This window comes from Ensifer sp. R1-3, from assembly GCF_056739175.1.
In genome coordinates, this window is record NZ_CP096515.1 from 2,432,260 (window position 1) to 2,542,661 (window position 110,402).

Below are 110,402 nucleotides of genomic sequence, written 5' to 3' on the forward strand. Positions count from 1 at the left end.
CATCAACCGCCATGGTTCTGCTCCTTCATCTGCTGGCGACGAATGGCGATTCGTCGCTGGAAATCGTTTGAAAGATCCGCCAGGCTTATTCGTTCCAATCGCTGCATGAGAAGCGCCTCGGCATCCCGGAGCGCCCCGTCCATCGCGGCATTGACCGCCTGCTCCACCACGCAGCCGGGAGCCTCGGTTCGGTTGCCGATTGCAAATACGGCCGGTTCACCGAGCGCGGCATGCACGTCCGCAAGGCTGATCGTTGCGAGATCGCGCACGAGCGACCAGCCTCCCCCATGCCCCCTTTCGGAGCGGACGAGACCCGCTTCCCGTAAACCCGCCATGGTTCGTCGGACCACGACGGGATTGGTGGAGAGGCAGGCTGCCAGCTCCTCCGAGGTGATGGTTTCACGCTCCGCCATGTGGAGGAGCGCATGCAGGCTAATGGAAAGTCGGCTATCGCGTTTCATGTAACTCAATGTGTTACGTGACACCGGGAAAGTCAAGCTTCGAAATCGGGCCTGCACTCGAAATCAGGCGCGCAATTGCGCGCGGCAAGGCGGTCGAGTAGGGTCGCCGGAAACGGACGGGAGCGGCTCAAGCCGAAGCGGAATGACACTGTCGGGCAAGCGCATTCTTCTCATCATCTCCGGCGGCATCGCGGCCTATAAGAGCCTCGATCTGATCCGCCGCCTGCGCGAGCGCGGCGCCGACGTGCGCCCGGTGATGACGGCGGCGGCGCAGCGTTTCGTGACGCCGCTGACCGTCGGCGCGCTCTCGGCCTCCCACGTTTTCACGGAGCTTTTCTCGCGCGAGGACGAGCAGGATGTCGGTCACATCCGGCTGGCGCGGCATTGCGATCTCGTGGTCGTGGCGCCGGCAACGGCCGACCTGATGGCAAAGATGGCGCACGGTCACGCCGACGACCTCGCCTCGACGGTGCTCCTGGCGACCGACCGGCCGGTGCTGCTCGCGCCGGCGATGAACCCGAGGATGTGGTCGCACCCTGCCACGCTCCGCAACCGCGCGACGCTCGCCGGCGACGGCGTCCGCTTCGTCGGGCCTGCCACCGGCGAAATGGCCGAGAGCGGCGAGGCAGGGGAGGGCCGCATGGCCGAACCTCTGGAGATCGTCGCGGCGGTCGCGGAATTGTTCAGCGAGGCAAGGCCGCTCGCCGGGCGCAAGGCCATCGTTACATCCGGACCGACGCACGAGCCGATCGATCCGGTGCGCTACATCGCCAACCGCTCGTCCGGGAAGCAGGGCCACGCGATCGCCGCAGCACTGGCACGGCTCGGCGCCGAGGTCACGCTCGTTTCCGGGCCGGTGACGATCGCGGACCCCGCCGGCGTCCGCGTCGTCCGGGTCGAGCGCGCCGAGGAGATGCGTGATGCGGTGTTGGCCGCGCTGCCGGCCGATGTGGCCGTCATGGTGGCGGCAGTTGCCGACTGGCGCGTCGCATCGACAGCCGGCAACAAGATCAAGAAGCGGCCGGGCGAGGCTCCTCCTCCGCTGCAGCTTGCCGAAAATCCCGACATCCTGAAGACCGTCGGCCACCACGCATCGCGGCCGAAGCTCGTGATCGGCTTTGCCGCCGAGACCGAGAACGTCGCCGAGAACGGCCGCGCCAAGCTCCAGAAGAAGGGCGCCGATTACATTCTGGCCAACGACGTTTCGCCCGCAACCGGCATCATGGGCGGCGACCGCAATCGCGTGAAGCTTATCGGCCGCGACGGCACCGAGGAATGGCCGGAAATGGGCAAGGACGATGTCGCGGCGAAGCTCGCAGCGCTGATCGTGGCGAAGCTTTCATCCTGAAAACAGACGGGAGGCGGGCGCCATTGCAACATCGGCCGTCCCGAAAAGGCGAACGTCGACGCCGTTTTCCCCGACGATGATCGCGGATCCGTCCGGAACCTCCACCCAGGCGCTGTCGTCGTCGTTGAGCGGCTCGGAGACGAGGCAATAGCCGCCACTCGACCCCATCGGACCTGCATAGAGCGTGGGAGCTTTCCAATCCGTAGCATAGCGGATCGCATAAAGATCGCGGCCGTCGGAGAAGGCCGCCGTGAAGCGCACGAGTGCCAGGCGTCCCAGGCGTTCGGCAAGCCGCTCGACGAAGGCGAGCGCCTCGGCCACGGCACCGAGGGGATCACGGTCGAGACCGAACTGCAGGGCAAGCAGGAAAAGCAGCTCCGAATCCGTCGTGCCGCTGCGCGCCGAATAGAGCTCGTTGTCGAGCATGGTCTCCATCGGCCGCCGCAAATGCTCGAAATCGCCGATCTGTCCATTATGCATGAAGGACCAGCGGCCGAAGACGAAGGGATGGCAATTGTCGCGGCGCGTGCCGCCGCCGGTGGCCGCGCGCACATGGGCGAGGAACAGCGGCGAGCGAATCTGCCTCGCAATGCTCTTGAGATTGCAGTCGGACCAGGCGGGCAGGATGTCCCGGTAGCGGCCCGGCTCCGGGCGGTCGCCATACCACGCTATTCCGAAGCCGTCGCCATTGGTCGCCGTTTTCGCCCTGACGGCGCAATGGGATTGCTCGATCAGGGAATGCTTGGGCGACGTCACGAGTTCTTCGAGATAAAGCGGCTCTCCGCGATAGGCTGCCCAACGGCACATGCTCGATCACTCCGATTTCGCCCCACCATATGAAAGCGATTCGTCCACCACCGTCACCAGTGATGTTTCAACGCAACATGGTAAAAATGCGTTAACACATTCTTCCCCAAGCATAGCGGGCCGAGCGGGTACGCTCTGTTCCATCAGGCACGCGGACCAGATTTTCGAACAAATATTCCATATTGACAATTCCCGCGCATTTCATTTCATTTCGCCGAGCACAGACGAGGGCCTGGCCCGGGAGAAACGAGATGAGCGGCAAGCGCAGGCTGGGCATTGGCCTGATCGGGACGGGTTTCATGGGCAAGGCGCATGCCCTTGGCTTCACGATTGCGGCACGAGTCTTCGACCTGCCCTTCGAGCTGGGTCTCGTGTCCGTCGCGGACGTGACGCAGGAGGGCGCGGAGGCGGCCCGCGGACGGCTCGGCTTCCGCAAGGCGACCGCCGACTGGCGCGAACTTCTGACCGACCCCGAGATCGACATCATCGACATCGCCACGCCGAACCTCCTGCACAAGGAGATGGCGCTCGCTGCGTTTGCCCACGGCAAGCACGTCTATTGCGAAAAGCCGCTGGCACCGACGGTCGCAGACTGCGCCGAGATGGTCGCAGCTGCCGAAAAGGCCGGCGTCGTCACCCAGGTCGGCTTCAACTATCTCAAGAACCCGCTCATTTTTCTCGCGAGCGACATCATCGAAAGCGGCGAGATCGGCGAAATACGGTCGTTTCGCGGCATTCACGCGGAAGATTTCATGGCGGATGAGAGCGTTCCGTGGGGTTGGCGGCTGGACCCGCGCAGCGGCGGCGGTGCGCTCGCCGACATCGGCAGCCACATGATCGCCTGCATGCGCCATCTCGTCGGGCCGATCCGGTCCGTGCTGGCAGAGACCGTCATCCACATTCCGCAGCGCCCTGTCGCGCGCGGCGCCACAGCGACCCGGACGGTCGAGGTCGACGACGTCACGCGGGCCTTCGTCCGTTTCGAGAGCGGCGCGAGCGGAAGCTTCGAAGCGAGCTGGATCGCGACCGGCCGCAAGATGCAGCACGATTTCGAGATTTACGGCTCCAAGGGAAGCATCGTCTTCACTCAGGAGCGCCTGAACGAGATCAGGGTCTACTACGCCGGCGACGACATCAGGAGCCGCGGCTTCCGTACGATCTGGGCGGGACCGGAGCATCCGCCCTACGGAGCCTTCTGCGTGGCACCGGGCCACCAGATCGGCTTCAACGAGCTGAAGGCGATCGAGGCCAACGAGTTCCTGGAAGCGATTGCCAAAGGCAGCAAAACCTCGACCGATTTCCGAGAGGGCTACGAAGTGCAGAAGGTCCTCTCCGCGACCTATCACTCCGCAAGGACGAACGAGTGGGTGGAGATTGGCTGACACGATCTGGTCGCGCGGGCACGCCCCTCATCCGGCCTGCCGGCCACCTTCTCCCCGCAAGCAGGGGGAAGGGACATGCCCGATGGTTCGCGGGCGGTCATGGTGGCGAAGGTGGCGCCGCGCGTTTCCTTCGCCCCGCCTGCGGGGAGAAGGTGGCCGGCAGGCCGGATGAGGGGCAGGCTGAGGCGATGCGGGCCTGCGAACTTCGCCTGGGATAAGGAAACCAAAATGGAACATCCGTTCTATCCCCGCAATGGTTAGTCAATTAGACTGAGGCAAACGACAAGAGCGAGCCCGGAGGCCCGAACGATGCCCACGCCTGAAACGATTGCCGATGTCCCGCAGGATTTCGAAACGCTGAAGGCGGTCATCCTCGAGCGCAAGGCGCAGCTGCCGAAGCGGCTGAAACAGGTGGCGGCCTACTCGCTCGACAATCCGGACGAGATCGCCTTCGGGACTGCGGCGAGCATTGCGACTTCGGCCGACGTCCAGCCCTCCACGCTCGTGCGTTTCGCCCAGCACTTCGGCTTCGAAGGCTTTTCGAGCCTGCAGCAGATTTTTCGCGCACGCCTGCGGGAGCGCACGCCCGGCTACGAGGAACGGCTGAAGGCGCTGCGCCAGAACGATCACAGCAGGCTCGAAAGCGGATCGATCTTCAACGGCTTCGTCGCGGCCGCCCATCGCTCGCTCGACAATATCGCGACCTCGGTCGATCCGGAGGCGTTCGAGCGCGCCGTCGGCATTCTCGCCAAGGCGAACACGATCTACCTCATCGCCAAGCGGCGCTCCTATCCGATCTCCAGCTATATGGCCTACGCTTTCGGCAAGCTGAAGGTGAAGTACCAGCATGTCGGGACCGCCGCCGGGATCGACGAGGACATGCTGGCCATGGCCACGAAGGAGGATGCCGCCTTCGCCGTAAGCTTCTCGCCCTACGCGTCGGAAAGCGCCAGCCAGGCGCGCTTGCTCGCCAACCGCAAGGTACCCGTGGTCTCGCTGACCGACTCCGCCTTCTCGCCGCTCGCCGAATCCTCCAGGGTCTGGTTCGAACTGGTCGAGGCCGATCATGCCGGCTTCCGTTCGCTCTCCGCCAGCATGGCCTTCGCCATGGCGCTGACCGTCGCAATCGCCGAGAAACGGCGTCGCCTCGCCGAAGGCGAGTGAGACAATATAGAATGGAAATTCCATATTGACGAAACAACGGAATTTATGTTTCATATGCTCGTCACCCATGGCATAGGCATATTTGTCGGCGCCGGTCCGGCGTCCGCGGGGAGGAAGCAGTGAGCCAGATTCCATCGGCCCAAGTTCCATCAGGTGCGGGTGCCAAGCCCCTCGACCTCATCACGATCGGCAGAGCTTCGGTCGACCTCTACGGGCAGCAGATCGGCACGCGGCTCGAGGACGTAGCGAGCTTCGCCAAATCGGTCGGCGGCTGCCCCTGCAACATTTCCGTGGGCACAGCGCGCCTCGGCCTGAAATCGGCGCTACTGACACGCGTCGGCGACGAACAGATGGGCCGCTTCATCCGCGAGCAGCTTCAGCGCGAAGGCGTCGAGACGCGCGGCATCGTCACCGACCCGGAGCGGCTGACCGCACTTGCGATCCTCTCCGTCGAGAACGACAAATCCTTCCCGCTCCTTTTCTATCGCGACAATTGCGCCGACAACGCGCTTTGTGAGGACGATATTTCCGAGGATTTCATCCGTTCCGCGCGCGCGGTCCTCGTCACCGGCACGCATTTCGCCAAGCCGAATGCGGACGCCGCCCAGCGCAAGGCGATAAGGATCGCCAAGGAAAGCGGCGCCAGGATCGTCTTCGACATCGATTACCGCCCTAATCTATGGGGTCTTGCGGGCCACGATGCGGGCGAGAGCCGCTACATCGCCTCGGACCGCGTTTCGGCGCATCTGAAGACCGTGCTCGGCGATTGCGACCTGATCGTCGGCACCGAGGAAGAGGTGCTGATCGCCTCCGGCGAAAGCGACCTCCTCGCGGCGCTCAAGACCATCCGCTCGCTCTCCAAAGCCACGATCGTGCTCAAACGCGGGCCGATGGGCTGCATCGTCTATGATGGACCGATCTCGGACGATCTCGAAGACGGTATCGTCGGCAAGGGTTTTCCAATCGAGGTCTATAACGTTCTCGGCGCCGGCGACGCCTTCATGTCGGGCTTTCTGCGCGGCTGGCTCACCGGCGAGCCGCACGCGACTTCCGCCACCTGGGCCAACGCCTGCGGCGCCTTCGCGGTTTCGCGCCTGCTCTGCGCGCCGGAAATCCCGACCTGGACCGAACTGCAATATTTCCTCGAACACGGCAGCAAGGAGAAGGCGCTGCGCAAGGACGAGGCGATCAACCACGTGCACTGGGCGACGACGCGCCGGCGCGACATCCCGCTCCTGATGGCGCTCGCCGTCGACCATCGAAGTCAGCTCGAGGACATTGCCGAGGGAAATCCCGAACTGCTCTCGCGCATCCCGGCCTTCAAGGTGCTCGCCGTCGCGGCGGCGGCAGAGGTGGCTCAAGGCCGCTCCGGCTTCGGCATGCTGATCGACGACAAATACGGCCGCGATGCGCTCTATGCCGCCGGTGCCCATCGCGACTTCTGGATCGGCAAGCCGATCGAGCTTCCGGGCTCGCGGCCGCTCACCTTCGAATTCAGCCAGGACCTCGGCAGCCGCCTTATCGACTGGCCGGTCGACCATTGCATCAAGGTGCTTTCCTTCTACCATCCCGACGATCCGGTCGAACTCAAGGCCGCTCAGGTCGCAAAGTTGCGTTCGGCCTTCGAGGCGGCGCGCAAGGTCGGGCGCGAGATCCTGATCGAGATCATCGCCGGCAAGCACGGGAAACTCGACGACCGGACCATTCCGCGGGCGCTGGAGGAGCTCTATGCTGCCGGCCTGAAGCCGGACTGGTGGAAGCTCGAGCCGCAAGCGAGCCGCGCCGCCTGGGCTGCGATCGACGCCGTGATCGAGACGCGCGATCCGCTTTGCCGGGGCGTGGTGCTCCTCGGCCTGGAAGCACCCTACGAGGTGCTGAAGGACGGATTCGCCGCCGCCAGAACGTCGAAGACGGTCAAGGGATTTGCCGTCGGCCGGACGATCTTCGCCGACGCCGCCAAGGCCTGGCTCGCCGGCAGGATGACCGACGAGCAGGCAGTCTCCGACATGGCGGCGAAGTTCAAGGCGCTCGTCGATCTCTGGCTGCAATTGGGTGAGACCAAGGCGGCGTAGCGGTCAAATGAAAAGGCGGCGCAAGGATGCGGCCGCGAGGAGGAAACAAATGAGCCAGAAAACCGTGCGCCTGACCATGGCACAGGCCGTGGCGCGGTTCCTGACCCGGCAGATGACGATCATCGACGGCGAGCGCGTGCCGATCTTCGGCGGCGTCTTCGCCATCTTCGGCCATGGCAACGTCGCCGGCGTCGGCGAAGCGCTTTACGGCGTTCGCGAAACGCTCCCGACCTACCGTGCCCAGAACGAACAGGGCATGGCGAATGCGGCGATCGCCTTCGCCAAGGCGAGCTTCCGCCGCCGCTTCATGGCCTGCACCACCTCGATCGGCCCGGGCGCGCTCAACATGGTGACCTCGGCCGCGCTGGCGCATGTCAACCGGCTGCCGGTCCTGCTCCTTCCCGGCGACGTCTTCGCCAACCGCAGGCCCGATCCGGTGCTGCAGCAGGTGGAGAGTTTCGGGGACGGCACGATCTCGGCGAATGACTGCTTCAAGCCCGTCTCGCGCTATTTCGATCGCATCACCCGGCCCGAGCAGATTATCCCGGCGCTTCGCCGCGCCATGCAGGTGCTGACGGATCCTGCCGATTGCGGCCCGGTGACGCTATCGCTCTGCCAGGACGTGCAGGCGGAAGCCTATGACTATCCGGAATCCTTCTTCGACGAGAAGGTCTGGGTGCCGCGTCGAATCGAGCCTGATCTCGACGAGCTGGCATCGGCAATCGAGGCGCTCAGATCCGCGAAGAAGCCGATCATCATCGCCGGCGGCGGCGTGCTTTATTCGGAAGCGAGCGCCGAACTCGCCGCCTTCGCCGAGAAACACGGCATTCCGGTCGTCGAGACGCAGGCCGGCAAGTCCGCTCTGCCGCATTCGCATCCGCTGAATATGGGTTCCGTCGGCGTCACCGGCACGTCCGCCTCCAACGCATTGGCGGAAGAGGCCGATGTGGTGCTTGCCGTCGGCTCACGGCTGCAGGATTTCACCACCGGTTCCTGGGCGCTCTTCAAAAACGAGGCGCTGAAGATCATCGGCCTCAATGTCCAGGCCTTCGACGCCGGCAAGCACGAGGGACAGCCGCTGATTTCCGACGCGCGGGCCGGCCTCAACCGCATCTCCGGCGGACTCGGCAGCTACAAGGCCGATAGTGCCTGGACCGAGAGGGCAAAAGCGGGCAAGGCCGAATGGCTTGCTGCGGCCGAGAGGGCGACCGCCACCACCAATGCGGCGCTTCCCTCCGATGCCCAGGTCATCGGCGCCGTCCAGCGCGCCCGCGGCGGCAGAAAAACGACGCTCGTCTGCGCCGCCGGGGGGCTTCCGGGCGAGCTGCACAAACTGTGGCAGGCCGAAGAGCCAGGCGGCTATCACATGGAATACGGCTTTTCGACCATGGGCTACGAAGTCGCCGGCGGCCTGGGCGTGAAGCTTGCCAAGCCCGATAGCGACGTGATCGTCATGGTGGGCGACGGCAGCTACATGATGCTGAACTCGGAGATCGCCTCTTCGATCATGCTCGGCGCCAAATTCACCGTCGTGCTGCTCGACAATGCCGGCTATGGCTGCATCAACCGGCTGCAGATGGGAACGGGCGGCGCCAATTTCAACAATCTGTTGAAGGACACGCATCATGTGGAGCTGCCTCAGATCGACTTCGCCGCGCACGCCGCCGCCATGGGCGCCGTGACCCGCAAGGTCGGCTCGATCCCCGAGCTCGAAGCTGCGCTCGCGGAGACCGCCGACGAGGTGCGCACGACCGTCATCGTCATCGATACCGATCCGCTGATCACAACGGAGGCCGGCGGGCACTGGTGGGACGTCGCGGTGCCGGAGGTTTCCGACCGCGATCAGGTGAAGGCCGCCCGCGAAGGCTACGAAAAGGCCCTCCAGGCGCAGCGGTTTGGTTGACATTGGAATCCGGCCAGCGGCCCCTCTCCTCGGGTGTACCCGAGGACTAGTCCTCGGGAGTCCCTTCTCCCCGCACAGCGGGGGAAGGTGGCGGCAGCCTGATGAGGGGCATATCGGCACGCAACAGAGCGAAGCATCCGCCTTAAGATACGACAGCAGAAAGCAAAACACATGATCCGTTACGGAACCAACCCGATCGCCTGGAGCAATGACGACGACCATTCGATCGGCGCGCATCTGACGCTCGAGGACTGCCTCTCCGATTGCCGGAAGATCGGCTTCGACGGCATCGAAAAGGGTCATAAGATGCCGTCCGACCCCGAAGCGCTGAAGCAGAAGCTCTCAAGTTATGATCTCGTCTTCGTCTCGGGCTGGCACTCGACCAACCTCCTGACCCATGATGTCGAAGCGGAGAAGAAGGCTATCCAGCCGCATCTCGACCTTCTGAAGCACAATGGCTGCAAGGTGGCGATCGTCTGCGAGACCTCGAACGCGATTCACGGAGACGATTCCAAGTCGCTCGTGAAGGACAAGCCGGTTCTGCCGGCGGACAAGTGGGAGAAATTCGGCGCCGACCTCGAGGCGATCGCCGAATATTGCGCCGGCCAGGGCGTCGATCTCGTCTACCACCACCACATGGGCACGATCGTCCAGACCGGCGAGGAGATCGACCTCCTGATGCGGAACACCGGTCCGGCGACCAAACTGCTGCTCGACACCGGCCATGCCTGGTTCGGCGGTTCCGACCCGGCGGAAGTGGCGCGGAAATATATGGGCCGCGTCCGCCACATTCATTGCAAGAACGTCCGCCCGGCGGTCCGCAAGGTGGTCGAAGGCGAAGGTCTCTCCTTCCTCGAGGGTGTGCGACGCGGCGTCTTCACGGTTCCGGGCGATGAGGAAGGCGGCGTCGATTTCCTGCCTGTTCTCAAAATTGCGGCCGAACACGGCTATGACGGCTGGCTGGTGATCGAAGCCGAACAGGATTCGGCGGTGCGCAACCCCTTCGAATACCAGTCGCTCGGGCTGAAATCGCTGAAGACGTTTGCGAGGGAGGCCGGGCTCGATCGGGCGTAATTGCCCCCTCATCCGGCTGCCGCCACCTTCTCCCCGCGCGCCGGGAGAAGGGATATGCCGCGCCGCCTCCCGTGTCCCTCCCCGCGCCCGGGCCAGTCCTCGGGTAACCCGGGGAGAGGTCAGACCACAGAAACCCGCGTTCAGGAGACCGTACATGTCGAGACTGCTCGTCAAACCCAAGGCCCAGGCCGGCCTGATGCAGGAGATCACGCCCGAGAGCGCCGGCTGGACCTATGTCGGCTTCGCACTTCATCGGCTGCAGCCGGGCGAAACGGCCGGCGGCGAAGCGGGGGAGAAGGAGCTCTGCCTCGTGCTCGTCAGCGGCAAGGCGAAGATTTCCGTCGACGGCGAGGACTTCGGCGAGCTCGGCGAGCGCATGACGCCTTTCGAGGGCCGGCCCTATGCGGTCTATGTGCCGAAGGGCAGCAGCTGGCAGGCCGAAGCGGCCACCGATCTCGACCTCGCCGTCTGCTCCGCGCCGGGCGGCGAAGGCTTCAAGGCGAAGGTCATCCGCCCCGGTACGCATCCGCAGATGACGCGCGGCAAGGGCACCAACACACGCTACGTCACCAACATCATGCCGGAGGACGACGGATCGGCGCAGTCGCTGCTTGTCGTGGAGGTGATCACGCCGGGCGGTCACACCTCCTCCTATCCGCCGCACAAGCACGACGAGGACAATCTCCCGGCCGAAAGCTATCTCGAGGAGACCTATTATCACCGCCTCAACCCGCCGCAGGGTTTTGCCATGCAGCGCGTCTATACCGACGACCGCTCGCTGGACGAGACCATGGCGGTGGAGGATGGCGACGTAACGCTGGTACCGAAGGGCTACCATCCGGTCGCTGCGATCCACGGCTACGATTCCTATTATCTCAACGTCATGGCGGGGCCGAAGCGGATCTGGAAGTTCCACAATGCGAGGGAACACGAGTGGCTGTTCACCGGCGTTTAACCGGCGGAGGTCGCACTGGACGAATGGAGCCTTCGCCCTATCGTATCTTGCCGAAGCAAGCGACGAGGAGCGATTCATGCATATCGACGGCCAGTGCCATTGCGGCTTCGTTACCTACGAGGCGGAGATCGATCCGGAGCACGTGACGATCTGCCATTGCACCGATTGCCAACGGCTGACCGGCACCGCCTACCGCGTCAGCACCAGCACGCCGCGATCATCGTTCCGGCTGACCGGCGGCGAGCCGAAGCTTTATGTCAAGACCGGCGAAAACGGACGCAAGCGGCTGCAGTTCTTCTGCCCCAATTGCGGCTCACCGGTCTACACGACGGGCACCGACGAGGACGCCAAGGAGATCGGCATCCGCGTCGGCACCGTAAACCAGCGGCGTGAACTTGCACCACGCAAGCAGATCTGGTGTTCCTCCGCCCTGCCCTGGTCCGGCGACATCGGCAAGCTGCCGGGGCTGCCTCGGGATTGACGGTTCAGGCGACCGGATAGGGCCCATCCGTAAAGACCGTGTCGTGGTAGCCCTTGGACCCGATCTCGATCGCGAGCGGGCTGCGAAAATCCTCGCCGCGGCGCAGGCAATTCAACACATGGGCAAAATCGTATTTCGGCCGCCAGCCGAGACAAGCCGTCGCGCGCGCGCTCACATAGACCCGATCGATCGTCGGAAAGAGCCGCCACCCGCGTTGCGCATAAAGCGCCTCGCATTCGGGAAAGCGGCTGAAGACGACGGATGGGGCATTCTCCCGAAGAGTTGCGAGATCGTCGCGCGTGAAAGGCGTCGGGGCCGAGACGATGAAGCGGCCAAAGCCGATCTCCCTCGCCCGGTCGAGGGCCGAGAGATGGGCGCTCGCGACGTCCTCGATATCCGCGCGCCGGTAGAGCAATTCGTTCGCCTGCGCATTGGCCGTTTCGAAGCGGCCGCGCATTTCCGCATCGTCATCGGCCTCGGGAAAGAAGCGCGAGGTCCGGAGAATGACGGCCGGCAGACCATGCCGCCGCGCGAAAAGCTCGCAGAACCCTTCCGCTGCGACTTTGCTCACACCGTAGATGTTGCGCGGGATCGGCTGGACATCCTCTGTGATCCAGGCTGCCGGCTCACGGGGCGCCGGTGTCAGGGCCGAACCGAACGCGCTCGTGGTGCTGGTGAAGACAAAGGCGCCGACGCCCGCACCGGCCGCCTCTTCCAGCAGATTGACCGTGCCGGCGACATTGGTATCGACGAATTCGCAATAACCGTGCGTCGCCACATGCGGCTTGTGCAGGGTCGCGGAATGGATGACGGCGCGCACGTCCTTCATTGCCTGACGGACGAAGCGGCGGTCTGCAATCGACCCGACCGCATCGGTGAAAGGGGAGCCCTTGATGTCGATGCCGCGAACGTCGCGGCCCGCCCCGCGCAACACCCGCATCAATGCTTCGCCAAGGTGGCCGGCGCTTCCTGTCACCAATATCGTCATGCGTCGCTCCTTTTACCTCGCTGCCCAAGCCTACCAAACCGCCCGCGCTTTGCGACAGCGGGCGGAAGCGCTATACCACCATCGAGGCACAAGGAAGAACGGAGACGGCGAACCGGGCATGGCGAAAGGGCATTTCAGGGTGCTGCCGCGCTGCATCGCCGGCGTCGACGTGGTGGAAGCGACGACGAACCACAGTTTCGCGCGCCATACGCACGAGCAGTTCGGCATCGGCCTGATCCATGCGGGCGCGCAGACGTCGCTGAGCGGCCGCGGAACCGTCGAGGCGGAAGCGGGCGACGTGATCACCGTCAATCCCGGTGAGGTCCATGACGGCGCCCCCATCGGCGATGCGGGCCGGTCCTGGCGGATGCTCTATCTCGATCCACCGCTGGTCGCCTCGCTCGTCGATGACGTCACCGAAGGGAAAAGGTCGGGTTGCGAATTCTCGGACCCGGTGATCAGGAGTACCGGGCTGGCAGCCCGCTTCGGCGCGATCTTCGCGGCTGCCGGGGCCGCCGACGGCACCGAGACGATGCTTCGCTGGGATGAACTGGCCGTCACCCTGTTCGCGGAGGCGATGCAGCTTGCCCCGCCGGATGCACCGGCAGGCGTGCCGAGGTCGGTCGCCTCGGCCATAAGCCTGATCGAGGACGATCCGCTGGCGTCGCTTACGCTCGCGGACCTTGCCCGCGAGAGCGGCCTGAGCCGCTTCCAGCTCGTGCGCGGCTTTTCCAGGGCGACGGGGCTTACGCCCCATGCCTATCTCCTCCAACGCCGGATAGACATCGTCCGGCGGCTGATCGCCGAGGGCACGCCGCTCGCGGAAGCGGCAGCGGCCGGCGGCTTCGTAGACCAGAGCCACATGACACGCGTGTTCGTGCGCAAATACGGCTTCTCGCCCGGTGCCTATGCGCAAGCGGTGAACTGAATTCAAAGCCTTGCAATTCCATACAAGACCGCGCGCTGCCGATCGGTTCTTCTGCCGCCATCATCAATCGGGAACGGTGGCAGAATGTCGAAGCAAGTTCAGGGATATGTCTTTTTGTCGCTCGCCATGGTGCTCGTCGGCAGCACCGTGATCGCGAGCAAGATCATCGCCGCCGGCCTGCCGCCGTTCACGGCAACGGCGCTGCGTTTTGCCATCGCCTTCCCTCTTTTCCTGGGCCTGATGCGAGCAACCGGGGCGTCCTGGCCCAAGCTGCCGAAGAGCGATTGGCTCATCCTCCTGTTTCAGGCAGGCGCCGGCAGCGTCGGCTATACGACTCTGCTCATTTCCGGCCTGAAGCTCACCTCCGCGGCCGATGCCGGCGTCATCATCGGGACGCTTCCCGTCGTCTCCGCCGCGATCGCCATCATGGTTCTCGGCGAGCGTCCGCATCGCTCCGTGCTCGCGGCCTCTTGCCTGGCGGCGGCCGGCGTTCTCGCGATCGTCTTCCGGCCGGATGCGAACGCCGCGCATTCGCTCGCCGGCAGCGCCCTGATCTTCGGCGCGGTCATCTGCGAAGGTCTGTTCATTCTGCTCAACAAGCGCGTCAGCGTCGCGATTCCGCCGCTTGGCCTGTCGGCACTGATGACGGGCTTCGGCGGTGCAATTGCGCTCCCGTTGGCGCTTGCAGAGCTTCCTTCGATGGGTGCGACAGGCGTCCCGGCCCTCGCGGCGGTCGCCTATTACGCGCTCGTGCCGACGGTCGGGGGCTTCGTGCTCTGGTATGCGGGACTTCAGAAGGTGAGCGGCACGGAGGCCTCGGTCTTCACCGCCTTGGCACCGGTTTCCGCGCTGCTCCTCGCCGCCGCCGTTCTCGGCGAGACGATCACCGCCAATCAGATGATCGGCATGGCATGCGTGCTGGTCGCCGTGCTGAGCCTCGGCCTTCGCAGGGCCAGTTCGGAGCGGGCCGGAGAGGCGTAATCCGGCGAAGGCGCGATCACGCCGCCTTGGCGACGTGATACTCCTTGATCGCGACCATCTTGACCGCCGGATAGCGCTCCGACTCGTAGCGCAGCGAGAACCCGTCCTGCGCCAGGTATACCGGGTCGCCGTCGAGGTCTCGCGCGATGTCGCCGCGGTGGGTCGCGATGAACTTTTCGAGATCGGCCGGGCTCTCGGCGGAGATCCAGCGGCAGATGGAGAAGCGCGACATCTCGAAGGAGACGGGCAGGCTGTATTCCGCCTGCAGGCGTTCCCTGAGGACGTCGAGCTGAAGCGCGCCGACGACGCCGACGATCGCAGGCGCACCGTCGTCCGGAGAAAAGAGCTGCACGACGCCCTCCTCCGCCATCTGTTGCAGCGCCTCTTTCAGCTTCTTCGCCTTCATCGCATCTTCCAGCCGGACGCGGCGGAGAATTTCCGGTGCGAAGTTCGGCACGCCCTGGAACACGAGCGGCTCGCCCTCCGTCAGCGTATCGCCGATCCTCAGCGTGCCGTGGTTCGGGATGCCGACGACGTCGCCGGCGAAAGCCGTATCGGCGAGCTGGCGCTGCGAGGCAAAGAAGAATTGCGGCGCCGTCAGGCCCATCTGCTTGCCGGTGCGCGACAGCCGCGCCTTCATGCCGCGCTCGAGCTTGCCCGAGCAGACGCGGACGAAAGCGATGCGGTCGCGGTGGTTCGGGTCCATGTTCGCCTGGATCTTGAAGACGAAGGCGGTCATCCTGTCGTCCGTCGCCTCGACGGTGCGGATGTCGGCAACCTGGGCCCGCGGCGGCGGCGCGAAGTCGGCGAGCGCATTGATCAGGTCGCGCACGCCGAAGTTCCGCAGCGCCGAGCCGAAGAACACCGGCGTCAGATGGCCTTCGAGGAAGGCCTTGCGGTCGAAGGGCTTGCACGCCTCGATCGCCAGCGACGTTTCCTCGATGAAGGTGTCGCGCTCGTTCTCGGGCAGACGGTGCGAAGCCATTTCCGGATCGTTGACCTTGGTCAGCCGCTCCTGCGTGTCGGCGCCGCGCACCTCGTCGGTGGCAAGATGATAGGTGCCGCAGAAGGTCTTGGAGCGGCCGATCGGCCAGGTGACCGGCGCGCAGTCGAGCGCCAGCTTCTGCTCGACCTCGTCGAGGATTTCGAAGGGGTCGCGGCTTTCGCGGTCCATCTTGTTGACGAAGGTGATGATCGGGATATCGCGCAGGCGGCAGACCTCGAAGAGCTTGAGCGTGCGCGGCTCGATACCCTTGGCCGCGTCGATCACCATGACGGCTGCATCGACCGCCGTCAGCGTGCGATAGGTGTCGTCGGCAAAGTCTTCGTGACCGGGCGTGTCGAGCAGGTTGAAAACGGTATCGTTGTATTCGAAGGTCATCACCGAGGTGACGACCGAGATGCCGCGCTCGCGCTCGATCTTCATCCAGTCCGAGCGGGTCTGGATACGGTCCTTCTTGGCCTTGACCTCGCCGGCGAGCTGGATCGCGCCGCCGAAGAGCAGAAGCTTCTCGGTGAGCGTCGTCTTACCGGCGTCCGGGTGCGAAATGATCGCAAATGTACGGCGGCGGGAGACCGCCTCGGCAATGCTTTCGGCCATGATCTGAGTATCCTGTGAGTTGCGGCGTCCTTTACAGGCTCGGGGGCCAATATGCAATTGACTGCGGCAAGCCCGGCCGTGCTTATGACGGAATGACCATGCACACGCCCGAAAATCGACCTGCCCTGACCCCTGGCCTCACCCTCGTCCGTCTGCCTCATGGCGAGGGTCTCGACCTGCCGGCCTACGAGACCGCGGGTGCCGCCGGCATGGACCTGCGCGCGGCCCTGCCGGCCGACGAACCGATGACGATCCGGCCGGGAGAGCGCGCATTGGTCCCGACGGGCTTTATCTTCGAGATCCCCGCCGGTCATGAAGGACAGATCCGGCCGCGCTCCGGGCTGGCCTTCAAGCACGGCATCACCTGCCTCAACACGCCGGGCACCGTCGACAGCGACTATCGCGGAGAGGTGAAGGTGCTGCTCGTCAATCTCGGTGCGGAGGATTTCGCGGTCGAGCGCGGCATGCGTATCGCCCAGATGGTGATCGCCCCGGTGACCCAGCTGGCGATCCGCGAGGCGGATGGCGCGACGACGACGGCGCGCGGGGCTGGCGGCTTCGGCTCGACCGGAACTAAATAAGCGGCGGCAGGCGCCGCTTGACCGGCGAGGATTTGACGATCGACGTGTTCGTCTGCGCCTTTTCCGCGATGCGATCGAGGATCGTGTCGAGTTCCGCCATGTCGCGCACCAGCATCTTGGCGATGAAGCAGTCGTCCCCCGTGACCTTGTCGCATTCGATGAATTCGGGCGTTTCCTGGATCAGCCTTTCGACGATATGCAGCATGCCCGGCATCGGCCGGATACGGACGATCGCCTGCAGCGGATAGCCGAGACGCGCCGGATTGACGGAGATCGTGAAGCCGTCGAGCACGCCGCGCTCCTCGAGCTTGCGCAGCCGCTCCGCCGCACTCGGCGAGGAAAGGCCCGCCTCCTGCGCCAGTTCCTTCAGCGACACCCGGGCGTTGGCGGCCAGAATTTCGAGAATGCGGCGGTCGAGCTCGTCCAACATGTAATTCCCTCATAAGCCAAATTAACCTTATCACCTTAATTCGTTAGGTATCTTCCTATATTTCCCTCTCAATATCCATATCCCTGCGCCGACAGGCTCATTATTCTTGAAGCACAATGGATGGAGCCAAGGCCATGGATAAGGACATAAGGCGCGGCAGCGCGGAAATGACGGCGGCGATGCTGATTTCGGGAACGATCGGCTGGTTCGTGCTGATGTCAGGCCAGCCCGTCGCGGGCGTCGTCTTCTGGCGTTGCGTGTTCGGGGCTGCAACGCTCGCCGCGCTTGCGGCGGTCTTCGGCCTCATCGACCTGAGACATTTGCGGATGAAGGTCATCATTCTTTCCGCTCTGGGCGGGGTCGCGATCGTCGTGAACTGGCTCTTGCTCTTCGCCGCCTATCCCCGCGCCTCGATCTCCATCGCGACCATGGTCTACAACACGCAGCCCTTCATGCTGCTCGGGCTCGGTGCGCTTTTTCTCGGTGAAAAGATCACCGCCAGCAAGCTCCTCTGGCTCTCGCTCTCCTTCGCAGGCATGATCGCGATCGTCCTCGCCAAGCCCGCGGGCACTTATGAACCCAGCGACTATCTCGCCGGGATAGCGCTGTCGCTCGGCGCCGCCTTCTTCTACGCCATCGCGGCGCTCGTCACCAAGCTCCTCAAGGGCACGCCGCCACATCTGATCGCGCTGGTGCAGGTCATCACCGGAGCGGCCATGCTCGCCCCCTTCGCCCTTGTCGCGCCGCTGCCGCAGGGAATGCTCCAGTGGGCGCTGCTGCTGACCGTCGGCGTGGTTCATACCGGCATCATGTATATTCTGCTTTACGGCGCCATACAGAAGCTGCCGACCCACATGACCGGCGCCCTTTCCTTCATCTATCCGGTAGCCGCGATCCTGGTGGACCGCATCGCGTTCGGCCACGCCCTGCAGCCGGTGCAGATCGCGGGCTCGGTCGCGATCCTCATTGCTGCCGCGGGCACCAATCTCGGCTGGACCCTTAAGCCTTCGTCACCGTCCGCCAAGCGTCCGGCGGAAGGAAGCCTCTAACGCCGCGCCTCCGCGGCCATGCTGATGGCAAGACCCGCGAGCGCCGTGCTCATGAGCCAGCGCTGCACCAGCATGAAGGACGGGCGGCCAGAGAGGAAGGCGGCCACCGCTCCGGCGGTCACCGCGATCAGCGCATTGACGCTGACGCTGATCGCGATCTGCACGCTGCCGAAGACGAGGGACTGCGCGAGCACGTTGCCGGCCTCGGGGCGGATGAATTGCGGCAGCAGCGACAGGTAGAGGATGGCCACCTTCGGGTTGAGCAGGCTGGTGAAGAGGCCCATCGCGAAGAGCTTGCGCGGGCGATCCTTCGGCAGGTCGCGTACTTGAAAGATCGAGCGGCCGCCGGGACGAACCGCCTGCCAGGCGAGATAAAGCAGGTAAAGCGCACCTGCGAAACGAAGGACATCATAGGCAAAAGGGATCGCAAGAAGCAGGGCGGTAATGCCGAGCGCGGCAGACACCATGTAACAGACGAAGCCGAGCGCTATTCCCCCAAGCGAGATCAGCCCCGCCCCCGGTCCCTGGCAGATCGAGCGCGAGATCAGATAGATCATGTTCGGCCCCGGCGTCAGCACCATGCCGAGTGCGATCAGTGCGAAGCCCAGGAGGTTCTGAATTTCGGGCATGGGGCGCCGGTCTCCGATGTTTTCCGGAAGGTGTACGGCTCTACCGCGAAGGGCAACGCCGTTCTTGTCACCCGATCAATTTTCGCGCCTAAATGGGGATGCCACCCGGATTTTCCTCTGCGGCAGATTGCGGTACACCTGCCCCTATCAGGAGGAACGATCGTGACACTTGCGGCTCTTCTCGCCTATAGCGGCGCTCTCTTCATCGCCGGGATCATTCCCGGCCCGGGCGTGACGGCGCTCGTTGCCCGAGCCCTGGGATCGGGCTTTCGGGAAACCTTCTTCATGGGCCTCGGCCTCATCGTCGGCGACATGGTCTATCTGACGGCGGTGGTGCTCGGGCTCGCCTTCATCGCCCAGACATTCACGACCGCGTTCCTGGTCGTGAAGATCGCTGGCGCGCTCTATCTCGGCTATATCGCCTGGAAGCTCTGGACGGCCGGGCTCCTGTCGCAGAACATCGAGGCGCGGAAGTCGACGAGTGCGGCGCTCTCCTTCCTCTCGGGTCTGACGGTCACGCTCGGCAATCCGAAGACGATGCTTTTCTATGTGGCGCTGGTTCCGACGCTGATCGATCTCGCCTCGATCGGGATGCGCGACTACGGACTGCTGCTTGTGGCGACTTTCCTCGTGCTTCTTGCCGTGCTGCTGCCCTATATGCTGCTTGCGGCCCGAGCCCGCTCGCTCCTGAAAGAGCCGCAGGCACTGAAGGTTCTGAACCGGGCCGCGGCCGGCATTCTCGCCGGAACGGCCGCCTACATTGCGACCCGCGCGACCTGAAAAAAGATTTCCCTGCGGGCCGCTTCGCAACGGTTTTTTCCTTCAGCACCATCGATCCAAGGCGTTCCCGCTCTGGAAGGAAGCCCGCATAGCTCCTATTGTCGCAGCGACAACTTCAAGAACGAAGGGAGAAACCATATGCCTGAAGCGCGCAAGCCCGGCCGCGGCCGCGTCTTTTCCTCGATCACCGAGACGATCGGCGACACTCCCATCGTGCGGCTGGACAAGCTCGCCAAGGAAAAGGGCGTGAAGGCGAACCTGCTCGCCAAGCTCGAATTCTTCAACCCGATCGGCTCCGTCAAGGACCGCATCGGCGTCGCGATGATCGAATCGCTCGAGGCGCAAGGGAAGATCACGCCCGGCCGCACGACGCTGGTCGAGCCGACTTCGGGCAATACGGGCATAGCACTCGCCTTCGTCGCGGCCGCCAAGGGCTACAGGCTGATCCTCACCATGCCCGAGACGATGTCGGTCGAACGCCGCAAGATGCTGACGCTTCTCGGTGCCGAACTGGTGCTGACGGAAGGCGCCAAGGGCATGAAGGGCGCAATCGCCAAGGCCCAGGAACTCACCGAGACGCTGCCCGACGCGATCATTCCGCAGCAGTTCGAGAACCCGGCCAATCCGGAAATCCACCGCACGACGACCGCCGAGGAGATCTGGAACGACACGGAAGGCGCAGTCGACATCCTCGTGTCCGGCATCGGCACCGGCGGCACCATCACCGGTGCCGGCCAGGTGCTCAAGGCCCGTAAGCCATCGGTCAGGGTGATCGCCGTCGAGCCCGAAGAATCCCCTATCCTTTCCGGCGGCGCCCCGGGTCCGCACAAGATCCAGGGTATCGGCGCGGGTTTCGCACCGGCGATCCTCGACACGAGCGTCTATGACGAAGTCGTCACGGTAAATGCCGGCGAGGCCATAGAGGCGGCGCGGCTCGTCGCGAGACTCGAAGGCGTGCCGGTCGGCATCTCCGCCGGTGCCGCGCTCCAGGCGGCGATAGAGGTGGGACAGCGGGAGGAAAACGCCGGCAGGAATATCGTCGTGATCATTCCGTCCTTTGCCGAGCGGTATCTTTCGACGGTGCTGTTCGAGGGATTGGGAGCCTAGCGCCGGCAGTCGCGGCATCCCCCTCAGCCGGCCTGCTGTGCCGAGGCTTGCGGATGGGTCCTTGGGATCAAACCCGTATGCGCTAACATTGGCATTAGCGGTCACCCGCCCCTCATCCGCCTGCCGGCACCTTCTCCCCGCAGGCGGGGAGAAGGGACAAGCGGCGCCAACTGAACCCCGCATTCACCGCCCGCCCGAGGGAGCGAGCGGGCGCGGCATATCCCTTCTCCCCGCCTGCGGGGAGAAGGTGGCGGCAGCCGGTTGAGGGGCAATCCCGACCGAGCGGGGTTGAGCCGGTTGGGTTCCCGAGGGATCCCTTTCATCAGCAGTATCCGCCGCACCGGCGCGCAAGAGATATGTGCATGCCGTAGCGTCAGAACGGGGAGAAGGTGGCGGCAGCCGGATGAGGGGCGCCCCATCCTCATCGAAGTCGGATCCTACGCGGCGACCGGCAGTCTCTCTCCCGCCACCCTGTAGGAGATCGCTTCGGCGAGGTGGATGCGGCCGACCGTCGGCGCCGCATCGAGATCGGCGAGGGTTCGCGCCACCTTCAGCACCCGATGATAGCCGCGCGCCGAGAATTTCATCTTTTCCGCCGCATCGCGCAGTAGCTGCAGGCCGGCGGCGTCGGGCTCGGCGATCTTTTCGATCATCGTCGTCGATGAGCGGGCGTTGCTCGTCAGCTCGGGATGGCCGAGGCCGGCGAAGCGGTCTCTCTGCAGCTCGCGGGCGCGGGCGACGCGGCGGGCGACGGCGGCGCTCGGCTCGGAGGTGCCGGGGCGGATCAAGTCGGCGGCGCTGACGGCCGGGACGTCGACGCGGATATCGATACGGTCCATCAGCGGGCCGGAGATCCGCGCCTGGTAATCGGCCATGCAGCGCGGCCCGCGGGCGCAGCTCCGGCCCGGCTCGCCGGCCATGCCGCAGCGGCAGGGGTTCATGGCGGCAATGAGCTGGATCGCCGCCGGATAGGTGACGCGATGATTGGCGCGCGCGATGATGCAGGTGGCGGTTTCGAGCGGCTGGCGCAGAGCGTCGAGCGCCTGAGGCGCAAATTCCGGAAATTCGTCGAGAAAGAGCACGCCGTTATGGGCGAGCGACGCCTCTCCCGGTTTCGCGCGGAAGCCGCCGCCGATCAGCGCCGCCATGGTGGCGGAATGGTGCGGCGCACGGAAGGGCCGGCGGTCCGAGAGCTTGCCGCCCGGCAATTGCCCGGCGATCGAATGGATCATCGAGACTTCGAGCAGTTCGGCGGGCGAAAGCGGCGGCAGGATGGAGGGGAGCCGCGCCGCAAGCATCGACTTGCCGGAACCGGGCGGGCCGACCATGAGGAGATTATGGTTGCCCGCCGCCGCGACCTCCAGCGCCCGCTTGGCGCTTTCCTGGCCCTTGATGTCGGCAAGATCGGGAAGGCCCCCGGCGGCCGCCCGGACCGCCGGTTCGGGGCGGGAGAGCACCTGCGTGCCGCGGAAATGATTGGCGATCGCGATCAGGCTGCGCGGGGCGAGAATATCGATCTCCGATCCGGCCCAGGCCGCCTCGGGCCCGCTTTCCGCCGGGCAGATCAGCCCCTTGCCGAGCGCATTCGCGCCGATCGCCGCCGGCAGCGCGCCGGCGACGGCTGCGATCGTGCCGTCGAGATTGAGCTCGCCGATGACGACATAACCGGACAGCGCGTCCGCAGGGACAGCGCCGAGCGCCGCCATCAGGCCGAGCGCGATGGCGAGATCGAAATGGCTTCCCTCTTTCGGAAGGTCCGCCGGCGCCAGATTGACGGTCACCCGCTTGGCGGGAAGCGCCAGCCCCGATGCATGAAGCGCCGCCTGGACGCGCTCGCGGCTTTCGGCCACCGCCTTGTCCGGCAGTCCGACGATCTGCATACCGACCTTGCCGGATGCAACCATCACCTGGACGTCGACCGGAACGCCCTCGATACCCTGAAACGCAACCGTGCTGACGCGCGCGACCATACTGCCCCCTGATTTCGAGCGGAGCGCGAAGGATCATCGTCCTTCCGCAATCCCGCTCCAGCACGGCGGCCCACACACGCCGTCACAACCAAAACCGGTTGCAACGGTAAATCTTGCACGGAATACGCTTGAAAACAAGAACAATGATAGAACACAAGAGCGAGAGTGGCGGTCCGCCGTAAAGATCAGGCGCGCTTCTTCTCGATCGCGTCCCAGAGCAGGCTAGCGACGTCGGCACCGCCGAACTTCTTCACTTCGCGGATGCCGGTCGGCGACGTGACGTTGATCTCGGTCAGGCAGTCGCCGATCACGTCGATGCCGACGAAGAGGAAACCGCGTTCCTTCAGGGCCGGCCCGATGCGGGTGCAGATCTCCCGCTCGCGGGCCGTCAGGTCGGTTGCCTCCGCGCGCCCGCCCACATGCATGTTGGAGCGAGAATCGTGCTCGGCCGGAACGCGATTGATCGCGCCGACCGGCTCGCCGTCGACGAGCAGGATGCGCTTGTCGCCCTTGCGGACCGCCGGCAGATATTCCTGGGCGATATAAGGCTCGCGGAACATCTGGGCGAACATTTCGAGGAGCGACGAGAAATTGCGGTCGTCACGCGCGGAGTGGAACACACCGGCGCCGCCATTGCCGTAGAGCGGTTTCAGGATGATGTCGCCCATCTCCTGACGGAAGCGGGCGATCTCGTCCGGGTCGCGAGTGATCAGGGTCTTCGGCATCAGATCCGGAAACTCGGTCACGAAGATCTTCTCGGGCGAGTTCCTGACCCAGGCCGGATCGTTGACGACCAGCGTCTTCGGGTGCAGCCGCTCGAGCAGATGCGTCGAGGTGATATAGGCCATGTCGAATGGCGGATCCTGGCGAAGCAGGATGACGTCCATGGTCGAAAGATCGATCCGCTCGTCTTCGCCGAGAGTGAAGTGGTCGCCCCTGACGTCGCGCAACTGCATCTGCTGCGCGGTCGCATAGACCCTGCCGTCCCGGAGCGACAGCTTGTCGGGCGTGTAGTGGAACAGGCGATAGCCTCGGGCCTGCGCCTCAAGGCTCATCGCGAAGGTCGAATCGCCCGCAATGGTGATGCCCGAAACATGGTCCATCTGGACCCCGACATTGACGATTCCTGCCATTTTCCCGTTCCCGATCTGGATCCACGATGCGCATAGTTCCTTCGACCGGCTCCGGTCGGAAATCGAATTATACGGCAATTCGACGCGATGCTCCGCCCCTCGTCTTCGCGACGAGCGGCACCGCAGAAAAGCCCGCAAGATGTAGAATGCGTACCGTGGTTAGGCAAGAAGGTTCCCGCCGCTCCCGCCTATCAAAAGGCGTCATCAAAAGGCGTCCGGCAGGTGCCGCGGCCAGCGCCACGGCGTTACGGCGACGATATCGTAGCGCACCGACAGGCGGTGGAAATCGCCCTGGCGCGACAGCCAGAGATCGCTTGCCGCCCGGATGCGCCGTTGCGCCGTGTCTGTGACGGCGAAGACCGCATCCTCCAGGCTCACCCGGGCCTTTACTTCGACGCAGGCGACCAGGTCGCCGCGCCGGGCGATGATGTCGATCTCGCCGAGCCTGGTGCGATAGCGCATGGCAACGATGCGATAGCCCTTCAGCATCAGGCAGAGCGCGGCGCGGTATTCGGCGATGTGGCCCCGCTTCAGCGCCTTCAGCTTGCGGGTGTCCGGTCGCTCAGCCTTCATCGCCATCCTTGAGATGAAGGAGCCGGTCGTAAAGCTCCTTGCGCGCCAGCCCCGTGCGGCGCGCCGCCTCGGTCGCGGCCTTGCCCATCGGCAGGTCGCGGGCGAGTTCCTTGAGCAGTGCGTCGACGTCGGCCGCCTCCGGCTGGGGCTTTGCCTCTGGCGGACCGACCACGAGGACGATCTCGCCTTTCACATTGGCGCTTTCGTCGTAAATCGCCGCGAGTTCGCCGAGCGTTCCGCGGCGGAACTCCTCGAAGGTCTTGGTCAGTTCGCGGCAGACGGCCGCCCTCCTGTCTGCGCCGAGGACCTCGGCCGCAGCAGTGACGGTCGCAGCAATGCGATGCGGGGACTCGAAGAAGATGAGAGTGGCGGGAACGGCCGCGAGTTCGGCGAGCCGGTCGCGCTTCGCCTTGTCCTTCACCGGCAGAAAGCCTGCGAAGAGGAAGGCATCGCTCGGAAGGCCGGAGCCGACGAGGGCCGCAAGCGGCGCCGAGGGGCCAGGTATGGGAACGACCCGGTAGCCCGCCTCGACCGCCTGCTGCGCCAGGCGATAGCCCGGATCGGAGACGAGCGGCGTACCGGCATCGGAGACGAGCGCCACCGATTTCCCATTGCCAAGTGCTGCAAGCAGTCGCGGCCCCGCCTCGGCGGCATTGTGCTCGTGATAGGCGGTGGGCCGATTGACGATGCCGTAGCGGTCCAAAAGCACCCGCGTCACCCTCGTGTCCTCGCAAGCGAGCACATCGGCCCCGGCAAGCGTCTCTAGGGCTCTCAGCGTGATGTCGCCGAGATTGCCGATCGGCGTTGCCACGAGATAAAGGCACGGCTCCAGCGGGCGCGCAGGAATGTTCGTATTGTGCAGGCGAAAACCGCGCTGCCGTTCCTTTTCGGATGCATCCGTCGATTGCTGCTTTTGCAACGCCGCCTTCCCAATCACGCCTGGCCCGATCATTCCGATCGACCATTCCGGCCAAGCCGGGTTCGCGCCCTTTATGAGTGAGCGGGGAGCCCGGGGCAAGGGCGGGCCGCGCCTGCAGTCTCGCATTTGGGGAAGAGGGCTCAAAACCCCTTGCTTTTGCGGCTCTCTTTCTGCCATTTTGCCCGTCCACATCCTTCCGGCCGAGCGGCCGGGGCACGCAGTTGACGCCGCGGCGGTCCCCTCGCCCGCGCGGCAATGGTTGAAAGCGGTAGCATCCATGCGTATTACTCTCGAGCGGTCCAACCTTTTGAAATCGCTGAACCATGTCCACCGCGTGGTCGAACGGCGAAACACCATCCCCATCCTTTCGAACGTGCTCCTGCGCTCCGACGGCGCCAGCCTCGAAATGAAGGCGACCGACCTCGACCTGGAGATTACCGAGGCGACGCCGGCGCAGGTGGAACAGGCCGGCGCCACCACCGTTCCGGCGCATCTGCTCTACGACATCGTCCGCAAGCTGCCGGACGGCTCGGAGGTGCGGCTCGCCACCAATGCGGAAGGCACGGCGATGACCGTCGCCTCCGGCCGCTCCAAGTTTTCGCTGCAGTGCCTGCCGCAGTCGGATTTTCCCGATCTGACCGCCGGCACGTTCTCGCACTCCTTCCGCCTGAAAGCGCCCGATCTGAAGATGCTGATCGACCGCACCCAGTTCGCGATCTCGACGGAAGAGACACGCTACTATTTGAACGGCATCTTCGTGCACACGGTCGAGAGCAACGGCGACCTGAAGCTGCGCGCCGTCGCGACCGACGGCCACCGGCTCGCCCGGGCGGATGTCGAAGCGCCGTCGGGCTCCGAGGGCATGCCCGGCATCATCATTCCGCGCAAGACCGTCAGCGAACTGCAGAAACTTCTCGACAGCCCGGACGTGGTGGTGACGGTCGAGGTCTCGGACGCGAAGATCCGCCTGACGATCGGCTCCATCGTGATGACGTCGAAGCTGATCGACGGAACCTTCCCCGACTATCAGCGCGTGATCCCCGCCAGCAACGACAAGGAGCTGCGCGTCGATTGCCAGTCCTTCTCGCAGGCCGTCGACCGTGTCTCCACGATCTCTTCCGAACGCGGCCGCGCCGTGAAGCTCGCGCTTGCCGACGGCCAGATGACGCTGACCGTGAACAACCCGGATTCCGGCAGCGCCACCGAAGAACTGCCGGTCGGCTACGAAAGCGATCCGCTCGAGATCGGGTTCAACGCCAAATATCTTCTCGACATCACCGGGCAACTGACCGGCAGCGAGGCGGTCTTCCTGCTGGCCGATCCCGGTTCGCCGACGCTCGTGCGCGATCTGGCCGCGGAGGATGCGCTCTACGTGCTGATGCCGATGCGCGTGTAACGCATGCCGCAGACTGCGATAAAGGCCCGCCGTTCGGCGGGCTTTTTCATATGTACCCGTCGCGCATCGTTCATGATCTGTCGCTTTTAGACGCAGTCGGACTTGTTTTTGCCGCAGATGGAAGCACATTATGAATAAGCGCTCACGCAGCCACACGAATCACGATAAGAGCGCAACTGCAAATCATACTGCGAGGGGATTCGATGAGCTTGCGCTTGAGGGTGAAGGAAAAATTCGGTCGGAAATTCGACGAAGAGATCCGCTTCTTCAAGGGCTGGATGAGCAATACCCGCGCGGTCGGCGCGATCCTCCCGACTTCCGCCATCACGGCACGCCGCATGGCCAGCGTAGTCGATCCAGAATCCGGTCTGCCGGTCCTCGAGCTTGGCCCCGGCACCGGGGTGATCACCAAGGCGATCCTCGAGCGCGGCATAGAGCCTGAAAAGCTGGTTTCCATCGAATACTCCACCGACTTCTACAATCAGCTCAAGGCGCATTTCGACGGCGTGCATTTCATCAACGGCGACGCCTTCGATCTTTCCCGCACGCTTGGGGCCTTCAAGGATCAGCAGTTCGACAGCGTCATTTCCGCCGTACCGTTGTTGAATTTCCCGATGCATCGCCGCGTCGAACTCATAGAAGACCTGCTCTCGCGCATTCCCTTCGGCCGCCCGGTCGTTCAGATCTCCTACGGTCCGATGTCGCCGGTGGTCGCCATGCCGGACCGCTACCGAATCCAGCATTTCGACTTCGTCGTGCGAAACATTCCGCCGGCGCAGCTGTGGATCTACCGCAAGACGCACTGACGGCGCCAAGTCCGGTGTTCGGCATCTATCTCACCCATCCGCAGGTCAGAATCGATCCCGCCGTCTCCGTGCCCCAATGGGGTCTGTCCGAGCTGGGCGAAGAGCGCATGCGCGCCACGGCGAAACAGCCATGGGTCCGTTTGCTCGGACGCATATTGGCCAGTGGCGAGAAGAAGGCGATCGAAACGGCGCGGTTCCTGGCCGACGCTGCCGGCATCCCGGTCGAAACGGACGAAGAGATGGGCGAGAACGACCGTTCCGCGACCGGCTTCCTGCCGCCGGAGGAGTTCGAGAAGGCGGCCGATCAGTTCTTTGCCCGGCCTGAAGAGAGCTTCAAGGGCTGGGAGCGTGCCGTCGACGCCCAGGCGCGAATCTCCAGGGCCGTCTTCCAGGTTCTCGACCGGCACGATCCGGCAGTGCCCATCGCCTTCATCGGCCATGGCGGCGTCGGTACGCTGCTCAAATGCCGGATGACGGGCACGGCGATCGCCCGTAGCACCGATCAGCCGCCGGGCGGCGGCAATCTCTTCGCCTTCCGTCTTGCGGATCGCGCCGTCACATGCGACTGGACGCCGATGGAGTTCTGGCAGGGGTGATCTCGATATGAGCACAAGCGCGCGCGACCGGCTGATCGTCGGCCTTGATCTTCCGACGGTGACCGAGGCCGAGAAAATCGTCTCGACGCTCGGCGAGGAAGTCCTCTTCTATAAGATCGGCTATCAACTGGCCTTCGCCGGCGGCCTCGACTTCGCGCGCGATCTCGCCGCGGGCGGCAAGCAGGTCTTCCTCGACATGAAGCTGCTCGACATCGACAACACGGTGGCCAAGGGCGTGGAGAACATCGTCAAGATGGGCGTGTCGATGTTGACGCTGCACGCCTATCCGAAGGCGATGAAGTCGGCCGTCGAAGCGGCCAGGGGCTCGAACCTCTGCCTGCTTGGCGTGACGGTGCTCACCTCGATGGACGAACAGGACGTCATCGATGCCGGTTATGAATATGATCCGCACAGCCTGGTCCTGCGCCGCGCCGAACAGGCCCGCGCCGCAGGCATGGGGGGCATCGTCTGCTCGGCGGAGGAGGCCGCCGCCGTGCGAAAGATCATCGGCGGCGACATGGCGCTGGTGACGCCGGGCATCCGCCCGGCCGGTGCGGAAAAAGGCGACCAGAAACGGGTGATGACGCCGGCCGACGCGCTTCGCGCCGGCTCGAGCCACCTCGTCGTCGGGCGGCCGATCGTTGCCGCGCCCGACCCTCTCGCAGCAAGCCGCGCGATCCTGGCCGAAATGGAGAGCGCCCTCTCCCGTTGATCCGCCGTATAGCGCTCGGGCGACGTTCGGGCCTGCTTGACCTGGGGCGCATTTTGCCGGAAGTAACCATCCCGTCTGCGTTTCGTGAAAGACGAGGAGTTCATCATGGCCAAAGGATACTGGATCGCTCGGGTCGATATAAGGGACCCCGAACGCTATAAGGACTACGTGACAGCGGCGACGCCCGCCTTCGAAAAATACGGCGCGACCTTCCTCGCGCGCGGCGGGCAGTTCCATCGGCTCGAAGGTGCCGCTCGTACCCGCAACGTCGTCATCGAATTCCCCTCGCTGCAGGCGGCCGTCGACTGTTACAATTCGCCCGAATACCAGATTGCCGCGGCCATCCGCCAGGAAGTCGCCGATGCCGAAATGGTCGTCGTAGAGGGTGTTTGAGGCGAGGTTCCGCGACGCATCGGGGCACGCTTCCGAAGCGCGCGGATTGGCCTTCACCTCGCTCGACGCTTGGGCTATGTAGCAAGCAATTCTACCATTGACATCAGGAGTGCGTTTCTCATGACCTTGTCCAACCTTCCGCCGCTGGTGACGATTTTCGGCGGATCCGGATTTGTCGGCCGTCATGTGGTGCGCGCGCTCGCCAAACGCGGCTACCGCATTCGCGTCGCGGTTCGCCGTCCGGATCTCGCCGGCCACCTGCAACCGCTCGGCAATGTCGGGCAAATCTCCTTCGTTCAGGCCAATCTGCGCTACCGTAGGTCGGTCGATCGCGCTGTCGACGGCGCTGACCATGTGATCAACTGCGTCGGCGTGCTCTTCGAAAGCGGCCGCAACACCTTCGAGGCGGTCCAGGATTTCGGCGCGCGGGCGGTCGCCGAGGCGGCCCGGGCGACGGGCGCCACGCTCACCCATATCTCGGCGATTGGCGCCGACGCAAACTCCGAGTCGAGCTATGCCCGGACAAAGGGGCGCGCCGAGGCTGCGATCCTCGAAACGCTTCCGGCCGCGGTGATCCTCCGCCCGTCGATCATCTTCGGCCCCGAAGACGGCTTCTTCAACAAGTTTGCCGAAATGGCCCGGTTCTCGCCGGTCCTGCCGCTCATCGGCGGCGGCAATACCAGGTTTCAGCCGGTTTACGTCACCGACGTTGCCGAGGCCGTGGCCCGCTCCGTCGACGGCAAGCTCACCGGTGGGACGATCTACGAACTCGGCGGGCCGCAGGTGCTCTCGTTCCGCGAATGTCTCGATTTCATGCTGAAGACGATCGACCGCAAGCGCTCCTTCGTGTCGCTACCCTTCGGCATCGCCTCGCTGATGGGCAGCGTCGCCTCGCTCGTGCCGTTCATCACGCCGCCGCTCACCGCCGACCAGGTGGTGTTGCTGAAATCGGACAATGTCGTCTCGGCAAAGGCCGAAGCGGAAGGCCGCACGCTTGCAGGTATCGGCATCGAGCCGACGATGCTCGAGTCGATCCTGCCGACTTATCTCGTACGCTATCGCCCGCATGGGCAATATACGCGCAGCGGCCGCGCCGCCTGAGCCGTCGCATCACTACCGTACGCATTCAAGCCGCCGGCTCCGCCGGCGGCTTTTTTGCGGCCCCCCGCTGTGCCCGTTCGGCAACAGCGTTGCAGTTCTGCCGCAGTTGCAAATCCGAATCCCGTTTACCGCAGATTCAGCCCGCCCTGATATTGATCATGACATGATCGCAGAATAAACACCGCTCGCACTGACCGCTCGGCGAGCGCCGCCGGTGCAGACATCACACTCGAAAGGCATAACGTCCCATGGGCAAGTCGATCGCAATCTTTTTTGCGTCTGCGGCACTGATCATTCTGGCTGGCTCGTTCATGGCACCCGGCACCGTGGCCAGCAGCAACAAGGGCTGCACGCCGGCCTACGGTGTCAACCCGTGCACGACGGCGTCGATCGGGTTTGCCGGCGAGTAAGCCGGACATTTTCGCCTCGGCTTCGAGCCGGGCATGTTGAGTTTTGGCGGGGGCCAGGAGCCGGGTGCGTTTCGAAAGAGACGCATCCGGCTTTATGTTTCCGGACTGCGTTATCCGAGCAGCCACAGGCCGACCAGCCCGGCGGTGCCGACGAGGATGCGCCAGATCGCAAAGGGCGTGAAGCCGCGATGCGAGACGAAGTCGAGCAGCGAACGCACCACGAAAATTCCGGCGATGAATGCGGCGATGAAACCGGCGGCGATCAGTCCGACATCGTCGAAGGAGAGCGCATCCCGGTTCTTGTAGAGGTCGAGCGCAAAGGCTCCGACCATGGTCGGCATGGCCAGGAAAAAGGAAAACTCGGCGGCGGAGCGCTTGTCGGTCCCCATCAGCAGGGCCCCGGCGATGGTCGCGCCGGAACGTGACGTCCCCGGGATCATGGCGAGGCACTGGAAGAGGCCGATCTTCAGCGCGAGCGAAGGCGGATAGTCGAACACGTCGATGTAGCGGGGCGTCAAAGGGAGCCGGTCGATCGCATAAAGAATGATGCCGCCGACGATCAGCACGACGCATATGAGCATCGGCGTCTCGAAAAGCACCGACTTGATGAACCCATGCGCTGCAGCACCGATAAGCGCCGCCGGCAGGAAGGCGAGGAGAACCGAGAAGACGAAGCGGCGGGCCTTGACGCTCGTCGGCAGGGCGAGCGCGATCGCCAGCAGCTTCTGGAAGTAGACGAGCAGGATCGCCAATATGGCGCCGAGCTGGATCAGAACGGCAAAGGTGTTTCCCGGCGATTTGAATCCGAGGAAGTGTCCGGCAAGCAGCACATGCGCCGTCGACGAGACCGGGATGAACTCCGTCAGTCCTTCGATGAGCCCGAGGACGAGCGCGCTTATGATCGATTGATCCGCCATGTAAAAGCTATTCCTGATATAATTGGATGTGGGAGGAGAAAGTCGATTCTCTTGTGTTTGCCACCGCAACTACCTATAGCTCGTTGTAACGAGCCGTGGCCAGTTGCATATGCCGCGACGCCGATATCCCCGAAAACAGCTGCAATCTGATCATCGATGCCGACACTGTATCATCACCCCATGTCCCCTGCTTCGCGGTTCGTACGCCTTATTCTCTCAGAATATGGCTATCAGACGGAACTGAGCGAAGAACAGCCATGGGAGAACCGGCGCGACTTCCTGACGCTGAATCCCGCCGGCACTCTGCCCGTCTATGTCGATGACAGCATGCGCGCGCTCTGCGGCGCGACGATCATCTCCGAATATCTCGACGAGACCAGCGGCATCATGAAGCGTGACCGCCGCCTTCTTGCCGAGGACCCGTTTCAGCGCGCCGAAATCCGCAGGCTCACCGAATGGTTCCTGCAGAAGATGGAAGCCGACGTGACGCGCCCTCTCGTGCGCGAGCGCATCTTCAAGCTGCAGATGACCCCGGACCAGGGCGGCGGTGCGCCGGATTCGAAAATTCTCCGCACCTCGCGCAGCAATATCCGCCAGCACATGAAGTATCTCTCGTGGCTCGCCGGATCGCGCCCCTGGCTTGCCGGCGATCGCATCTCCTATGGGGATCTCGCCGCAGCCGCGGCGATTTCCGTGCTCGACTATCTCGGAGAGATCGACTGGTCCGATGCGCCGACCGCCAAGGAATGGTACCAGCGGCTGAAGTCGCGCCCATCTTTCCGGCCGCTACTCGCCGAGCGGGTGCGCGGCGTGACCCCGGTCTCTCATTATGCGGATCTCGACTTTTAAGGACCAGATCATGCCCGGCGACGCTGCAAAAGCGGACAACCAGGGCAGGAAACGACGGACCCTCACCGCCTTCCTGAAAGAGGAAGCCGCGGCCAAGGGGTTCGACATCTGTCGCATCACCCATCCGGACGCCATACCCCAGGCGCCCGAGCGGCTGAGGCAGTTCCTGGCTACCGGCGCCCATGGTACGATGGACTGGCTTGCCGAGACAGCCGAGCGCCGGTCCGATCCGCGCGTCCTCTGGAGCGAAGTGCGCTCGATCGTCCTCTTCGGCATGAATTACGCTCCCGAGGACGACCCGCGCGAGGTCCTCGCCAGACGCGATCGCGGCGCGATCTCCGTCTATGCCCGCAATCGCGACTATCACGACGTAGTCAAGGGCCGGCTGAAAGAGATCGCCACGCGCTTTGCCGCCCGGGCGGGCGAGGACGTGAAGGTCTTCGTCGACACCGCCCCTGTCATGGAGAAGCCGCTTGCGGAAAAGGCCGGCATCGGCTGGCAGGGCAAGCACACCAATCTGGTCAGCCGCGAATTCGGCTCCTGGCTCTTTCTCGGCAGCCTCTTCACGACAGCCGAACTGGACCTGGACGAGCCCGAGCGCGACCATTGCGGCTCCTGCCGGGCCTGCCTCGACGCCTGTCCGACCGATGCCTTTCCGGCGCCCTACCGCATCGACGCGCGACGCTGCATCTCCTATCTCACGATCGAGCACAAGGGATCGATTGCGCCTGAGTTGCGGCCGCTGATCGGTAACCGCATCTATGGCTGCGACGACTGTCTCGCCGCCTGTCCCTGGAACAAGTTCGCGCGCTCGGCATCGGAAATGAAACTCCAGCCGCGGGACGATCTCAGGGAACCGGAGCTCTCCTTCCTGCTGACGCTCGACGACCCAGGTTTCCGGGCCTTCTTTTCCGGATCACCGGTAAAGCGCATCGGGCGCGATCGTTTCGTCCGAAATGCCTTGATCGCCGCCGGCAATTCCGGTGAGAAGAGCCTGATAGAGGTCTGCAAGGCGCTGGCGGCCGATGCATCGCCGACCGTCAGGGGGATGGCGGTCTGGGCGCTTTCGCGACTGATTTCATCCGCCGATCTGGCGGTCTTCGCCCGGCAATGCGGGCCTGAAACCGATGACGAGGTTCTTGCGGAATGGCAAATGGCGGGAGTGAACCGATGAATGTCCTGATCCTTGGTGCGGGCTATTCCGGCACGGCGATCGCGAGCGCGCTCGCTTCCCTGGCGATGTCCGTGTCCGGCACCACCCGGTCGGCAGAAAAGCTCGGCCGCCTGCAGGCTGCCGGTATCCGCCCGATCCTCTTCGACGGCGCGGAAATATCGGACGAGCTCAAGGATGTGATGAGGGAGACCACCCACCTCGTTCAGTCGATTGCGCCGGGCCGCGATGGCGACCCTATGTTTCGCGCCGGAACGCCGCCGCTTGCCGAACTTCTGCCGCGGCTGGAGTGGGTGGGCTATCTTTCCACGGTCGGCGTCTATGGCGATCACGGCGGAGCCTGGGTCACCGAGGATACGCCGCTCAACCCGGTCTCGCAGCGCTCGCTGGAGCGTGTGGAAGCCGAAAACGCCTGGCTCGAGCACGGCGCACAGCGCGGCATTCCGGTGGCGGTGCTTCGGCTTGCAGGCATTTACGGTCCGGGCCGCAATGCCTTCCGCAATCTCTCCGAAGGCACGGCGCGCCGCGTCATCAAGCCGAACCAGGTCTTCAACCGTATCCGCGTCGAAGACATCGGCGCGGCGACCGCCCTTCTCGCAAAGCGGGGCATGGGCGGCGTCTTCAACGTGACCGACGACGAGCCGGCGCCACCACAGGATGTGGTCCAGGAAGCCGCCCGGCTGATGGGCGTCGAACCGCCGCCCGAGATCCCCTTCGAAACCGCAGATATGTCCCCCATGGCGCGTTCTTTCTACGGCGAGAACAAGCGTGTCTCCAATGCGCGACTGCGCCAGGCGGGCTTCGATCCGGACTTCCCGAACTATCGCGTGTCGCTTGCACAGCTGTGGACATCGGGAACCTGGGACCGGAAATAAGCACCTATTTCCTCAAGGCCGACCAGAATATCGCGCGGGATGTCAAGCAAGTCTAACGCCGTTTTGAAAGTATTGATTTCACGCGAATCGCCTTGACACGATTATGCTGTCATTATTCGGTCTATACTTCGCCATTTTCCACAACCTTGACGCTAGTAGCAAGAATTCAACGGTCGCGATTCCCGATTTTTCATGCAAGGCGAAAAATTTAATGATTTTATTTGCGAGAGGCGTCGCTGCGCGGGGCGGCGCGTCGCCAGCAGCGCTTAGTTGCTGATTCCAAAGAACTTCCCTCGCAATTCTAAACTAATTCAATCTGTTGTTTATTTTTAAAATCAACAGGTCTTCAGACATTCCTAATGAGAACTTAACGGTTGAAGCACGTTTTTGCCATGTTTCACCTCAATTAGCTCGATCAACAAAGGGAACTGACGAATTTTTCAAACCGAAGGGGGCATCGCTTGACGCCAGCGAAAATCAAGACTGCTGCCGCGGCAGCACTATTCACCGTCGGGATGGGCTTGGTCTCGGCATCCGAAAGTCAGGCAGCAGGCGCTGGTTGCGGGGGAGCATCCTGGTACGCGCTTTCCTCCAAAACGGCCTCCGGCGAAAGAATGAATGCCGCGCACCTGACCGCCGCGCATCGCAAACTGAAATTCGGCACGAAGGTCCAGGTGACCAACAAGCGTAACGGCAAGTCCGTCGTCGTCCGGATCAATGATCGCGGCCCGTTCATTCGCGGCCGGGTGATCGATCTCTCCAAGGCGGCCGCCTCCAAGATCGGCATGATCCGCTCCGGCACCGCCAGCATCTGTTACACGGTCGTCAATTCCTGACGATGCGCAGGATTCGCCCGGTTCATCTCGGGCGAGCCAGACTGCAAGGGCCGGTCGCGCCCCTTACATAATGCGGCCGCCGTCTTGCTCTTCGATGTCATCGCCGCTACCACGGCGAAAAAGGAGTTCATCGAAGATGCGATTGGGCGGAAGGCTCTCCGGAGCCATCGAGGTTCTTGACGATATCGAAAAGCGCAGGCGACCCGTCGCCGATGCCCTCAAGGATTGGGGCCTGTCCCACCGCTTCGCCGGCTCCGGCGATCGCGCCGCCATCGGCAACATCGTCTATGATGCCCTGCGGATGAAACTCTCCCACGCCTACCTCATGGACAGCGACACCCCGGTAGCCCTCGGCCATGGGGTCATGTACCGGCAATGGGGCTTTCGCGCCGACACGCTTGCGGCGGAACTCGCCGACGACAGGTTCGCGCCCGAAGCGCCTTCGGAAGCGATGATGAAGGCCTTCGCCCAGCGACGGCTCGAAGATGCTCCCCTGCATGTGCAGGGCGATATTCCGGAATGGACGCAAGGCTCGTTCGAAGAGAATTTCTCCGACGACTGGCTCGCCGAGGCGAAGGCTCTTGCCGGCCGGCCGACTCTCGATCTGCGCGTCAACACGCTGAAGGCGACGCGCGAAAAGGTGCTGAAGGCGCTGGAGCGCAGCGGCGCCGAGCCTGCGGCGATTGCCCGGCACGGTGTGCGCATTCCCGCCGGCGAGGGCGCTTCGCGCCTGCCGAACGTTACGGCGGAAATCTCGTTCCAGAAGGGTTGGTTCGAGGTGCAGGACGAGGGATCGCAGATTGTCGCAGACCTAGCCTTGCCTGGCGAGGGCGAGCAGGTCCTCGATTACTGCGCCGGCGGCGGCGGCAAGACCCTGGCCATGTCGGCGGCGATGAACAATAAGGGCCAGGTCCACGCTTACGACGCCGACCGCAAACGGCTGGCGCCCATTATCGAGCGTCTGAAGCGTGCCGGCACCCGCAACGTGCAGGTGCACGAGTCGACCGAGTCGCTCACATCGCTCATCGGGCGGGTCGATCGCGTGCTTGTCGATGCGCCATGCACCGGGACCGGAACCTGGCGGCGCCGCCCCGACACGAAATGGCGCCTGACGCAGAAGAACCTCGAGGAACGACTGGCCCAGCAGGAGGAGGCGCTTGCCGGTGCCGCCCAGTTCGTGCGCCCCGGCGGACATCTGATCTACGTCACCTGTTCCGTCCTTCCGGAGGAGAACGAGGCTCAGGTCTACGGCTTCTGCGAGGACAATCCGGAATTCGAGGTCCTCTCGGCCGCCGACAACTGGGCGGCGCTCTTCGGCACCGATAAGCCACAGCCCTGGTCCGCCGATATGAAGACCGTCACGCTGACACCGGCATCGACCGGAACCGACGGATTCTTCTTCTGTCTCATGGGCAGGAAGCGTTAGGCCGCCCGGGGATTCCGGCCGTTCGCGGCGGGCGGCAACTTCAAGCCGTTCTAAACTATACACTTTGACACCAGTTTACTTTTGGTCCATGACTCTTGCGCTTTTCACGGGGTTGGAGCTGTACGCTCTATCGACGAGCAACAAGGAGAGGGTCATGTCCAAGAATTTCATCCGCGCCGCAGCGCTGGCGCTCATGACGGCGACATCGGCGCTGGCGTTGCAGCCGGCGAATGCGGCGACGGACGCAGCCGCGGTCGTCAAGCATTACGCGGCCGTTGCGCACGCCAAATACGAAGATGCACTGGCCACGGCAGAAGCGCTGGAAAAGGCCGTGGATGCACTGATCGCAGGCCCGAGCGAGGAGACCTTGAAGGCCGCGCGGGAGGCCTGGCTGAGGGCACGCAACCCCTATCAGGAAACCGAAGTCTATCGCTTCGGCAACACGATCGTCGACGAATGGGAAGGCAAGGTGAATGCCTGGCCGCTGGATGAGGGCCTCATCGACTATGTCGACGCCAGCTACGGCAGCGAGAGCGATGAGAACGCCCTCTTCACCGCCAATGTGATCGCCAACAAGACGATCAAGGTCGACGGACAGGATGTCGATGCCACGAACATCACGCCGGAGCTCCTCTCCGGCACGCTGCAGGAGGCAGGCGGCATCGAGGCGAATGTCGCGACCGGCTATCACGCGATCGAATTCCTGTTGTGGGGGCAGGATCTGAACGGAACGGGCCCGGGCGCCGGCAACCGGCCCTACACGGATTTCGACACCAAGGCCTGCACCAACGGCAATTGCGACCGCCGCGCCGCCTATCTGAAGGCAGCGACGAGCCTGCTCGTCTCCGACCTCGAGGAGATGGTCGCGAACTGGACGCCGGACGGCGCTGCGACCAAGGCGGTCGAGGCGGATCCGAAGGCCGGCCTCGTGGCGATCCTTACCGGCATGGGCTCGCTCTCCTATGGCGAACTCGCGGGCGAGCGCATGAAGCTCGGCCTGCTCCTCCACGATCCGGAAGAGGAGCACGACTGCTTCTCCGACAATACCCACAACTCGCACCTGCACGACGCGATCGGCATCCAGTCGGCCTATAGCGGCGAATATACCCGCGTCGACGGCAGCAAGCTTACCGGCCCTTCGCTTTCCGAGCTCGTCGCGGCCAAGGACGCGGCCCTCGACAAGGAAATGAAGGATGGTCTCGCCACAACGGTCGAGAAGATGCAGGTGATGGCCAAACGCGCAGAAACGGGCGAAGCCTACGACCAGATGATCGGCGAGGGCAACGCCGAGGGCAATGCGACGGTTCAGGCGGCGATCGACGGGCTGATCGCCCAGGCGAAGACCGTCGAACGCGTCATCGCCGCGCTCGATCTCGGCACGGTGGAACTTGAAGGTTCCGACAGCCTGGATAATCCTGGCGCCGTCTTCCAATAAGCTGAAAAGGCGGGCCGCGACGGACAGGTGGCGGCCCGGCCTCCCTCGATGAGAACGATCGCCCGCATTCTAGCGCTAACCGTTGCCGCGCTCATTGGCTTCGCCCCCGCGGCGTCGCGCGATGGCGGTATCGCGGAACGGGCGGGTGTCGGGTGCGCGCCTGTTCGCGACGACCTTTCCGCCCATGACCTCGAGCGCGTCCTGACGGTCACGCGCCCAACCACCGATTTTTCCAGACCTGAGCCATTCGAGTCGATGCCGGGCGGCGCTGCGACGACGCCTGCACCTCCCGACCGGAGGGCCTTTTCGCACGCCTCCGCCAATCTCCCTTTCGAGGACGAGCAGGATTTCCACCTCGGCAAGGCGCTCTTCGAAAAACTCTGGGTCTCCTCGCCGTCGTCCACGCAGGCCTCGGACGGGCTTGGGCCGCTCTACAATGCGAGGGCCTGCGAGAGCTGTCATGCCCGCGACGGACGCGGCCGCCCGCCCGAGGGGGCCGTCCACGCGACGTCGATGCTCTTTCGGCTCGCCCGTGCCCCGCGCGACGATGCCGAGCGCGCGGAGTTCGCCTCCCATGCACGGCTCAACTTTCCCGACCCGGTCTATGGTGCTCAGCTTCAGGACAGCGCCGTGCCGGGGCTTGCTGCCGAGGGACGCCTCGACATCACCTATACGGAAGAACCGGTGACGCTTGCCGGCGGAGAAACGGTCCCGCTCCGCAAGCCGCATTACGCGATCGCCGATCCCGGTTACGGACCGCTCGATGCGGCCACGACGCTGTCGCCGCGCGTCGCCTCGCCGATGATCGGCATCGGTCTCATCGAGGCCATCCACGAGGCCGACATTCTGGCGCGCGCCGATCCGGAGGATCGCGACGGCGACGGCATCAGCGGACGGCCGGCCCTCGTGCGCGAGCGCCGGACCGGCCTCGTCACCCTCGGCCGCTTCGGCTGGAAAGCGCAGAACCCGTCCGTGCGCCAGCAGGTCGCCGATGCCTTTGCCGTCGATATCGGCATCTCCACCTCCGATCTCGACCGCAGTCATGGCGATTGCACGGCTGCCCAGACGGGCTGCCTCGATCTGCCGGACGGCGTGCAGCCGCGGCTCGGAGCGGTCGAAGCGCCCGACCCGGTGCTCGGCCTCGTGACGTTCTATTCCTCCAATCTTGCCGTGCCTGCTCGCCGCAAGGCGAGATTTCCGGAAACCTTGAGGGGCAAACGGCTCTTCCATGACGCCGGCTGCGCCGCCTGCCACGCACCTAAATTCGTGACCCGCCGCGACGCCACGCACCAGGCGCAGGCGTTTCAGCTCATCTGGCCCTATTCCGACTTCCTCCTGCACGACATGGGCGAAGGCCTCGCCGACGGCCAGCAGGTCGGCGAGGCCAGTGGCCGCGAATGGCGCACACCCCCGCTTTGGGGCATAGGCTTGACCAAGACCGTCAGTGGGCACAGCTTCCTTCTCCATGACGGACGCGCCCGAAATCTGGCCGAAGCCATACTCTGGCACGGCGGCGAAGCGGCGAAGGCACGCAATGCCTTCGCCGCCATGCCGAAGGACGACCGCAAAGCCCTGATCACATTCCTGGAGTCCCTCTGATGCGCCTTCCCTTCGCGAGCCTTCCCCTCGCCCTTGGCCTGATATTCCTGGGTGCCCCCGCGGCGGCGCAGGAAGGCGGTGCGCTTTCCCCGCGCGTCGTCGAGGAGGCGGCCGTGCCGAGCGTGATGACGCAGGCTGTGGACGGCTTCATCATTCCCGGCTATCGCGATCTCGCGCAGGCGACGAACGCCCTCTCCGAAGCGAGCGCCGCGCTCTGCAAGTCACCTTCCGAGGCCGCGCTCGAAGCCGCGCGGTCGGCCTTCTCCGACGTCGTCGAGACGTGGTCCACAATCGAGATCATCCGCCTCGGTCCGGCCCTCGAGCAGAATCGTTTCGAACGCTTCCTCTTCTATCCCGACCGGAAAAGCACGGGCTTGAAGCAGGTGCAGGCAATCCTCGCCAATAAAGACGAGAGCGCCGCCAGGGCGGAAAATCTCAAGGGGAAGAGCGTCGCGGTCCAGGGGCTCGGGGCGCTCGAATTCGTGCTCTACGGCACCGGGGCGGAAGCCCTCTCCGGCGAAAACGGCGGCTTTCGCTGCCGCTATGGGCTTGCCGTCTCGGAAAACCTGAGGAGCATTGCAGGCGAGTTCCTTGCGGAATGGGAAAAGCCGGACGGTGTCCAGGCCGCCTGGAAGGAGCCAGGCCCGGGCAATCCGCTCTTTCGCGACAACAAGGAAGCCGCGACCGCGCTTTTGGGCGTCCTCGTGCACAGCGTCGAGATGATAAAGGATCAGAGGCTGCGCCCCTTCTACGCCGGAACGGTCGACGGGAAGCCCGACAAAGGCCATCCGAAGCTTGCGATCTACTGGCGCTCGGTCAACACGATGTTGGCGATCTCCGCCAATTTCAGCGCCCTGCACAGGCTCTTCGATACGGCCGGCATGGAGCGCCTTCTGCCGGCTGACAGCCGTTCGATCGCGGGCTCGATCGACTTCCTCTTCAAAGCTCTGATCGCCGCTGCCGACCGGATCGAAGGGCCTGTCGGCGCAGCGCTTGCCGACGAGAGGCAGCGCGCCACGCTCGATTTCATCGCGCTCAACACGTCCGATCTGCTCGACCGGCTCAATCGCGAATTCGGCGGTTCGATCGGGCTTGGCGCCGGTTTCTCCTTCGCCGACGGCGACTGACACGCGAACGTGAAAACGCTGCGGAACCCGATGGTTGACAAGCAGGGCATTTCGGAGCAAAGCGCACCCATGGCCGCCCGCGCGGACATGTCTCACCAACAAGGATCAACTCAAGATGAACCCCGACAGTCGAAGTCGAGCCTTCATGCTCACGGCCGTCCGGACCTGATTTGATCAGGGCTCCGCCGGTCGGATGACTCGGCCCCATGGAGCCCTGAAATGCTGCGCATCTACAAAAGCCAGAACAGCCGTCTTGTGCTCGTCGACCTCCTCGACGGCCTGGCATGCCAGGAACCGGTGATCTGGTTCGATCTCTTCAACCCGTCGAGCGAGGAAACGCGACTTGTCGAGGAGCGCCTCGGCATTGCCATCCCGACCCGTGACGAGATGCAGGAAATCGAACTTTCCGACCGACTGTACCAGGAGGACGGCGCCGAGTTCATGACGATGACGGCGACCGCCAAGCTCGACAGCGATTACCCGGCCAAGGTGCCCGTCACCTTCATCCTCAAAGGCGCGACACTCGTGACCGTCCGCCACGCGGAACCGAAGCCCTTCCAGGTCTATGCCAACCGCATCATGAAGCCGAACGGCGCGGCTTGCGAGACGGGAGAGCTCGTGATGCTCGGCCTGCTGGAGGCGATGATCGACCGTACGGCCGATGCCCTGGAGCGCGCCGGCAACGACGTCGATCAGATCTCGCGGGAGGTCTTCCGCAAGTCGAACGCCAGCGCCACCAAGAAGACGCGCGACCTGCAGTCGCTGATCGAGCAGATCGGCCAGAAGGGCGACCTGTTGACCGTCATCCGCGAAAGCCTCGTCAGCATTGGCAGGCTCGTCGCCTATCACGTCGCCATCGAAGGGAGCACGCCCCGCAAGGCGGCCAAGGAGAGCCGGCAGCGGATAAAGCTCGTTCAGCGCGACGCGGCATCCCTTGGAGACCACGCGCTGTTCCTGTCGAACAAGATCAATTTCCTGCTCGACGCGACGCTGGGGCTCATCAACCTCGAGCAGAACCAGATCATCAAGATCTTTTCGGTCGCCGCCGTCGTGTTCCTGCCGCCGACGCTCGTCGCCTCGATCTACGGGATGAACTTCGAGGTGATGCCGGAACTCACCTGGCGGTTCGGCTATCCCTATGCGCTGATACTGATGATCGCCTCGGCCCTGTTGCCGTATGTCTATTTCAAACGCCGAGGTTGGCTGTAAGGTGGAGGTCGAGCCTAAGGTCAAAAGGCCCCTCCCCAACCCCTCCCCACAAGGGGGAGGGGCCGGCAAGGCCACCCCGCCCCGATCCACCAATCCGTCGCGCCAAGCGCGAGGAGGGAAAATGGCTGGGGTCGCCGCGGGGCAAAGCCCCTCCCCCTTGTGGCCCTTGTGGGGAGGGGTTGGGGGTTCCCTCGTCTCCGCCCGTTGCAGGAAATCGCATGAAGACCAATACCCTCATCGACCGCCGCAGCTTCGTTAAAATGGCGGGTGCCGCCTGGGCGGCGGCGCTTTCCCCCCGGGGCGCCTTCGCCCAAAGGGCCGATGCCGTCTTCGCCTCGGCCTTCATGGCGCCGGATGGCAGCTACGGGGTCGCGACGCTCACGGAAGCGGGCGAGATCGTGGAGCGCAGGCTGCTGCCGGCGCGTGCGCACGGCATGACCTTCTCCCCGGCAAGCCGGCGGGCGGTCGCCTTTGCCCGGCGGCCGGGCACCTATGCCATGATCTTTGCGCCGGACGGCACCGCCGAGCCGGTCGTCATCACCTCCGCCGAGGGCCGCCACTTCTTCGGGCACGGCTGCTTCTCGGCCGACGGCCGTCTGCTCTATGCGACCGAAAACGACTTCTCCGCCAATCGCGGCATGGTCGGCATCTATGACGGCCGCCGGGGTTTTGCCCGGATCGGCGAATTCCCGACTTACGGTATCGGCCCCCACGACATGACGTTGGCCGCCGACGGACGCACCCTCGCAATCGCCAATGGCGGCATCGAGACCCACCCGGATTTCGGCCGCACCAAGCTCAATCTCGACCGCATGGAGCCGAGCCTCGCCCTCGTAGACGCCGCGACGGGGGCGCTCATCGAGAAGCATGTGCTGCCGCCTGATCTCAACCGCCTTTCGACCCGCCATGTCGACATCGGCGCTGACGGCCGTGTCTGGTTCGCCTGCCAATACGAGGGCGCGCGCAACGACCTTCCGCCGCTGGTCGGGCACTTCGCCAAGGGCGAGGACCTGACCTTCGTCGGTCTGCCGGAACGCACCACGGCGGCGCTCGCCAATTATGTCGGTGCCATCGCGGTCAACCGCCGCGACGGACTGGTCGGCCTCACCTCTCCCAAGGGCAACGTCGCCGTCACCCTGGACACGAAAACGGGCGCCGTCCTCAGGGAGGAACAGGTAACGGACGCAGCAGGCGTTGCCGCGGCGAAGCACGGTTTTGCCGTCTCCACCTATGGCGGCCGGTTCGAGAAGCGCGTGAGTGCCGTCGCCTGGGACCAGCACATCGTCCGGCTCGGCGATCAGGTCGACGCACCGAAGTCCGAGAGCGTCACGAGATCATCCCAGCGATAGGCAACCTGATCCAGGCTTTCTCTGCCGACGCCGACCCGGCCCTCGCCCACCGCGCGGGCACCGAGCCGCTCGTAGAAGGCCCTGTTGGGGTTGTCTTTCAGCACCCAGGCGAAGAGCGACGTGCCCCCCGTCTCGCGGCAATGGGCGGCGACGCTGCGCACCAGGGCGGAACCGAGCCCGGCGCCATGGAACTCCGGCAGGAGATAGAGCTCGTAGAGTTCCCGATCGAAAGCGGGCGGCATGCCCCTGGCCTTGCCGTAATTGGCAAAGCCGATCACCCGCCCTTCGGCCATGTCGGCGGCGGCCATCATGAAGGAGCCCGGAAAGCGCATGCGCCGCGCGTGCCGGATGGCCTGATCCTCAACGGTCATGGCGTCGAGATAGGCATCCGCGATGATGCCGCGAAACGTCGCACGCCAGGTACTGACCAGGACCGAAGCGATCATCATGAGATCGTCGGGAACGGCCGGCCGGATTTCGATGCGCCGGAAGCTCTTCATAGGCAACATATAGGTGTCGCCGCTTCGCCGCAAAACCATGAACGGCTGGAAATGATCTCCCCCGGTGCGTTTGAATTACGCTTGCCGCGCTGCAACCGGCATGCCAGTGTCCGGAAAACTCGCACAGTGGTGCTCCGAGGAAATCAAGGCCGGCCGACCGATGGATGAGAGCGATCCCCCCGACTTCAAGAAGCGCATCCGGGAAAGCTTCAGGCGACAGGCCGCCATGCGCACGATCGGGGCCGAGCTCACGCGCGTCGAGCCGGGAACGGTCGAGATCGAGCTGCCCTTCGATGCCAAGCTGACGCAGCAACACGGCCTTCTCCATGCCGGTGTGATTTCCGCCGCGCTCGATGCGGCGGGGACCTATGCCGGCTATTCGGTGATCGACCCCGAGGCATCGCTGCTGACGATCGAGTTCAAGGTCAATCTTCTCTCGCCCGGACGCGGCGAGCGGTTCCTGTTTCGCGGCGAGGTGACGAAGCCCGGCACGACCATCATCGTTTCCGACGGGCGGGCCTATGCGGTCAGGTCCGACGGACCCGCCAAGCTCATCGCCTCGATGACCGGAACGATGATGGTGGTGCGCGGACGCGAGGGTATCGAAGGATGAGTTTCGAGCTGAAGGCCGTAGCGGGGAGAAACATCCTCTATGTGATGGCCGTGGATGCGGAGTACGGCCCTTGCCTCCGTGGCCGGATCGCGCCGCTGATGACGGGCGTCGGACCGGTCGAAGCGGCCGTAAGCCTGACCCGGGCGCTTGCGGAGTTCGACGCGAAAGGCAGCCTGCCGGACCTCGTCGTGTCGCTCGGCTCGGCCGGCTCCGCGACGCTCGAACAGACCGAAGTCTACCAGGCGATCTCCGTCGCCTATCGCGACATGGATGCCTCTCCGCTCGGCTTCGAGAAGGGCGCAACGCCCTTCCTCGATCTGCCGGCGGTCGTCAAACTGCCGCTCAGCATTCCCGGCGTTAGGAAGGCCCGGCTTTCGACGGGCGCCGATATCGTCTCCGGCAACGCCTATGAGCAGATCGACGCCGACATGGTCGAGATGGAGACCTTCGCAGTCCTGCGCGCCTGCCAGGCTTTCGGCGTTCCGCTCATAGGGCTCCGCGGCATCTCGGACGGCAAGGCGGAACTGAAGCATGTCGGCGACTGGACCGAGTATCTGCACGTCATCGACGAGAAGCTTGCGGCCGCCGTCGACCAGATGGAGGCGGCGCTGGAGAAAGGCGAGATCCAGCTCTGAGCGTTCTGTAGCGGATGCTTGATTGTCCGGGTGCAATGTTATCGTTGCGCCGGCAGCGGGCTTTCATTAAAGGCTCGCCATGATCAAGCTTGCTTGAAGGCCCGCTATGACCCAGACAGCCCATCCCGATACCGTCCTCATCGTCGATTTCGGCAGCCAGGTGACGCAGCTCATCGCCCGGCGCGTGCGCGAATCCGGCGTCTATTGCGAGATCGTGCCGTTCCAGTCGGCCGAGGAAGGCTTCCATCGTCTGAAGCCGAAGGCGGTGATCCTGTCCGGCAGCCCGGCCTCGACGCTGGATACCGGCTCGCCCCGCGCGCCGTCCGTCATCTTCGACAGCGGCCTGCCGGTCTTCGGCATCTGCTACGGCCAGCAGACCATGTGCGCCCAGCTCGGCGGCAAGGTCGAGAGCGGCCATCACCGGGAATTCGGCCGGGCCTTCCTCGAGGTCGAAAAGGATTGCCCGCTCTTCGACGGCCTCTGGTCGCTCGGTTCGCGCCACCAGGTGTGGATGTCGCATGGCGACCGGGTTACCGCATTGCCCGAGGGCTTCGAAGTCGTCGCCACCTCGTCCAATGCGCCCTTCGCCTTCATCGCCGATGAAAAGCGCAAGTACTATGCCGTCCAGTTCCACCCGGAAGTGGTGCATACGCCTGACGGCGCGAAGCTCATCGCCAACTTCGTCCACAAGATCGCCGGCATTACCGGCGATTGGACCATGTCGGCCTATCGCGCCAAGGCGGTCGAGGCGATCCGCAAGCAGGTCGGCGACAAGAAGGTGATCTGCGCGCTTTCCGGCGGCGTCGATTCATCCGTGGCGGCCCTCCTCATCCACGAAGCGGTCGGGGATCAGCTTACCTGCATCCTCGTCGACCATGGTCTGATGCGCAAGGACGAGGCGGCGAACGTCGTCGCCATGTTCAAGGAGCACTATAACCTCCATCTGCTCCATATCGACGCTTCCGATCGCTTCATCGGCGAGCTCGAAGGCGTCAGCGATCCGGAGACCAAACGCAAGATCATCGGCCGTCTCTTCATCGAGGTCTTCGAGGAAGAGGCCAAGAAGCTCGGCGGCGCCGATTTCCTCGCCCAGGGCACGCTCTATCCTGACGTCATCGAAAGCGTCTCCTTCACCGGCGGCCCCTCGGTGACGATCAAGTCGCACCACAATGTCGGCGGCCTGCCGGAGCGCATGAACATGCAGCTCGTCGAGCCGCTGCGCGAGCTCTTCAAGGACGAAGTCCGGGTGCTCGGCCGCGAACTCGGCCTGCCCGAAAGCTTCATCGGCCGCCATCCCTTCCCCGGCCCCGGCCTCGCGATCCGCTGCCCCGGCGGCATCACGCGCGAGAAGCTGGAAATCCTGCGCGAAGCCGATGCGATCTATCTCGACGAGATCCGCAAGGCCGGCCTCTACGACGCCATCTGGCAGGCCTTCGCCGTGCTGCTTCCCGTGCAGACGGTCGGCGTCATGGGCGACGGGCGCACCTACGAATTCGTCTGCGCGCTGCGCGCCGTCACCTCCGTCGACGGCATGACCGCGGATTTCTACCACTACGACATGGAATTCCTCGGCCGCGCCGCCACCCGCATCATCAACGAGGTCCGCGGCATCAACCGCGTCGTCTACGACGTCACGTCGAAGCCGCCGGGCACGATCGAGTGGGAGTGAGATAAGAGGCTCCCGGCAGTCAGTCGCGATCAAACCATAAGTCGCGTCGGAACGCCGAGCGCTGGCCCCGCCTCGGCAAGTCGACGATCGAGTGTGTGAACCGTAGCGCCATGCTCCGACGCCACGGCAAGATGCAGCGCATCGCCGGCGCGAAGCCCGAGCATGTGTTGATCGGCGAACTTGGCGGCAGCCCGAAACTGTCCGCCCGTCACGGACAGCACGGTCAAGCTCTCGGCGACCAGCTTGTTGAATATCGCAAGCGCCGCGGCGCGCTGCTCCAGGTCGATCTGGCCGGTCCGCAGCTTGATCGCCATGGCCGAGGAAACCTCAGTGACGGTCCAGTCGCTTATCAGCAGTTCAGCCGGATCCTGCTCCGCCAGCCAGCCCTGGACACGCGGCGTCATCGCTTCGTTGGAAAGGGCCGCGACAATCATCGACGTGTCCAGATAGAGCATCAGTAGCGATCGTCATCCCGCATCGAACGCACCAGATCGGCGGCGCTGCCGGACTGTAGCGGCATGGTCGCCGTAAGCGACTGGAGCAGGGCTGCATCGATCCGCTTGCGCGGCCTGGCCACGGCCGTAAGCCGGGCGACAGGCTTTCCGCGCCGGGTGATTTCGATCGAATCCCCCGCCTCGACCCGATCGACAAGCTCACTCAGATGTGCCTTGGCATCCGCCAGATTGACTGCGTCCACGTCACCCTCCTGACCATGTAGATAGTCATATAGCGTGCTGACTTTAAGAATTCCAGTGAATGTCGCCGCCAGCGACGCGGAAACTATCGGCGAAGCGCGAATGACGCTGGTAACGTCCACGGCGATCTGCTGCTTGGCCGACCTTGGTGAAGGGATCGTTGGTGCGGGCGTAGTCGTTGAGCGCGCCCGCGCCGCGATCGAGGCGGACTTCCGCTGCCAGCAGCGCACTTTTCCTCATCCAGCTCTTAGCAGATCTTCGCTGAGGATATCCGTGCGACGGCCATTGTCTCGGAAACGCTACTATATAGTCTGGCTTCGCCGATGCCGCCGGAGAGGAGCCCATGGCAAAGCAGGAATGGAAATGGGTGAGGGTGAAAGCGCTATCCGATAACGACAAAGCCGACATCGCCACCGCATGCGAACGGTTCATCGCCGAGACACGAGGAAGCCGCTCGATTGCTCGCGCGCATCGGCGGCTTGCGTGGCGCGGCCGAGCAAGCCATCTATGTGGAATCGCTGAAGACGCGCTGCGGTCGCAAGCGCAATTTCATGAAGCTCTTAGGGTGAACCCGTGCGGCGCTCCGAGATAGACAGCCAGAATCGATATCTTCTCAAGCTGCAGCATGATTATCGACTGGCGGCGGATATCGTCGCCCGCGCGTGGGCCGAGTTCCCTGAAGTTCAGGCGATCGCCGTCATCGGCTCGGTCGCAAAGCCGCTCTGGAAGGAGGTCCCTCGCTTCAGGGAGTTCCGCCGCAGCGGCATCGAGGTCTGGCACGAATGCGGTGATCTCGACATGGCGCTCTGGCTCGACACGCAAGAGCGGCTCGCCGAGCTGCGCAAGGCATGCGCCCGCTCCTTGCGCCAGGCATTCGAAGCCGGAGCCGGTATGAGTGTTCCGGACAACAGGGTCGATACCTTTTTGTTCGAGCCGGGAAGCGATCGCTATCTCGGTCGCCTCTGCCGCTACAACGAGTGTCCCAAGGGCAAACGCGATTGCTTCACGCCCGGTTGCGGTGCGGTTCCTTTCAACCAGATCATCCCCGGATTTGCGCCCCGGGCCGATCTGCTGGCGCCGGCGCGATATGCGATGCTCTACAAGCGCGGCGTCGGCGTGCTGCGCTCGGCTCTCGACCTTCCGACGGTCGAAGAGGATTGAGATCGGCGGCAGCTACGGCCTACAGCCGTTGTCGGGGCTTGCAAGACGACGATGCCAAGCCTCATAACCGGTTTTCCGAATTTGAGGACGAGACGAAGTGGACATTTCCGAGATCATCATCGACGGCGATACCCCGGGTGTCGAATGGAGGCTGCCGGTGTTCCGGTTCAAGGGGGCAAGTGCTGCGGCGCCGCGCACCTATATCCAGGCGGCGCTGCATGCCAACGAACTGCCGGGCACCGCGCTTCTGCATTTCCTGCTTGAGAAGCTCCGCCAGGCGGATGAGGACGGCGCTATTCTCGGCGATATCACCATCGTTCCGCAGGCAAATCCGATCGGCGCCGCGCAAGCGCATTTCGGCGAGCTGCAGGGCCGCTTCGATCTCGGCTCGCGCACCAACTTCAACCGCGACTTCCCGCTGATCTCCCTTGGCGAGCGTGACGGCCTGCTCGATGAGCCGGACCGATATTCGGCCATCGATCGATTGAAGCGGCACCTTCTCGACATGGCGCTCGGCGCCGAGCTGGTGCTCGATCTTCATTGCGACGACGAGGGGCTGCAATATGCCTATATCGACGAGGCCTTCTGGCCGGAGGCCGCCGACCTTGCCGCGGCCCTCGATATGGAGGCGGTGTTCCTCTCCGACGGGCAAAGCTCAGCCTTCGAGGAGGCGGTCGCCCATGCATGGAAGCACGAGAGCGAAGGCGAGCGCAGGACCGCCCTGCCCGGCCGCCTGTCGGTGACCGTGGAACTGCGCGGCACGCGCGACGTCTATCCGGACATTGCGCGCAAGGACTCCGAGGGCATGTTTCGCTTTCTTGCCGGCCGCGGAGTCGTTGCGAGCACCGGCGCCGGCCTTCCGGCTTTCGCCGGCAAGGCCGTGCCGCTCGACAATATCGAGATGATCCGCGCACCGGAGGCCGGTGCTATCCTCTTCCACCGCAATATCGGCGACAGCGTCGAGGCCGGGGAACTGCTGGCGACCATCCTGGTCAGGCCCGGCGTTCCGGGGGGCACCGTCGAGGTCCGGGCGCCGCAGAATGGGCTCATCGTCACGCGCGTCTCCACCCGTCTCGCCCGCCGCCGGTCCGACCTGATGAAGATCGCCTGCGCCGAGCCTTCGCGTGCGGCGCGAAAGCCGGGGACGCTGGAGGCCTGAGGCTGTCGTTTCGACCGGTCGCGGCGCGGAACCCGCTTGCCTTTCCGGCTGGGGGAAACGACTATGATCCGATCCACTGCTCCACAAGGAATACCGGATGTTCGACGCCCTCGCCCGCCAAGCCGACGATCCCTTGCTGGCCCTGATCGGCCTGTTCAGGAAGGATGAGCGCCCCGGAAAGGTCGATCTCGGCGTCGGAGTCTATCGCGACGAGACCGGACGCACGCCGATCTTCCGGGCCGTCAAGGCGGCGGAAAAGCGGCTTCTCGAAACACAGGACAGCAAGGCCTATATCGGCCCCGAAGGGGACCTCGTCTTTCTCGATCGGCTCTGGGAACTCGTCGGCGGCGACACGATCGAGCGGAGCCATGTTGCGGGCGTCCAGACGCCCGGCGGCTCCGGCGCGCTCCGTTTGGCGGCGGACCTCATCGCGCGCATGGGCGGCCGAGGCATCTGGCTCGGGCTGCCGAGCTGGCCGAACCACGCGCCGATCTTCAAGGCGGCCGGGCTCGATATCGCCACCTACGACTTCTTCGACATTCCGTCGCAGTCGGTCATCTTCGATAACCTGGTGAGCGCGCTGGAAGGTGCTGCGCCCGGCGATGCGGTGCTGCTGCATGCAAGCTGCCACAACCCGACCGGCGGAGTCCTGAGCGAAGCGCAATGGATGGAGATCGCCGCGCTGGTGGCCGAGCGCGGCCTGCTGCCGCTCGTCGATCTCGCCTATCAGGGGTTCGGCCGCGGCCTCGACCAGGATGTCGCGGGCCTCCGGCATCTTCTCGGCGTGGTCCCGGAAGCGCTCGTCGCGGTTTCCTGCTCGAAGTCCTTCGGGCTTTATCGCGAGCGCACGGGCGCGATCTTCGCGCGGACCAGCTCGTCTGCCTCGGCGGACAGGGTGCGCTCAAACCTCGCGGGCCTCGCCCGCACCAGCTATTCCATGCCGCCGGATCACGGCGCAGCCGTCGTGCGGACGATCCTTGACGACCCGGAACTCAGGCGCGACTGGGCGGAGGAGCTCGAGACGATGCGGCTCAGGATGACGGGCCTCCGGCGGTCGCTTGCCGAGGGACTCCGCACCCGCTGGCAGAGCCTCGACGCAGTCGCCGATCAGGAGGGCATGTTCTCCATGCTGCCGCTTTCCGAAGCGGAGGTAATGCGGCTCAGGACCGAGCACGGCATCTATATGCCGGCATCCGGCCGCATCAACATCGCCGGGCTGAAGACGGCGGAAGCCGCCGAGGTTGCCGGCAAGGTCACCAGTCTCTGATCTCTAGATCATGATGCTTTTAGGCCGGGTCGACCTAAAAGCATGAACGTGACCGGTTCCGATAGGTTCGAGCGGGATGCGGGCGGAAAACCGCACACACTTTTCCTCATCCCGCTCCTGTCCTGTCTCCAGGCCTTTTCCGACGCGCGGCGCCCGGCTATGTCTTCCCGCATCTGGAAGAGCGGGAAGATTCGGCATGACGGTTACGATCTACGGCATCAAGAACTGCGACACGATGAAGAAGGCCCGGAACTGGCTCGACAGCCGCGGCACTTCCTACGATTTCCAAGACTACAAGGCGGAAGGCGTCGATCGTGCGCGACTCGAGCGCTGGTGCGCCGAACTCGGTTGGGAGACGCTACTCAACCGCTCGGGCACCACCTTCCGTAAGCTGGATGAGGCCGACAAGCGGGACCTGACGGCCGACAAGGCGATCGCGCTGATGCTCGAGCAGCCGTCGATGATCAAGCGCCCGGTGCTCGAGGCCCACGGCAAGCTGCTCGTCGGCTTCAAGCCGGAACTCTACGAAGCCGAATTCGGGGCGTAGACCATGTCGAAGACAACCCGGGCGACGCAGGCCCTCGCAAAGGCCGGCGTCATTTTCACCGTTCACAGCTATGACTACGATCCCGGCGCCGAACGCGTCGGACTGCAGGCGGCGGAGGCGCTCGGCGAGGACCCTTCCCGTGTGCTGAAGACGCTGATGGCCGAGGTGGACGGCAAGCCGGTCTGCTGCATCGTGCCTTCGGACCGGGAGGTGAGCATGAAGAAGCTCGCCGCAGCCTTCGGCGGCAAGTCGGCGAGCATGATGAAACCGGCGGACGCCGAGCGGCTCACCGGCTATCACGTCGGCGGCATCAGCCCTTTCGGGCAAAGAAAGACGGTCCCGACTGCGATAGAGGAAGCGGCTCTTGCCGAAGCGCTGGTTTTCATCAATGGCGGGCAGCGCGGCCTGCAGGTGCGGCTTGCGCCCAAGGATGCGCAAGCCGCATTGCGTGCGGTTGCCGCATCTCTGATCGCCTGATTTCTTTAAAAAGGACGAGTGCGGGATGAGGAAAAGTGTGTGCGGTTTTCCGCCCGCATCCCGCGTCTCAACTTCTTGGAATCGATCGCGGTCACGTCTTTAGGTCGACCCGACCTAAAGACATCGTGATCTGGGTGTCAGCCGAGCCTTGAAAGCAGAGAGGCAAGCGCGCCTGCCTCTTCTTCGCCGAGCTTTGCGCCGACGTGACGCGCGATCGACGGCCCATAGGTCTGCCACATGCGCTCCCGCATCGCACGGCCCTTCCCAGTGACGACGACCCAGCAGCCGCGCGCGTCCTCGTCGAATGCCTCTCGCTGCACGAGGCCTTCCTTCTCCAGCCGGTCGATCAGGCGGGACAGGTTGTATTGGGCAAGCAGCGTGCGGGCTTCGATCTCGAAGGGGCGCAAACGGCCGCCTTCGGCCTTCACGAGCTCCCACAGCACGTCGTACCAGCCAAGCGGCGGCAGGCCCGCCGCCTTGAAGTCCCTTTCGATGGCCGAAAGCGCGCGTCGCTGCGCCCGCATCAGACCGATCCATGCCCCCGTCGCGGCCGCGGTCGGCTCGCTGCTATCCGTCCTTTTCACGCTCATAGATGCAATTACATCTATATTGACGCGTTTGGCAAGCTGCGTTATATGCAGATGCATCTAAATACAGACAGGAGACGACCATGACGGCGCAGCTCACCCTGATCAGCCACCATCTCTGCCCCTATGTGCAACGCGCTGCGATCGCGCTGCACGAAAAAGGCGTACCCTTCGAGCGCGTCGATATCGATCTCGCCAACAAGCCCGACTGGTTCCTGAATATCTCGCCTCTCGGCAAGGTGCCGCTGCTCCGCATTTCACAGGATCGCGGCGAAGCGATCCTCTTCGAGAGCACTGTCATCTGCGAATATCTGGAGGAAACACAGTCCGGACCGAAGCTGCACCCCGCCGATCCGCTGGCGCGGGCACGCCATCGCGGCTGGATGGAGTTCGGCTCCGCAATCCTCTCCGACCTCTGGGTCTACGAAACAACGCAGGACGCAGGCACGCTCGAAGCCAAGCGAAACGTGCTCAAGACGAAATTCGCGACCGTCGAGGCGGAGCTCGGCGGCGGTCCCTATTTTGCAGGCGGCGCCTTCAGCCTTGTCGACGCGGTCTTCGCACCGATCTTCCGCTATTTCGACGTGTTCGACACGATTTCCGACAGCGGCGTCTTTCAGGGCCTGCCGCGCGTCACCGCCTGGCGCGAGGCGCTGGCCGGGAGGCCGAGCGTGAAAGCCGCGGTCGGCGAGGACTACCCGCAGCGGCTGATGGCCTTCCTCGAGAAGCACGAGGCAGCGCTGCTCAAGACGGAAAGGGTGGCTGCCTGAAGGAGCTTCTGTTTTCGGCGGAACCGGTCTAAAACCGCTGACATCCGAAAAGACGCGCAGGAGCCGCCATGAACGCCCCACTCCAATCCGCAAAGAACCCCGTCGATCCGGTCAAGCTCGAAAAGCTCGCCGAGGTCGCCATCAAGGTCGGTCTGCAATTGCAGAAGGGCCAGGACCTGGTCATGACCGCGCCGATCGCGGCGCTGCCGCTCGTGCGCCTCATCACCAAGCACGCCTATATGGCAGGCGCCGGACTGGTGACGACCTTCTATGCCGACGAGGAAGCGACGCTTGCCCGCTATGCCCATGCGCCGGACGAGAGTTTCGACCGCGCCAGCGACTGGCTTTACGAGGGCATGGCCAAGGCCTATGCGGGAGGTGCTGCGCGCCTCGCCATCGCCGGCGACAACCCGATGCTGCTTTCGGCTCAGGATCCGGCGAAGGTCGCCCGCGCCAACAAGGCGAACTCGATCGCCTACAAGCCGGCGCTCGAGAAGATCTCCAACTTCGACATCAACTGGAACATCGTCTCCTATCCGAACCCCTCCTGGGCGAAGCAGATGTTCCCTGACGATCCCGAGGCGGTTGCCGTGGAAAAGCTGGCAAATGCCATCTTCGCCGCCTCGCGCGTCGACGTCGGCGATCCGATCGCCGCCTGGAAAGAGCACAATGCCAATCTGCACCGCCGTTCGGCCTGGCTGAACGAGGAGCGCTTCGCCGCGCTGCATTTCACCGGCCCCGGCACCGACCTCACCGTCGGGCTGGCGGACGGCCACGAATGGCATGGCGGCGCCTCGGTCGCCAAGAACGGCATCACCTGCAATCCGAACATCCCGACGGAAGAGGTCTTCACTACGCCGCATGCGCTGCGCGTCGAAGGCCATGTGTCGAGCACGAAGCCGCTCTCCCATCAGGGCACGCTGATCGACAATATCCAGGTGCGCTTCGAAGCCGGCCGCATCGTCGAGGCCAGGGCGTCACGCGGCGAGGAGGTGCTGAACAAGGTGCTCGACACCGACGAGGGCGCCCGAAGGCTCGGCGAAGTGGCGCTGGTGCCCCATTCCTCTCCGATCTCGGCCAGCGGCATCCTCTTCTACAACACCCTCTTCGACGAGAACGCCTCCTGCCACATCGCGCTCGGCCAGTGCTATTCGAAGTGCTTCCTCGACGGGGCGAGCCTCAGCCAGGAGCAGATCCGCGCCCAGGGCGGCAATTCGAGCCTGATCCATATCGACTGGATGGTCGGCTCGGGCGAGGTGGACATCGACGGGGTTCGTGCGGACGGCGCCCGTGTGCCCGTCATGCGCAAAGGCGAGTGGGCCTGACACTGCGGGCCCGATGAGCCCCTCAACCGCCTGCCGGCAACCTTCTCCCCGCAGGCGGGGAGAAGGGACAAGCGGCCCCAACTGAACCCCGTACTCACCGCCCCGCCCGAGGGAGCGAACGGGCGCGGCATATCCCTTCTTGCTTCCTTGTGTTGGTTACGCCGGCTTGTTGCCGCCAAGCGTGGAAGCGGTTCCCGCCAGAGGAGTATATGTCCCTACTAGCTCGCTCGGGGGAGAGGGTTAGGGGGCGGCTGCCGCGCGGCGAGCGGTCTGTGCGTACTGGCTCATCCACACGCTTGCGAAGACGGTTGCGATCCCAAGCACCTGCACCGCCGTCAGCTGCTGATCGAGCACGCCCCAGCCGATGAGGATCGCGACGACGGGGCTCAAGAAGCCGAGCGGCGAAACCTGGGAGGGTTCGAGCCGCGACAGCCCACGGAACCAGAGAAGGTAGGTGAAGGCGGTGCCGATCAGGCCGAGATAGGTAAAGCCCAAAATATTCGCGGCTGTGAGCGGTGGCAAAGAGGGTTCCAGCAGCAAGGTGACCGGCACCAGAAGCAGCCCGCCGGCCGCCAATTGCCAGGCGGTGAAGGTGAGCGGCGAGACCGGCGGCGTCCAGTGTCGGCTCAGCACGGTGCCGAAAGCCATGGAGACGGCGCCTGCCAAGCCGGCCGCGACGCCCACCGGATCCAGCGCCGCTTTTGGCGTCAGCACCAGGAGCGCGACCCCCGCCATGCCGGCAATGCCGGCAACGACGCTCAACGCCCGGGCCGGCGAGCCGAGAACGATGCGCGACAGGACGATCACGATCAGCGGCTGAATGGCTCCGACGGTTGCGGCTACACCGCCGGGCAGCCGGTAGGCGGATACGAAAAGCATCGTTTGAAAGAACGAGAAGTTGAGCGCGCCGAGCACGAAACTGCGCGCCAACCACACACCCGTCGGCATCTGCCGGACGACAAGCAGCAGCAGCAGTCCTGCCGGAAGCGCCCTCAGCATTGCGACCGTGACCGGGTAACCGGCCGGCAGGAATTCCGTTGTGACCAGATAGGTACTGCCCCATATGGCCGGCGCTATGGCCGTGAGCAGAATATCGGTGCTGCGCGTACCCATCTCTTCACCTCAAGAATCTTTAGATCAAGATAACTCTACTCCAATTTATCTTGACGTCAAGATACATGGAGGCTACGACTTCGGGAAGGTCGAAACGTTCACTCAGGCCGCTGATGCAGACGGATATGGATCACGTTGACAAAATCCTGGCGCAGTGGCGCAGAGAGCGGCCGGAGCTCGATGCGACAGCCATGGGTCTGCTCGGTCGACTGTCGCGGCTCCGGGCTCATCTCGCTCGTGAGGTAGAAAGCACCCTTGCCGATCACGGCTTGAACTCGGCGAGTTTCGACGTGCTCGCAACGCTGCGGCGCTCCGGTCCGCCCTTCCGGCTCTCGCCGGGCGATCTGCTGGGAACGACGATGGTCACCTCCGGCACGATGACCAACCGCATCGACCAGCTCGAGAAAGCCGGGCTGGTCGAACGCCTGGACAATCCGGAAGACCGGCGCGGTGTCCTCATCGCTCTGACACCGGAGGGTCTCAAGCGCGTGGACGCGGCGGTCACTGCCCATGTCGCCAACCAGCAGCGCCTCGTTGCGGGCCTCGAACCCGATGAACGGGAGGCACTGGACGCGCTACTCAGGAAATTCCTCGCGGTCTTCGAATAGGTCGCCGGTCAGATGCGGCTCACCAGAGCCCTCACACGCTCGATATGGCGCTTCCGCTTCGCCTCCGTCACCCGATCCATGTCGTGCAGAGTGATCATGCGGAAGTCGAGGCCCTTGCCGCAGAAGGCGGCGATGCCGCGCTTCAGCAGCCGCCGCACCGGATTTCCCATGTAGAGATGCACGACCCACCAGGGGGACCCGGTACTGGTCAGCGCCCAGAATAGCCTGATGTCGCCGAGGCGAGGAACGATACGGCCGCCTGCCGCATCATGGTCGAAAGCGACCCCGGGCGCGAAGACGCGATCGAAGAAGCCCTTGAGTATCGCCGGGAAATTGAACCACCATTGCGGAAAGACGAGCACGAGTCCGTCCGCAGCCCTCAGCCGCTCGATCCAGGGGGAGACCCCGGAGGCGTCGTAATCTTTATCGAAATAACTGCCCCGCTCGGCCACGGTCAGCCGCGGATCGAAGCCTTCGCGATAAAGGTCGAGCAGATCGACCGTATGGCCCCTGGCCTCGAGCGTTTCCCGGGCAATGCGGGCGACACTCGCAGCGAAGCTCTCCTCGAGCGGATGGGCGAGCACCATCAGGATATGCATCAGAAGAGGCTGCCCTGCTTCGTCGGCTCGCCGGAGCGTGCAGGCCGCTTCTTCGGCGACTGCGGCGCAGTGCCGTCCTCGCCGGCGACCGCCGCGATGCGGCCATCGGCGAATTCCAGCGAAAGCGCCATCCCGGGATGCACGGCAGCCGCCTGTTTAACCGGCTCGCCCGCGGCATCGCGCACCAGCGCGAAGCCGCGCTGCAGGACGCTGTGATAGGAGAGCGACTGCAGCACGCGGTCCTGTGCTGCCAGCGCGCTTTTCATCCTGCGCAGATCGGCGGCGATCGCCGCATCCCCACGCCTGCCCAGGCTGGAAACGCGATCCGATGCGCGATGAATCTGGCCGATCAGCCGCGACGGCAGAACGCGGAGCGAGGCATCGGCGGACGAAATGCGCTGAGCGCCACGTTGAACCTTACGCTCGACGATGCGCTCGGCCCGGTTGACGGCATCCAAGACGCGCTGACGGCGATCGACGATCCTTGCCGTCAGGAGCTCCGGCCGGAGATGGGCCGCATTGCGTTCGAAGCTTCGCCGCTTGTTGGCGGTGTTCATCTGCAGGCCGCGGCCGAGTCCGGCGGCCGCCTCGTCGAAGCGACGCCGAGGCAAGGCGAGCAATTGGTCGAGCGAGGGCAGCGCCCGCGCAAGCGAGCGCAGCGCCTGGCGGCGATTGTCCATCTGCCGCGCCGCGGCGCCCTTGAGCCGGGCTGCGAGACTGGCGAGCTGGGCCTCGAGATCGGCCTTCACCGGCACCGCCATTTCGGCCGCACCGGTCGGCGTCGGCGCCCGCTGGTCGGCCGCATGGTCGATCAGCGTCCAGTCCGTCTCGTGACCGACGGCCGAGATCAGAGGGATGGCGGAAGCCGCCGCGGCGCGCACCATCGCCTCGTCGTTGAAGCACCAGAGATCCTCGAGGCTGCCGCCGCCGCGCGCGACGATCAACACGTCTGGCCGGGGAATGGAGCCGCCCGGCCGCAGCGCGTTGAAACCCTCGATCGCCGCCACGATCTCCTCGCAGGCGCCGTCGCCCTGCACGCGCACCGGCCAGACGATGACATGGACCGGGAAACGGTCGGCAATGCGGTGCAGGATGTCGCGGATCACAGCTCCGGTCGGCGAGGTCACGACGCCGACGACCCTCGGCATGAAAGGCAGCGGCCGCTTGCGGCCCGCATCGAAAAGGCCCTCCGCCGCAAGCTTGCGCTTGCGTTCCTCGATAAGCGCCATCAGCGCCCCGGCACCGGCCGGCTCAAGCGAGTCGATGACGATCTGATATTTGGACGAGCCGGGGAAGGTCGTGACCCTGCCGGTCGCGATGACCTCCATCCCCTCCTCCGGCCGGAACTTCAGCCGCGCGAAGGTGGTCTTCCAGACGACCGCATCGATGCGGGCGCGATCGTCCTTCAAGGCGAAATAAGCGTGTCCCGAGGAATGCGGGCCGCGGTAGCCGGAAATCTCGCCCCGCACCCGGACATGCTCGAAGGCCTGCTCGACCGTGCGCTTGATCGAGCCGGACAATTCCGACACCGAATATTCGGCGACGTTGGAGGGAGATTCGGAATCAAAGAACGAAGTCATGCGTCACTTGTAGCCGACACCGCGGCGAAGATCAGCAGTGAGGCGTAGCTATCTGCGGATTTTCTGCATCGTTTCACTGTTTCATCGAACCAGCGAAACGATCTTCCGGACGGAAAACCTATTGGACGTCGCGCCCGCCCTGCCCGAAGAAGCGCCGGGTCGCGTCGTCGGCCGGAAAGAAGGATTCGATCAGAACGCCCTCAACAAGCGCGTCCTGAGTCGAGCCGAAGGTCGAGAGCGTCGTGATGAAGCTAAGCGCCGCGTCACCGAGGCGCAGCTCGATGGGCAGCACCGGCAAGCGGTCTGTCGCCGGGAAGTTCTCGATCGCCACCGCCACCGCCGGGTCGGCAACCAGCCTGTTCAGCCTGTGCTGCAAGGGGCTGCGCGGCCCCTGCAGCCACGCCTCCATGCGAACCCGCTGAACGAGATCGGCTGCGGCGGCTTCCCAATTGACCACGAGGCTGCGGACGCTCTCTGCACCGAGAAAGCCGTCGAGGAAGTTCTCCCCCGGCTTGAACGGAACGCCCGTGGCGTCGACGAGCGCCTGGAAAGCCGGATTGGTCAGCAGCACCGTATACTGGTGGTCGAAAACGAGGCCCGGATAGGGATCGTGCCGGTCGAGCATCAGCCGGATGGCATGGGCGACGGCCTGAGGCATTGCATCGAGCCCCGTTGCCGGCCGCGCCGCAACGCGCGGCCGGTAGCCCGCCGCGGTGAAGAGCGTGCCCTGTTCGCGCGCGGGGACGTCGAGAACCGAGGCGAGCCGCAGGATCATTCCCTCGGACGGCTTGGAGCGACCCGTCTCCAGAAACGATAGATGGCGCGCGGAAATGCCCGCCGCCATCGCGAGATCGAGTTGGCTCATGCGGCGATGTCCTCGCCATTCCTTCAGGCGGCTGCCGAATTCCATTGATATCTTCCCTGTTGCGGGGGGCAGCCTCGCCCGAACGCGGCACAAAATCCATTACCTCGGAGGTAATTGGTTTGATGACCGCTCAGGTCCAGCATCTGCCCATCGACAACCGATGGAGACAGACATGTTCGATCTTGCCACCCGCTCTCTTCTCAACAAGACGTTTCTCGCCGACGGCATCTTTTCGCTGATCGCCGGCTCGGCTCTCCTCGCGGCAGCGCAGCCGCTGGCGGCGGTCGTCAGCCCCGCCCTATCGCCTGCGGTGATCATGGCGCTCGGCGCCGGGCTCCTCGTCTGGGGCGCCTTCCACCTCGCCACGGCCAGAAAAGGAGGGCCGAGCGCCCTCGCAACACGGATCAGCATCACCGGAGACATCCTGTGGCAGGTCGGAAGCCTCGCCATTCTTGCGTCTGCCTATTCCGCCTTGACGGTCGCTGGAATGGCGCTGATCGTCGTTGCCATGGTCGGTGTCGCCGACTTCCTCTTCTTCAAGATGCGGGGCGCGTCTCAGGCGCGGCTGCTCCAGGCCGCATGAAAGGATAGGCCCGGCGCAACGTGCGCCGGGCCTATCCTTTAGCCGGCTTCAGACGGGCTCCCAGCCGTCTTTTTCGCTGGCGCGATAGATCGCGTCGATGAACATCTGGTTCAGGCGCGAGTTTTCCAGTGTCACCACGTCCTCCGCTTCACCTTTCGCAGCACGTGCGAAGGCCTCGGCCTCGAGCTTGTACTGACGCGCATCCTGGAAGCGGAAGAGCTGCGACTGGCCGTGGTTCTGGTTGGTCAGTTCCACCTCTTCCCGGCCGTAGCGATCGGCATTGAAGGGCGACTTCACCTCGATGTAGCCCTTGTCGCCGTGGAAGACCATGACCTGGCGGGCGGCGAGCTGTGTCGAGATATAGAAGCTCAGTTCGAAATCTCCGAAGTCGGCACGAACGCTCGAATAGACGTCGGTGCCGAATTCCGGATCGCGCTCGGTATTGGCCTGCACGCGCAGCGGCTCCTTGCCGGTCGAAAACCGGGTCGTGATTGCCGGATAGACGCCGATATCCGGCAGACCTCCGCCGCCGAGCGACGGGACGTTGCGCATGTTGCCGGGATCGCGGTTGTAATAGGTGAAGGCGCCCTGGACATGCCTGAGGCGCCCGATGGCACCTTCCGCGATGAGCGAGCGCACCTTCCGCCAGACGGGGCTGTAGGTCACCATATAGGCTTCCGAGATCAGCACCTTGTTGCGCTCGCGCGCCGCGATCACGGCGTCGATCTCTTCGGCCTTCAGCGCCAGCGGCTTCTCGCAAAGTACATGCTTGCCGGCATCCGCCGCCTTGATCGCCCATTCGACATGTTGCGACGTCGGCAGCGGGATATAGACGGCGTCGACCGTGTCGGAGGCGAGCATCTCCTCATAGGAGCCGAAAGCATGCGGCACGGAGAAACGGTCGGCCATGGCCCTCGCCTTGGCGAGATCGCGGCTCGCGATCGCCGTGACAACGCAGTTCTCGGCGTCCTGGATCGCGGGTACGACGAGCTCGCGGCCGATCTTGGCCGTCGACAAAATTCCGAAACGCAGCATGAGGCAAACTCCTTTTCGTGCGCGGCGCGAAGGACGCGCGACACTCCCCTGGGCACAAGCTGCGCGAGACTATCCCCGAGGTACGTACCTAGCAAGCCGTGGCGAGGTCAGAAAAACCACGAATGCAGGTGTCATTCGATGGCGAGCTGGCCTATGTTTTTGCCGCAATCCTCCCAATCGCAGCTTGTTTTCATCCAACCACATGGAGCGAAACCATGGAAATGCGCAGACTTGGCCGTACCGGCCTCTCGATTGCCCCGCTCGTCTTCGGCGGCAACGTCTTCGGCTGGACCGCGGATGAGAAAACATCGTTCTCGCTTCTCGACGCCTTTTTCGATGCGGGTTTCAATGCCGTCGACACCGCCGACGTCTATTCCTCCTGGGCACCGGGCAACAGAGGCGGCGAATCGGAAGCGATCATCGGAAAATGGCTGAAGCAATCCGGACGCTCGCGCGATAGCGCCGTCATCGTCACCAAGGTGGGTTCGGAACTCGGACCGGACCGCAAGGGCCTCTCGCGGCGCTGGATCATGCAGGCAGTCGAGGATTCACTGCGACGCCTGCAGACCGACTATATCGACCTCTATCTCTCCCACTGGCCGGACCCCGACATACCCTATGACGAGACGCTTGCCGCCTACGATACGCTTCTCTCCCAGGGCAAGCTGCGGGCGATCGGCGCATCGAATCTCGACGCGCAGCAGATGCGCGATGCTCTCGACGTTGCGGCGGGGAAGGATCTGCCCCGCTACGACGTGCTGCAGCCCGAATACAATCTCTACGACCGCGCTTCCTATGACGGTCCGCTGCGCAATCTCTGCATCGCCGAGGAGATCGGCGTCATCACCTATTTCAGCCTTGCGAGAGGCTTTCTTTCCGGCAAGTACCGCTCGCACAAGGATCTGGAGGGCTCCGCCCGCGGCGGCGGCGTCGAAAAATATCTCGACGGACGCGGCATGCGGATTCTCGGCGTCTTGGATGAAATCGCCGAGGAGACCGGCGCGAAACAGGCGGAGATCGCGCTCGCCTGGATCATCGCCCGCGAGGGCGTCACCGCACCCATCGCCAGCGCCACCAATCCCGACCAGCTGGCAAGCCTGGTGAGATCGGCGGAATTGGCGTTGCCGGAAGAGGCGATAAGGCGGCTGAACGAGGTGAGCGAATAGAGGGACGTTCTCGATTTTCCCGAAGAGGAAGGCCCCTCCCCGCAGGTGGGAGGGCTAGGCCGGCGGACCGGGCGGCATCTAAGCCCCTCCCCCTTGTGAGACCCTTGTGGGGAGGGGTTGGGGAGAGGCGAGTGCCCCGAACGCAATCGTCGGAAAGCCTTCGTAAAGATGCGCATGGCTGCCTTCGTGGTTGGCCATGCCGGGCTTGGTCAGCAGCCCGCGCGGCTCGGCATAGCTGCTGATTCTGCGCCGCGGCCTCTCGTGCCACTGGATGTTGAAGGCCCAGAGCTTGGGAAAGAAACAGAGCGAGGCGTAGGGAAGGTGGTCGTGAATCCACCACGCCAGGCTTTGCCAGCCGCCTTCGTGACGCTCCCGGTCCCAGACCCAGGGAATGGCGATGCAGGCGGTGGCCCCAATGCAGCCCTCCGCATCGCGCATGTCCCAGATATGGTCGGCTGCCGTTGCCGCATTGGTCGAGCAGTTGAGCCTGTTGGCGTTGCCGAAGGCGTTCACCGCGCGGTTTCGGTAGGCAGAGCGGATGTGCAGCCGACCGAAGGTCGCCTCGAGCGGCTCCAGAAGTTCCTCGCAGAGTTTCCGTCCGGCCTCGATCGCCAGTTCCGGATCGTCGGGGATATTCGGGATCCGGTAGAACTCCGCGATTTCGGAGTGAAGAAAATCGCGCAGGAAAAAGTTCTTCGAGAGGCGTACGCGCCCGAGGTCTTCGAGCGATTTCATCGACCCGGGTTTCTTCATGCTTCCCCCGCTTCAGAGCACTTCCAGGAAAAGTATGTAACGGTTTTCCGTCCGGAAGTGCGTTAGATCAAACGGTTAGAGCATTTCAGTGTTTCCCTGAAACAGTGAAATGCTCTAGCTCCTGTGCTCACGCTCTGCGCTCACGCCTTCGTCACCGAAGCGCCGCCGTCGGCCAGCAGCGCAGCGCCGGTCACGAAGCTAGCACCGTCCGAGGCGAGATAAAGCGCCGCTTCGGCGATTTCCTCGGGTCGCGCGATGCGCTTCAATGCATGCAGCCCTTCCACGAAACCGCGCGTCTCGGGCGCCGCTCCCGGCAGGTTCGCGAAATTGGCAGGCGTGTCGGTGCCGCCGGGCAGCAGCGCGTTCACGCGAATGCCGCGCGCGCCGAGTTCGACGGCCAGCGCCTGCACCAGCCCGATCAGCCCCGCCTTGCTCGCCGCATAGGGGGCGACCCCGGCAAAGCCGGCCGTGTGGCCGACGAAGCTCGAAGTGAAGGTGAGCGAACCGCCGCCCCGTGCCGCAATTGCCGGAACCTGATATTTCGCCGCCAGGAAGGCGCTCGTCAGATTGGTATCGAGCGTCTCGCGCCAGCCTTCTACGCTGAGCGACGATATCTCGCCCATCGCACCGAGCGCCCCGGCATTGTTGAAGGCGGTATCGAGACCGCCGAAGCGGCGCACCGCCAGTTCGACCAGCGCCTCATGCAGGGCTTCGTCGCCCACGTCGCCGGCAAGCGCTGCCGCCTCACCGCCCTTTCCGGCGATCTCGTCGGTAAGCTCCGCAAGTGCATTCCCGTTGCGGGCGGTGACGACGACCTTTGCCCCCTCGCGTGCAAAGAGCAGCGCCGCGGCGCGGCCGATACCTGAGCTTGCGCCGGTGACGATCGCGATTTTACCTTCCAGTCTCGACATGGTTCTTCTCCGTCCGATTGCGTTTACGGCGGGACCATTGCCGATGCGCCACGCTGCAACCACCCGATTTCCGCCTGAGGTGAAACGGACACCTATCCTGCAAGCGGCGGAATTGACCCGCGCCTCACGCGCTTTTTGCAGTCGCGAGGAACAAATCTTCGCCCTTTGCTGTTGATTGCGGGTCGAAGGCAACACGAAGCAGACGAGGAAGGAAACGGAAATGGCCAAAGAAAAGACGCTGGACGACCTCTTCCACGATACGCTCAAGGACATCTATTATGCCGAGCGGAAAATCCTGAAGGCTTTGCCGAAGATGGCACGCGCCGCCCAGGCCCCTGAGCTCAAGGCCGCGTTCGAGAAGCACAAGGAGCAGACCGAGACCCATGTGGAGCGGCTGCAGCAGGTATTCGAAATGATCGGCAAGCGCGCGCAGGGCAAGACCTGCGAGGCGATCGAAGGCATCGTCGCCGAGGGCGAGGAGATCATGGACGAATTCAAGGGCACCGCCGCGCTCGATGCGGGCCTCATCTCCGCCGCGCAAGCGGTCGAGCATTATGAAATCTCCCGCTACGGCACCCTGAAAACCTGGGCAAAGACCATCGGTCTCAAGGATGCAGTATCGCTGCTCGACGCGACTTTGAAGGAAGAAGTCGTCACCGACGAGGACCTGACGAAACTCGCGATGGCCCAAGTGAACAAGAAGGCCGCGTAAGCTGCCACGACGGCCGGCGCTCCCCGCCGGCCGTCAGCCGCTGTGCCGGAAGAAATCGATGAAGGCCCGGAGCGCCGGACGCATCAGCCGGCGGGTCGGATAATAGAGGAAAGGCCCCGCATAGGGCGCGCACCAGTCCTCGAGCACCCGGACCAACTTGCCCTCAGCCACATATCCGCTGACGCGCGGCTCGAAGAGATAGGCGAGCCCCGCACCGCCGGTGGCGGCCTCGATGATCGGCCGGTCCTCGCCCAGAATGAGCGGGCCGTCCACCGAAACGGTCAGTTCCTCCCCCTCTTTCTCGAACTCCCAGCGATATATGGTTCCGTTGGAGAAGCGGCGGCGGATGCAGCGATGGCCCGCCAGATCGCGCGGGTGCCGCGGCCGCTGGAAGCGCTCGAAATAGGACGGTGCTGCGACGACCGCGCTTTTCAGTTCCGGCCCGACCTTCACCGCGACCATGTCGGCCTCCAGGCTTTCGCCGAGCCTTATGCCGGCGTCGTATCCCTCCTCTACGATATTGGTGAAGCCGTCTTCATTGGCGATTTCGAGGACGATGTCCGGATAGCGCCCGAGAAAGTCGCCAAGGCGCGGCGCAAGAATGAGGTCGGCGGCAAAACGAGGGGCGGTAATGCGCAGTTTCCCGGCGGGGCGATCGCGCGCCTCCGCCGCCCGCTGCAGCGCCTCGGCAATGTCGTCGAGCGCCGGACGCAGCCGCTCCAGCAGGCGCTTTCCCTCCTCCGTGGCGGCGACGCTGCGCGTCGTGCGCGCGAGGAGACGAACGCCGAGGCTCGCTTCCAGACTGCCCACGGCGTGACTGACGGCCGATGGGGCGATGCCGAGTTCCTTCGCCGCGCCGCGGAAGCTGCCATGGGCGGCGACGGCGGAAAGGACGGCCAGTTGGGAGAGCTGTGTGCGGTTCATTGATCGAAATAATAGAACAGCCCGTGAGAATTGACAGAGATTTTCAACCGGCCGTGCGGCACCTATCTTCGCCTTGTCGTTGGGCCCGTGGCGAAAGCTTCGGCCCGACAGGCTACTCCATCTTCTTCGCTAACGCCGCAGGCGACCCTAAGCCGCGCGTTCAGCCCGAAAGGACATCCAATGAAGACCCGCAAGCTCGGTAACGAACTCACCGTTTCGGCCGTTGGCCTCGGCTGCATGGGCATGAGCTTCGCCTATGGCGAAGCCGACGAGAGCCAGTCGATCCGTACGCTCCACCGCGCCATCGAACTCGGCGTCGACTTCTTCGATACGGCGGAAGTTTATGGACCTTATGAAAACGAGAAGCTCCTCGGTAAGGCGCTGAAGGGCCGGCGGGACCGGGTGGTGATCGCCACCAAGTTCGGTTTCCGCATCGACCCGGGCAAGCCCGCCGCCGAGGCGATCAAAGGCGTCGACGGCCGGCCGGAAAATGCGAAAACCGTCGCCGAGGCCTCCCTCAAGCGACTCGGAACGGACGTCATCGACCTCTATTACCAGCACCGCGTCGATCCCGCCGTGCCGATCGAGGAAACCGTCGGCGCGATGGCGGAACTGGTGAAGGAGGGCAAGGTGCGCGCAATCGGGCTTTCCGAGGCAAGCGCCGCCACCATCCGCCGCGCCCATGCCGTGCATCCGATCGCAGCGATACAGAGCGAGTATTCGCTCTGGTCGCGCGATCCGGAACAGGAGGTGCTCGACACCTGCCGCGAACTCGGCATCGGCTTCGTGCCCTACAGCCCGCTCGGGCGCGGCATGCTGACAGGCACCATCCGCAAGGTCGAAGACCTCGCTGCCGACGATTTTCGCCGGTCGCTGCCGCGCTTCCAAGAGGAGAACTTCGAGGCCAACGCCGCGCTGGTCGCGACGCTCGAAAGGCTCGCCATGGAGAGAGGCGTTACAGCCGCCCAGCTCGCGCTCGCCTGGGTCGTCAACCAGGGCGAGGACATCGTTCCTATCCCCGGCGCGCGCAGGATCGAGCACCTGGAACAGAACGTCGCCGCCGCCGGGATCGTCCTCACCGGCAGCGAACGCGCCGAACTCGGCGAAGCGCTCTCGCCAACGCTGGTCGCCGGCAATCGCTACACCGATGCATCGCTGGCGCTGACGAACAGGTGAACCGATGAACCGGTGGCTCTAACGGTTGGATGGGGCATCGCAATTTCGTTGCGATGTCCTACCTATGAGGGTGTCCGCCTTCATCGGGACTGGAACGGCCTGGGGGCGGATAGTCACCACAGGCGTCTACCGTTCCGGAAAGGAGGGATCATCCATGTCCGAAGAGCAGGCCATCAGCGCGGTTGTCCATCTCTATGTCGACGGCATGGCCTTCGCCAATGAGGGAGCGTTGCGCAAGGCTTTCCATCCGAGCGCATCGATCGTCGGCAATTCAGGCGATGCCGTCGAGTGGCTGACACGCGACGCCTTCATCGCCTCCATCGTCAGGGAAGGCGCGGCGCCGCCGGATGCGCAGCCGCTCATGGAAGTGGAGATGGTCCACATCACCGGCGACGTCGCCAGCGTGAAGGTGATCGATGAATTCGCCGGCGCGCGCTATTCGGACTATCTGTCGCTCTTGAAGGTCGACGGGCGGTGGCTGATCGTCAACAAGGTCTGGCACCGGCACGGCTAGAGCTGGATGAGGAAAAGTGTGCGCGGTGAACTCCGCCCCTCATCCGCCTGCCGGCACCTTCTTCCCGCAAGCGGGGCGAAGGGACTCGCGGGACCCTCCTGCTCCTCCATCGGCTACCGGATAGCTGCTGGCGTGCCGCTTGTCCCTTCTCCCCGTCAGAACGGGGAGAAGGTCGCGGCAGCGGGATGAGGGGCCGCACACGGACGTAACGTATGTCGCGTCTGCCGAAGGAAACTCCGCCCTTCACCCTGCCGGCACCTCCTCCCCGCAAGCGGGGCGAAGGGACTCGCGGGACCCTCCTGCTCCTCCACGGCTACCGGATAGCTGCTGGCGCGCCGCTTGCCCCTTCTCCCCGTCAGAACGGGGAGAAGGTCGCGGCAGCGGGATGAGGGGCCGCACACGACGTAAAGCGCACGTCGCGTCTGTCGAAGGGAACTCCGTCACCCTGCCGGCACCTTCTTCCCGCAAGCGGGGCGAAGGGGAATCGTGGCCGCCTTGGCACCGTCCCCCTCCATCCATCAGGCGCGCAGCACGCCGCCTGTGCTCTTCGCCACATTGGCGACGATCCGGGCGGTCAGGGCCTCGAAGTCCTCGTCCGTCAGCGTGCGCTCGACCGGCTGGATCGTTACCTCGATCGCTACCGACTTCCTGCCCTCGCCGAGAGATGCGCCTTCGAAGACGTCGAAGACGTTGACTGCCGTTACCAGTTTCCGGTCGGCGCCGGAGGCGGCCCTGACGATCGCGGCGGCCTCGACCCCCTTGTCTACGACGAAGGCGAAGTCGCGTTTGACTGCCTGGAACGGCGAAAGCTCCAGCGCCGGCTTGGTGCGGGTCGCCTTCTTCTTCGGCTCCGGCATGGCATCGATATAGATCTCGAAGCCTGCAAGCGGTCCGGAGACATCGAGCGCGTCGAGGGTCTTCGGGTGGAACTCCCCGAAAGCGCCGAGGACGATCTTCGGACCGAGCTTGATCGTCCCCGAGCGGCCGGGATGATACCAGGCCGGGCCGCCGGCTTCGAACTGGACATTGGCCATCGGCACGCCACAGGCCTCGAGCACGGCGATGGCATCGGCCTTCGCGTCGAAGACATCGACCGGCTTGCCGCCGCCCTTTACGGCGTTCGACCAAAGGCGGCCGGTGCCGTTGAGCGACGCTGTGCCGCGGCGCACGCCGCCGGCGACACGCCGCTGCGCCTCGGGCGTATCACCCTCATAGGTGCCGGAAACCTCGAAAATGGCGACATCGCCATAGCCCTTGTCGGCATTGCGCTGCGCCGCGGCCAGAAGGCCCGGCAGAAGCGACGGACGCATGTCGGACATGTCGGCGGCGATCGGATTGGCGAGCTTGAGTTCCGGCTGGCCGCCGCCGAAGAGCTTCGCATGCCCTTCCGGGATGAAGGACCAGGTGACGGCTTCGAGCATGCCGCGGGTTGCAAGCGCGCGCCTGGCCTGGCGCGTGCGGATCTGCAGGGTCGTCAGGATCTTGCCGTTGACGGCATTGTGGCTTGCAAGCGGCGCGGCGACGATGTTGTCGACGCCATGGATGCGCATGACCTCCTCTACGAGGTCAGCCTTGCCGTCGATATCCGGCCGCCAGGAGGGAACGGCTACCGTCAGGCGTTCGCCGGAGCCCTCGACGCCGAAGCCGAGCTTCCTGAGGATGGAAACGCTCTCCTCGGAGGAGACCTCGAGGCCGGTCAGGCGCCTGACCTCCGAGACCGGGAACTCGACGGACCTGGGCTCGTGGCCGTCATAGCCGACGACGTCCATCTTGGCCGCGGTGCCGCCGCAGAGCTCCAGCACCAGCTCGGTCGCCCGTTCGAGGCCGGGCACCATGTATTCCGTATCGACGCCGCGCTCGAAGCGGTAGCGCGCATCGGTGATGATGCCGAGCGTGCGGCCGGTCTTGGCGATATTCATCGGATCCCAGAGCGCCGATTCGATCAGCACGTCGGTGGTGTTCTCGTCACAGCCGGAATGCTCGCCGCCCATGATGCCGCCGATCGACTCGACGCCTTCTTCGTCGGCGATCACCACATTGGCCGGCGACAGCGTATATTCGCGCGTGTCGAGCGCCAGTACCTTTTCGCCTTCCCTCGCACGGCGGACCGTCAGGTTGCCCGCGACCTTCGCCGCGTCGAAGACGTGCAGCGGCCGTCCCTGGTCGAAGGTCAGATAGTTGGTGATATCGACCAGCGCGTTGATCGGGCGGAGGCCGATGGCCGACAGCCGTTGGCGCATCCAGGCGGGGCTCGGGCCGTTCTTCACGCCGCGCACGAGGCGAAGCGCGAAGCCGGGGCAGAGATGCCTGTCCTCGCCCAGATCGAGTCGAACCTTGACGGGCGTCTCGCCTTCCACGGCGAAGGACGGCGCCGGCCGCGTCTTCAAGGTGCCGAGACCGGATGCCGCGAGATCGCGGGCGATGCCGTGGACGCTGGTGCAATCCGGCCGGTTCGGCGTCAGGTTGATCTCGATGACCGGATCGTCGAGGCCGGCATAGTCCGCATAGCTGGTGCCCAGAGGCGCATCCTCGGGCAGGTCGATGATGCCGGTGTGATCGTCGGAGATCTCCAGCTCCTTTTCCGAGCACATCATGCCGCGGCTCTCGACACCGCGGATGTTGCCGACGGAGAGCGTCACGCCGATGCCGGGCACGTAGGTGCCGGGCGCGGCGAAGGCGCCGACGAGGCCCTTGCGCGCGTTCGGCGCGCCGCAGACGACCTGCACCGGCTCGCCGGAGCCGGTATCGACCATCAGCACTCTGAGCTTGTCGGCATTCGGGTGCTGCTCGGCGGAGATCACCCTGGCGATGACGAAGGGCTTGAAGGCCGCCTTGTCGTCGACATCCTCGACTTCCAGCCCGATCATCGTCAGGCGGGCGCAGATTTCCTCGAGCGAGGCGTCGGTTTCCAGATGGTCCTTCAGCCAGGAGAGCGTGAACTTCATGATGTCACCTGTGTCCTTGATTTTCTGCGCGGGTCACGCCGAGAGGCCGCCGAAGAGCGTCGGCATGTCGAGCGGGCGGAAGCCGTAATGGGTCATCCAGCGGACATCGGCATTGAAGAAGTCGCGCAGGTCGGGCATGCCGTATTTCAGCATGGCGATGCGGTCGAGGCCCATGCCCCAGGCGAAGCCCTGATATTCGTCCGGATCGAGGCCGCCGGCCCTGAGCACGTTCGGATGCACCATGCCGCAGCCGAGGATCTCCATCCAGTCCTTGCCCTCGCCGAACTTGACGATCGGGCCGGAGCGGTCGCACTGGATGTCGACCTCGAAGGAGGGTTCCGTGAACGGGAAGAAGGACGGGCGGAAGCGCATCGTCACCTGATCGACCTCGAAGAAGGCCTTGCAGAATTCCTCAAGCACCCAGCGCATGTTGGCGACATTCGCCGTCCTGTCGATGACAAGGCCTTCCACCTGGTGGAACATCGGCGAGTGGGTGGCGTCGGAATCCTGGCGATAGGTCTTGCCGGGAATGATGATGCGGATCGGCGGCTGCCCGGCCTCCATCGTGCGTATCTGCACCGGCGAGGTGTGCGTGCGCAGCACCTTGCGCTCACCCTTCTCGTCGGGCGCGAAGAAGAAGGTGTCGTGCATCTCGCGGGCCGGATGACCTTCGGGGAAGTTCAGCGCGGTGAAGTTGTAGTAGTCGGTCTCGATATCCGGTCCCTCGGCAATTGAGAAACCCATGTCGCCGAAGATCGCGGTGATCTCGTCGACGATCTGGCTGATCGGATGGATGCGGCCGCGCTCGGCCGGCGAGGACCGGACGGGCAGGCTGATGTCCACCGTCTCGCGCGCCAGCCGTTCGGCGATCGCCGCATCCTTGAGCGCCGTCTTGCGGGCGGAGATCGCCTCCGTCACCGTGTTCTTCAGCGCATTGATGCGCGCGCCGCGGGTCTGGCGTTCCTCCGGGCTCATCGAACCGAGCGTCTTCAGCAATTCCGAGATCGATCCCTTCTTGCCGAGCGCGCCGACGCGCACCGCCTCGATCGCGCCCTCGTCGGCGGCAGCGTCGATTTCCGCCAGCAAGGTCCGTTCCAATGTTTCCAGTTCGCTCATTCTGTCCTGCCTCGATGCGGTTCGTGTATCGGTTCGACCCTTCGGCGATAGGATCGCGCCGCGAGCCGAACAAGAAAAACCCGCGCCAGCCCTGCCAGCGCGGGTTTCCCAACAATTTCAGAAACGGTCTTGGGAAAACGCTGGCTTAACGGACAGCGCTTTCAAACTCGTTTGCCGTGCCGGCTTCCTTGAGATAGGCGAGCGCCTTCTTGGAAGCTTCGACCAAGGCGCCGAATGCTGCCGGCTCATGGATCGCCATGTCGGACAGAACCTTGCGGTCGACTTCGATGCCGGCCTTGTTCAGACCGTCGATGAAGCGGCCGTAGGTCAGGCCGAACTCGCGGACGGCAGCGTTGATGCGCTGGATCCAGAGTGCGCGGAAATTGCGCTTGTTGACCTTGCGGTCGCGGTAAGCAAACTGCTTGGAACGATCCACCGCTGCCTTGGCGGCGCGGATGGTGTTCTTGCGGCGGCCGTAGAAGCCCTTGGCGGCCTTGAGCGTCTTCTTGTGCTTGGCGTGGGAGGTTACGCCGCGTTTTACACGTGCCATGTCATGATCTCCTTAAAATCCAAATCGCCAGACGTCTTAAAGACCGTTAGGCAGGTAGTTCTTGACGACCTTCTTGCCATCAGGCTCAGCGAGAACCATGGTTCCGCGCGCGTCGCGAATGAACTTGTTGGACCGCTTGATCATGCCGTGGCGCTTGCCAGCAGCAGCAGCTCTAACCTTGCCGGTTGCGGTGATTTTGAACCGCTTTTTGGCAGACGATTTCGTCTTCATCTTGGGCATTTTGCTACTCCATTGTTCTTGATATGCGAAACAGGCAGACGAAGCCCATTTCCAGCGTTAAGAACGGCCACGGCATGCCCTGCCGGACCGTTCGGACGGGGGCTTATAACCGCACATCCCGGAAAAGGCAAGCGGTCCGGAGGCCGCTCGCGCGTAAGCCTTGCCAAAAAGGAAAGCCGCCCCACGAACTCCTCCCGGGGCGGCTTCACCAAGCGTGTCTGGTCTATCAGGCTCCGCCGATCACTTCGGCGCAAGCACCATCATCATCTGGCGGCCTTCGAGCTTGGGTTCGGCTTCCACCTTGGCGATTTCCTGGGTGTCGTCCTTGACCTGCATCAGAAGTTTCATGCCGAGTTCCTGGTGGGCCATTTCGCGGCCGCGGAACTTCAGCGTCACCTTGACCTTGTCGCCTTCCTCGAAGAAGCGGTTCATGGCCTTCATCTTCACCTCATAATCATGGGTGTCGATGTTGGGGCGCATCTTGATTTCCTTGATCTCGACGATCTTCTGCTTCTTGCGCGCCTCGGCGGCTTTCTTCTGGTTCGCGTATTTCAGCTTGCCGAGGTCGAGGATCTTGCACACCGGGGGATCGGAGTTCGGTGCGATCTCTACGAGGTCGAGACCGGCCTCGTCCGCCATGCGGAGCGCCTGGTCGATCGGAATGCTGCCCAAGTTCTGGCCTTCGGCATCGATAAGCTGAACCCGGGGGACCCGGATTTCCTTGTTTGCGCGCGGTCCTTCCTTGACTGGAGCGTCCGCTTTGAAGGGTCTGCGAATGGTCGTACTCTCCTCGAGCTATTGATAGTAAATATTCGGTCAAACGGTCAGCGCGATCTCAAACAGAAGCGCTTGACACAGTCACTGACGGCAATGTGTGAATTGCGGCTCCAGAGTCAATAGCATGGCCCGCAATGAAAATCATCCTCTGTCGATACCCGAAAGAATCTGTTTTAGAAGGAAATCCGTCATTACCAGGCCTTCAGGAGTTACTCGATGTCGACGACGCCGGCTGAAACCGAGATCACGCGGATCGAAGTAGGAACGGGCGCTGCGGCGAGAAGCATCGCCATGCGTATCTTCCGCACGGGAAATCCGCCGGATATGAAAGACGGGGATCCACGGCATCCGGCGCTGGTCTGGCTCGGCGGCTACCGATCCGACATGACCGGGACGAAGGCGGTGGAGGTCGAGCGGCACGCACGCGAGGCCGGCACCGACTGCATTCGCTTCGACTATTCCGGCCACGGCGCGTCGGACGGCGACTACAGGGACGGCACGATCTCGCGCTGGGTCGAGGAGAGTCTCGCCGTGATCGATCACGCCGCGACGGGGCGCATGATCCTGATCGGTTCCTCCATGGGCGCCTGGGTCGCGCTGCGCCTTGCCGAGAAGCTCAAAGGCCGCGCCCATCATGGAGAAGGTGGGGTCGGCCGCCTCTGCGGCCTCGTGCTGATCGCCCCGGCCCCGGACTTCACCGCCGAGCTCATCGAGCCCAATCTTACCGACGCCGAAAGGACCTCGCTCGCCGAACGGGGTTATTTCGAAGAGCCATCGGAATACAGCCCCGAGCCCAATGTCTTCACCCGCGCGCTGATCGAGGATGGCCGCAACAACCTCGTCATGAAAGGGCCGATCGAAACCGGCTGCCCGGTGCATATCCTCCAGGGCATGCGCGATCCGGACGTCCCCTACACGCATGCCCTCAAGCTGATGGAGCACATGCCGGCCGACGACGTCGTCATGACCCTGATCCGCGACGGCGACCACCGGTTGTCCCGCGAGGAGGACATTGCCAAATTGAAACAGGCGATCGACGCCATGCTGACCAAAGCCTGAGGGCCCGGTTAATCCATCCGGCCTAATCAAAGTTCCCTGAGATCGCTTCGCAAGGCACAGCCAAGCCCTTGCGCTGGCGGGCTTCTGCGTCCGCCTGCCGCGAACCTTAACCATAAAACGGACTAGTCCGAATCAGGCGATTGACTCCGACAAGCGGAGTATATTAACTCTTTATTAACGATTAGAGCAGCGCAGGGGAAATTCCTAATAAAGCTGTCGACAACTTTTGATTGCGCGGATCGATCCGGAAGGTACGGATGCGGGCGCGTTGCAGGGGATCTGTATGGCGTCTTGGACCGGGGTTAAGGCAAGTTTCGCAGCGCTGTGTGCGCTTTTCATTTCAACGAACACGGCAATTCCCGCACAGGCGGGAGCTACTCCCTGGATGCAGACCGGCGCGGTGACCTCGCAGCCGATCGGGCATTACGAGTTCTGTCAGAAGTACAGGGGCGAGTGCAACGTCCGTTCGAAGGCCAAGGTGCCGCCGCGTGTCACCGCCGGCGGCTGGGCCGCCATTCGGCAGGTCAACGCCTCCGTCAACCGGCAGATCGCGCCGGTAACCGACATCGAGCTTACCGGCCGGGACGAGGTGTGGTCCTATCCGGGGAGACAGGGCGATTGCGAGGACTTTGCGCTCGAAAAGCGCAGACGCCTCATGCAGAAGGGCTTCTCCGCCGGCAACCTGCTGATGACTGTCGTGCGCAAGCCCGATGGCGAGGGCCATGCGGTGCTGACGGTCCGCACAGCTCAGGGCGACTTCATTCTCGACAATCTCGACGATGGGGTGAGGCTGTGGACGCACACGCCCTACCGCTTCCTCAAGCGCCAGGCGACGAACCACAGCGGCCGTTGGGTCACCATCGACAATAGCGGGGAAGTGCTCGTCGGTTCCGTCGGAAACTGATCCTGCCGAAACAGCTCCTTTCAAAAAGGCCGCATCCTGCGGCCTTTTTTGTTGCGTGTCGGTGAAATCGCTCGGATACCCGCAAGCGGACGCTGGCGTAACGCGCACGCCTCCACAAAGCTCCTCATTCCTGTGCTCCTTGGGCTGACAGAACGCTTCCCGCGCCGCAGACGTGGCGCTGCCGGATCTCTGTGACAAGCACAGAGAATGAGGGAGGAGCGGTTGCGGTCTCTAAGCATTCCCTATGACGATGCCGGCGGCAAGAACCAGCCCGCCACCGAGCACCACCTGGAAGGCGGCCCTCAGGAAGGGCGTTTCCATGTAGCGGTTCTGAATGAAGGCGATTGCCCACAGTTCGAAGAAGACGATTGCCGCCGCCGTCATTGTCGCGGTCCAGAAATGCGGAATGAGATAGGGCAGAGCGTGGCCGAGACCGCCGAGTGCCGTCATGATGCCCGAGGCAAGCCCGCGCTTGACCGGCGAGCCGCGGCCGGAAAGCTTGCCGTCATCATGCGCCGCTTCGGTGAAACCCATCGAGATGCCCGCGCCGACGGAGGCAGACAGGCCGACGAGAAAGGTCTGCCATGTATCCTGCGTGGCGAAGGCTGCGGCGAAGATCGGCGCGAGCGTCGAAACGGAGCCATCCATCAGGCCCGCGAGGCCCGGCTGCACATAGGTGAGTATGAACTGGCGGCGTGAGGTCTCATCTTCCTCGTGGCGCACGTCGACCGGCGTATGCTTTTCGCCGAGCCGGCGGGCGAGCGATTCATGCGACTTCTCGGCAATCGCCAGATCGCCCAAGAGCTTGCGCGTCGCCGCGTCCCGCGTGCGCGCCGCGGCCTCGACGTAAAACCGGTGCGCCGCCTCCTCCATCGCCTCGGCTTCCGCGCGCGCCTTCTCGATCGGCATCTCGGCGATCAGCCAATCGGGCTTGCGCTCCGGGAAATCGCGCACGTGCTCGCGCCGAACGAGCGGGATGCGGTTGCCGAAACGGGCGACATGCAGGTCGATCAAGGCCTGACGGTGATGGCTCTCCTCCTCCGCCATTTCCTCGAAGACCTTTGCGGAATGGGGATATTTTGCGCGCAGAGCGTCGGCATAGGCGAGATAGATGCGCCCATCGTCCTCTTCCGAGGATATCGCGAGCGCAAGGATTTCCTGTTCGCTCAAGGACAGGAACGGGCGTTTGTAACGGGAGAAAAGTCGGGAGAGCATCACGAAGCCTTCTTTAGAATAATTCTAAATAGGCGCCGATTCATGACGCGTCAAGGCTGCGGATCGGCGGCACCGCGTCTTCTTCGACGGTGTCCGAACTATATGATCGGCGTCCGCAACCCCTCCCCACAAGGGTCCCACAAGGGGGAGGGGCTTCCCCGCGGCACTCTCCGCGCCAAAACGATGGCGACGCGGTGACGGTAAGGCAAGTTAAGCCCCTCCCCCTTGGGGGGAGGGGTTGGGGATGGGTAAGCTTGGGATTGAGTTAAACCGCCAGATCGAGCGCCTTTTCCTTTTCGATATAGGTGCGCTGCAGATCGGTGACGTAGTCGCGAACGATCGGCGCCGCGTCTCGTGAACGCGACAGCTGCATATGGAAGACGAGCTGGCTGCCGGTGCGGAACATCATTTCCGCGCTGATCAGGTAGAACTCCCACATGCGGGCGAAGCGCTCGTCGTACATCGCCACCACCTTGTCGCGATTCTCATCGAAGCGCGCGCCCCAATGGGCGAGCGTCGTCGCATAGTGCACGCGCAGGAATTCGAGATCGGTCACCCACAGGCTGTTGCGTTCGACCACCTCGAAGACCTCCGACAGTGCCGGGGAATAGGCGCCGGGGAAGATATATTTCCGCAGCCAGGCGCTTGCCATGCCGGGCGGGCTCATATGGCCGATCGAATGGAGCACGGCCAGCCCGTCATCCGGCATCAGCGCATTCAGTTTCTTGAAGAACTCGTCGTAGTGATGGACGCCGACATGCTCGAACATGCCGACCGAAACGATCCGGTCGAACGGTCCCTCGACATCGCGATAGTCCTTGAGTTCAAAGCGCACGCGGTCGGCCATTCCGGCCGCACGTGCCCGCTCGGAGGCGAGCGCCTGCTGTTCCCTGGAAAGCGTGACACCCAGAACCTCGACGTCTTCGAGCGCGGCCAGATAGAGGGCGAGATCGCCCCAGCCGCAGCCGATGTCGAGCACCCTCATGCCCGGCTTCAGACAGAGCTTTGCCGCAAGCAGCCGCAGCTTGTTGCGCTGCGCAGCCTCCAGCGTCTCGTCCGGCTCGCGGAAATAGGCGCAGGAATAGAGCATGTTCTCGTCGAGGAACAGCTTGTAGAAATCATTGCCCAGATCGTAATGATGCGCGACGTTCTGCTGCGCCTTGCCCTTGGGATTGGCCTGCTGGCGCTTGCGGAAACGCATTTTCACCGCCCGCAACAGCTTCTGGATCGGATAGGAGCCGAGCGACAGGCGGTTGATCGAAAAGAGCGTCAGGAAGTCCCGCAGCGTCGAGCCTTCCTCGAACCGCATGGTCCCGTCCATATAGGCTTCACCGGCGGCCAGCTCGGCATTGAAGACGAGGCTGCGATAGAGTCGCTTGTCGGTCAGCCGCATCGTCACGCTCGGCCCCGGCTCGCCGGCAAAGACGTGCCTCTTGCCGTCGGCATCGATTACCGTAAGCGTCCCCTTGCGAATGAACGACTTCATCATATGCGATAGTGGAAACATGCAGTGCCGCACCTCTCATCCCGATCCAGAGGGCGGCATCCTAAAGCACATCCAGGAAAAATGTGTAGCGGTTTTCCGTGCGGACGTGCGTCGTTTCAACGTGCTGGAGCGTTTATGAAATGCGGGCCGGATTTGCGGCTACGCACGGGAAACGAAAACGGGGACGGCAGTCAAAGACTGCCGTCCCCGTTTCGACTTCTGCCCGGACCAGATCAGTCCTTGGCGCGCTCGACATAGGAGCCGTCTTCCGTCGCAATGACGACGCGGGTGCCAGCCTGGATGTGCGGCGGCACCAGGGTACGAACCCCGTTCGAAAGCACGGCCGGCTTGTAGGAGGAGGAGGCCGTCTGTCCCTTGACGACCGGCTCGGTCTCGGTGATTTCGAGAGTGACGTGGCGCGGCAGGTCGATGGCGATGGCAATGCCTTCGTGGATCGACAGCATCACGGCCATGCCTTCCTGAAGATAGGCCTTCAGGTCGCCGATATCTTCGGAGCTCATGACGAGCTGGTCGTAGCTTTCCGGGTTCATGAAGTGGAAGCCTTCGCCATCTTCATAAAGGAAGGTGTGCTCGCGGTCTTCGACGAAGGCGCGCTCGACCTGCTCGGTCGTGCGGTAGCGCTCGGAGACCTTCACGCCGTCGGAGATGCGGCGCATGTCGACCTGCGTGACCGGCGTGCCCTTGCCCGGATGGAAGTTCTGCGCGGTGAGCACGACATAGAGTTTGCCGTCGACGTCGAGAACGTTGCCCTTGCGGACCGAAGAAGCGATGACCTTGACCATTAGTCTTCCTTGTAACAGAGGTATCAGCGACACGAGCGGGCCGGAGATCGGCCCGGAAGGGACGCGAAAATTCAGTTTTCGCGCCGCCACTATCCTAATTTCGCGCAAATAGCCAGCCTGAGCGGGCATTCGCGCGGAAGAAAGCCTGGACCGAACCGACCATGCCGCATGCTTCTCCCTGGTGGACTCCCGACGTCCATGCCGACCGGCGCCCCTTCCTGATCGGGCGCAACCGCATCCAGTCGGCGCTCCGCCGGTTCTTCGACGAACGCGACTTCATCGAGGTCGACACGGCAGCGCTGCAGGTGTCGCCGGGCAACGAGGCGCATCTGCATGCCTTTGCGACCGAGGCGCTTGGGCTCGACGGCTCCGTCCAGCCGCTCTATCTCCACACCTCGCCCGAATTCGCCTGCAAGAAGCTCATCGCCGCCGGCGAGCGGCGCATCGCCTGTTTCGCCCATGTCTACCGCAACCGCGAGCGGGGCCCGCTGCATCATCCGGAATTCACCATGCTCGAATGGTACCGCGCCGAGGAGGGCTACGAGACGCTGATGCACGACTGCGGCGAGATTCTCGCGCTCGCCGCAGAGACAGTCGCCGCTCGGTCCCTCGTCTATCAGGGGCATGAATGCGATCCTTTCGCCGAGCCGGAGCGGCTCTCCGTCGCCGAGGCCTTCGCGCGCTTCGCGGGGCTCGACCTCCTCGCCTCGGTCCGGGAAGACGGCTCCACCGACCGCGAGAGCCTGGCGGCGGCCATGCGGGAGGCGGGCTTGCGTGTCGCCGGAGACGATAGCTGGGCCGATCTCTTCAGCCGCGTGCTCGTCGAAAGGATCGAGCCCAATCTCGGCTTCGGGCGCGCCACGATCCTCGACGAATATCCGGTTGCCGAGGCAGCGCTTGCCCGGCCTGCAGCCGCAGACTCTCGCGTGGCAGAGCGTTTCGAGCTCTATGCCTGCGGCGTCGAACTCGCAAATGCCTTCGGTGAATTGACCGATGCCGCCGAGCAGCGCCGCCGGTTCGAACTGGAAATGGCGGAGAAGGCGCGGGTCTACGGCGAGACCTACCCGATCGACGAGGATTTCCTCGCGGCGCTCGCCGGCATGCCCGAGGCGAGCGGCATCGCACTCGGCTTCGACCGGCTGGTCATGCTGGCAACGGGCGCATCCCGCATCGATCAGGTCCTTTGGGCCCCGGTCGCGGAGGCCACGCCATGACCGCGGAACGCGCCATCAGAACAGCGCGTGAGCTCGCCGACGCCGGTCTGGTCGGTCGAGAGCAGGAAGAGGCGATCTCCCGGGTCGCGTCCCGCTACGCCGTCGCCATCAGCCCGACGATCGCGCGCCTGGTCGACCGGGACGATCCGAACGACCCGATTGCGCGGCAGTTCGTGCCCGACATGGCCGAACTCACGCTCATGCCTGAAGAGCGTGCCGATCCGATCGGCGACGGAGCGCACAGCCCGGTTGCCGGTATCGTCCACCGCTATCCGGACCGGGTGCTCCTGAAGGCGGTTCATGTCTGCCCGGTTTACTGCCGCTTCTGTTTCCGCCGCGAAATGGTCGGCCCCGAGGGTCTCGGCACGCTCACGCCCGCGGAACTCGATGCGGCGCTCGCCTATATCGCCGGGCGCCCGGAAATCTGGGAAGTGATCCTGACCGGCGGCGATCCGCTGGTGCTCTCGCCCCGGCGGCTCGGCGATATCATGGTGCGGCTCGCAGAAATCGACCATGTCAAGGTCGTGCGCTTCCACACGCGCGTGCCGGTGGTCGAGCCGGACCAGGTGGATGCGGGGCTGATCGCCGCTTTGAAGAGCAGCGGCAAGGCGACCTATGTGGCGCTTCATGCCAACCATCCGCGGGAACTCACCGCCGAGGCCCGCGCCGCCGCCGCGCGGCTGATCGATGCGGGCATCGTCATGGTGAGCCAGTCGGTGCTGCTGAAAGGCGTCAATGACGATCCGGACGTGCTCGCCGCACTGATGCGCGCCTTCGTCGAGACACGGATCAAGCCCTATTACCTGCACCATCCGGATCTTGCGCCCGGCACCGGCCATTTCCGGCTGTCCATCGAGGAGGGCCAGGCGCTCGTCGCCTCTCTGCGCGGACGCGTATCCGGCCTCTGCCAGCCCGCCTACATCCTCGACATTCCCGGGGGCCACGGCAAGGCCGTCGTCAGCGCCGGCGCGATCGAGGCGGAGGGCGGCGGCTGCTACACGGTCACCGACTTCCGCGGAAACAGCCACGACTATCCGCCGAAGGGGTGACGCAGCATCGCCCCTCATCCGGCTGCCGCCACCTTCTCCCCGCAAGCGGGGAGAAGGGACAAGGGGCACCACCTTCGCCTCCTAGACTGAGACCAGATCACGAGGCTTTTAGGTCGGGCCGCCCTATGCGGGCGGAAAACCGCGCACACTTTTCCTCATCCCTCTAGGTCGATCGAGGGACGGAGACGGCGCCGCGAGTCACCTTCTCCCCGTCAGCGCAGGGCTGTCCGGGGAAAATTCATGCATAGCGGAAGACCATTTGGTTTGGGATGGTCCGGGGTTTTGGTCGGCTTGGATTGACCTGCGGCGGCTTGTGGATTTCGGCGATGCTTTTGCGCTGGAACAGGCACTGGGTGACGAGGTCGGTGAAGCGCAGGATCGGTAGAGGGACGCGGGCGAGGCGGGCGGCGATGCGCAACAGTGCATAGGCGATCATCGCCGCGAAGATCTGCAGGCGGATGGCGTTGTCGTTGTTGCCGAGGAACTTGCGGATCTTGAGGTGCTGTTTGATCCAGCGGAACAGAAGCTCGATCTGCCAGCGATCCTTATAGAGCTGGCCGATCTCGACGGCGGAGCGCTCGAGGTCGTTGGTCAGAAGCGTGATCGTATCGCCGTCCTGGCGCTTGACGATTACCCGGCGCAAGCCGATCGGCAGCTTGGAATCGCCCTTGCTGGCGAGGCTGACCTGGCTGTCTTCGAGGACCAGGAAGCCATCGCCTTGAGGTTGCTCAACGGGGCGTTCAGCGACCAAAGCCAGTCCCATGTTGGTCTTCGGCCGGGTGACGAAACTGGCGCCGGCTTCGGCGATCGCCGTCCACCAGCCGTAATGGCAGTAGCCCTTGTCGAAGACATAGGTTGCGCCCTTTTCGATGGTGATCGTGCGGCCGATCTGGGCGTCGTTGACGTTGGCGTCGGTGATGTCGAGGATGCCTGGACAATCGGCCTTGGGATCATAGACGACATGCAGCTTCATGCCGCGGATGCGGCCGTTCGACTTGGCCCAATCGTACAGCTTACCCAGCGGGATCGGGGTCGAATCGATCAGCCGCAGCATCTTGGTGCCCTCCCGGCGCGTCTGCCGGTCGAGCTGACCGGCCAGAAGCGCGAAGGTCTCGGCGAAGACGGCGACCGGGCGGCGGCGGTTGGCGTCCGACAGCGTCGAGCGCATCAGCCGGCCACTGCCGAGATGGTAATGATGCTGACTGTTGGCGTTGAAGCTCGCCTCCAACCCGCGCAGGCTGGTCGTGGCGCTCAACTGGGCATAGATCAGTGCCACCAGATGATCCCAGCTGGTAAAGCACTTGTCGTAGGCATCCCCGGCATGACGATCCACAATCGCCTGAAAGCTGCGGCGATCAATCGCTTTCAGCAGCTGGGCGAAAATGCTAGGGGTGAACCGCATGCTCCGTCTCCTTTTCTGAGTCTCGACAACCAGAAAATAGACGGAAAAACGCCGTCTGACGGGGCATGCGCCTGCGACATTTCGATTCACCCGGAACTTTCCCCGGACAGCCCTGCCGTCAGCGGGGAGAAGGTGGCCGGCAGGCCGGATGAGGGGCATTTCGGAAATTGAAAAGGCCGCCCGGAAAATCCGCGCGGCCTTTCGCCATCACGTTGAAGCCGTTCAGCCCTGTTTGATCGGCGCGATCGAGATTTCGACGCGGCGGTTCTGGGCACGGCCGACCTCGGTAGCGTTCGACGCAATCGGCCGCTCCAGGCCGTAGCCTACTGCCGACATGCGCCGCTGGTCGACGCCGCGGCTGGCGAGATAGTTGGCGACCGAGGCCGCGCGCCGCTCCGAAAGTCCCTGGTTGTAGGAGGCGCTGCCGGTCGAGTCGGTGTGACCGTCGACGTCGATCAGCGTCTTGTTGAACTTGCGCAGCACGATCGCAACCGAGTCGAGCGTCGAGTAGAAGGCCGGAATCACCTGGTCGCGGTCGGTCGCGAAGGTGATGTTCGACGGCATGTTCAGGATGATGCGATCGCCGGCGCGGGTGACCGAAACGCCGGTGCCCTGCAACTGCGCCCGCAGTTCGGATTCCTGCTGATCCATGTAGTTTCCGACCAGGCCGCCGCCGAGAGCGCCGATGCCTGCGCCGACAAGAGCGGCATCACGCCGGCCCGCCGCACTGCCGCCCACCAGAAGACCGGTCGCAGCGCCGAGACCCGCGCCGATCAAAGCGCCTCCGGCCGTGTTCGACATCTTCTGTTCTCCCGTATAGGGATCGGTGGTGGTGCATCCGGAAAGATAGACGGCCACGACAGCCAGGATGGCGCATTTCTTGATCATCGAATCAATTGTCCCCATTGGTGCTCAGGATCGGTTCATACTATCGATTGCGGCAGGAAGATGAAGGGGCCTTCTACTTTCCTCTATCGGGAGTATTGCGGTGCACCATTTCTGCCGGACCTCGCCACATTGCTGACCAGAGGGCCCGCTAACCGGAGGTTCATGCGCCTGGCGCTATGGTCTGCCAGGCCCGGTTCGGCGTAAAGAATGCGAGCCGCGGGCGCCGCATGGAGCGCCCGCAAACCGTGAAGGGAAAAATTATGGCGGTCGAGTTCGGCGATTCGCAACGCAGCCTCAGCGACACGCTCACCGGCATGATCGCGTCGATCAGAGGCAACACGATCACGCTGCGCGAGCTGATGATCGAGATCGGCGAGCAGGGCTTCCTCCTTCTCTGCGCGCTGCTGACCCTGCCGTTCCTGATCCCGGTTTCCATTCCGGGCGTCAGCACCGTCTTCGGGGCGGCCATCATTCTCATTTCGCTCGCGATCACCCTCAATCGCATGCCCTGGCTGCCGAAGCGCATCCTCGACCGGGAGATCGCCACGGAAAAGCTCGTGCCGACGCTCCGAAAAGGTGCGGCACTGGTCTCGAAGCTCGACCGCTATGTGCGCCCGCGGCTCAATTTCCTGACCGAAGGCGCCCTGATGAACCGTTTCAACGGCCTGATGATCATGGCCGGCGGCGTGCTTCTCATGTTTCCGCTCGGGCTGATTCCGCTGTCGAACACGCTGCCCGGCATCGCCATCCTGCTCCTGTCGCTCGGCATCATCCAGCGCGACGGGCTGATGGTGGCCGGCGGCTATTTCTTCCTGGTCGCGACCACCGTCTATTTCGCAGTTCTCGGCTATGCCGCTTTCGCCGCCGGCCAGGGCCTCTCGCACTTCTTCGTTTCGTGATCGCGGCGGCACCGGATGAGGCCATCCGAGCCGCCCTATGTGGCAAGGTGCTTGTAGAAGAACGTCGTTGCGCAATAGCGGCCGTCCGGCATCAACGCATAGTCGGGAACGATACCGGCGCGCGTCCAGCCAAAGCGCTCGTAGATCGCTTCCGCCGGCTCGCCGGTCGCCGTGTCGAGGACCAGCACTCTTCTGCCGCGCCTGACGGCTTCCGCCTCGGCCGCATCCATCAGGCGACGCGACAGGCCGAGACCGCGGGCGTCGCGGTGGACGAGCAGCTTTCTGACGTCGGCGCGATGCGGCTGGTTCGGCATGGTGCTGACGCCGAGCTGCACGGTGCCGACCATCCGGCCGTCGACTTCGGCCGCGAGGAGCACCGTTTCGCTGCGCCCGACGGCCGCGGCGACGCCCTCCCAGAAGTGAACGGCGTCATTCGGCGAAAACGGTTGCATGAAGCCGACCGAAGCGCCGCCTTCGACGCAATCGGAGAGAATTTCGGCCAGAGCCGGCAGGGCGGCCAGGGTGTCTCCTGCGGTGAGCACGCGGATATCGACGTCGGGCATGTCAGACCTTGTTGCGGCAGAGGATGACGGCGTAATGCGCCGGCTCTTCGTGGGGATTGTGAAAGATGTGGGCCTCTTCAAGCCCCATGAACAGGCAGTCGCCCGGCTCCAGGAGCTGCCGTCCGCTTTCCATCGTCAATTCGAGGCGGCCGGAGAAAAGCCAGAGGTGCTGGGTGATGCCGCGGTCCATGGGCTGTCGCTCGAAGACGACACGAGCACCGGGCGGAAACTCGACCTCGACGATGTCGACCGGCGAACCGACGCCTTCGGGTGAAACCGAACGGCGCAGATAGCCGCTTTCGGGATCGCGCCACAGCCGCTGCTCCGCGTGCCGGGCCAAGGGCGAGGCCTCGCTCCTTTCGGAAGCAAAAAGCGCCGAAAGCGTCGTGCCCAACGCGCTGCAGAGCTTCGCCAGAAGCTGCGCCGTCGGGCTCGCCTCGCCGCGCTCGATGCGCGAAATCATGGCGCGGCTGACGCCGGAGCGGCCGGCCAGGTCGTCAAGCGTCAGGTCCCGCGCCATGCGCAGCTCGCGCAGGCGCATGGCCATGGTCTCTTCGAGAGGGGCAATCGCGTTTTCCATTATCGGAGATTGCATTTCTCGTATAGTGGAGTCAAGACGATCGGAGCGAGAAATAAGTTTTGCGCATGCCGCTTTGACGACAGCCCCGGGCCGCGTCCTGCTTTATCGTCCGGATTCTGCGCCGGTTCTGAAAAACATTCAACTTCAATAATTTAGATCAGCTTCATACGATCGGCAGGAGGACAGGCAGATGCATCGATCTCCTTCGTCGCTGCTGTCGATCGCGAGCATAGTCGCCTCGATGACATCTGTCGCGGTCGGCAACGGCATGATGCTCGCCTATGTGCCCTTCGTGCTGACGCGCTCGGCGGCGCCGGATTGGGTCCCGGGAGCCGCCGTGACGGCGATTGCCTTCGGCGGGCTGATCGGCTGCCTCATGGGCGGCTCGCTCATTCGCCGCGTAGGCCACGCCCGCGCCTTTTCCTGCTCGATGGCGCTGGTCATTCTCGCGGCGCTGATGATCAGCCTCGGCGTCCACCCGCTGCTTTGGGTCGTCGCACGCGGCCTCTACGGCATTGCGGCCAACATGAATTTCATCATCACGCAGAGCTGGCTCAATCATGCCAGCGAGAACCACTGGCGCGGCCGGGCGATGGCGCTCTTCTACATGGCCTATGTCATCGGGCTTGGCGCCGGCGCCTGGCTCTTCGGGCAAATCCCGGTCGAGGGCAATCTCGCCCCGATCGTCACGATCTTCTTCACCGCGGTCGCCATCCTGCCGATCGGCCTCACGCGGCTGCCGACGCCGCCCGCCCCCGCCAGGGTCAGCATCGACATTCCCATGGTCTGGCGGATTTCTCCGGTCGCCTTCATCGGCGTGCTTGCCTCCGGCGGCCTTTCCATGCTGGTGCAAGGCTTTACGCCGATCTATGCCGCCGCCAATTCCGTCAGTCAGAAGGAAGTAGCGGCGTTGATGTTCGTCATGCAGTTCGGCCTGCTCTTCATCCAATATCCGATGGGCGCCCTTTCAGACCGCACCGACCGCCGGATCGTCCTCATCGCCACCTGTACGCTCGTCATCGCGGCGGGCATCGCTGCGCTCGCCGTCTCCTTCGACAACCTTCTCCTGCTCATGCTGGTTTTCGCGATGTTCGCGGGGGCGGTCGAGACGGTCTATTCGATCGCCAATGCGCATGCCAACGATCGCACCGATCCGGCAGATTTCGTGCCGCTCGCCAGCACCATGCTGGTCGCCTGGTCGGCGTCGGCGACCCTCGTGCCGATGCTCGTGACCTTGCTGACGCCGGCCTTCGGCCAACGGACCTTCATCTATGCGACGATGACGGTGGCGCTCCTCTACGCCCTTTTCGTGCTCGTTCGCCTCCGCTCGCGCGAACGCGTCCCGCCCGATCTCTGCGACAGCTTCGAATTCAAAAGCGCCCAGGTGCCGAATGCCGTGGCACTCGCCGAGACGGAAGCGCGAGCGGAACGGCCGGTCAGGCGCCCGGATTTATAGTGAACGAAGCCTTCATTTCCCGCTTTGCGCCGCCTGATCGCGCTGCTATATGCGGCCCATGAGCACACCATCCTCCAAGACGCCCCTGTCGCATATCCGCAATTTCTCGATCGTGGCGCATATCGATCACGGCAAATCGACGCTCGCCGACCGGCTGATCCAGTCGACCGGCGGCCTTGCCGAGCGCGAAATGTCCGAGCAGGTCCTGGACAGCATGGATATCGAGCGCGAGCGCGGCATCACCATCAAGGCCCAGACCGTGCGCCTGCACTACAAGGCGAATGACGGCGAAACCTATGTGCTGAACCTCATCGACACGCCCGGCCACGTCGACTTCGCCTACGAGGTCTCGCGCTCGCTTTCGGCCTGCGAAGGTTCGCTGCTCGTCGTCGACGCCAGCCAGGGCGTCGAAGCCCAGACGCTCGCCAATGTCTACCAGGCGATCGACAACAATCACGAGCTCGTTACCGTTCTGAACAAGATCGACCTGCCTGCGGCCGAGCCGGAGCGGATCAAGGAGCAGATCGAGGAAGTGATCGGCATCGACGCCTCCGACGCCGTGCTGATCTCTGCCAAGACCGGTCTCGGCATTCCGGACGTGCTGGAGGCGATCGTCCATAAGCTGCCCGCCCCGAAGAGCGAGGGCGGCGACACCGCGCCCCTGAAGGCGCTGCTCGTCGACAGCTGGTACGACGCTTATCTCGGCGTCATGGTTCTGGTGCGCGTCATCGACGGAACCCTGAAGAAGGGCATGACCATCCGCATGATGGGGACGGATGCGAAGTACCAGGTGGAGCGCGTCGGCGTGCTGACGCCGAAGATGGTTGCCATGGAGGCGCTCGGTCCCGGCGAGATCGGTTTCATCACAGCTTCCATCAAGGAAGTGGCCGACACCCGCGTCGGCGATACGATCACCGAGGACAAGCGGCCGACGGCCAAGGCGCTGCCCGGCTTCAAGCCCGCCCAGCCGGTCGTGTTCTGCGGCCTCTTCCCGGTCGACGCCGCCGACTTCGAGGACTTGCGCTCGGCCATGGGCAAGCTGCGCCTCAACGACGCCTCCTTCTCCTTTGAAATGGAGTCCTCCGCCGCACTCGGCTTCGGCTTCCGTTGCGGCTTCCTTGGCCTTCTGCATCTCGAAATCATCCAGGAACGTCTGGAGCGCGAATTCGATCTCGATCTGATCGCGACGGCACCCTCGGTCGTCTACAAGCTGTTCATGACCGATGGCTCGGAGCGCGAGCTTCACAACCCCGCCGACATGCCGGACGTGGTCAAGATCGCTGAAATCCACGAACCGTGGATCCGCGCGACGATCCTGACGCCCGACGAATATCTCGGCGGCATCCTGAAGCTCTGTCAGGATCGTCGCGGCATCCAGATCGAGCTGACCTATGTCGGCACCCGCGCGATGCTCACCTATGACCTGCCGCTCAACGAAGTCGTGTTCGATTTCTACGACCGGCTGAAGTCGATCTCCAAGGGATACGCCTCCTTCGACTACCAGATCACCGAGCACAAGGAAGGCAACCTCGTGAAGATGTCGATCCTCGTCAACGGCGAGCCGGTGGACGCGCTGTCGATGATGGTGCACCGGATGGCGGCGGAAAAGCGCGGCCGCGAAATGTGCGAGAAGCTGAAGGAACTGATCCCGAAGCACATGTTCAAGATCCCGATCCAGGCCGCCATCGGCGGCAACGTGATCGCCCGCGAAACCATCTCGGCGCTGCGCAAGGACGTGACCGCCAAGTGCTACGGCGGCGACGCCACCCGAAAGCGCAAGCTTCTGGAGAAGCAGAAGGCCGGCAAGAAGCGGATGCGCCAGTTCGGCAAGGTGGAAATCCCGCAGGAAGCCTTCATCGCCGCGCTGAAGATGAGCGACGAGTGATTGCTGGTCCGGCGTCGATGCGCGTACAATATGCGCATCGACCTGGAGCAAACATGTCGCGACCGACTGCAAGACGCCCGGCAAATCTCACCCTCGATGGCGATCTGCTTGCGCAGGCGCGCGATCTCAAGATCAATGTTTCACGCGCCGCCGAAGAGGGAATCGCCCGGGCCATCAGAGCCGAACAGGGAAAACTCTGGCAGATCGAGAACACCGAGGCGATCGCCGATGCAAATGCCTTTGTCGATAAACGCGGACTGACGCTGGCGAAACGCCGGCAGTTCTAAAGAGCTCGGCACCTAGTCACCGACTTGTCAGATCGGCGTGACGAAATCGTCGCCGCTACGGACTTTGCGTTTCAAGGCTTCTGATCTTCTTGAGCGACCCGCAATGAATGAACACGGGCGATGCGGCGCTTCAAGTGGTCACGCTGGGCTTGACTTCACGGGTGAAGTTTCCGACCTTCAGTTCATGCCAGTGCTCGCGATCCATTTCCGCTGTTCTTTCCGGGTCTGCCCCATCGCAGGAACCTGACCCCGGCCCGGATGCGTGCGCTCTCCGGGTAAGGGGGCCTACGCATCGGCGAGCGGATGGCCAAGCCTCCACCCCCGAGCGGCGAGCGTAAATCATCCTCGACATTTCACTTTCGGCGCAAGCAGAGCGGTGCGCCCAAGCACAGGTATCATCATGGCGGACAAGACAACCCGCAAGAAGCTTCCCTCGATCGTCATCAATGCCGAAGACCATGCACGTCTGACGGCGATCGCCTCCTCGGCGCTCGACCGTGTCCCGGACGTCGCGGAGGCGCTGCTTTCCGAACTCGACCGCGCGCGAATCGCCGCTCCCGGCAAGCTGCCCAAGGACAGCGTACAGATGGGCTCGACCGTCGCCTTCGACGCCGACAACGGTTTTGCGAAGGAAGTGAGGCTCGTCTATCCGGGGGAGGCTGACATCGAAGCCGGCAAGATTTCCGTGCTGACGCCGATTGGAGCGGCGCTGATCGGCCTTTCCGTCGGACAGTCGATCGACTGGGTCGACAGGGCCGGCAAGGTACACCGTATGACGATCCGCAGCGTGATGCCGCAGGCGGACTGAGCATCGAAGCGGCCGGATCGAGCCGGCCGCTCTCAGAGCGCTTTCGGGAAAAGTGTGTCGCCGCCCGGAAGAGCGTTAATTCAAAGCGTGAGATCAGAATTGACGGCCGAGCTTGGCGTCGACGGACTGGCTGTTGGCGCCGCGAATGGCAAAGAAGAGCGTGATCGCCGCCCAGAGGATGGATTTCTCCGCCCCGCCAAGACCCTGCCCCTGGACGATGCCGTGGAAATAGACGGTGACGAGCAGCACGATCGTCGCCGCGAAGGCAGCAGGCCGCGTCAGGAAGCCGATGGCAATGAATATGCCGCCGAAGAACTCGGTCGCCGAAAGCAGGGGCGACCAGAAAACGCCCGGATAGAACCCAAGCCCCTCCACCATGCCGGTCGCGCCGAAGGGGTTGAGAATCTTGCCGTAGCCGTGAGTGACCAGCAGCAGGCCTGCGACGACGCGCAGCAACGTCTCGGCGAAAGTATCGAGCGGCAGATAAATCTTTTCGAGCGCCGGCAGGATCGCGCGCGGTCGATTGTTGGCAGCGGTATCGGTCATGAAATCCCTTTCGCATCTATTGCAAATCAGGGGTTTCTCTTGCCTCTGGCCCTTTGGAAAACAAGGGCTCGACGTCAAAAACTTGACGGCTGAAGCTGACATTTATGTGAGACACCCGTGAAGGCATCGATCGCGGCGCTTGCGCGACGACGCTGCTCGATGTTTCCTGGGGCGCGAAAGCCAAGTGAACAGGACATGCGAGATGAGCGAAAAGCCACGCGTCACCATCCTCTACTGCACCCAGTGCAACTGGCTGCTGCGCGCCGGATGGATGGCGCAGGAATTGCTGTCGACCTTCGCCGATACGCTCGGGGAAGTGGCGCTCATCCCCGGGACCGGCGGCAATTTCGAGATTCGCGTCGATGGCGCGTTGATCTGGGAACGCAAGCGCGACGGCGGCTTTCCCGGACCTAAGGAGCTGAAACAACGCATTCGCGACGTGATCGAGCCCGAGCGCGATCTCGGCCACACGGACAGGAGCTAGAGTCCCGCCCAGGCGCAGCTGACGTGCAGCGCGCAAGACTCACCGTCGATCCTCAGGAATCCAGCCAGACCAAGTCCTTGGGCTGGAAAGACTCTTCCGCGCCGCAGACGCGGCGCTGCTGGATCCCTGTGACGAGCACAGGGATGAGGGTAGAGAGGGTGCGGTCCCTCGGCGCGTTTCATATGCCGTGAAGATGGTGAGAGATGTCTTCCCATTCGGGGTTCAATTCCTCTATCAAACTAAGCTTCCACTTCCTCGGCCATTTCTTCATTGTCTTCTCCCGCGTGATGGCGGAAGTCAGCAGGTCGAATTCCTCAAACCACACCAAGGTCTTCACGCCGTATCTTGACGTGAATCCAGGCGTCAGATCGTTCTGATGCTCGAGGAGGCGGCGAGGCAGGTCACGGGTCACGCCCGTATACAGTGTTCCGTTTCGCTTCGATGCGAGAATGTAGACGTAACCTTTCATTGCGTAACAGGTTGAACATTCCCTCGCGTATTCGCAAGCGAAAGTTGCAGCGGCCGTGCATCCCCGCCTCCCTCATTCCTGTGCCTGTCACAGGAATCCAGCCAGACCAAGTCCTTGGGCTGGAAGAACTCTTTCCCGCGCCGCAGACGCGGCGCTGCTGGATCCCTGTGACGAGCACAGGGATGAGGGTGGAGCGGGTGCGATCCCCCAGAATACTTCTCATGCGCGGATGTCGAGGACCTAGTCCCCAAGCGAAGGTGCCGTAACGCCCGTGCCCTGCCCCCTCATTCCTGTGCTCGTCACAGGAATCCAGCCAGTCCAAGTCCTTGGGCTGAAAAGACTCACCCGCGCCGCAGACGCGGCGCTGCCGGATCCCTGTGACGAGCACAGGAAGAGGACAACATGCCTCAGCTATGCGCGAAGATGTCCGTCTCTTCCCAGCCGAGCAGATCGAGCTTGGCACGCGTGGGGAGAAACGAGAAGCAGGCCTCGGCGAGTTCCATCCGGCCATCGCGCAGGAGCCGCGCCGTCAGCTTGTCGCGCAGCGCATGCAGGTGGAGCACGTCGGAGGCGGCATATTCGAGCTGCGCCGGCGAAAGAATGTCGGCGGCCCAATCGGAAGACTGCTGCTGCTTGGAAATGTCGATGTCGAGCAGTTCCTTGAGATTGTCCTTGAGGCCGTGCCGGTCCGTATAGGTGCGGGCGAGGCGCGAGGCGATCTTGGTGCAGAAGACCGGCGACGCGGTGACGCCGAAGGTATGGAACAGCACGGCGATGTCGAAGCGGCCGAAATGGAAGATTTTCTGGCGCGTCGGATCGGCGAGCATCGAGACGAGGTTCGGCGCCTGCTTCTGGCCGGCGGAGATGCGGATCACATCGGCAGTCCCGTCGCCCGACGAGAGCTGCACGACGCAAAGGCGGTCGCGACGCGGGACCAGGCCGAGCGTTTCCGTATCGATCGCGATCGCGCCCGTATAGCGGGCGGCGTCGGTCTCGGAAATGTCGCCCTCGTGGAACCTTATTGTATTCGCCATCGAAAATCCCCAGATCGTTACTTGCATGTTTCCCTGAGAACGGTTCAGGAAGCCTGCTGAGATTCAAGTGCTGCAGCGACCCCGGCCAGTCTGATCAGGCGCTCGGGCGCTGTGGAGCGTAGCTGGCCTATAGCGCATGTTGGCCGGCCGCGATACCTTGTCCTTCGGCGGACGTTCCGTTTGCCGGCACCCCGAGAAAGTTCGTATATGACCTGGTTCCGTTTCGCCTTGGCGCCTTCCGTCATCGCCCTGATATTGACCCTCTCGCCCGGTGCCGGCCTCGCCGGCGAGGCGACATTCGAGCTGGCGCAGGCCTTCCACGACCTGCCGGGCGTGCGGCCGGTGGACCCGCTGCGCGACGATAAGAACATCGTTTGCCAGCAGGTTTTCATCGACCGCTACGGTCCTTTCGAGTCGTCTCACGGCCGCCCGCGTTACGATACGACCTATCGCTGCCGCGAGGGCAGCGGACCGATCTTCCAAAGCGGCGAACTGCCGCCGTCGCTGGAACGGCAGAAGCGCGGCCTCAACTATTGAGGTCGAACCAAGAAAAAAGCACGCTTGCATTGCACGCTCGGGAAAGACGAAACTACGCCCCGGGACGGCACTGACTGGAGGAAACCATGCCCGAAACCGACAGGCCGCAAACCGACAGGCCACTTGTCATCAGCGCGCCCGCGCCGCGTACGCTCGATCTGATCTTCACGCCCGACGCGCTCGAGCGTCTTCACCGGCGCTACCGCGTGATCGAAGCCGATCCGGAGAACATCGTCGGGCTCGGCTCCGCCGTCCTCTCCGAGGCCCGCTATATCGTCGGACAGCCGCCGCTTTCCGCGGACACGCTCGAGCGCATGCCGCGGCTGCGGGCCGTTCTCAACGTCGAAAGCAATCTCATCGACAACATGCCCTACGACGTGGTTTTCCAGCGCGGCATCCACGTGCTCACCACCGGCCAGGTCTTCGCCGAACCGGTGGCGGAGATGGGGCTCGCCATGGCGCTCAACCTCGCCCGCGGCATCGTCGATGCGGATGTGGATTTCCGAGAAGGGCGCGAGCGCTGGGGCGGTGAGGGCAACAAGTCCGCCCGGCTCCTCTCGGGCTCGGAGATCGGCATCATCGGCTTCGGCGATCTCGGCAAGGCGCTCAACCGCGTCCTTTCGGGATTTCGCGCGAAGATCCGCGTCCATGATCCCTGGCTGCCGGCCTCCGTTCTTCTCGACGCCGGCGTCGAACCGGCGTCGCTCGAGACGGTCCTCGCCGAGAGCGACTTCCTGTTTGTCGTCGCAGCGGTAACCAGCGACAATGAGGGCTTCCTCGGCGCCAAGGCCTTCGCGGCCATGCGTCCGGGCGCCGCCTTCATTCTCCTGAGCCGCGCCGGAGTCGTGGATTTCGATGCATTGATCGCAGCCGTCGAAAGCGGCCATATCCGCGCGGCAAGCGACGTCTTCCCGGAGGAGCCCCTGCCCCTCGGACATCCTGTCCGCCGGCTACCCGGCTTCCTGCGCTCGGCGCACCGGGCCGGTGCGCTCGACATCGCCTTCAAGAGGATGGGCGAGATGGTGCTCGAGGATATGGAACTGATGGACCGCAGCCTGCCGCCGATGCGCTGCAAGCGGGCGGAGCGGGAGACGGTGGCCCGAATGCGCTCAAAGCCCGTCACCGTCAACTGAAGAGTGATCGGCAGCACAACTGCCTTTATCCTAGCCGCGCGGCGCTGTAGCGCAGCTCGTACACGGCCGGTGGTGCTATGAAAATCCGGTGCAATGCTGCAAAGATCGGAATCCGGATTCAAGGACATCGAAAGCATGCAAGATTCCAACGCGGACAAGCCTTCCCGGACCTGGACCAGCTCACTGCGGTCGCTGCTCGGTCTCGTGATGGTTGCTATGCTCATCGTCGTGTCCGCGACGCTGGTGGGGCTTGACTACCGCCGCGCACGCAGCGCTGCGATCGCCGGTGCCGAAGACAATATGGATGCCTTCGTCGGTCGCCTGGTCGATCGGCTCGGCGCCCTCTCCGGGGACACCTCCGCGCTCGTCAGCCTCGTCGCATCCGTCGCCAATTCCTTTCTCGTGCCTCCGCCGGAGCGCATGAACGACAAGGTGGCGGTGCTGCGCGAGGGCATCGCCCGCTCGCCGCACATCGACGGCGTCTATGTCGGTTATCCGAGCGGCGCATTCTTTCATGTGGTCGATCTGGATTCGGCCGCCTGGCGCATGGCCCTGGACGCACCGCGGGGGGCGGCGATCGCCGTGCGCTCGATGGAGAGGAACGACCAGGGCAAGCCGTTCGACCGGATCCTGTTCCTGGACGCGAGCGGCCTGCAGTTTGCCGAACGTCACGCTGCCTCCAACGGCTTCGATCCGAGGACGCGGCCTTGGTACCGCGCGGCCGTCAACGGCAAGGCGCCGGTGGCCATCGGTCCCTATGAGATGGCCACCACAGGCAATCTCGGGATGACCATATCGCAAGCGCACCGCGGCAACCCCCAAATCGTCATCGGCGCCGATGTCGTTCTCGATACGATCACGGATTTTCTGTCCCGCGAGCGGCTGACCGACGACTCGGTTTCCTTCGTGCTCGATGCGGTGGGACGACCGATCATCCACTCCGACTCCACCATGATGCGGCGCATCATGGCATCGAAGGGCCGGGACCGGCCGGTGGCCACGCCGCAGGAGGATGGACTGATCGAGAGCATCCGGCGCAACCCGCCACCGGCCGGAAAGGCAACTCTCGTCGAAGTCGGAAACCGCACCTATCTCGTCACGGTGGCGCCGCTCGAATCGGCATTGCTTCTGTCCGGGCACCGGGTGGTCGTCGCCGCCCCTCTCGACGAGCTGCTGGCGGCCGCAAACGAGACGCTCGTTCAGGGACTTGCCGTCTCGGGCGCCGTGGTGGTGGTCGCCGTTCTCCTGGCCCTCGTGCTTGCGCATCTGATCACGAAGTCGCTCAACCAGCTCACCGACAGCGCCAACCGCCTGCAGGACCTGGATTTCGCCACTCCTATCGACGTTTCGTCGCATGTGGCGGAAATCTCGACGCTTAACGGCGCAATGAACAGGGCTCGCGACGCGATCTTCACCTTCGCGCTCTATGTTCCGAAGGAGCTGGTGCGCAAGGGCATCGAATCCGGCCATTTCGGCGGCCGCGCCGCATGGCGGCAGGAGGTGACGGCGATGTTCACCGACATCTACGACTTCACCACCATCAGCGAGGGCCGGTCGCCGGAAGAAGTGGTCGCGATGCTCTCGGAGTATTTCGACCTGTTCAGCGAGGTCGTCGCCGCCCACGACGGAACCATCATCCAGTTCCATGGAGACTCGGTCTTTGCCATGTGGAACGCGCCGGTCGCCGATACCAGGCATGCCGAGCATGCCTGTCGATGCGCACTCGCGGTCGAGGAGAGGCTCGAGGCCTTCAATTCTGCGCAACGCGCCAGCGGATTGCCGGAGTTCCGCACCCGCTTCGGCATCCACACCGGAACGGCCGTCGTCGGCAGCGTCGGCGCCAAGGAACGGCTGCAATATACGGCGATGGGCGACACGGTGAACGTCGCCTCGCGGCTCGAGGGCATGAACAAGGATTACGGCACGAGCGTTCTTGCAAGCGGCGCGGTGGTCGCCCAATGCAAGGACATGGTGAAGTTCCGCCCGCTCGGCACCGCCAAGGCAAAGGGCCGTTCGACGGCGCTCGACATTTACGAAGTCGTGGGCGTCGTCCGCGCGGTGAACACTACCGAAGCCGGAACGGCCGCCTGAGGAAGGCAGATGCCGCGGCGAACGGCGGCCCCGCTGAATTCGCTTCGAAACTCTGAAAGCAAAAAAGCCCGGAAACCCGGGCTTTTTTTGACTTCCGAACCGCAAAAGCGGTTCCTGAAAATGGAATGGTGCCCAGAAGAGGACTCGAACCTCCACACCCTTTCGAGTACCAGCACCTGAAGCTGGCGCGTCTACCAATTCCGCCATCTGGGCGACGGACCGGCATGTAAAAGGCCGTGACCGAAGTGTCAACAGGCATTTTGAAGTTTTCGTCTCGCATCGCGAAAAAGCGCGGTAAAGCGCGGCCGGGTCCTCGATGATAGGGCAAGAATTCCAGTGACATGAGAGCCGGAGAGGCGCATTCTAGAGCAACGGCGAATGGGCGGAATCCGGAACGCCTGCGTCGATACGTGGAGCACGCGCCCACGAATAGGCATGCGACACCAAACGTCTGCTGCATGTTTCGTTGGTCGGCCGATCACCGCCAAAAAATGCAGCAACTTGAAGAGTTACAGCGGCCTTTGCGCGTCTGATAAGTCGCGCGGCGCTGAAAGGAGCAGGGACAAAACCGGAAAGCAACGGCTTTCGGAAAGTGAGGAGAAAATGACGAAATTTCGGAATTTCGTTGTCAGCTGCGCACTCGCCGCCGCCTCCGCGGTTCCCCCTGTAACGTCCGTTCAGGCCATGCCGCGCCCGGCGCTCGATATTGCGATCAAAGCGCCGGCCGGCGTCGAGAATGCCACGCATCGCGGCCGTTACGGGTGGCGCGGCGGCTATTCTCGCCGCGGCTATTATGGAGGATCCGGCTTCTATCCGGGCTGGAGCCCCTATTACAGGCGGTCCGGGATCAGCTTCTATTTCGGACCCAGCTACCGTTACCGCCCGTATTACGGGAACCGCTATTATTACGGGCCGCGCTTTTATGGCCCCGGCTATTACAGCTATCCCGGGCCCGCATATTACGGTTATCGCTCCTATAGGCCACGCTACTATGGCGGCGGCTACGTCCGGAGCGGCGGCAATAGCCATGTCAGCTGGTGCCTGTCGCGCTATCGGTCCTATAACCCTGCCTCCAACCGCTACCTGACCTATGGCGGGGTCTACCGGGTCTGCTACTCGCCCTATCGTTAGGGGAGCGTACCTTGGATTCATCGAGTCCGCGCGTTCCCTCAAACGCGCGGCGCTCCCGTCAGTCAGCGCTTCCTGACGATTCCGACGCGCGCCATGACTTCCTTCGGAATGCCGTAGCGGCGCACGGCATCGCGGCTGTCGCGAAGGCCGCAGATCTCGCGCTCGATGACGAAGGCCCAAACTGCGTCGGCGGCCTCGTCGAGCAGTCGCTCGCGTTCGGAAGGCGGGTGCCTGTTGCTGTTGAAGGCATTCAGGGCGGCAATTGCCTTCTCGACCTTCAAACCATTGCGCCCCAGCGCGTCGGCGCGCTCGGCCATCAGCTCGTATTCGAGGACGTTCACCCCGTTTCCGGTGAGACCGAAACTGCGCAGCGATTGCGGCGGGCGAAATGTCATCGGCGGCTCCATCAAGCTCATGCCAGGATGGGCCGTGAATGAGCTTCCCGCAAGGGGGCGGCGCGACGACTGCCGCGTGGCGCAAAGTCATCGTCATGGTTAACACTCCCTAAACCCGTTTGACCTAAGCTTGCGGATCATGCCCGATCTGCCCGCCTTCATCGCCATCAGGACAGCCGTCGGATCTGCTGAGGAGACGACGCAGGGCCTGCGCCGCTCGCTGCCGGCGGCGGAGCGTAGCGAGGCGATCCGGCAGATCGTCGATGCGCTGTCCCGCCATCTCTCCGGCAAGGAGGTCCTATCCAAGGACGCACTGGTGAAGCTGGTCGAGGACCTGGCGCTCATCCTCAAATTTCCACCCCTGCCGCAGGAGACCGGACGCGCCTTCATTCGGCGGTTGACCGGCTTCATCGAGGCATTGCCAATGCCGGAACGCCTGCTTCTGGAGAAGCAATTGGCCACCCGCAGCCTCGTGCAGCGCGTCGCCGTTGCGGCGACGATCGCGGGAGACCGCCGGGGCGCGGTGCCGCCTGATCGAACCCCGCTCCGCAGCCTGCCCCTGCCGGCACAGGTCCCGCCAGTGCTTCCGGGCGCCAAAAGACCCGTGCCGAGCGATCTCGCGCTGCTTCAAGCGATGCTCAAGAAGACCTACGGCGCCGATATGGAGGACGTGCGGATCGAGACGACACCCAAGGGCGCGGCAATCGAAGCGGCGCAGGAGGAGGCTCCGGCCGGGCCGCAACGTTCGCCGAAGGCGCCCACGAACGCTCCTGCAGCGCCGCGAGGTGCGGAGATTGCAGCGAGAGACGCTTCGGCAAGCCCGCTTGAGGGGGAGATGGCGGAGATGGCGGATACGGCGGCCATGACGCCGGAAGGCTCCGATGAGCAGCTCCCGGATAGCGAAGCGGATTTGGCGGAACCATCGGCGCCGCGCCGCAGTCAGGCGGCGGGCCTGAACGGGAGTGCGCTCGCCCTGCCGAAAGATGCAAAACCTGCGACAGCCGAGGGCAAAGCTGCAGTCGCGGAAGCCGGCGCTGAAAGCCTCCCTGACGGCGAAGGCTCAGAGGGCACCGACGGCCCCTCGCGTTCCGCGAGGGAGGACGATAGACCACGAGTGCGGATGCAAAGTGCCGCGCGCATGGCGCGACCGCCGGCGGAGGCCTTGAGAGCGGTCATACGCGACAGTCTTGCGCTGCCGGGGACGAGCAAGAGCTGGCAACCTCGCGACATGGAAGACGCAGGACCGGCCGCGCCCCTGCTGCCGCCGGAGAACGAGGTGCCGGCGCGGCCACGGGAGACCGCCGGCGCGGTCAGAAGCGTAGCAGCCGCCAGCGAACCGCCGGTGGACGCCGCGTCCGACGCAGGAACCGATGCATCTCTCCCCGACCTGCCCCCTCCTCAGGCAGAGCGCCGGACCGGCGAAGACGCGATGGCGTCGCAGGGCCTCGCCCGGGTGCCGGAAAGCGGACTTCCGCGGATGTTTCCCTTCGCACTGGTTCCTTACCCGCCGGCGGAAGAAAGCGATGCCGACGAGGTGGACCGGCGTAAGCGGGAAAGCGAGGGCGAGCCGGAAAAAGACGCCAGGGATGACGAGGGAGAACGGGAAAGCGACGACCAGCAGCAGGGACATGCGGCCGGCGGCGAACAGGATCGGGCCGAAGATCGACCGGCAGCCGACGCCTATGACCTCTACCGAAAGCTCGGTGGCCTGGCCTAGTCTGGGGTTTATGACGGCTGCTGCGAGATGGATGATGGCGTTGAAGCTCCGGTCGGTTTTGCCGGCACGCATGGCTCGATACGCTTGAATTCCTTGAGTACCGACTGCGCGGCCTAGGAACGTATTGGAGGACTGCAATCTCTCCTCCTCCTCATCTCTGTGCTTGTCACAGAGATCCAGCAGCGCCGCGTCTGCGGCGCGGAGAAATGTTCTTTCAGACCAAGGACTTGGTCTGGCTGGATCCCTGTGACGAGCACAGGGATGAGGAGATCAAGCCAGCCGCGGCGGCTATCCCGAATCTCGACAGGCCTTGGAGCACTTTCAGGAAAAGTGCGGAACGGTTTTCGCCCTGCCCACGAAAAAGCCCGCGGAGATCGCTCTCCGCGGGCTTATCATTTCAAGTCCGTCAACGATTACTCGTTGTTCTGGCGGTTCTTGAGCGCAGCGCCCAGAATGTCGCCGAGCGAAGCACCCGAGTCGGAAGAGCCGAACTGAGCGACGGCTTCCTTCTCTTCCGCGATTTCCAGAGCCTTGATCGACAGCTGGATCTTGCGGTCCTTCTTGGAGAAGTTGGTGACCCGCGCATCGACGGTCTGGCCGACCGAGAAACGCTCCGGACGCTGTTCGTCGCGATCGCGCGAGAGGTCGGCGCGACGGATGAAGGCGGTGACGTCCTCGTGATTGACGAGCCGCACTTCGATGCCGCCATCGTTGACGCCGATGACTTCTGCCGAAACGACGGCGTTCTTGCGCAGTTCGCCGGAAGCGGCAGCTTCACCGACCGCATCACGGCCGAGCTGCTTGATGCCGAGCGAGATGCGCTCCTTGTCGACGTCCACATCGAGAACGACAGCACGGACGACGTCGCCCTTGTTGAATTCTTCGATGACCTGCTCGCCCGGACGGTTCCAGTCGAGGTCGGAGAGGTGGACCATGCCGTCGACATCGCCATCGAGGCCGATGAACAGACCGAATTCGGTCTTGTTCTTGACTTCGCCTTCGACTTCCGTGCCAGCCGGATGGCTATGCGCGAAGGCCTGCCACGGGTTCTCGAGCGTCTGCTTGAGGCCGAGCGAGATGCGGCGCTTGGTCGGGTCGACTTCGAGAACGACCACGTCGACTTCCTGGCTCGTGGACAGGATCTTGCCGGGGTGAACGTTCTTCTTCGTCCAGGACATTTCGGAGATGTGTATCAGGCCTTCGATGCCCGGCTCCAGCTCGACGAACGCACCGTAGTCGGTGATGTTCGTGACGGTACCGGAGATCTTCTTGCCGACCGGATACTTCGCACCGATGCCATCCCACGGATCGGACTCGAGCTGCTTCATGCCGAGCGAGATGCGGTGGGTTTCCTGGTTGATGCGGATGATCTGAACCTTGACCTGCTGGCCGATGTTCAGGATCTCCGACGGATGGTTGACGCGGCGCCATGCCATGTCGGTGACGTGCAGCAGGCCGTCGATGCCGCCGAGGTCGACGAACGCACCGTAATCGGTGATGTTCTTGACGACACCCTCGACAACCTGGCCTTCCTCGAGGTTCTGAACGATTTCAGAACGCTGCTCGGCGCGGGACTCTTCGAGAACCGTGCGGCGCGAAACGACGATGTTGCCGCGGCGCTTGTCCATCTTGAGGATTTCGAAGGGCTGCGGGTTGTGCATCAGCGGCGTCACGTCGCGGATCGGACGGATGTCGACCTGCGAACGCGGCAGGAAGGCTACGGCGCCGTCGAGATCGACGGTGAAGCCGCCCTTGACCTGGTTGAAGATGATGCCTTCGACGCGTTCGCCGGCTTCGAACTTGACTTCCAGGCGCTGCCAGCTCTCTTCGCGGCGGGCCTTCTCGCGCGAGAGGACTGCTTCGCCGAGTGCGTTTTCAATGCGCTCGACATAGACTTCGACTTCGTCGCCGACCTTCAGCGTGCCGTCCTTGGCCTTGGCGCCGAATTCCTTCAGCGGTACGCGGCCTTCGACCTTCAGGCCGACGTCGACGATTGCGACGTCTTTTTCGATCGCCGTGACGATGCCCTTGGCGACATAGCCTTCGGCGAGGTCCGTCTTGGCGAAGGACTCTTCCAGAAGCGCTGCGAAATCATCACGGGTGGGGTTGGTTGCAGACATATAATCTCCTGCTGCATCTCCTGCCGGAGACGCATGTGCGCCGGGGGTTGGTGTTAGACAGGCCTGAACCCAGTCCGCTCCTGTCATGGAGCAATCCGGCGCGTGGACGGAATTTCAGGCTATTTTCAAGAAGGAGACCGGCTGGGCCGGGATCAGGCCTTCTTCAAATCTTCTCTTTCAGGGCGGCGTCGACCAGCGTCTTCGCCGCCTGGAATGCCGCCTCTATACTCATTTCGGAAGTATCAAGCAAGTGCGCGTCCTCGGCAGGTCTCAAAGGACTGTCGGCACGCCCCATGTCGCGTCCGTCGCGCTTCTTCACGTCCTCGAAAATCGCGGTGTAGTCAGCCTTTCCGCCGCCGGCGACGATCTCGTCATGGCGCCGCTTCGCCCGCACTTCGGGGGAAGCGGTCACATAGAGCTTCAGCGCCGCATCAGGGCAGACGACCGTGCCGATGTCGCGCCCGTCGAGGACGGTACCCGGCTCCTTGCGCGCGAAGGCTCGCTGCGCCTCGACCAGTGCCCGGCGCACGGCCGGCATGACGGCGATCTTCGACGCCGCCTCGCCGATCGAATGCTCCGAAAGCACGGCGCGTTCGAGCCCGGAAAGGTCCACCTCGCGCGCCGTCTTCTCGGCCACCGCCTCGTCGTCGAGCGGCAATCCGGCATCCATGAGTGCCTTTGCGGTCGCGCGATAGGTCAGCCCCGTGTCGAGATGGTGGAAGCCGTATTGCTCGGCGATCCGGCGCGAGAGCGTTCCCTTGCCGGCGGCCGCAGGTCCATCGATGGCGATTACGAAGGTCATCAGGCTGCCTTGTTCTCTGCCTCTTCGATCTTCGCGCCCAGTCCTGTCATCAGGCCCATGAATTCCGGGAAGGACGTCGCGATCATCGTCGCATCGTCGACCGTTACCGGATGCTCCGAGGCAAGTCCCATGACAAGGAAGCTCATGGCGATGCGGTGGTCGAGATGGGTCTTCACCTGGCCGCCCGAGATATTGCCCAGGCCCTTGCCGCCCGGCCGGCCGCGTACGACCAGCGAGGCCTCGCCCTCGTCGCAATCCACCCCGTTGAGCTTCAGGCCGTCCGCCACGGCGGACAGGCGGTCGGACTCCTTGACCCGGAGCTCCTCCAGTCCGTTCATCACGGTCGTGCCCTCGGCGAAGGCAGCGGCGACGGCGAGCACCGGATATTCGTCGATCATCGACGGCGCGCGGTCCTCCGGCACCGTCACGCCCTTGAGCTCCGAATGGCGCACGCGCAGATCGGCGACATCCTCGCCGCCGGCAAGCCGCTTGTTCATGACTTCGATATTGGCGCCCATTTCCTGCAGGGTCAGGATGAGGCCGGTACGGGTCGGGTTCATCAGCACGTTGAGGATGGTGATGTCCGAGCCCGGAACGATGAGCCCCGCCACCAGCGGAAAGGCTGTGGAGGACGGATCGCCCGGCACGTCGATCACCTGGCCAGTCAGCTTGCCGCGGCCCTCGAGGCGTATGGTGCGCACGCCCTCGGCATCGGTCTCGACCGTCAGATTGGCGCCGAAGCCCTGCAGCATCTTTTCCGTATGGTCGCGGGTCATCACCGGCTCGACGACGGTCGTGATGCCGGGCGTATTGAGGCCGGCGAGCAGCACGGCGGATTTCACCTGGGCAGACGCCATCGGCACGCGATAGGTGATCGGGTTCGGCGTCTTCGGCCCGCGCAGCGTCACCGGCAGCCGGTCGCCCTCGGCCGACTTCACCTGAACGCCCATTTCGCGGAGCGGATCGAGCACGCGGCCCATCGGGCGCTTGGTCAGCGAGGCGTCGCCGATGAAAGTGGAATCGAAATCATAGACGCCGACAAGGCCCATCGTCAGCCGGCAGCCGGTGCCGGCATTGCCGAAGTCGAGCGGTGCCTCGGGCGCGAGCAGCGCGCCGTTCCCGACACCGTCGATGATCCAGGTGTCGCCCTCCTTGCGGATCCTGGCGCCCATCGCCTGCATGGCCTTGCCGGTATTGATCACGTCTTCGCCTTCGAGGAGACCGGTGATGCGCGTCTCGCCCGCGGCAAGACCGCCGAACATGAAGGAGCGGTGCGAGATCGACTTGTCGCCCGGAATGCGCAAGGTGCCCTTGAGGTCGGAAGACTTGCGTGCGGTGGCGGGCCGCGGGTTCGAGCCGTGAGACATCGTGGTTTTCCTCTGACAATCCGGCTGACGGCTGGCGCGGAAGGTGGTGCTTTCCGGCGCGTTGTTGGCGGACCGCCGGTCTCGCCGGCTCCCTAACACAATGCGCGAAAAGGGTCATCCTCCTGCTGCGAAGAAAATGACGGCCGGAGCTCGCGGAAGTTTATCTTTGACAGAACTCGCCAAGATGATTATGGGGACCGGCTAATCATCATAAGCTTGATACTTTTCTAACCGCCGGCTTTCCGGCAAGAGCCGGCTCGCCGGCCATTCAAGAGGCTTTGACTGTGGCAAAACCGGAACTTGGAACAAAGCGCATCGACCCGGAAACGGGGCGCAAATTCTACGATCTGAACCGTGATCCGATCGTCTCCCCCTACACGGGCAAGTCCTATCCGCTGTCCTTCTTCGAGGAGACCTCCGTCGCCAAGGTGCTCGAGAAGGAAGAAGAGGAAGACGTCAAGGAAGTCGATACCGAGAACACGGAAGTCGAACTCGTCTCGCTCGAGGAAGCGGATGACGAGGCCTCGGGCGGCGACGATCTGCCGGATCTCGGCGACGACGATGTCGAGATCGAGGGCGACGACGACGACACCTTCCTCCAGACCGACGACGAAGACGATGACGACGACATGAGCGACATCATCGGCGTTTCCGACGAGGACGACGACGTCTGAACAGACCGGCGACGCGGGCGGATCAGCGCCCGCATGCCTGCCCGCAAGCGTTTCGAAAGGCGCATGAAACCGCCCCATCCATCGAGCGCGATCGGCATCGAAGCATCCGGCCGGAACCGAAAAATAAATCGTCCCGGCCCTCACTTTTCGGCTTGCCATCTGCACCTAGCAGAAGTAATAAGCCGCCACTCGCCGGGCACAACGCGCCTTGCGATCTTCCCGGACCGGCAAAGCCGGACCCTGATGGGGCTATAGCTCAGCTGGGAGAGCGCTTGCATGGCATGCAAGAGGTCAGCGGTTCGATCCCGCTTAGCTCCACCAAATTTTCCGATGAATTTTTAGGACGCGTTCGCGGATATAGGCGATGCGCCGCTCATGCGCCCAGCCTTGCATGGCAATCTCCCGCCGCGACTTTACGTCGGCTGATGCCTGCGAAGCGGTGACAGCGGATTTCTGTTTCATCCTTCAATAATAGCCGAATATCCGGCATTTACCTTCGCTGTTCGCGTCGGGCCGGACCGGCCGGCAGACCGAGCAGAAATCGTAGCCACGGTTGATGAAATCTTAACCCGCAGTCGCGGAGAAACTGGACACATGTTTCTCGTCTCGAAAATCTTCTGGCTCGTCGCGCAGCCGCTGTCGCTTGCCTTCCTCGCGCTCCTCGTCGGGGTGCTGCTTATGCTCGGCCGTTTCCGCCGCAGCGGCGGTACTTCGAGCGCCTTCGGGCTCGCCGTCCTCTTCGTCACACTCTTCACCACCGCCGGCTCCTATTTCCTGCAGATCCTCGAGGATCGGTTTCCCCGCCCCACGCCGGAGCCCACGGAGCTTGCCTGCATCATCGTGCTCGGCGGCGCCTTCGAGAATGTGGTGATGGCCAGCCGCGGCGGCATGGAGCTGAACCAGGCGGCCGAGCGGTTCGTCGAGACCTTGAGGCTCGCGCAGGCCTATCCGCAGGCACGCATCCTTGTCTCGGGCGGAGACGGGTCGCTCAGCGGCATCTATGAGGGCGACGCGCATGCCTCGGAAAATTTCTTCGGGACCTTCGGCATCGGATCCGACCGGCTGATCCGCGAGGGAGAATCGCGGACGACCTTCGAAAACGCACGCTATACCAGGGATCTGCTGGCCAAGAACGGGCTTGAGCGTTGCGCACTCGTGACCTCCGCATACCACATGCCGCGCTCTATCGGTCTTTTTCGCGCAAACGGCATGGAGGTCACGCCCTGGCCGACGGATTATCGCACGAGCGGCAAGGTGCGGCTCGGCTTCGATTTCACCCAGCCCTCGCTCAACGCCCAATTGGCGACGACGGCCGCCAAGGAGTGGACCGGTCTCGTTGCCTATTATCTCCTCGGCCGGACGCAGACGCTGCTGCCGCGGTAGTCTACCGCATGTTTTCTTTAATAGGTTACGATTAGAGGAGACTTGCAGCCAAGCGGAGCAGCCATGCCGATCCTCGAATTCCTCGACTATGCGGGAGTCGCAATCTTTGCGGCGACGGGCGCGCTGTCGGCCTCCCGCAAGCAGCTCGACATCATCGGCTATCTGTTTCTCGCTTCCGCGACCGGTATTGGCGGCGGCACCATCCGCGACCTCGTTCTCGGCGCGACGCCGGTGTTCTGGGTGGTGAACCCTAATTTCATCATCGTCTGCGCGGCGGTGGCGGTCGCCGTCTTCCTCACGTCCCATCTGCTCGAATCGCGCTACCGGATGCTCGTATGGCTCGACGCGCTCGGCCTCTCGGCCTATTGCGTGATGGGCGCGGCAAAGGGGCTGGCGGCGACCGGATCGCCCATCGTCGCCCTGGTCACGGGCGCCCTGACGGCAACCTTCGGCGGGGTTCTGCGAGATCTGCTGGCCGGCGAGCCCTCTGTCCTCCTGAGGCCGGAGATCTACGTCAGCGCCGCCCTCATCGGCGCCGGCGCCTTCGTCCTGGCCAGCCTAGCCGGATTGCCGCTTGTCGCAACGTCCGCACTCGGCGTCATCACGGCCTTCGCCGTGCGGGGCGGCGCGCTGCGATACGGCTGGACGCTGCCGACGGGCAAGGCCGGTCCCGGCCGCGACCCGGACGACGTGATGTGACGAGACTTCGTGGCGCGAGAGATGAGGCGACGGACGCTCAGCGCTCGGTCTTGTGGCGCAGCCGGATTACCACGTCGACATGGGAGATTTCCATGCCTTCCGGCGGTTCGGGGAGATTGTCGATCTGAATATTGCTCACCGGAATGTCGAGGACTTCGTTTTCGCCCTCGATGAAGAAATGGTGGTGATCCGAGACATTCGTATCGAAATAGGTCCTGGCGCTCTCGACGGCGAGGACGCGGATCATGCCGGCTTCGGTGAACTGGTGGAGCGTGTTGTAGACGGTCGCGAGCGAAACGGGAACGCCGGCCGTGACGGCCTCCTCATGCAGTTCCTCCACCGTCAGGTGACGGTCGCCCTTGGCGAAGATCAGATCGGCAAGCGCGACGCGCTGGCGCGTCGGGCGCAAACCCGAACTGCGCAGCCTCTCCTGTGAGGACATGTGCGTTGCTTTCGTCATCGACAACCGTTCCGATATACCTGCGGGATCCGTGGATTATCAATTTGCGATATAACTTCTGGCGCCGCGGCTTTCAATAGATTCCGCACATGCGAAGGCCGCAAAGGCCTGAAAATCGGCCCAAAGCGGGGGAAGGCGGGCATTTAACTCTGGCCGCCGCCACATTCATACTGTAAGCGACGGCGGAATGATGTCACCATTCCGAGCGGTTCGAAGACGATGAGAGAGCTTTCCTTAGCCCGCATGCCGCTCTACTTGGAACGTCACGAGCCGCAGCCCGCATCGCAGCCGCGGATGACAGGTTGCGCTTCAAATCAGACCGGACTTGCACTAAAGCAGGTCGGAGAACACATAATAGACTCGGGAAGCAACCATTCATGACCACCAGACAATCCAGCTTCAGCTATGAGGAAATCCTGATCTGCGGCCGAGGCGAAATGTTTGGCCCCGGCAACGCGCAGCTGCCGCTGCCGCCGATGCTGATGTTCAACCGCATCACCGACATTTCGGAAACGGGCGGGCCAAACGACAAGGGTTATGTCCGCGCCGAATTCGACATCACGCCGGATCTCTGGTTCTTTCCCTGCCACTTCATGGGCGATCCCGTCATGCCCGGATGCCTCGGTCTCGACGCCATGTGGCAATTGACCGGTTTCTTCCTCGGCTGGCTCGGGGAGGCCGGCAAGGGCCGCGCCATCTCCACCGGGGAAGTGAAGTTCACCGGCATGGTGACGCCGAAGACCAAGCTGGTAGAATACGGCATCGACTTCAAGCGCGTCATGCGCGGCCGTCTGGTTCTTGGCATCGCCGACGGCTGGATGAAGGCCGATGGCGAAACGATCTACAAGGCCACCGATCTCAGGGTCGGCCTCTTCCAGGAAAAGGCCGACTGAACTGCGGGCGATCCCCGCACGGTTCCAATCGAAGAAAAGGTCATCTGACATGAGACGGGTTGTTGTAACGGGCCTCGGCATCGTTTCCTCGATCGGCAGCGATGCCGACGAAGTCACCGCGTCGCTGCGCGATGCGCGGTCGGGCATCACGTTTTCTCCGGACTTTGCCGAGCACGGTTTCAAATGCCAGGTCTGGGGAGCGCCGACGCTCGACCCGAGCGACCTCGTCGACCGCCGCGCCATGCGCTTCCTGTCCCAGGGCGGCGCCTGGAACCATGTGGCGATGAAGCAGGCGATCGCCGATTCCGGGCTCGAGGCCGGTGACATCACCAATGAGCGCACCGGCATCATCATGGGCTCGGGCGGCCCTTCTACCCGCGCGATCGTCGAAGCGGCGGAGATCACCCGCAAGAACAACAGCCCGAAGCGGATCGGCCCCTTCGTGGTGCCGAAGGCGATGTCGTCTACGGCTTCGGCGACGCTCGCGACCTGGTTCCAGATCCACGGCGTCAACTACTCGATCTCGTCGGCCTGCTCAACTTCGGCGCATTGCATCGGCAATGCCGCGGAAATGATCCAGTGGGGCAAGCAGGACGTCATGTTCGCGGGCGGCCATGAAGATCTCGACTGGACCATGTCCAATCTTTTCGACGCCATGGGCGCCATGTCGTCGAAGTACAACGACACGCCGTCCGTCGCGTCGCGCGCCTATGACGCGAACCGCGACGGCTTCGTCATCGCCGGCGGTGCCGGCGTTCTCGTTCTGGAAGAGCTGGAGCACGCCAAGGCGCGCGGCGCCAAAATCTATGCGGAAATCGTCGGTTACGGCGCCACTTCGGACGGCTACGACATGGTCGCGCCATCAGGCGAAGGCGCGGTTCGCTGCATGCGCCAGGCGCTGGCCACCGTGAAGGGCGAGGTCGACTACATCAATACCCACGGCACCTCGACGCCGGTCGGCGATCAGAAGGAGATCGGCGCCATCCGCGAGGTCTTCGGCGAGAAGATGCCGCATGTGCAGTCCACGAAATCGCTGACCGGCCACTCGCTCGGCGCGGCCGGCGTGCAGGAATCGATCTACGGTCTCCTGATGATGCAGGCCGGCTTCATCGGCGAAAGCGCCCACATCACCGAGCTCGATCCCGAATTCGAAGGGGTGCCGATCGTCCGCAAGCGCATCGACAATGCCAAGATCGACACGGTTCTTTCGAACTCCTTCGGCTTCGGCGGCACAAACGCGACGCTCGTTTTCCAGCGCTATAACGGATAACACGATGAACGGATTGATGAACGGAAAGCGCGGCCTCATCATGGGCGTCGCCAACAGCCATTCTATTGCCTGGGGAATCGCCAAGTCTCTCGCCGCCCAGGGCGCAGAGCTCGCCTTCACCTATCAGGGCGAAGCCCTCGGCAAGCGCGTCAAGCCGCTGGCTGCAGAGGTCAATTCCGACTTCCTGCTCCCCTGCGACGTCGAGGACATCGGCTCCGTCGACGCTGTCGTCGACGCCATAAAGGAGCGCTGGGGCAAGCTCGATTTCGTCGTCCACGCCATCGGCTTCTCGGACAAGAACGAACTCAAGGGTCTCTATGCCGACACGACGCGGGACAATTTCAGCCGCACCATGGTGATCTCCTGCTTCTCCTTTACCGAGATTGCCAAGCGTGCAGCGGAGCTGATGAGCGAGGGCGGCACCATGCTGACGCTCACCTATGGCGGCTCGATGCGGGTCATGCCGAACTACAACGTCATGGGTGTCGCCAAGGCCGCGCTCGAGGCTTCGGTGCGCTATCTTGCCGCCGACTACGGATCGCGCGGCATCCGCGTCAATGCGATCTCGGCCGGTCCGATCCGGACGCTTGCGGGCGCCGGCATTTCCGATGCGCGCGCGATGCTCTCCTGGCAGCAGAAGAACTCGCCCCTGCGCCGGACCGTCACCATAGAAGACGTCGGCAGTTCCGCACTTTATCTGCTCTCGGACCTCTCGCGCGGCGTCACCGGCGAAATTCATTACGTCGACTCCGGCTACAACATCACCTCGATGCCGACGCTCGAAGCATTGCGGGTCGCGGACGCGGATTAAATCGCGTGATTGCCACGCTGCCCACGGCGGTTGGATGAGGCCCCTCCGCAACCCCTCCCCACAAGGGTGAGGGGTTAGGCGCTTGCGGCTAGCGCTTTCCCATTTCGCAAGTTCGCGGATGACGCAAAGGCTGACTTTGGACCGCGAGGGTGCGGCAGAAGTAGCCCCTCCCCCTTTTGGGGGTTGGGGAGGGGTCGCATTACGGCAAATAAATCGACTCAGCGCTTCGCCCAGAGCACCTTGAAGCGCGCATTGCGGCAGGTCTCGCCGATTTCCTTGAAGTTTTCCGTCAGGACCGGCTCATAGGGAAGTCCGCGATTGGCGACGAGCATCAGCCGGCCGCCATGCTTCAGCGCCTTGGCGGCCGCCTTGATCATCGCCGCGCCGAGCGCAGGCTCGGCGGCATGGCCCTCGTGGAAGGGCGGGTTCATGACGATAAGGTCGTATTTGTCGCGCGTCTCTTCCGCCGTCAGGTCGTGCCAATAGAAACGGGCCGCCGTCGAAGGCGCATTCGCTGCCATGTTTGCCCGTGCCGCCTCCAGCGCTTCGAAATCCGCTTCGAACAGATCGATGCCCTTGAGGCTCGGCGAAGCCTCGGCAAGCTTGACCGAGAGGTAGCCCCAGCCTGCGCCGAAATCCGCCGCGTGGCCGGTGAAATCGCGCGGCAGGCGCGACGCGAGCAGCTCCGAACCGGCATCGACGCGGTCATGCGAGAACATGCCGGGCGATGCCACGAACAGGCCGTCGACGCGCACCGGGACCTTGGCGAGCGCCGAGATGGCCTCGGCGGCGTC

At 63.9% G+C, this 110,402-nt stretch carries 113 protein-coding genes, 2 tRNA genes and 2 pseudogenes (2 of these 117 only partly in view); 70 read left to right on the forward strand and 47 right to left on the reverse strand.

What is annotated here, in order from left to right:
• Together M1D43_RS11700 and M1D43_RS11705 are read right to left on the reverse strand one after the other, a co-directional pair.
• Positions 1-13: the 5' portion of an NAD(P)/FAD-dependent oxidoreductase gene (locus M1D43_RS11700; protein ID WP_153313583.1), read on the reverse strand. It extends 893 nt beyond the left edge of the window; 13 of the gene's 906 nt are visible here — the first part of the coding sequence; the start codon lies at positions 11-13; its stop codon lies beyond the left edge, outside the window.
• Positions 3-461, reverse strand: coding sequence for an Rrf2 family transcriptional regulator (locus tag M1D43_RS11705; RefSeq protein WP_153313582.1), 459 nt, complete (start codon positions 459-461; stop codon positions 3-5). Before M1D43_RS11705 ends, M1D43_RS11700 begins: the two co-directional genes overlap by 11 nt.
• A 142-nt stretch (positions 462-603) precedes the next feature.
• Here M1D43_RS11705 and coaBC point away from each other — a divergent pair, with 142 nt between their 5' ends.
• Positions 604-1,809 (forward strand): bifunctional phosphopantothenoylcysteine decarboxylase/phosphopantothenate--cysteine ligase CoaBC, encoded by a 1,206-nt coding sequence (gene coaBC / locus M1D43_RS11710; protein WP_153313581.1) that lies wholly within the window; start codon positions 604-606, stop codon positions 1,807-1,809.
• Here the strand turns inward: coaBC and M1D43_RS11715 are convergent.
• The gene (locus M1D43_RS11715; RefSeq protein ID WP_088197356.1) at positions 1,801-2,616 is read right to left on the reverse strand and encodes a class II glutamine amidotransferase; all 816 of its coding nucleotides are present in this window, start codon (positions 2,614-2,616) and stop codon (positions 1,801-1,803) included. The two genes, coaBC and M1D43_RS11715, sit on opposite strands and share 9 nt — an antisense overlap.
• 251 nt (positions 2,617-2,867) lie before the next feature.
• Between M1D43_RS11715 and M1D43_RS11720 the strand changes: the two genes are divergently transcribed.
• From M1D43_RS11720 to M1D43_RS11750, 7 genes are all read left to right on the forward strand, one after another.
• Positions 2,868-3,998 (forward strand): Gfo/Idh/MocA family protein, encoded by a 1,131-nt coding sequence (locus M1D43_RS11720; RefSeq protein WP_153313580.1) that lies wholly within the window; start codon positions 2,868-2,870, stop codon positions 3,996-3,998.
• 309 nt (positions 3,999-4,307) lie between these two features.
• Complete coding sequence (locus M1D43_RS11725) at positions 4,308-5,162, forward strand: MurR/RpiR family transcriptional regulator (RefSeq protein ID WP_003527785.1); 855 nt, start codon at positions 4,308-4,310, stop codon at positions 5,160-5,162.
• A 119-nt stretch (positions 5,163-5,281) separates the two neighbouring features.
• Positions 5,282-7,234 carry a bifunctional 5-dehydro-2-deoxygluconokinase/5-dehydro-2-deoxyphosphogluconate aldolase gene (locus tag M1D43_RS11730; protein WP_318853516.1) on the forward strand — a complete coding sequence of 651 codons (1,953 nt, stop codon included), beginning with the start codon at positions 5,282-5,284 and terminating at the stop codon, positions 7,232-7,234.
• A gap of 49 nt (positions 7,235-7,283) precedes the next feature.
• Positions 7,284-9,137, forward strand: coding sequence for a 3D-(3,5/4)-trihydroxycyclohexane-1,2-dione acylhydrolase (decyclizing) (gene iolD, locus M1D43_RS11735; protein WP_010968521.1), 1,854 nt, complete (start codon positions 7,284-7,286; stop codon positions 9,135-9,137).
• A 171-nt stretch (positions 9,138-9,308) separates the two neighbouring features.
• The gene (iolE, locus tag M1D43_RS11740) at positions 9,309-10,211 is read left to right on the forward strand and encodes a myo-inosose-2 dehydratase (protein ID WP_027989530.1); all 903 of its coding nucleotides are present in this window, start codon (positions 9,309-9,311) and stop codon (positions 10,209-10,211) included.
• 154 nt (positions 10,212-10,365) lie between these two features.
• Positions 10,366-11,166: a 5-deoxy-glucuronate isomerase gene (gene iolB / locus M1D43_RS11745; protein ID WP_027989531.1), complete on the forward strand. Its 801-nt coding sequence runs from the start codon at positions 10,366-10,368 to the stop codon at positions 11,164-11,166.
• Between the two features lie 76 nt (positions 11,167-11,242).
• Positions 11,243-11,647 carry a GFA family protein gene (locus tag M1D43_RS11750; protein WP_153313578.1) on the forward strand — a complete coding sequence of 135 codons (405 nt, stop codon included), beginning with the start codon at positions 11,243-11,245 and terminating at the stop codon, positions 11,645-11,647.
• A 4-nt stretch (positions 11,648-11,651) separates the two neighbouring features.
• Here M1D43_RS11750 and M1D43_RS11755 read toward each other — a convergent pair whose 3' ends face one another.
• Entirely contained in the window at positions 11,652-12,635 is a 984-nt protein-coding gene (locus M1D43_RS11755; protein WP_003527791.1) for an NAD-dependent epimerase/dehydratase family protein, read from the reverse strand.
• 118 nt (positions 12,636-12,753) lie between these two features.
• Here M1D43_RS11755 and M1D43_RS11760 point away from each other — a divergent pair, with 118 nt between their 5' ends.
• Both M1D43_RS11760 and M1D43_RS11765 read left to right on the forward strand, forming a co-directional pair.
• A complete protein-coding gene (locus tag M1D43_RS11760) occupies positions 12,754-13,563 on the forward strand; it encodes an AraC family transcriptional regulator (RefSeq protein ID WP_153313577.1) in 810 nt (269 codons plus the stop codon).
• A gap of 84 nt (positions 13,564-13,647) precedes the next feature.
• Positions 13,648-14,544, forward strand: a complete 897-nt coding sequence (locus M1D43_RS11765) for a DMT family transporter (protein WP_127540021.1) — start codon at positions 13,648-13,650, stop codon at positions 14,542-14,544.
• Between the two features lie 16 nt (positions 14,545-14,560).
• Here the strand turns inward: M1D43_RS11765 and M1D43_RS11770 are convergent, their stop codons facing one another.
• Positions 14,561-16,144, reverse strand: coding sequence for a peptide chain release factor 3 (locus M1D43_RS11770; RefSeq protein ID WP_003527796.1), 1,584 nt, complete (start codon positions 16,142-16,144; stop codon positions 14,561-14,563).
• Positions 16,145-16,242: 98 nt separating this feature from the next.
• Here M1D43_RS11770 and dut point away from each other — a divergent pair, with 98 nt between their 5' ends.
• Positions 16,243-16,725, forward strand: coding sequence for a dUTP diphosphatase (gene dut, locus M1D43_RS11775; protein WP_003527798.1), 483 nt, complete (start codon positions 16,243-16,245; stop codon positions 16,723-16,725).
• Here dut and M1D43_RS11780 read toward each other — a convergent pair.
• Entirely contained in the window at positions 16,718-17,155 is a 438-nt protein-coding gene (locus M1D43_RS11780; RefSeq protein ID WP_003527801.1) for an Lrp/AsnC family transcriptional regulator, read from the reverse strand. The genes dut and M1D43_RS11780 overlap by 8 nt on opposite strands.
• Before the next feature lie 134 nt (positions 17,156-17,289).
• On the opposite strand from M1D43_RS11780, the gene M1D43_RS11785 reads away from it, so the two are divergent.
• On the forward strand, positions 17,290-18,204 hold the full coding sequence (locus tag M1D43_RS11785) for a DMT family transporter (protein ID WP_153313576.1): 915 nt from the start codon (positions 17,290-17,292) through the stop codon (positions 18,202-18,204).
• Here the strand turns inward: M1D43_RS11785 and M1D43_RS11790 are convergent.
• Positions 18,201-18,833 (reverse strand): LysE family translocator, encoded by a 633-nt coding sequence (locus M1D43_RS11790; protein WP_153313575.1) that lies wholly within the window; start codon positions 18,831-18,833, stop codon positions 18,201-18,203. The genes M1D43_RS11785 and M1D43_RS11790 overlap by 4 nt on opposite strands.
• A gap of 162 nt (positions 18,834-18,995) precedes the next feature.
• Between M1D43_RS11790 and M1D43_RS11795 the strand changes: the two genes are divergently transcribed.
• Positions 18,996-19,613: a LysE family translocator gene (locus tag M1D43_RS11795; protein WP_003527807.1), complete on the forward strand. Its 618-nt coding sequence runs from the start codon at positions 18,996-18,998 to the stop codon at positions 19,611-19,613.
• A 138-nt stretch (positions 19,614-19,751) separates the two neighbouring features.
• On the forward strand, positions 19,752-20,720 hold the full coding sequence (gene cysK / locus M1D43_RS11800; RefSeq protein WP_003527809.1) for a cysteine synthase A: 969 nt from the start codon (positions 19,752-19,754) through the stop codon (positions 20,718-20,720).
• Between the two features lie 437 nt (positions 20,721-21,157).
• Here the strand turns inward: cysK and M1D43_RS11805 are convergent, their stop codons facing one another.
• The 4 genes from M1D43_RS11805 to rsmI all read right to left on the reverse strand — a co-directional run bounded on the left by M1D43_RS11805 (position 21,158) and on the right by rsmI (position 25,348).
• Entirely contained in the window at positions 21,158-22,690 is a 1,533-nt protein-coding gene (locus tag M1D43_RS11805) for a YifB family Mg chelatase-like AAA ATPase (RefSeq protein ID WP_153314302.1), read from the reverse strand.
• 185 nt (positions 22,691-22,875) lie between these two features.
• Positions 22,876-23,823, reverse strand: coding sequence for a glutathione synthase (gene gshB / locus M1D43_RS11810; RefSeq protein WP_153314300.1), 948 nt, complete (start codon positions 23,821-23,823; stop codon positions 22,876-22,878).
• Between the two features lie 204 nt (positions 23,824-24,027).
• Complete coding sequence (locus M1D43_RS11815) at positions 24,028-24,396, reverse strand: YraN family protein (RefSeq protein ID WP_003529772.1); 369 nt, start codon at positions 24,394-24,396, stop codon at positions 24,028-24,030.
• On the reverse strand, positions 24,386-25,348 hold the full coding sequence (gene rsmI, locus M1D43_RS11820) for a 16S rRNA (cytidine(1402)-2'-O)-methyltransferase (RefSeq protein ID WP_088217829.1): 963 nt from the start codon (positions 25,346-25,348) through the stop codon (positions 24,386-24,388). Before rsmI ends, M1D43_RS11815 begins: the two co-directional genes overlap by 11 nt.
• Before the next feature lie 244 nt (positions 25,349-25,592).
• Between rsmI and dnaN the strand changes: the two genes are divergently transcribed.
• The 7 genes from dnaN to M1D43_RS11855 all read left to right on the forward strand — a co-directional run bounded on the left by dnaN (position 25,593) and on the right by M1D43_RS11855 (position 30,729).
• Positions 25,593-26,711: a DNA polymerase III subunit beta gene (gene dnaN / locus M1D43_RS11825; protein ID WP_003529776.1), complete on the forward strand. Its 1,119-nt coding sequence runs from the start codon at positions 25,593-25,595 to the stop codon at positions 26,709-26,711.
• Between the two features lie 203 nt (positions 26,712-26,914).
• Entirely contained in the window at positions 26,915-27,517 is a 603-nt protein-coding gene (pmtA, locus tag M1D43_RS11830; protein ID WP_027989545.1) for a phospholipid N-methyltransferase PmtA, read from the forward strand.
• A 14-nt stretch (positions 27,518-27,531) separates the two neighbouring features.
• Positions 27,532-28,113 (forward strand): histidine phosphatase family protein, encoded by a 582-nt coding sequence (locus M1D43_RS11835; RefSeq protein WP_010968511.1) that lies wholly within the window; start codon positions 27,532-27,534, stop codon positions 28,111-28,113.
• 7 nt (positions 28,114-28,120) lie between these two features.
• Complete coding sequence (gene pyrF / locus M1D43_RS11840; protein WP_153314298.1) at positions 28,121-28,825, forward strand: orotidine-5'-phosphate decarboxylase; 705 nt, start codon at positions 28,121-28,123, stop codon at positions 28,823-28,825.
• A gap of 105 nt (positions 28,826-28,930) precedes the next feature.
• Positions 28,931-29,218: a DUF1330 domain-containing protein gene (locus M1D43_RS11845; protein ID WP_003529780.1), complete on the forward strand. Its 288-nt coding sequence runs from the start codon at positions 28,931-28,933 to the stop codon at positions 29,216-29,218.
• 120 nt (positions 29,219-29,338) lie between these two features.
• Positions 29,339-30,319: a complex I NDUFA9 subunit family protein gene (locus M1D43_RS11850; RefSeq protein WP_027989547.1), complete on the forward strand. Its 981-nt coding sequence runs from the start codon at positions 29,339-29,341 to the stop codon at positions 30,317-30,319.
• A gap of 248 nt (positions 30,320-30,567) precedes the next feature.
• Positions 30,568-30,729 carry a hypothetical protein gene (locus M1D43_RS11855; protein WP_003529782.1) on the forward strand — a complete coding sequence of 54 codons (162 nt, stop codon included), beginning with the start codon at positions 30,568-30,570 and terminating at the stop codon, positions 30,727-30,729.
• A gap of 110 nt (positions 30,730-30,839) precedes the next feature.
• Here M1D43_RS11855 and M1D43_RS11860 read toward each other — a convergent pair whose 3' ends face one another.
• A complete protein-coding gene (locus tag M1D43_RS11860; RefSeq protein WP_153314296.1) occupies positions 30,840-31,646 on the reverse strand; it encodes an undecaprenyl-diphosphate phosphatase in 807 nt (268 codons plus the stop codon).
• 156 nt (positions 31,647-31,802) lie between these two features.
• Between M1D43_RS11860 and M1D43_RS11865 the strand changes: the two genes are divergently transcribed.
• The 10 genes from M1D43_RS11865 to M1D43_RS11910 all read left to right on the forward strand — a co-directional run bounded on the left by M1D43_RS11865 (position 31,803) and on the right by M1D43_RS11910 (position 43,522).
• Positions 31,803-32,495 (forward strand): glutathione S-transferase family protein, encoded by a 693-nt coding sequence (locus tag M1D43_RS11865; protein WP_003529784.1) that lies wholly within the window; start codon positions 31,803-31,805, stop codon positions 32,493-32,495.
• Positions 32,496-32,505: 10 nt separating this feature from the next.
• Complete coding sequence (queG, locus tag M1D43_RS11870) at positions 32,506-33,669, forward strand: tRNA epoxyqueuosine(34) reductase QueG (RefSeq protein WP_153314294.1); 1,164 nt, start codon at positions 32,506-32,508, stop codon at positions 33,667-33,669.
• Complete coding sequence (locus M1D43_RS11875) at positions 33,666-34,541, forward strand: SDR family oxidoreductase (protein ID WP_153314292.1); 876 nt, start codon at positions 33,666-33,668, stop codon at positions 34,539-34,541. Before queG ends, M1D43_RS11875 begins: the two co-directional genes overlap by 4 nt.
• Before the next feature lie 461 nt (positions 34,542-35,002).
• Positions 35,003-35,377: a septal ring lytic transglycosylase RlpA family protein gene (locus tag M1D43_RS11880; protein ID WP_003529787.1), complete on the forward strand. Its 375-nt coding sequence runs from the start codon at positions 35,003-35,005 to the stop codon at positions 35,375-35,377.
• A gap of 136 nt (positions 35,378-35,513) precedes the next feature.
• Positions 35,514-36,803: an RsmB/NOP family class I SAM-dependent RNA methyltransferase gene (locus M1D43_RS11885; protein ID WP_153314290.1), complete on the forward strand. Its 1,290-nt coding sequence runs from the start codon at positions 35,514-35,516 to the stop codon at positions 36,801-36,803.
• Between the two features lie 154 nt (positions 36,804-36,957).
• Entirely contained in the window at positions 36,958-38,238 is a 1,281-nt protein-coding gene (locus M1D43_RS11890) for an imelysin family protein (protein WP_010968505.1), read from the forward strand.
• 48 nt (positions 38,239-38,286) lie between these two features.
• A complete protein-coding gene (locus tag M1D43_RS11895; protein WP_153314288.1) occupies positions 38,287-39,837 on the forward strand; it encodes a di-heme oxidoreductase family protein in 1,551 nt (516 codons plus the stop codon).
• Positions 39,837-40,964, forward strand: a complete 1,128-nt coding sequence (locus M1D43_RS11900) for an imelysin family protein (protein WP_153314286.1) — start codon at positions 39,837-39,839, stop codon at positions 40,962-40,964. Before M1D43_RS11895 ends, M1D43_RS11900 begins: the two co-directional genes overlap by 1 nt.
• Positions 40,965-41,183: 219 nt before the next feature.
• On the forward strand, positions 41,184-42,173 hold the full coding sequence (corA, locus tag M1D43_RS11905; RefSeq protein ID WP_010968502.1) for a magnesium/cobalt transporter CorA: 990 nt from the start codon (positions 41,184-41,186) through the stop codon (positions 42,171-42,173).
• Positions 42,174-42,391: 218 nt separating this feature from the next.
• Positions 42,392-43,522 (forward strand): DUF1513 domain-containing protein, encoded by a 1,131-nt coding sequence (locus M1D43_RS11910; protein WP_153314284.1) that lies wholly within the window; start codon positions 42,392-42,394, stop codon positions 43,520-43,522.
• On the opposite strand, the gene M1D43_RS11915 is transcribed toward M1D43_RS11910, so the two are convergent.
• Positions 43,471-44,022, reverse strand: a complete 552-nt coding sequence (locus M1D43_RS11915) for a GNAT family N-acetyltransferase (RefSeq protein ID WP_015445544.1) — start codon at positions 44,020-44,022, stop codon at positions 43,471-43,473. The two genes, M1D43_RS11910 and M1D43_RS11915, sit on opposite strands and share 52 nt — an antisense overlap.
• A gap of 160 nt (positions 44,023-44,182) precedes the next feature.
• Here M1D43_RS11915 and M1D43_RS11920 point away from each other — a divergent pair, with 160 nt between their 5' ends.
• From M1D43_RS11920 to guaA, 3 genes are all read left to right on the forward strand, one after another.
• Positions 44,183-44,635 carry a PaaI family thioesterase gene (locus M1D43_RS11920; protein ID WP_003529806.1) on the forward strand — a complete coding sequence of 151 codons (453 nt, stop codon included), beginning with the start codon at positions 44,183-44,185 and terminating at the stop codon, positions 44,633-44,635.
• Positions 44,632-45,270 carry a 5'-methylthioadenosine/S-adenosylhomocysteine nucleosidase gene (locus M1D43_RS11925; RefSeq protein ID WP_153314282.1) on the forward strand — a complete coding sequence of 213 codons (639 nt, stop codon included), beginning with the start codon at positions 44,632-44,634 and terminating at the stop codon, positions 45,268-45,270. Before M1D43_RS11920 ends, M1D43_RS11925 begins: the two co-directional genes overlap by 4 nt.
• A gap of 106 nt (positions 45,271-45,376) precedes the next feature.
• Positions 45,377-46,939, forward strand: a complete 1,563-nt coding sequence (guaA, locus tag M1D43_RS11930) for a glutamine-hydrolyzing GMP synthase (protein ID WP_010968497.1) — start codon at positions 45,377-45,379, stop codon at positions 46,937-46,939.
• A 29-nt stretch (positions 46,940-46,968) separates the two neighbouring features.
• Here the strand turns inward: guaA and M1D43_RS11935 are convergent, their stop codons facing one another.
• The 3 genes and pseudogenes from M1D43_RS11935 to M1D43_RS11945 all read right to left on the reverse strand — a co-directional run.
• A complete protein-coding gene (locus M1D43_RS11935; RefSeq protein WP_003529815.1) occupies positions 46,969-47,394 on the reverse strand; it encodes a type II toxin-antitoxin system VapC family toxin in 426 nt (141 codons plus the stop codon).
• Positions 47,394-47,636, reverse strand: a complete 243-nt coding sequence (locus M1D43_RS11940; protein WP_010968496.1) for a type II toxin-antitoxin system Phd/YefM family antitoxin — start codon at positions 47,634-47,636, stop codon at positions 47,394-47,396. The genes M1D43_RS11935 and M1D43_RS11940 overlap by 1 nt, the downstream gene beginning before the upstream one ends.
• A gap of 46 nt (positions 47,637-47,682) precedes the next feature.
• A pseudogene (locus M1D43_RS11945) lies at positions 47,683-47,874 on the reverse strand (VirB8/TrbF family protein); the annotation flags it as partial.
• 103 nt (positions 47,875-47,977) lie between these two features.
• Between M1D43_RS11945 and M1D43_RS11950 the strand changes: the two are divergent.
• The 6 genes and pseudogenes from M1D43_RS11950 to ybaK all read left to right on the forward strand — a co-directional run bounded on the left by M1D43_RS11950 (position 47,978) and on the right by ybaK (position 52,245).
• Positions 47,978-48,203 (forward strand): annotated as a pseudogene (locus tag M1D43_RS11950) (hypothetical protein).
• 4 nt (positions 48,204-48,207) lie between these two features.
• Positions 48,208-48,795, forward strand: coding sequence for a hypothetical protein (locus M1D43_RS11955; RefSeq protein WP_028011540.1), 588 nt, complete (start codon positions 48,208-48,210; stop codon positions 48,793-48,795).
• Between the two features lie 97 nt (positions 48,796-48,892).
• Positions 48,893-49,954 (forward strand): succinylglutamate desuccinylase/aspartoacylase family protein, encoded by a 1,062-nt coding sequence (locus M1D43_RS11960; protein WP_318853518.1) that lies wholly within the window; start codon positions 48,893-48,895, stop codon positions 49,952-49,954.
• Between the two features lie 97 nt (positions 49,955-50,051).
• Positions 50,052-51,221, forward strand: a complete 1,170-nt coding sequence (tatA, locus tag M1D43_RS11965) for a tyrosine aminotransferase (RefSeq protein WP_153314280.1) — start codon at positions 50,052-50,054, stop codon at positions 51,219-51,221.
• Between the two features lie 196 nt (positions 51,222-51,417).
• Complete coding sequence (locus tag M1D43_RS11970; protein ID WP_153314276.1) at positions 51,418-51,768, forward strand: ArsC family reductase; 351 nt, start codon at positions 51,418-51,420, stop codon at positions 51,766-51,768.
• 3 nt (positions 51,769-51,771) lie between these two features.
• Positions 51,772-52,245: a Cys-tRNA(Pro) deacylase gene (gene ybaK, locus M1D43_RS11975; RefSeq protein ID WP_004435416.1), complete on the forward strand. Its 474-nt coding sequence runs from the start codon at positions 51,772-51,774 to the stop codon at positions 52,243-52,245.
• 137 nt (positions 52,246-52,382) lie between these two features.
• Here ybaK and M1D43_RS11980 read toward each other — a convergent pair whose 3' ends face one another.
• The gene (locus M1D43_RS11980; RefSeq protein ID WP_164819204.1) at positions 52,383-52,835 is read right to left on the reverse strand and encodes a MarR family winged helix-turn-helix transcriptional regulator; all 453 of its coding nucleotides are present in this window, start codon (positions 52,833-52,835) and stop codon (positions 52,383-52,385) included.
• Positions 52,836-52,915: 80 nt separating this feature from the next.
• On the opposite strand from M1D43_RS11980, the gene M1D43_RS11985 reads away from it, so the two are divergent.
• On the forward strand, positions 52,916-53,602 hold the full coding sequence (locus tag M1D43_RS11985; protein ID WP_153314274.1) for a glutathione S-transferase family protein: 687 nt from the start codon (positions 52,916-52,918) through the stop codon (positions 53,600-53,602).
• Positions 53,603-53,670: 68 nt separating this feature from the next.
• Positions 53,671-54,927, forward strand: a complete 1,257-nt coding sequence (locus M1D43_RS11990; RefSeq protein ID WP_153314272.1) for an aminopeptidase — start codon at positions 53,671-53,673, stop codon at positions 54,925-54,927.
• A 240-nt stretch (positions 54,928-55,167) separates the two neighbouring features.
• Here the strand turns inward: M1D43_RS11990 and M1D43_RS11995 are convergent, their stop codons facing one another.
• Entirely contained in the window at positions 55,168-56,040 is an 873-nt protein-coding gene (locus M1D43_RS11995) for an EamA family transporter (protein WP_027990461.1), read from the reverse strand.
• Positions 56,041-56,153: 113 nt separating this feature from the next.
• On the opposite strand from M1D43_RS11995, the gene M1D43_RS12000 reads away from it, so the two are divergent.
• Positions 56,154-56,648: a MarR family winged helix-turn-helix transcriptional regulator gene (locus M1D43_RS12000; protein ID WP_010968485.1), complete on the forward strand. Its 495-nt coding sequence runs from the start codon at positions 56,154-56,156 to the stop codon at positions 56,646-56,648.
• 8 nt (positions 56,649-56,656) lie between these two features.
• Here the strand turns inward: M1D43_RS12000 and M1D43_RS12005 are convergent, their stop codons facing one another.
• The 3 genes from M1D43_RS12005 to M1D43_RS12015 form a co-directional block, all read right to left on the reverse strand.
• On the reverse strand, positions 56,657-57,247 hold the full coding sequence (locus M1D43_RS12005) for an NAD(P)H-dependent oxidoreductase (RefSeq protein WP_153314270.1): 591 nt from the start codon (positions 57,245-57,247) through the stop codon (positions 56,657-56,659).
• Positions 57,247-58,827 carry an exodeoxyribonuclease VII large subunit gene (xseA, locus tag M1D43_RS12010; protein ID WP_153314268.1) on the reverse strand — a complete coding sequence of 527 codons (1,581 nt, stop codon included), beginning with the start codon at positions 58,825-58,827 and terminating at the stop codon, positions 57,247-57,249. The genes M1D43_RS12005 and xseA overlap by 1 nt, the downstream gene beginning before the upstream one ends.
• A gap of 118 nt (positions 58,828-58,945) precedes the next feature.
• Positions 58,946-59,737, reverse strand: coding sequence for a helix-turn-helix domain-containing protein (locus M1D43_RS12015; RefSeq protein ID WP_153314266.1), 792 nt, complete (start codon positions 59,735-59,737; stop codon positions 58,946-58,948).
• Positions 59,738-59,864: 127 nt separating this feature from the next.
• Here M1D43_RS12015 and M1D43_RS12020 point away from each other — a divergent pair, with 127 nt between their 5' ends.
• Positions 59,865-60,275, forward strand: coding sequence for a hypothetical protein (locus tag M1D43_RS12020; RefSeq protein ID WP_010968481.1), 411 nt, complete (start codon positions 59,865-59,867; stop codon positions 60,273-60,275).
• Positions 60,276-60,323: 48 nt separating this feature from the next.
• Here M1D43_RS12020 and M1D43_RS12025 read toward each other — a convergent pair whose 3' ends face one another.
• Positions 60,324-61,310 carry a Gfo/Idh/MocA family protein gene (locus M1D43_RS12025; RefSeq protein ID WP_004435452.1) on the reverse strand — a complete coding sequence of 329 codons (987 nt, stop codon included), beginning with the start codon at positions 61,308-61,310 and terminating at the stop codon, positions 60,324-60,326.
• Positions 61,311-61,525: 215 nt separating this feature from the next.
• Here M1D43_RS12025 and M1D43_RS12030 point away from each other — a divergent pair, with 215 nt between their 5' ends.
• On the forward strand, positions 61,526-62,476 hold the full coding sequence (locus M1D43_RS12030) for an aldo/keto reductase (protein WP_027990458.1): 951 nt from the start codon (positions 61,526-61,528) through the stop codon (positions 62,474-62,476).
• Positions 62,477-62,554: 78 nt separating this feature from the next.
• Here M1D43_RS12030 and M1D43_RS12035 read toward each other — a convergent pair whose 3' ends face one another.
• The gene (locus tag M1D43_RS12035) at positions 62,555-63,229 is read right to left on the reverse strand and encodes a hypothetical protein (protein WP_033048670.1); all 675 of its coding nucleotides are present in this window, start codon (positions 63,227-63,229) and stop codon (positions 62,555-62,557) included.
• Positions 63,230-63,369: 140 nt separating this feature from the next.
• Positions 63,370-64,140, reverse strand: a complete 771-nt coding sequence (locus M1D43_RS12040; RefSeq protein WP_153314264.1) for an SDR family oxidoreductase — start codon at positions 64,138-64,140, stop codon at positions 63,370-63,372.
• Positions 64,141-64,360: 220 nt separating this feature from the next.
• Here M1D43_RS12040 and M1D43_RS12045 point away from each other — a divergent pair, with 220 nt between their 5' ends.
• Entirely contained in the window at positions 64,361-64,852 is a 492-nt protein-coding gene (locus tag M1D43_RS12045) for a YciE/YciF ferroxidase family protein (protein WP_004435461.1), read from the forward strand.
• Between the two features lie 33 nt (positions 64,853-64,885).
• Here the strand turns inward: M1D43_RS12045 and M1D43_RS12050 are convergent, their stop codons facing one another.
• Positions 64,886-65,776 (reverse strand): LysR family transcriptional regulator, encoded by an 891-nt coding sequence (locus M1D43_RS12050; protein ID WP_027990455.1) that lies wholly within the window; start codon positions 65,774-65,776, stop codon positions 64,886-64,888.
• Positions 65,777-65,956: 180 nt separating this feature from the next.
• On the opposite strand from M1D43_RS12050, the gene M1D43_RS12055 reads away from it, so the two are divergent.
• Positions 65,957-66,952, forward strand: a complete 996-nt coding sequence (locus M1D43_RS12055) for an aldo/keto reductase (RefSeq protein ID WP_004435470.1) — start codon at positions 65,957-65,959, stop codon at positions 66,950-66,952.
• A 154-nt stretch (positions 66,953-67,106) separates the two neighbouring features.
• Positions 67,107-67,466 (forward strand): nuclear transport factor 2 family protein, encoded by a 360-nt coding sequence (locus tag M1D43_RS12060; RefSeq protein ID WP_004435473.1) that lies wholly within the window; start codon positions 67,107-67,109, stop codon positions 67,464-67,466.
• A 518-nt stretch (positions 67,467-67,984) separates the two neighbouring features.
• Here M1D43_RS12060 and pheT read toward each other — a convergent pair.
• The 5 genes from pheT to infC all read right to left on the reverse strand — a co-directional run bounded on the left by pheT (position 67,985) and on the right by infC (position 73,094).
• A complete protein-coding gene (gene pheT / locus M1D43_RS12065) occupies positions 67,985-70,411 on the reverse strand; it encodes a phenylalanine--tRNA ligase subunit beta (protein ID WP_153314262.1) in 2,427 nt (808 codons plus the stop codon).
• Between the two features lie 33 nt (positions 70,412-70,444).
• The gene (pheS, locus tag M1D43_RS12070; RefSeq protein WP_004435478.1) at positions 70,445-71,527 is read right to left on the reverse strand and encodes a phenylalanine--tRNA ligase subunit alpha; all 1,083 of its coding nucleotides are present in this window, start codon (positions 71,525-71,527) and stop codon (positions 70,445-70,447) included.
• A 145-nt stretch (positions 71,528-71,672) separates the two neighbouring features.
• Positions 71,673-72,077: a 50S ribosomal protein L20 gene (gene rplT / locus M1D43_RS12075; RefSeq protein ID WP_004435481.1), complete on the reverse strand. Its 405-nt coding sequence runs from the start codon at positions 72,075-72,077 to the stop codon at positions 71,673-71,675.
• A gap of 36 nt (positions 72,078-72,113) precedes the next feature.
• Positions 72,114-72,317: a 50S ribosomal protein L35 gene (rpmI, locus tag M1D43_RS12080; protein ID WP_004435490.1), complete on the reverse strand. Its 204-nt coding sequence runs from the start codon at positions 72,315-72,317 to the stop codon at positions 72,114-72,116.
• 240 nt (positions 72,318-72,557) lie between these two features.
• The gene (gene infC / locus M1D43_RS12085) at positions 72,558-73,094 is read right to left on the reverse strand and encodes a translation initiation factor IF-3 (RefSeq protein WP_014527030.1); all 537 of its coding nucleotides are present in this window, start codon (positions 73,092-73,094) and stop codon (positions 72,558-72,560) included.
• Between the two features lie 216 nt (positions 73,095-73,310).
• Here infC and M1D43_RS12090 point away from each other — a divergent pair, with 216 nt between their 5' ends.
• Together M1D43_RS12090 and M1D43_RS12095 are read left to right on the forward strand one after the other, a co-directional pair.
• A complete protein-coding gene (locus tag M1D43_RS12090) occupies positions 73,311-74,153 on the forward strand; it encodes an alpha/beta hydrolase (protein ID WP_153314260.1) in 843 nt (280 codons plus the stop codon).
• 283 nt (positions 74,154-74,436) lie between these two features.
• On the forward strand, positions 74,437-75,057 hold the full coding sequence (locus M1D43_RS12095; protein WP_010968472.1) for a transglutaminase-like cysteine peptidase: 621 nt from the start codon (positions 74,437-74,439) through the stop codon (positions 75,055-75,057).
• Between the two features lie 231 nt (positions 75,058-75,288).
• Here M1D43_RS12095 and mbfA read toward each other — a convergent pair whose 3' ends face one another.
• From mbfA to efp, 3 genes are all read right to left on the reverse strand, one after another.
• Positions 75,289-76,272: an iron exporter MbfA gene (mbfA, locus tag M1D43_RS12100; protein ID WP_004435498.1), complete on the reverse strand. Its 984-nt coding sequence runs from the start codon at positions 76,270-76,272 to the stop codon at positions 75,289-75,291.
• A 265-nt stretch (positions 76,273-76,537) separates the two neighbouring features.
• Positions 76,538-77,779 (reverse strand): cyclopropane-fatty-acyl-phospholipid synthase, encoded by a 1,242-nt coding sequence (cfa1, locus tag M1D43_RS12105; protein ID WP_028011141.1) that lies wholly within the window; start codon positions 77,777-77,779, stop codon positions 76,538-76,540.
• Between the two features lie 212 nt (positions 77,780-77,991).
• Complete coding sequence (gene efp / locus M1D43_RS12110; protein WP_004435501.1) at positions 77,992-78,561, reverse strand: elongation factor P; 570 nt, start codon at positions 78,559-78,561, stop codon at positions 77,992-77,994.
• Positions 78,562-78,722: 161 nt separating this feature from the next.
• Here efp and epmA point away from each other — a divergent pair, with 161 nt between their 5' ends.
• Together epmA and M1D43_RS12120 are read left to right on the forward strand one after the other, a co-directional pair.
• Complete coding sequence (gene epmA / locus M1D43_RS12115; protein ID WP_127598476.1) at positions 78,723-79,775, forward strand: EF-P lysine aminoacylase EpmA; 1,053 nt, start codon at positions 78,723-78,725, stop codon at positions 79,773-79,775.
• A complete protein-coding gene (locus M1D43_RS12120; protein WP_153314258.1) occupies positions 79,772-80,824 on the forward strand; it encodes a lysine-2,3-aminomutase-like protein in 1,053 nt (350 codons plus the stop codon). The genes epmA and M1D43_RS12120 overlap by 4 nt, the downstream gene beginning before the upstream one ends.
• 238 nt (positions 80,825-81,062) lie before the next feature.
• Here M1D43_RS12120 and M1D43_RS12125 read toward each other — a convergent pair whose 3' ends face one another.
• Together M1D43_RS12125 and M1D43_RS12130 are read right to left on the reverse strand one after the other, a co-directional pair.
• Positions 81,063-82,226: an IS4-like element ISRm16 family transposase gene (locus M1D43_RS12125; protein ID WP_003537933.1), complete on the reverse strand. Its 1,164-nt coding sequence runs from the start codon at positions 82,224-82,226 to the stop codon at positions 81,063-81,065.
• A 222-nt stretch (positions 82,227-82,448) separates the two neighbouring features.
• The gene (locus M1D43_RS12130; protein WP_004435511.1) at positions 82,449-83,114 is read right to left on the reverse strand and encodes a YiaD family glycine zipper/OmpA-like lipoprotein; all 666 of its coding nucleotides are present in this window, start codon (positions 83,112-83,114) and stop codon (positions 82,449-82,451) included.
• A 260-nt stretch (positions 83,115-83,374) separates the two neighbouring features.
• On the opposite strand from M1D43_RS12130, the gene M1D43_RS12135 reads away from it, so the two are divergent.
• Positions 83,375-84,013: an exopolysaccharide biosynthesis protein gene (locus M1D43_RS12135; RefSeq protein ID WP_014530016.1), complete on the forward strand. Its 639-nt coding sequence runs from the start codon at positions 83,375-83,377 to the stop codon at positions 84,011-84,013.
• A gap of 35 nt (positions 84,014-84,048) precedes the next feature.
• Here the strand turns inward: M1D43_RS12135 and M1D43_RS12140 are convergent, their stop codons facing one another.
• Complete coding sequence (locus M1D43_RS12140) at positions 84,049-84,576, reverse strand: GNAT family N-acetyltransferase (RefSeq protein WP_010968466.1); 528 nt, start codon at positions 84,574-84,576, stop codon at positions 84,049-84,051.
• Between the two features lies 1 nt (position 84,577).
• Positions 84,578-85,156: a helix-turn-helix domain-containing protein gene (locus M1D43_RS12145; protein WP_013845005.1), complete on the reverse strand. Its 579-nt coding sequence runs from the start codon at positions 85,154-85,156 to the stop codon at positions 84,578-84,580.
• Positions 85,157-85,346: 190 nt separating this feature from the next.
• Between M1D43_RS12145 and M1D43_RS12150 the strand changes: the two genes are divergently transcribed.
• The 4 genes from M1D43_RS12150 (at position 85,347) to rnk (ending at position 89,592) form a co-directional block, all read left to right on the forward strand.
• Entirely contained in the window at positions 85,347-86,612 is a 1,266-nt protein-coding gene (locus tag M1D43_RS12150) for an MFS transporter (RefSeq protein ID WP_107607924.1), read from the forward strand.
• A 49-nt stretch (positions 86,613-86,661) separates the two neighbouring features.
• On the forward strand, positions 86,662-88,497 hold the full coding sequence (gene lepA, locus M1D43_RS12155; protein ID WP_004435528.1) for a translation elongation factor 4: 1,836 nt from the start codon (positions 86,662-86,664) through the stop codon (positions 88,495-88,497).
• 53 nt (positions 88,498-88,550) lie between these two features.
• Positions 88,551-88,784, forward strand: a complete 234-nt coding sequence (locus M1D43_RS12160) for a type II toxin-antitoxin system CcdA family antitoxin (RefSeq protein ID WP_153314256.1) — start codon at positions 88,551-88,553, stop codon at positions 88,782-88,784.
• Positions 88,785-89,184: 400 nt separating this feature from the next.
• Positions 89,185-89,592, forward strand: a complete 408-nt coding sequence (rnk, locus tag M1D43_RS12165; protein WP_010968462.1) for a nucleoside diphosphate kinase regulator — start codon at positions 89,185-89,187, stop codon at positions 89,590-89,592.
• A gap of 93 nt (positions 89,593-89,685) precedes the next feature.
• On the opposite strand, the gene M1D43_RS12170 is transcribed toward rnk, so the two are convergent.
• Complete coding sequence (locus tag M1D43_RS12170; protein WP_004435537.1) at positions 89,686-90,138, reverse strand: DoxX family protein; 453 nt, start codon at positions 90,136-90,138, stop codon at positions 89,686-89,688.
• A gap of 202 nt (positions 90,139-90,340) precedes the next feature.
• Here M1D43_RS12170 and M1D43_RS12175 point away from each other — a divergent pair, with 202 nt between their 5' ends.
• Complete coding sequence (locus M1D43_RS12175) at positions 90,341-90,622, forward strand: Rdx family protein (RefSeq protein ID WP_004435540.1); 282 nt, start codon at positions 90,341-90,343, stop codon at positions 90,620-90,622.
• A gap of 178 nt (positions 90,623-90,800) precedes the next feature.
• Here M1D43_RS12175 and M1D43_RS12180 read toward each other — a convergent pair whose 3' ends face one another.
• Both M1D43_RS12180 and M1D43_RS12185 read right to left on the reverse strand, forming a co-directional pair.
• A complete protein-coding gene (locus M1D43_RS12180; RefSeq protein WP_004435543.1) occupies positions 90,801-91,091 on the reverse strand; it encodes a GIY-YIG nuclease family protein in 291 nt (96 codons plus the stop codon).
• A gap of 407 nt (positions 91,092-91,498) precedes the next feature.
• Positions 91,499-92,125: a ribonuclease D gene (locus M1D43_RS12185; RefSeq protein WP_003534411.1), complete on the reverse strand. Its 627-nt coding sequence runs from the start codon at positions 92,123-92,125 to the stop codon at positions 91,499-91,501.
• 207 nt (positions 92,126-92,332) lie between these two features.
• Here M1D43_RS12185 and M1D43_RS12190 point away from each other — a divergent pair, with 207 nt between their 5' ends.
• From M1D43_RS12190 to cya1, 3 genes are all read left to right on the forward strand, one after another.
• Entirely contained in the window at positions 92,333-92,662 is a 330-nt protein-coding gene (locus tag M1D43_RS12190; protein WP_010968457.1) for a hypothetical protein, read from the forward strand.
• Between the two features lie 86 nt (positions 92,663-92,748).
• The gene (locus tag M1D43_RS12195) at positions 92,749-93,795 is read left to right on the forward strand and encodes a hydroxyacid dehydrogenase (RefSeq protein ID WP_153313207.1); all 1,047 of its coding nucleotides are present in this window, start codon (positions 92,749-92,751) and stop codon (positions 93,793-93,795) included.
• A 93-nt stretch (positions 93,796-93,888) separates the two neighbouring features.
• On the forward strand, positions 93,889-95,886 hold the full coding sequence (gene cya1 / locus M1D43_RS12200) for an adenylate cyclase Cya1 (RefSeq protein WP_010968455.1): 1,998 nt from the start codon (positions 93,889-93,891) through the stop codon (positions 95,884-95,886).
• Between the two features lie 126 nt (positions 95,887-96,012).
• Here cya1 and M1D43_RS12205 read toward each other — a convergent pair.
• A tRNA-Leu gene (locus tag M1D43_RS12205) sits at positions 96,013-96,099 on the reverse strand.
• Between the two features lie 390 nt (positions 96,100-96,489).
• Here M1D43_RS12205 and M1D43_RS12210 point away from each other — a divergent pair.
• Positions 96,490-97,017, forward strand: a complete 528-nt coding sequence (locus M1D43_RS12210; protein ID WP_003534404.1) for a BA14K family protein — start codon at positions 96,490-96,492, stop codon at positions 97,015-97,017.
• 62 nt (positions 97,018-97,079) lie between these two features.
• Here M1D43_RS12210 and M1D43_RS12215 read toward each other — a convergent pair whose 3' ends face one another.
• Entirely contained in the window at positions 97,080-97,412 is a 333-nt protein-coding gene (locus tag M1D43_RS12215; protein WP_153313208.1) for a DUF6665 family protein, read from the reverse strand.
• Positions 97,413-97,551: 139 nt separating this feature from the next.
• Between M1D43_RS12215 and M1D43_RS12220 the strand changes: the two genes are divergently transcribed.
• Complete coding sequence (locus M1D43_RS12220) at positions 97,552-99,129, forward strand: hypothetical protein (RefSeq protein ID WP_153313209.1); 1,578 nt, start codon at positions 97,552-97,554, stop codon at positions 99,127-99,129.
• A 413-nt stretch (positions 99,130-99,542) separates the two neighbouring features.
• Here the strand turns inward: M1D43_RS12220 and rpsA are convergent, their stop codons facing one another.
• The 3 genes from rpsA to aroA form a co-directional block, all read right to left on the reverse strand.
• Positions 99,543-101,249 carry a 30S ribosomal protein S1 gene (gene rpsA / locus M1D43_RS12225; protein ID WP_003534399.1) on the reverse strand — a complete coding sequence of 569 codons (1,707 nt, stop codon included), beginning with the start codon at positions 101,247-101,249 and terminating at the stop codon, positions 99,543-99,545.
• 163 nt (positions 101,250-101,412) lie between these two features.
• Positions 101,413-102,051, reverse strand: a complete 639-nt coding sequence (gene cmk, locus M1D43_RS12230; protein ID WP_003534397.1) for a (d)CMP kinase — start codon at positions 102,049-102,051, stop codon at positions 101,413-101,415.
• On the reverse strand, positions 102,051-103,418 hold the full coding sequence (aroA, locus tag M1D43_RS12235; RefSeq protein ID WP_003534382.1) for a 3-phosphoshikimate 1-carboxyvinyltransferase: 1,368 nt from the start codon (positions 103,416-103,418) through the stop codon (positions 102,051-102,053). The genes cmk and aroA overlap by 1 nt, the downstream gene beginning before the upstream one ends.
• Before the next feature lie 284 nt (positions 103,419-103,702).
• Here aroA and M1D43_RS12240 point away from each other — a divergent pair, with 284 nt between their 5' ends.
• The 4 genes from M1D43_RS12240 (at position 103,703) to M1D43_RS12255 (ending at position 106,174) form a co-directional block, all read left to right on the forward strand.
• Positions 103,703-104,092, forward strand: coding sequence for a TIGR02300 family protein (locus M1D43_RS12240; RefSeq protein WP_003534381.1), 390 nt, complete (start codon positions 103,703-103,705; stop codon positions 104,090-104,092).
• 245 nt (positions 104,093-104,337) lie between these two features.
• Positions 104,338-104,413 (forward strand) — tRNA-Ala (locus M1D43_RS12245).
• A 273-nt stretch (positions 104,414-104,686) separates the two neighbouring features.
• A complete protein-coding gene (locus tag M1D43_RS12250; protein ID WP_027990440.1) occupies positions 104,687-105,475 on the forward strand; it encodes a YdcF family protein in 789 nt (262 codons plus the stop codon).
• A gap of 63 nt (positions 105,476-105,538) precedes the next feature.
• Complete coding sequence (locus M1D43_RS12255; protein WP_003534379.1) at positions 105,539-106,174, forward strand: trimeric intracellular cation channel family protein; 636 nt, start codon at positions 105,539-105,541, stop codon at positions 106,172-106,174.
• A gap of 37 nt (positions 106,175-106,211) precedes the next feature.
• Here M1D43_RS12255 and irrA read toward each other — a convergent pair whose 3' ends face one another.
• A complete protein-coding gene (gene irrA, locus M1D43_RS12260; RefSeq protein ID WP_010968450.1) occupies positions 106,212-106,634 on the reverse strand; it encodes an iron response transcriptional regulator IrrA in 423 nt (140 codons plus the stop codon).
• Between the two features lie 377 nt (positions 106,635-107,011).
• Between irrA and fabA the strand changes: the two genes are divergently transcribed.
• Genes fabA through fabI form a run of 3 tightly spaced genes read left to right on the forward strand, consistent with a single transcriptional unit; the run spans position 107,012 to position 109,608 of the window.
• Positions 107,012-107,527, forward strand: coding sequence for a 3-hydroxyacyl-[acyl-carrier-protein] dehydratase FabA (fabA, locus tag M1D43_RS12265; RefSeq protein ID WP_003534377.1), 516 nt, complete (start codon positions 107,012-107,014; stop codon positions 107,525-107,527).
• Positions 107,528-107,576: 49 nt separating this feature from the next.
• Entirely contained in the window at positions 107,577-108,797 is a 1,221-nt protein-coding gene (gene fabB, locus M1D43_RS12270; protein ID WP_003534376.1) for a beta-ketoacyl-ACP synthase I, read from the forward strand.
• A 4-nt stretch (positions 108,798-108,801) separates the two neighbouring features.
• A complete protein-coding gene (fabI, locus tag M1D43_RS12275) occupies positions 108,802-109,608 on the forward strand; it encodes an enoyl-ACP reductase FabI (protein ID WP_003534375.1) in 807 nt (268 codons plus the stop codon).
• A 218-nt stretch (positions 109,609-109,826) separates the two neighbouring features.
• Here fabI and M1D43_RS12280 read toward each other — a convergent pair whose 3' ends face one another.
• Positions 109,827-110,402, reverse strand: partial view of a class I SAM-dependent methyltransferase gene (locus M1D43_RS12280; protein WP_153313210.1) — the 3' portion only. Its footprint extends 441 nt past the window's final position; 576 of the gene's 1,017 nt are visible here — the last part of the coding sequence; its start codon lies beyond the right edge, outside the window — the gene reads right to left on this strand; its stop codon occupies positions 109,827-109,829.

Excerpts from the sequence above, each read along its gene's own strand:
- M1D43_RS11935 (WP_003529815.1), bottom strand. The coding sequence starts at position 47,394 with ATGCTCTATCTGGACACGTCGATGATTGTCGCGGCCCTTTCCAACGAA.
- M1D43_RS11925 (WP_153314282.1), top strand. The coding sequence starts at position 44,632 with ATGAGTTTCGAGCTGAAGGCCGTAGCGGGGAGAAACATCCTCTATGTG.
- gshB (WP_153314300.1), bottom strand. The coding sequence starts at position 23,823 with ATGGCAGGAATCGTCAATGTCGGGGTCCAGATGGACCATGTTTCGGGC.
- rnk (WP_010968462.1), top strand. The coding sequence starts at position 89,185 with ATGGCGGACAAGACAACCCGCAAGAAGCTTCCCTCGATCGTCATCAAT.
- pmtA (WP_027989545.1), top strand. The coding sequence starts at position 26,915 with ATGAGCTTGCGCTTGAGGGTGAAGGAAAAATTCGGTCGGAAATTCGAC.
- M1D43_RS12030 (WP_027990458.1), top strand. The coding sequence starts at position 61,526 with ATGGAAATGCGCAGACTTGGCCGTACCGGCCTCTCGATTGCCCCGCTC.
- mbfA (WP_004435498.1), bottom strand. The coding sequence starts at position 76,272 with ATGCTCTCCCGACTTTTCTCCCGTTACAAACGCCCGTTCCTGTCCTTG.
- M1D43_RS12195 (WP_153313207.1), top strand. The coding sequence starts at position 92,749 with ATGCCCGAAACCGACAGGCCGCAAACCGACAGGCCACTTGTCATCAGC.
- guaA (WP_010968497.1), top strand. The coding sequence starts at position 45,377 with ATGACCCAGACAGCCCATCCCGATACCGTCCTCATCGTCGATTTCGGC.
- M1D43_RS12120 (WP_153314258.1), top strand. The coding sequence starts at position 79,772 with ATGACCGCGGAACGCGCCATCAGAACAGCGCGTGAGCTCGCCGACGCC.
- cfa1 (WP_028011141.1), bottom strand. The coding sequence starts at position 77,779 with ATGTTTCCACTATCGCATATGATGAAGTCGTTCATTCGCAAGGGGACG.
- aroA (WP_003534382.1), bottom strand. The coding sequence starts at position 103,418 with ATGTCTCACGGCTCGAACCCGCGGCCCGCCACCGCACGCAAGTCTTCC.
- M1D43_RS11725 (WP_003527785.1), top strand. The coding sequence starts at position 4,308 with ATGCCCACGCCTGAAACGATTGCCGATGTCCCGCAGGATTTCGAAACG.
- M1D43_RS12185 (WP_003534411.1), bottom strand. The coding sequence starts at position 92,125 with ATGGCGAATACAATAAGGTTCCACGAGGGCGACATTTCCGAGACCGAC.
- M1D43_RS11900 (WP_153314286.1), top strand. The coding sequence starts at position 39,837 with ATGCGCCTTCCCTTCGCGAGCCTTCCCCTCGCCCTTGGCCTGATATTC.
- coaBC (WP_153313581.1), top strand. The coding sequence starts at position 604 with ATGACACTGTCGGGCAAGCGCATTCTTCTCATCATCTCCGGCGGCATC.
- M1D43_RS12215 (WP_153313208.1), bottom strand. The coding sequence starts at position 97,412 with ATGACATTTCGCCCGCCGCAATCGCTGCGCAGTTTCGGTCTCACCGGA.
- rplT (WP_004435481.1), bottom strand. The coding sequence starts at position 72,077 with ATGGCACGTGTAAAACGCGGCGTAACCTCCCACGCCAAGCACAAGAAG.
- M1D43_RS11915 (WP_015445544.1), bottom strand. The coding sequence starts at position 44,022 with ATGAAGAGCTTCCGGCGCATCGAAATCCGGCCGGCCGTTCCCGACGAT.
- cysK (WP_003527809.1), top strand. The coding sequence starts at position 19,752 with ATGCCTGAAGCGCGCAAGCCCGGCCGCGGCCGCGTCTTTTCCTCGATC.
- M1D43_RS12005 (WP_153314270.1), bottom strand. The coding sequence starts at position 57,247 with ATGCATATCCTGATGGTGCTCGCCCATCCGCTCGAGGAGAGCTTCGCT.
- M1D43_RS11705 (WP_153313582.1), bottom strand. The coding sequence starts at position 461 with ATGAAACGCGATAGCCGACTTTCCATTAGCCTGCATGCGCTCCTCCAC.
- M1D43_RS12130 (WP_004435511.1), bottom strand. The coding sequence starts at position 83,114 with ATGATCAAGAAATGCGCCATCCTGGCTGTCGTGGCCGTCTATCTTTCC.
- rpmI (WP_004435490.1), bottom strand. The coding sequence starts at position 72,317 with ATGCCCAAGATGAAGACGAAATCGTCTGCCAAAAAGCGGTTCAAAATC.
- M1D43_RS11885 (WP_153314290.1), top strand. The coding sequence starts at position 35,514 with ATGCGATTGGGCGGAAGGCTCTCCGGAGCCATCGAGGTTCTTGACGAT.
- corA (WP_010968502.1), top strand. The coding sequence starts at position 41,184 with ATGCTGCGCATCTACAAAAGCCAGAACAGCCGTCTTGTGCTCGTCGAC.
- M1D43_RS11860 (WP_153314296.1), bottom strand. The coding sequence starts at position 31,646 with ATGGCGGATCAATCGATCATAAGCGCGCTCGTCCTCGGGCTCATCGAA.
- M1D43_RS11845 (WP_003529780.1), top strand. The coding sequence starts at position 28,931 with ATGGCCAAAGGATACTGGATCGCTCGGGTCGATATAAGGGACCCCGAA.
- M1D43_RS12095 (WP_010968472.1), top strand. The coding sequence starts at position 74,437 with ATGGCGTCTTGGACCGGGGTTAAGGCAAGTTTCGCAGCGCTGTGTGCG.
- M1D43_RS12170 (WP_004435537.1), bottom strand. The coding sequence starts at position 90,138 with ATGACCGATACCGCTGCCAACAATCGACCGCGCGCGATCCTGCCGGCG.
- cya1 (WP_010968455.1), top strand. The coding sequence starts at position 93,889 with ATGCTGCAAAGATCGGAATCCGGATTCAAGGACATCGAAAGCATGCAA.
- M1D43_RS11805 (WP_153314302.1), bottom strand. The coding sequence starts at position 22,690 with ATGGTCGCGCGCGTCAGCACGGTTGCGTTTCAGGGTATCGAGGGCGTT.
- M1D43_RS11760 (WP_153313577.1), top strand. The coding sequence starts at position 12,754 with ATGGCGAAAGGGCATTTCAGGGTGCTGCCGCGCTGCATCGCCGGCGTC.
- M1D43_RS11770 (WP_003527796.1), bottom strand. The coding sequence starts at position 16,144 with ATGGCCGAAAGCATTGCCGAGGCGGTCTCCCGCCGCCGTACATTTGCG.
- M1D43_RS11865 (WP_003529784.1), top strand. The coding sequence starts at position 31,803 with ATGCCGACACTGTATCATCACCCCATGTCCCCTGCTTCGCGGTTCGTA.
- M1D43_RS12025 (WP_004435452.1), bottom strand. The coding sequence starts at position 61,310 with ATGCTGCGTTTCGGAATTTTGTCGACGGCCAAGATCGGCCGCGAGCTC.
- M1D43_RS12040 (WP_153314264.1), bottom strand. The coding sequence starts at position 64,140 with ATGTCGAGACTGGAAGGTAAAATCGCGATCGTCACCGGCGCAAGCTCA.
- M1D43_RS12135 (WP_014530016.1), top strand. The coding sequence starts at position 83,375 with ATGGCGGTCGAGTTCGGCGATTCGCAACGCAGCCTCAGCGACACGCTC.
- M1D43_RS11855 (WP_003529782.1), top strand. The coding sequence starts at position 30,568 with ATGGGCAAGTCGATCGCAATCTTTTTTGCGTCTGCGGCACTGATCATT.
- M1D43_RS11990 (WP_153314272.1), top strand. The coding sequence starts at position 53,671 with ATGAACGCCCCACTCCAATCCGCAAAGAACCCCGTCGATCCGGTCAAG.
- irrA (WP_010968450.1), bottom strand. The coding sequence starts at position 106,634 with ATGACGAAAGCAACGCACATGTCCTCACAGGAGAGGCTGCGCAGTTCG.
- M1D43_RS12150 (WP_107607924.1), top strand. The coding sequence starts at position 85,347 with ATGCATCGATCTCCTTCGTCGCTGCTGTCGATCGCGAGCATAGTCGCC.
- cmk (WP_003534397.1), bottom strand. The coding sequence starts at position 102,051 with ATGACCTTCGTAATCGCCATCGATGGACCTGCGGCCGCCGGCAAGGGA.
- dnaN (WP_003529776.1), top strand. The coding sequence starts at position 25,593 with ATGCGTATTACTCTCGAGCGGTCCAACCTTTTGAAATCGCTGAACCAT.
- M1D43_RS12035 (WP_033048670.1), bottom strand. The coding sequence starts at position 63,229 with ATGAAGAAACCCGGGTCGATGAAATCGCTCGAAGACCTCGGGCGCGTA.
- M1D43_RS11910 (WP_153314284.1), top strand. The coding sequence starts at position 42,392 with ATGAAGACCAATACCCTCATCGACCGCCGCAGCTTCGTTAAAATGGCG.
- M1D43_RS12250 (WP_027990440.1), top strand. The coding sequence starts at position 104,687 with ATGTTTCTCGTCTCGAAAATCTTCTGGCTCGTCGCGCAGCCGCTGTCG.
- fabA (WP_003534377.1), top strand. The coding sequence starts at position 107,012 with ATGACCACCAGACAATCCAGCTTCAGCTATGAGGAAATCCTGATCTGC.
- M1D43_RS11780 (WP_003527801.1), bottom strand. The coding sequence starts at position 17,155 with ATGTTGGACGAGCTCGACCGCCGCATTCTCGAAATTCTGGCCGCCAAC.
- M1D43_RS11850 (WP_027989547.1), top strand. The coding sequence starts at position 29,339 with ATGACCTTGTCCAACCTTCCGCCGCTGGTGACGATTTTCGGCGGATCC.
- M1D43_RS11875 (WP_153314292.1), top strand. The coding sequence starts at position 33,666 with ATGAATGTCCTGATCCTTGGTGCGGGCTATTCCGGCACGGCGATCGCG.
- M1D43_RS12210 (WP_003534404.1), top strand. The coding sequence starts at position 96,490 with ATGACGAAATTTCGGAATTTCGTTGTCAGCTGCGCACTCGCCGCCGCC.
- M1D43_RS12060 (WP_004435473.1), top strand. The coding sequence starts at position 67,107 with ATGTCCGAAGAGCAGGCCATCAGCGCGGTTGTCCATCTCTATGTCGAC.
- M1D43_RS12175 (WP_004435540.1), top strand. The coding sequence starts at position 90,341 with ATGAGCGAAAAGCCACGCGTCACCATCCTCTACTGCACCCAGTGCAAC.
- M1D43_RS11785 (WP_153313576.1), top strand. The coding sequence starts at position 17,290 with ATGGATAAGGACATAAGGCGCGGCAGCGCGGAAATGACGGCGGCGATG.
- M1D43_RS12125 (WP_003537933.1), bottom strand. The coding sequence starts at position 82,226 with ATGCGGTTCACCCCTAGCATTTTCGCCCAGCTGCTGAAAGCGATTGAT.
- M1D43_RS11765 (WP_127540021.1), top strand. The coding sequence starts at position 13,648 with ATGTCGAAGCAAGTTCAGGGATATGTCTTTTTGTCGCTCGCCATGGTG.
- M1D43_RS11980 (WP_164819204.1), bottom strand. The coding sequence starts at position 52,835 with ATGAGCGTGAAAAGGACGGATAGCAGCGAGCCGACCGCGGCCGCGACG.
- epmA (WP_127598476.1), top strand. The coding sequence starts at position 78,723 with ATGCCGCATGCTTCTCCCTGGTGGACTCCCGACGTCCATGCCGACCGG.
- M1D43_RS12015 (WP_153314266.1), bottom strand. The coding sequence starts at position 59,737 with ATGGAATTCGGCAGCCGCCTGAAGGAATGGCGAGGACATCGCCGCATG.
- M1D43_RS12145 (WP_013845005.1), bottom strand. The coding sequence starts at position 85,156 with ATGGAAAACGCGATTGCCCCTCTCGAAGAGACCATGGCCATGCGCCTG.
- M1D43_RS11920 (WP_003529806.1), top strand. The coding sequence starts at position 44,183 with ATGGATGAGAGCGATCCCCCCGACTTCAAGAAGCGCATCCGGGAAAGC.
- M1D43_RS12190 (WP_010968457.1), top strand. The coding sequence starts at position 92,333 with ATGACCTGGTTCCGTTTCGCCTTGGCGCCTTCCGTCATCGCCCTGATA.
- M1D43_RS11715 (WP_088197356.1), bottom strand. The coding sequence starts at position 2,616 with ATGTGCCGTTGGGCAGCCTATCGCGGAGAGCCGCTTTATCTCGAAGAA.
- iolB (WP_027989531.1), top strand. The coding sequence starts at position 10,366 with ATGTCGAGACTGCTCGTCAAACCCAAGGCCCAGGCCGGCCTGATGCAG.
- M1D43_RS12055 (WP_004435470.1), top strand. The coding sequence starts at position 65,957 with ATGAAGACCCGCAAGCTCGGTAACGAACTCACCGTTTCGGCCGTTGGC.
- M1D43_RS12255 (WP_003534379.1), top strand. The coding sequence starts at position 105,539 with ATGCCGATCCTCGAATTCCTCGACTATGCGGGAGTCGCAATCTTTGCG.
- tatA (WP_153314280.1), top strand. The coding sequence starts at position 50,052 with ATGTTCGACGCCCTCGCCCGCCAAGCCGACGATCCCTTGCTGGCCCTG.
- rsmI (WP_088217829.1), bottom strand. The coding sequence starts at position 25,348 with ATGATCGGGCCAGGCGTGATTGGGAAGGCGGCGTTGCAAAAGCAGCAA.
- M1D43_RS11970 (WP_153314276.1), top strand. The coding sequence starts at position 51,418 with ATGACGGTTACGATCTACGGCATCAAGAACTGCGACACGATGAAGAAG.
- M1D43_RS11750 (WP_153313578.1), top strand. The coding sequence starts at position 11,243 with ATGCATATCGACGGCCAGTGCCATTGCGGCTTCGTTACCTACGAGGCG.
- M1D43_RS11985 (WP_153314274.1), top strand. The coding sequence starts at position 52,916 with ATGACGGCGCAGCTCACCCTGATCAGCCACCATCTCTGCCCCTATGTG.
- efp (WP_004435501.1), bottom strand. The coding sequence starts at position 78,561 with ATGGTCAAGGTCATCGCTTCTTCGGTCCGCAAGGGCAACGTTCTCGAC.
- M1D43_RS12000 (WP_010968485.1), top strand. The coding sequence starts at position 56,154 with ATGCAGACGGATATGGATCACGTTGACAAAATCCTGGCGCAGTGGCGC.
- iolD (WP_010968521.1), top strand. The coding sequence starts at position 7,284 with ATGAGCCAGAAAACCGTGCGCCTGACCATGGCACAGGCCGTGGCGCGG.
- iolE (WP_027989530.1), top strand. The coding sequence starts at position 9,309 with ATGATCCGTTACGGAACCAACCCGATCGCCTGGAGCAATGACGACGAC.
- fabB (WP_003534376.1), top strand. The coding sequence starts at position 107,577 with ATGAGACGGGTTGTTGTAACGGGCCTCGGCATCGTTTCCTCGATCGGC.
- M1D43_RS12220 (WP_153313209.1), top strand. The coding sequence starts at position 97,552 with ATGCCCGATCTGCCCGCCTTCATCGCCATCAGGACAGCCGTCGGATCT.
- M1D43_RS11995 (WP_027990461.1), bottom strand. The coding sequence starts at position 56,040 with ATGGGTACGCGCAGCACCGATATTCTGCTCACGGCCATAGCGCCGGCC.
- M1D43_RS12180 (WP_004435543.1), bottom strand. The coding sequence starts at position 91,091 with ATGAAAGGTTACGTCTACATTCTCGCATCGAAGCGAAACGGAACACTG.
- M1D43_RS12090 (WP_153314260.1), top strand. The coding sequence starts at position 73,311 with ATGTCGACGACGCCGGCTGAAACCGAGATCACGCGGATCGAAGTAGGA.
- ybaK (WP_004435416.1), top strand. The coding sequence starts at position 51,772 with ATGTCGAAGACAACCCGGGCGACGCAGGCCCTCGCAAAGGCCGGCGTC.
- M1D43_RS11790 (WP_153313575.1), bottom strand. The coding sequence starts at position 18,833 with ATGCCCGAAATTCAGAACCTCCTGGGCTTCGCACTGATCGCACTCGGC.
- M1D43_RS12050 (WP_027990455.1), bottom strand. The coding sequence starts at position 65,776 with ATGAACCGCACACAGCTCTCCCAACTGGCCGTCCTTTCCGCCGTCGCC.
- M1D43_RS11815 (WP_003529772.1), bottom strand. The coding sequence starts at position 24,396 with ATGAAGGCTGAGCGACCGGACACCCGCAAGCTGAAGGCGCTGAAGCGG.
- fabI (WP_003534375.1), top strand. The coding sequence starts at position 108,802 with ATGAACGGATTGATGAACGGAAAGCGCGGCCTCATCATGGGCGTCGCC.
- M1D43_RS11895 (WP_153314288.1), top strand. The coding sequence starts at position 38,287 with ATGAGAACGATCGCCCGCATTCTAGCGCTAACCGTTGCCGCGCTCATT.
- rpsA (WP_003534399.1), bottom strand. The coding sequence starts at position 101,249 with ATGTCTGCAACCAACCCCACCCGTGATGATTTCGCAGCGCTTCTGGAA.
- M1D43_RS11890 (WP_010968505.1), top strand. The coding sequence starts at position 36,958 with ATGTCCAAGAATTTCATCCGCGCCGCAGCGCTGGCGCTCATGACGGCG.
- lepA (WP_004435528.1), top strand. The coding sequence starts at position 86,662 with ATGCGGCCCATGAGCACACCATCCTCCAAGACGCCCCTGTCGCATATC.
- queG (WP_153314294.1), top strand. The coding sequence starts at position 32,506 with ATGCCCGGCGACGCTGCAAAAGCGGACAACCAGGGCAGGAAACGACGG.
- M1D43_RS12160 (WP_153314256.1), top strand. The coding sequence starts at position 88,551 with ATGTCGCGACCGACTGCAAGACGCCCGGCAAATCTCACCCTCGATGGC.
- pheT (WP_153314262.1), bottom strand. The coding sequence starts at position 70,411 with ATGAAGTTCACGCTCTCCTGGCTGAAGGACCATCTGGAAACCGACGCC.
- pyrF (WP_153314298.1), top strand. The coding sequence starts at position 28,121 with ATGAGCACAAGCGCGCGCGACCGGCTGATCGTCGGCCTTGATCTTCCG.
- xseA (WP_153314268.1), bottom strand. The coding sequence starts at position 58,827 with ATGACTTCGTTCTTTGATTCCGAATCTCCCTCCAACGTCGCCGAATAT.
- pheS (WP_004435478.1), bottom strand. The coding sequence starts at position 71,527 with ATGAGCGAACTGGAAACATTGGAACGGACCTTGCTGGCGGAAATCGAC.
- M1D43_RS12045 (WP_004435461.1), top strand. The coding sequence starts at position 64,361 with ATGGCCAAAGAAAAGACGCTGGACGACCTCTTCCACGATACGCTCAAG.
- M1D43_RS11755 (WP_003527791.1), bottom strand. The coding sequence starts at position 12,635 with ATGACGATATTGGTGACAGGAAGCGCCGGCCACCTTGGCGAAGCATTG.
- M1D43_RS12020 (WP_010968481.1), top strand. The coding sequence starts at position 59,865 with ATGTTCGATCTTGCCACCCGCTCTCTTCTCAACAAGACGTTTCTCGCC.
- M1D43_RS12140 (WP_010968466.1), bottom strand. The coding sequence starts at position 84,576 with ATGCCCGACGTCGATATCCGCGTGCTCACCGCAGGAGACACCCTGGCC.
- dut (WP_003527798.1), top strand. The coding sequence starts at position 16,243 with ATGCACACGCCCGAAAATCGACCTGCCCTGACCCCTGGCCTCACCCTC.
- M1D43_RS11720 (WP_153313580.1), top strand. The coding sequence starts at position 2,868 with ATGAGCGGCAAGCGCAGGCTGGGCATTGGCCTGATCGGGACGGGTTTC.